The sequence below is a fragment of the Oleiharenicola lentus genome (genome assembly GCF_004118375.1).
Lineage (GTDB): Bacteria > Verrucomicrobiota > Verrucomicrobiia > Opitutales > Opitutaceae > Lacunisphaera > Lacunisphaera lenta.
In genome coordinates this window covers 2,979,216-3,089,564 of record NZ_SDHX01000001.1, presented here as the reverse complement: position 1 = coordinate 3,089,564, position 110,349 = coordinate 2,979,216, and the positions used below count along the sequence as shown (strand labels likewise).

Below are 110,349 nucleotides of genomic sequence, written 5' to 3'. Positions count from 1 at the left end.
CAGAAGGACGAGCAGAAGATCTCGCTCGGTCTCCGTCAGCTGGAGCCGAATCCGTGGGACATGGTCCGCCACAACTACCCGGTGGGCGCCCGCGTCCGCGGCAAGGTGCGCAACATGACCACCTACGGCGCCTTCATCGAACTCGAGGAAGGCATCGACGGCATGGTGCACGTCTCCGACATGTCCTGGACCCGCAAGATCAACCACCCGTCCGAGATGCTCAAGAAGGGCGACGAAGTGGACGCGATCGTGCTCGACGTGGACGCCGGCCAGCAGCGCATCAGCCTCGGCATGAAGCAGCTCGCCACCGATCCGTGGACCGACATCGACTCGTTCTTCCGCATCGGCGACGTCGTGCAGGGCACCATCTCCAAGGTGACCACCTTTGGCGCCTTCGTGGAGCTGAAGGACGGCATCGACGGCCTCGTGCACATCTCGCAGATCCAGGAAGACCGCGTGGACAAGGTGAAGGACGTGCTCAAGCCCGGCCAGCAGGTGTCCGCCCGCGTCATCAAGATCGACCGCGAGGCGCGCCGCATCGGCCTCTCGATCAAGGCCGCCAACTACTCGGCGGAGCAGCTCGCGCAGGAAACTGCGACCTACGAGCAGTTCTCCAAGAGCTCCGGCGCCACCGACCTCACCAACCTCGGCGACATCTTCGACGAGGCCGCGAAGAAGGAATAAGCCTCCGAGCCATTGGAAGACTTCCAAGGCGTCCCGCGCAAGCGGGACGCCTTTTTTTGGCCGACACGCGGATAGGCTTTGCGCGGACCTCTGGGGCGGCCGGACCTTCCCGCTGGATTCTACGCTGCGCTCAGAATAACAGGTCAGGGACATCTCCTGCGTAGCGCGCATTCTGAGCGCAGCGAAGAATCCAGCCGATGGCGAATGAAGTCAGGGCCGCCCAATCAAGCATCAGCCGGCGGAAAATAGCTTAAGAACCGGATAACCGATCTTACCCTGGCGACGGCGCCTTGGCTTGAGTTCAGGCCGCGAGCACGGTGACCTACTGGCGGATCACCCCTAACCCCGGATCATCATGAGAAACCTGCTCGTTGCCCTCTGCCTCGTCACGTCGGCCTTTGCCCAGAAGTTTGAGGGGCTCGTGAAGACTCCGCCGATGGGTTTCAATACTTGGAACACGTTCGCGAGCAACATCGACGAGTTCATGATCAAGGAGACCGCCGACGCCATGATCAAAAATGGCATGCGCGATGCGGGATATGTTTATATCGTGCTTGATGACACATGGTCGGCGATGGAGCGCGACAAGGATGGCAACCTCCAGGCCCACCCCGTGAAGTTCCCGAGCGGAATGAAGGCGCTCGGTGACTATCTCCATGCGCGGGGTTTCAAGTTCGGCATCTACGGGTGTGCGGGCAAAAAGACCTGCGCCGGTTATCCGGGCAGTTGGGGACACGAATTTCAGGACGCCAAGAAGTTCGCGGAATGGGGCGTGGATTACCTGAAATACGATTGGTGCCAGTCGGGCGACGCCAATGCCAAGGATGCCTACACCCGCATGCGCGATGCGATTTACGCGGCCGGCCGGCCCATTGTTTTCAGCATCTGCGAGTGGGGTAATTCGAAGCCTTGGGAATGGGCCAAGGACGTGGGGCACCTCTGGCGCACCACGGGCGATATCACCGATTGCTACGACTGCACGCAGCGCTGGGAGCGCGGCTGGAAGGTGATTCTCGATCTCCAGCACTCGCTGGTGCAGCCGGCCGACGGGCAGAACAATGGCATCGGTGCCTTTGCCGGTCCGGATCACTGGAACGACCCCGACATGCTGGAGGCCGGCAACGAGGGACTGAGCTTTGCCGAGTCACGCGCGCACTTCAGCCTTTGGTGCATCCTCGCCGCGCCGCTGATGGCCGGCAACGATGTGCGCAAGATGACGCCCGAGATCAACGCCCTGCTCATCGACCGCGAAGCCCTGGCGGTTAATCAGGATTCGCTGGGCAAACAGGGTTGGCGGTTCCGGGCCGAGAAGGGCCGGGAAATCTGGGTGCGCGAACTCGCGGGCGGCGAATGGGCGGTGGCTCTGCTCAATTCCGGTGACGAAGCCGCCGACCTGGAAATCGATTTCGGACACGGCTGGTGGTTCATCGGCGGCGAGTGCACAGTTAGGGATATCTGGGACAAACAGGACGTCGGCACCACGGCCAAGGTCTTCAAGAAGCATCTCGCTTCCCACGACGTGGCCTTTCTGCGGTTGAAGCCGTTGAAGAAGTGAACTTTCCCCTAACCCAATAAAAAGGGCGCAACCGAAAGGTTGCGCCCTTTGCTTTGGGAAAGGTGGAGATCAGGCAAATTCTTCGGTTTGCTTGGCCACGAGACCGCGAATCGCAGCGGCGCGCTCTTCGGCGAAGCGCTCCTCTTCGATCTCGTCGGTCGTGCGAATCTTGTCGTGCTTCTGCATCTGCCGGCGGATCTTGGCGAGAGCGAGATACTCGAGCTGGCGGATGCGTTCGCGGGTGACTTTGAATTTCTTGCCGACTTCCTCGAGGGTCAGCTCCTTCTCGCCATCGAGACCGAAGCGCAGGCGGATGATGCTGGCTTCGCGCGGGTCGAGGGAGTTGACCATGGCCTTGAGGTCTTCCTTGAGGCTCTTTTCGCCCAGACCTTCGAAGGGACTGACGGCGGCATCGTCACCAACGAGGTCCCCGAGCGTGGCGGAGCCGTCATCCTCTCCGACGGGGGCGTCGAGCGAGGCCGGGCGGACACTCACGGTCTTCAGGAGCGCGACCTTCGCGGTCGGGATCTGCAATTCGGCGGCGATCTCCTCGTTTTCGGGCTCGCGACCGAGTTCTTCGGTGAGTTTGGCGATCATCTTCCGCATGCGGGAGATCTTGTCCACGAGGTGGACGGGAAGGCGGATGGTCTTGGACTGGTTGGCCAAGGCGCGCTTCATGGACTGCTTGATCCACCAGGCGGCGTAGGTGGAGAGCTTACCGCCCTTGGCGGGATCGAAGCGCTCGACGGCCTTGATGAGGCCGAGGTTGCCCTCGCTGATCAGGTCCATGAGCGGGAGGCCCATCTGATTGTAATCGTAGGCGATCTTCACGACGAGGCGCAGGTTGGCCTTGATCATGTGGTCGCGGGCCGCCTTGTCGCCCCGCTTGATGCGAGCGGCGAGCTTGATCTCCTCCTCCACGGTCAGCAGGGGAGTCTGGCGGATTTCATTGAGATAAAGCTGAAGATTCGAGCGTTCGTCACGGCGGTCCACCGGAGAGGCCTGGTCAAATTCGGAAACCGGAGCAGGGGCTGCGGGCGTGATCTCCGGGCGCAGCGTCAGTCCCATATCAGGGGAGGGAATCGTGAGGCTGGCAGAGTTGACTCGCTCGTTCGTGGCAGCTTCCGGTTTGCTGTGGCGGGTGTTTTTACGATGTGGCATTTTGCGTGTCCCAGTTTGGTGGTTTGCCCGAATACCTTGCAGATAGGATGCCTGAAACAGGCATCGCATTCCCAGACGTTCTCTAACGACCTATGTTACGCAAAAATGTGCCCAACAGATGCCTAATTATGACATCTGGTCCGCCAAAGCGATGGCTTTGAAGAGCGCTGAGGCCTTGTTGATGGTCTCTTGGTATTCGGCGGAGGGCACTGAATCGGCGACCACACCAGCACCTGCCTGAATATGCACCAGCCCGTCCTTAACCAATGCCGTGCGAAGAGTTATGCAGGAGTCTAGGTTGCCGTCGTAGCTGAAATAACCGAGCGCGCCGGCATAGCTGCCCCTTTGCGTGCCTTCTTTTTCGGCAATCAGCTGCATCGCGCGAATTTTTGGAGCACCGCTGACCGTGCCGGCCGGAAAAGTAGCGCGCATCAGGTCAAAAGCGGTGCGTTCTGGCGCAAGTTGTCCCTCCACCTGTGACACAATGTGCATCACATGGGAGTAGCGCTCGATGATCATGAATTCGGGCACCTTCACTGTGCCGTAGGTGCTGACCCGGCCGATGTCGTTGCGGGCGAGATCCACGAGCATGAGGTGCTCGGCCTTTTCCTTTTCGTCGGCCAGTAATTCCTGCTCAAGAGCGACATCCTCGGCCTGCGTCTTGCCGCGCGGGCGGGTGCCGGCGATGGGGCGGATCTCGACCTTCCGGCCGGTCAGGCGCACATGAACTTCGGGCGAAGCACCGACGAGCGCGAAGCCTTCCGTCTCCAGAATGAACATGTAGGGCGACGGGTTGACCGTGCGCAGGGCGCGGTAGAGGTCGAGCGGGGTCCGGTTGAACTCCCGGCTAAAGCGCTGCGAGAGCACGATCTGGAAGATGTCGCCGGAGCGGATGAACTCCTTGGAGTCATCGACCATTTTCTCGAAGGCGTCCTTCGAGAAGTTGCCGGCGGGCACCTGCACCGGGCCGGTGGTGCCCAAAATGGCCGGAGCGAGCGGAGTGGGGCGGGCGAGGGCCGCGCGCATGCGTTCCAGCTCGGCACAGGCGGCATCGTACGCGGCCCCGGCATCGCCGCGGACATGGGCATTGACGATCAGCCGCATCGTCTGATGCGCACGGTCGAAGGCCAGGACCGAGTCGCACAGCATGAACCACATCGCGGGCACGCCCAGTTCATCCTTTGCGGCCAAGGGGACGGTTTTCTCGACGCCGTGAATGAACTCATAGCCCAGATAACCCACGGCACCCCCGGTGAAGGGCGGGAGGCCGGGCACGGCGACAGGCTTGTAGCCGGCGAGTTCAGCCTCGAGCAGCTTCAGCGGATCACCCTCCCCGGCTCGGGCGGAGAGGATTTTTCGCGGGTTGCAGCCGATAAAACTGTAGCGGGAGACATTTTCGCCCCCTTCGACCGATTCCAGCAGGAAGGCCGGGCCTGCGCCACGTAGTTTGGCATAGGCCGAGACGGGCGTCTCAAGGTCGGCGAGGAGATCCGCGCAGACCGGGATGACGTTGCCCTGCCGGCTGAGTTCCAGGAAAGTGTCGCGGGTGGGAGTGACTTGCATGCGTTATTCGACCGTCACCGACTTTGCCAGATTGCGCGGCTTGTCCACGTCCCGATTCAACTCCACGGCGATATAATAGCTGAGAAGCTGGACCGGCACAGTCGCGACGACCGGAAGCACGGACTCGTGACACTCGGGGATGGTGATGACCTCATCGGCCAGACCGGCAGGGAGGTCGCAATTCGCGGTGGCGATGGCGATGATCTTACCCTTGCGGGCCTTGATTTCCTGCATCGAGGAGACGACCTTGTTGAACATCTCGCCGGAGGGCACGAAGAACACCGAGGGGCAGTTTTCGCTGATCAGGGCGATGGGGCCGTGCTTCATCTCGGCCGCGGGGTAGCCCTCGGCGTGAATGTAGGAGATCTCCTTGAGTTTGAGCGCTCCTTCCAGGGCAACCGGGAAGAGGGAGAGTCGTCCGAGGAACAGGAAGTCGTGGTAGTGGGCGAAACGTTTGGCGATTTCCCGGATACGCGGGGCCTGCTCCAGCACCTTGCGGACGAGATCGGGGGTGCCCTTGAGGGCGTTGACCACTTCCACGCCTTCGCTGAAGCTCATGTCGCGCATGCGACCCAGGTAGAGCGACAGCATGGCCCCGATGAGGATTTGGGAAGTGAAGGCCTTGGTCGAGGCCACGCCGATCTCGGGCCCAACATGCTGATAGACGCCGCCGTCGGCCTCGCGGGCGATGGTCGAGCCGACCACATTGCTGACCGCGAGGACCTTGTAGCCCTTGCGCTTGGCTTCGCGCATGCCGGCCAGGGTGTCGATGGTCTCGCCGGACTGGCTGATGGTGAAGAACAGTGTGTTGCTGCCCAGGGGCATGTTCCGGTAACGGAACTCCGAGGCGTAATCCACCTCGACCGGCAATCGGGCGAAGCGCTCGATGAGGTGTTCGGTCACCAGGCAGGCGTGCCACGCGCTGCCGCAAGCGAGCAGATGCACACGGTCCACTTGGCGCAGGTCCACGGCGGAGATGTTGAGTCCGCCAAACTGGGCGGTGCTCCCGTCCTCCGAGAAGCGGCCGCGCATGGTGTTTTCGAGCGCAGTGGGCTGCTCGAAAATTTCCTTCTCCATGAAGTGGGCGTAGCCACCCAGTTCGGCATCGGCGATGTTCCAGGTGATCTTGTCCACCACGGGCGAGACATCCTCGGCCTCGAGGGTCGTGATGCCGAAGCCCTGGGCGGTGATGTGCACGAGCTCTCCGTCCTTAAGATAGACCACATTCTGGGTGCGGCTGATGATGGCGGAGACGTCGCTCGCCAGCATGTATTCACCATCGCCCACGCCCAGGATGAGCGGGGAGCCCTTCCGGGCCGCGACAATTTCCGCGGCACAGTCGCCACACATCACCGCAATGCCGTAGGTGCCCTGCACATGGCGCAGGGTCTTGCGGACGGATTCAAGGAAGCGGCTGCCCTCGGCCGGCACGGGTTCCTTCTGATAGTGGTAGGCGATGAGGTTGCAGAGCACCTCGGTATCGGTTTCCGACTGGAAGGTGTAGCCCTTGGTGAGCAGGAACTTTTTGATGCTGGCGTAGTTTTCAATCACACCGTTATGGATGAGCGCGATTTTGCCATCACTGCTCACGTGCGGATGGGCGTTGGCGTCGGTCACGCCGCCGTGGGTGGCCCAACGGGTGTGGCCGATGCCGGAAAAGCCGGGTATCTTTTGGGCTGACGTGGCCTTGATCAGGCCGTCCACCCGTCCGATTTTCTTGGCCACTTCGAAGCGTCTGTCCTGTTGGACCGCAATGCCGGTGGAGTCATACCCGCGATATTCGAGGCGCTTGAGTCCTTCGAGGATGATGGCCGACGCCTTTTGTTTGCCGATGTAGCCTACGATTCCGCACATGGTATTGGGATTAGTTTTGGTGGAGCGATTGGTTTTGGCTGGCGATTTTTGGTCTCATACAAATCATACCGCAAGGAATTAGAACACCCCTATTTATGTCAGACTCAAAACGTGTTTTGTCGGTCATCATGGGTGGCGGTCGCGGCACCCGCCTTTATCCCCTTACCAAGGAGCGCTGCAAACCTGCCGTTCCTCTTGCCGGCAAATACCGCCTGGTGGACATCCCGATCAGCAACTGCATCAACTCGGGTTACAACCGGATCTTCCTGCTCACCCAGTTTCTCACTGCGTCGCTGCACCGGCACATCAACAAAAGTTTTCACTTCGATCCCTTCGGCGCCGGGTTCATCGATCTGCTCTCGGCTGAGCAGACCAACCTCAGCACCTCTTGGTATGAGGGCACGGCCGACGCCGTGCGCCGCAACCTCGAGCATTTCAACGGCCACCAGCACGATTTCATCCTGATCCTCTCAGGCGACCAGCTTTACCGGATGGATTTCCGGAAGATCATCGACCAGCACGTGGCTACCGGCGCCGATGTCACGATCGCGGCGATTCCATTCCCTGTCTCCAAGGTCGAGGGCCTGGGCCTCATGCGCGTGAAGGATGATCTCTCGATCTCCGAGTTCGTCGAGAAACCCAAGGACCCCGCGATCATCAACGGTCTTACGATCAGCCCCGCGCTCGAGGCGAAGCTGGAGCCTTGCTCCGAAAAGCGCTGCCTCGCCTCGATGGGCATCTACGTGTTCAGCCGCAAGGTCCTGCAGCAGGCCCTCGCCAATGACATGAAGGATTTCGGCAAGGAGGTCATCCCGGCGCTGCTCGGCAAGGCCAAGCTCTTCAGCCATATCTTCGAGGGCTACTGGGAGGATATCGGCACCGTGCGCGCCTTCTTCGAGGCGAACCTCGCGCTCGCGCAGCCGCTGCCGCCCTTCAACTTCTTCGACCGCAGCGCCCCGATCTTCACTCACGCGCGCTACCTGCCTGCGTCCAAGGTCAACCGTTGCAACATCGACCACGTCGTCATTGGCGATGGCTGTCTGGTGACCGACTCCACGCTCAAGCACAGCGTCATCGGCATCCGCTCCATTCTGGGCGAGAATTCCCATCTCGAGGATGTGGTCATGATGGGCGCCGACTACTATCAAACGAAGGCCGAGGTGCAGACGGATCGCGACAACGGCCGGCCGCCCATCGGGGTCGGTCGCAACTGCCGCATTCAGCGCGCGATCATCGACAAGAATGCGCGCATCGGTGACAACGTTTCGCTTTCCCCGGAAGGCAAGGCCGACGGGGACTACCCGCACGGCGTGGTCATCCGCGACGGCATCCTCTGCGTCTGCAAGGGAGCTGTCATCCCGTCAGGATTCACACTCTGAACCCATAGCCAGCCCGTTTAATCACCGGCTGGCTTCTTCTGATCAGCTAATTGCTCGTCGGCAGCAGAGGCGTTGGGCCGGGGCGCGGGCTCGCTTCCGTCTTTTCATAGGTGGCATGCCTGGCGGAAATTGCCCGCCAGCTGCCTGCTCACGGAACAATCCGGACTACTTGGTCAGCGCTCAGACCTTGGTGGTGAACAGCTCAGGGTGGAGTGTGCCCTCGGCCACGCGGGTGACCGGACCGGTCATGCGGATGGAGAAGTTGTCGCCGATCTCGATGCCGATCTGTCCGCCGGGCATGTGCACGGTGACTTTACGGTCCACGAGGCCGAGCTTGTGCGCCACGGCCGCTGACGCGCTGGAGCTGCTGCCGGAGGCGAGTGTATAGCCCGCGCCCCGTTCCCAGATTTCGATCCGGATGTTGGCTCGGTCGAGCACCTGCAGGAACTGGACGTTGGTCTTGCGCGGGAAGTTGGCGTGGGTTTCGAGGTGAGGGCCGTAGCGGTGCGCCAGCTCGGGTGAGACGGTCGGCAGCGGGATCACGCAGTGCGGGTTACCAATCGTTGCGGCGGTGAAGATGAACTCGCGGTCGAGGATCTGGATTTTCTCCTGCAAGACCTCGCGCGGAGCGCCGACGACGGGTATTTTGGCGCTGTCGAAGCTGACGTGCCCCATGTCGATCGTGAGCAACTGGCCGCCGGGTGCGATGACGACGTTCACCACGCCGCCGGGCGTGTCCACGGTGAAGGGCGCGGTCGTGACCTTCTTCTGGTCGTAGAGGTAGCGGGAAAAGATGCGGAGCCCGTTGCCGGACTTTTCTGCTTCCGAGCCGTCGGGATTGAAGATGCGCAGGCCGAACTGGGCGCGCTGCGTCGGCAACGGACCCCAAAGGATGCCGTCGGAGCCGGCGCCGAAATTGCGATGACAGATAACACGGGTCTGTTCTGTCGTCGGGGCGGACCAGCCGGGAAAATCGGCCGGATCCATCACGATGTAGTCGTTGCCGAGGGCGTGATACTTGTGGAATCGCATGAGTCTTTGCAGAGACAACAATCCGCGGGAAGCAGGCAAGCACGGAAAAGCCCCGGGCCCTCCGGCCATCAGCTCATTTTGCGGACGGCCTCCGTTGATTGGCGGCTGTCTGCGCTCGATTGAACCGCCCGGGTGGAATCGGTGTTGCCCCGGGAGAGCCGAGACGGAAACCTGATCTGCAACGTATTCCATGACCCCCGCCGAGGCCCAGAAACGCATCGCCCAGCTCCGCGCCGAAGTTTCGCGTCATGACGAGCGCTATTACCGGCAGGCCCGACCGGAGATCACGGATTTCGCATACGATGGGCTGAAGCGTGAGCTGGCCGAACTGGAGGCGCGCTATCCCGAGTTTGCCAGCGCCGACTCACCCACGCAACAGGTCGGTGATGACCGCGCGCAGGGCTTCAAGGAAGTCGCGCACCGGCAGAAGATGCTCAGCCTCGACAACACCTATAGCGAGGAGGAGGTGCGGGCGTTTCATACCCGGCTGGCGAAGCTGCTCGGCTCCGGGGAACTGCATTATACGGTCGAGCCGAAGATCGACGGCCTCGCCATCAGCCTGACCTACGAGCAGGGCCGCTTCGTGCGGGCAGTCACGCGCGGCACAGGCGAAAAGGGCGACGATGTGACCGCGAACGTGCTCACGATTGCCACGGTTCCGCGCGAGCTAAAGGCCGTGCCCGGCACGACCATGCCCGACTTCGTGGAAATTCGCGGCGAGATTTACCTGACGGCGGCCGAATTTCAGCGCCTCAACGCCGAGCGCGCCGCTGCGGGGGAGGAACTTTACGCCAACCCGCGCAACACCGCCGCCGGCGCGATCAAGCAGCTCGACCCGAACGAGGTGGCGAAGCGCAAACTCTCCATCGTACTCTACAGCCTCGGCCACTGTGAGCCGTCGGTCGTGCAAACGCAGGCGGAGCTGCACGCACGGCTGAAGGCCTGGGGACTCCCCGGCGTCGAGCGCATCTGGCACGTCAAGGGCATTGATGCGGCCTGGGCCGCCATCGGGGAACTTGACCAGCTGCGCCGCAGTTTCGCCTATGGCACCGACGGCGCCGTCGTGAAGCTCGACGACCTGGCGCTGCAGCGCGAGGCGGGCTCGACGGCCAAAGCACCGAGCTGGGCCATCGCCTACAAATACAAGCCCGACACCGCGCGCACGCGCCTCAAGGCCATCACCATCCAGGTCGGCAAAACCGGCATCCTCAGTCCTGTGGCCGAACTGGAGCCGGTGTTCCTCGCCGGCAGCACCATCGCGCGCGCCACGCTCCACAACGAGGAGGAGATTCGCCGGAAGGACATTCGCATTGGCGACCTCGTGGAGATCGAGAAGGCTGGCGAAGTCATCCCGGCGGTGCTGCGTTCGTTTCCGGAGGAGCGTCCGGCAGGCGCCAAGGAGTTCGACCTCCCCGCGGCGGTCGAGCACAAGTGTCCCGTTTGTGGTGGCCGGATCGCCAAGCTCGAGGTGGCGGCCGAGGAGGCGCAGGGCGTGGCGTGGAAGTGCCAGAACTACGATTGCTCTGCGCAGCGCGCGGGCCGGCTGGGTTTCTTCTGCAGCCGGCGCGCGCTGGCGATCGACGGCGTGGGCGGCGTGGTCGCCGCGAAACTCGTCGAACTCGGACACGTGCAGGACCCGCCGGACCTCTACCACGTCCCGCAGGAGACGCTCGGCACGCTAAATCTCGGCACGGCGGAGGAGCCGCGCATGTTTGGCGAGAAGAACGCCGCCAAGGTTGTCGCTGCGCGCGAGGCCGCGATGGCGCTTCCGCTCGAAAAGTGGCTCTATGCACTGAGCGTGCCCGATGTGGGAGAGTCCACTGCCCGCGAACTGGGGCGTCGGCACCGGAGTTTTGCCGAGCTGACGGATTCGCCGCTGCTTCGGGCGGTCCTGAAGAAGGCCGAATTGCTCGCCGAGCGGGAGCAACAGGCACCCAACTCGCGCAAGAACCCGCCAAAGGACGAGGCAGACAAGGCCCGGCGCAAGGAACTCTGCGCGCAGCTGGATGCGGCAATCACCGCGCTTGATGCCGGCGTTCTGGCTGGGGTGCCTTCCGAGATCGGGCCGGCCGTAGCAGCGAGCGTCGTGGAATTTTTCGCCAGCGAGCCGGGGCGCCGCCTGCTGGCGAAGTTGGCCAAGCTTGGCATCAACCCGCAGGGCTCGGTGGTCGCGGCAGGCGTGTTTACGGGCAAAACCTTCGTGCTGACCGGCACGTTGCCGACGTTGAATCGGGAGGAGGCCGAGCAGAAGATCCTCGCGGCCGGCGGCAAGGTGAGCGGCAGCGTGAGCAAGAAGACCAGCTATGTGCTGGCCGGCGCCGAAGCCGGGTCAAAACTGGAGAAAGCACAGCAGCTCGGCGTGCCCGTGATCGACGAGGTGGAGTTTCTCCGGCTTTGGGGTGGCGGTTAAGGCGACGCTCCCAGCCCGGGCGGAGCGCGGCTGCACTTTGGACACTTACTGACACAGACAATTGTCGCTCTGGTGGGCCACGTCCCTCAGATTGAAAGCCGACATGAGCAACCGTCGCACGATTCTGCTTTCCGGCGGGCTCATCGCCGCGGCAGGTGTGGCGGCTTACTGGAATTCGTTCAGCGCGCCATTCATCTTCGACGACATCCCGTCCATTCTGGACAATCCGAGTATCCGCCAGCTCTGGCCGCTCTCGGGGCCGCTGAATCCACCGCGGGAGTTCGGCTACACCGTGAGCGGGCGGCCGGTGTTGAACCTGTCGCTGGCGGTGAACTACGCGCTCAGTGGCGTGCAGCCATGGAGTTACCATGTCGTGAATCTGCTCATCCACATCGCGGCCGGATTGCTGCTGTTCGGCCTCTCTCGCCGGGTGTTGCCGCGCGTGGCAGGCGGTCGCGGCTTCGCGTCGGCCCCGGTCGAGCCCAAGCACCCGGACCGCGTGGTGCCGCCGTATCACCTAAAAGTCTTCGCCACCCCGGCGGCCTGCGCCATCGCGCTGCTGTGGGTGCTGCACCCGCTGCAGACCCAGGCGGTGACCTACGTGGTTCAGCGCGCCGAGTCGCTGATGGGTTTTTTCTACCTGCTCACGGTCTATGCCTTCGTGCGGATGGCCGGGGCGGGTGGCGGTTGGAAGTGGGGTGCGATCTCGGTGTTTGCCTGTCTGCTGGGGGTGGGCACCAAGGAGGTGGCGGTGACGGCGCCCATTTTTGTGCTGATGGCCGACCGGGTTTTTTATTGCGACAGTGTATTGGCCGCCTTGCGGAGGCGTCCGTTTTACTACCTCGCACTCGGGGCCACCTGGGTGCCGTTGGCATGGTTGGTCCTGGGCACCGGGGGGGACCGGGGTGGCACCTACCGGTGGAGTGGGGAAGCGTTTCTGCAATATTGGCTGACGCAACCCGAAGCGCTGACGCGCTATCTCGGTCTCACCGTCTGGCCGCATCCCCTGATTTTTGAATACGGCATCGTGGGCGATCCACGCCGGGCGGTGCTGATCGGCTGTTCTTTGATGATCGCGCTGTTGCTCGGATTGACGGCCTGGCTGTGGTGGCGACGGCGTCCGGAGTCGCTCGGCTTGGGGGCATTCTTCCTCTTGCTCGCGCCGACCACGGTGATGCCGGGGGCGCAGATCATCGTGGAGCATCGGATGTATCTGCCCTTGGCGGCCCTGATCGGCGTGCTGGTCGCGGCTACGACCGCCTGGGTGGGGCGGAGGGGATTGGCGCTGTGTTTCGCGGTGGCGATCGCCGCCGGCCTGGCAACGGCGGACCGCAACCGGGATTATCAGGATCCGTTCCGGCTATGGAGCGACAATGTCCAGAAACGCCCGACCAGTGCCAAGGCCCACAACAACCTGGCTCATGCCTACTATCACCGCGGCGAATTTGATGCGGCGATTCGGCACTATGGACAGGCCGTGCGACTGGAGCCGGAAGTGGCGCAGGTGCATTTCAACCTTGGCCTCGCGCTGCAGGATGCCGGCCGCCCGGCGGAGGCGATCCAGTCCTACGCCGAAGCCGTGCGTCTCCTGCCGAACTTTGCCCAGGCCCGGGCGCTGCTGGGTGTGCTGTTGGCCAAGGAAGGGCAGGTCATCGAGGCCTCCGCGCACCTCCAGGCGGCCTTGGCCTTGCGCTCCAACTTGCCCGAAGTGCATCTCGGATTCGGCTTGATCCTGCTGCAGCGCGAGCGTTTCGCCGAGGCAGCGACGGCTTTCTCGCGAGCCGCGGAGCTTGCTCCCGCGTTGCTTGAGGCCCGCCTGCAGCTCGGAGTGACCTTCACCCGCCAGGGGAGATTGACCGATGCGGTGACCATTTTGCGGCAGGTGGTGGCGGAAGCGCCGGCCACCGCCGAGGCACACGCCAACCTGGCCATTGCGTTGGCCGAGTCCCGGGAATTTGAGGCGGCGGTGACGAGCTACCGGGAAGCCATCCGGCTGCGACCCGACTACGCGAATGCCTATTACAACCTCGGCAACGCCCTGCTGGAATTGCGCCGTTGGCGCGAAGCGCGGGAGGCTTTTGAGTCGGCCTTGAAACTTCAGCCGGACTTCGCGGCGGCTCAGGAAATGCTCTCCCGGATGCGTGCAGCCAAGCTGCCGGACTGACCGAAAGGCCGGTGCATTCTCCTGCCGCGAAGTTCTTCCTAAACGTGTCGCATGAAGCTATCACCCCATAGCCTCGCCTTGATATCGCTTACCATGGTCAGGCTGGCCGCGATCGAGCGCCTGCCGATTGAGGATTTCACCCGCGAGCCGGACACGACCCAAGCCCGCCTTGCGCCCGATGGGAAAGCATTCGCTTTTGTCCGGCCGCATAACGGCCTGTCCATGCTGCATGTGGCTGATCTGGAGACCAACCAAGTCACTCGTCTCGATCTGGGCGAGGGCATCGGCGGTTTCACCGGGCGGAAGGAAGTCTATGACTACCGGTGGATCAGTCCCACGCGACTGGTGATCACCACGACCCTGGACGATGCGATTTTTGGCCTGATTGCCGTCAATCGTGACGGAGGGAAGGCCAAGGGCATCGCGGGATACGAACGCGATCGGATCGAGGCGACGCTCACGGCCCCGTTCATGCGCGAAATCGTCCATGCCTTTGGGGACAAGGACCAGAGCATCCTGTTGCTCAACCGGCCGCGGCATCCCAACCGGCCGGAGATCGTGCGGATGAACACCCTTGATGGCCTGAGCAAGACTGTGGTGAAGAATCCCGGCGAAGTGGCCCACTGGGGCTTGGATTTCGATGGCGTGGCACGCTTCGGCATCCTGACCCACGGCGACCTTTCGGGCGCGATCTACCGGGCCTCGGAAAAGGAAGAATGGAGGACAATCCTGCCGCTGCAAAACCGACGGGGCCAGTTCCGGCTCTCAGGTTACGACCGGGCCAGCAACCGGCTGCTCGTCACCAAGCTCAATGACCAACGGCGCTGGGCGGTCTATCCATTGGACCCTGAAACAGGCGAATTTGGCGAAGCGCTGCTCTCCGATCCGGAATACGACATTGTGCCGGACCGCGGTCTCAGCGGCGCAGCCGGCGTCACGCTGGCGGGGGTGATTTTCTCCCGGCACAAACAGGCGCTGGCCGGGATCCGCTATTACACCGAGTCGCCGCGCGTGAAGTGGTTTGATCGCGACTATGCCACGCGGCAGGCGGCGGTGGACAAGGCCCTGCCCAACACCGTGAACATCCTCGTGGACGAGTCGCACGACGGCCGGCGTCAGCTTTGGTATGCGTTCTCCGACCAGCATCCGGGCGACTACCACCTGTTGGACACGGCGCAGAAGTCGTTCAAGCCGCTGGCGCCGCGCATGGGCTGGATCAAGCCCGCGCAGATGGCCCCGATGCATTCGATCAAATACACCGCCCGCGACGGGCTGGTCGTCCACGGCTACCTCACCGTGCCGAACGGGCACCCACCCAAGGGGCTGCCGCTCGTGGTCATGCCGCATGGTGGCCCCTGGGCGCGCGACACGTGGGGCTTCAATTCGCTGACCCAACTCCTCGCCAACCGGGGTTACGCGGTGCTCCAGATGAACTATCGCGGCTCACCCGGCTATGGCGACGACCTGTTTCAGCAGGCGAGGAAGGAGATTGGCGGCAAGATCCAGAACGACATCGAGGACGCCACGAAATGGGCCATCGCCGCCGGCGTGGCGGACCCGCAGCGCATCGCGATCATGGGCATGAGTTATGGCGGCTATTCCGCGCTGTTCGGGCTTGGTCGCAGCCCGGGCCTTTATCGCTGCGGAATTTCGTTCGCGGGAGTGACCGACTGGCCGGCGATCTACGAGGACAGCGATGTGTCGGAAAACAAGGACGCGCGCCGTTACTGGCGCGAGCAGATCGGCGATCCGGAAAAAGATCTCGAGCGCCTGCGCAACGCTTCACCGGCGAACTTTGCGGACAAGATCACCGCGCCGGTTCTGATCATCCAGGGAAAGAAAGACCGCCGCGTGCCGCAGGATCAGGCGAAGCGGATGATTGCGGCGCTGGAAAAGGCGGGACGGCCGCCGGAAAGCCTGTTTCTGGCCGACGTGGGCCACAATTACGGCGACCCGAAAGAGCGGCTCCAGATTTACCGGGCGATGGTCGGTTTCTTGGAGAAGCACCTCGGGCCGGGCGTGCCGTGACGATCGGCTCGCGTTCAGCGCCTGGACGCGGGCTTGGATTGCTTGTGGCTACCAGTCTGGGCGGCAGTGATGGAAGTGGTAACCGGTCACGGTGTGATAGCCGGGCGGAGCTTGGGCATGCCGTTGTCCACCGAGACCGGACCGGCGCCGCTGACGGCGAAGGTTGTCAGGAGGAACAGCACGAGGGCGGAGAACTCCAGCGACTGGCCGCCGCTCATCAGGCCTTCGCCCCGGTGCATGAACAACGCGCCGACAACAATCGGGATCTGGACCCAGGCGGCGATGCGCGTGAGCAGGCCGACCGTGAGCATCAGCCCGCCGACGAGGTGGGCGAGGGCGATGTAGTGCAGCAGAAAGCCCATAACGACCCACGGGTATTGCTGGCGTTCAAGCAGCACCTGCACGAATTCGGCCTTGGTGTTGGTGATAATGAAGACACCGCGAATGAAAAGGCCCAGCCCGAGATACATGCGAATGCAGTCGAGCCAGACCTTGGGGTGGGCTTCCGCCCATTCGATCCATTGAGTCAGCTTGTTCATGGGAACAGCCTCCAGGTTTGGGGATTTGGGGTGTGCCGGCGGCAGTGGCACGTCCGCCGGATGGCGGAAGGATACGCGCGGACGGCCACGGGTCAATCGCGCCCTTACCCGGAGGCGGAACAAGAGAGGGAGGCGCGCCCCGGCGTTATCGCGGTTGTGCTGCACGGCGCTGGGGTCCGGACATAAAGAAGCCGCCTCCGTTTGAGGAGGCGGCTGCAAAGTGGGCGACAAGGGCGATTAGGCCAGTTTGCGGCGCAGGCTAGCGAGTGCAGCAAAGGCTAGGGTCAGTAGGCTAAGGGTGCAGGCTGTGTCGGGAACAGAGGAAGCGCCTGTCAGATTGAAATTAAACAGGCCCACCATAGAGGCATCGTACCCAAACAAACCCACTTCAGAATTCGAGAGGTTAACGTTCATGCTTAGGTTCACCGTGTAGGTATTGCCGGCAATTACATTGGCGATATATTGGCCGCTGTCGCCATTGGAGAAGTAGCCGTTGCCCAGATCACCCCCGAGATAAATTCCGTTAAGGCCGAACGTGTCGGCTCCCCAGGGAGTGAGGCTATAGTTAAGCTCGAAAAATCCCGTATCATCGGCAGTGAATGTGTATTGCCATTTGCTGCCCTCAGCAGCCGCGTAGTTGACGTCTCCATTGGCTAACACCCAGTTTGCCTGCATCATAATCGTGCCTGAGTTGCCATTAGCCGCCCAATTGTAGCTATCTACGAAAGACCAAAGGCTGCTCTGCCCAGAGGAGTTGTACGCGAAAGCAGAGATTTGCTGGGGCGTGCCAGACCATGAATCGGTGTTCGAGACGGTTGAACCCGGCGTCAGCACTGATATGGCTGTAACCGTGCTGCCGATCGGAGTCGCTGACGCGGAGACGGCGGCTAAGGCGAGCATACTGGCAATAGAACGGAGTTTCATGGGGATGTAAGAATTTTGGGTAACGAGGCGACGTTTCCATCAAGCAATGCCGGTGCCATTCATTGGATATTTGGCGTATCCATCTGTCAATCGGCACTATGTGCGGTTTATGTGCCCAAGAGCCTTAACAGCACCTTCGATCAAAACGTAAGCGCCGCTGACACTTTATTGCGAAAGTGCCTCCTCGGCGGGTTTCGGGTGGTCGCGCCGATATTCAAAGGGCGTTTGCAGCCAGCTCCAAACTTCATGGAATCGCTCGGTAAGTGGAGATCCATCTGCATCAGCCCGCGACAAGGGCGGGCTGCCCGGTTGAGGCTTCCTACCGCAAGGATCAATAACCCTGACGCTGCAGGTGCATCTGCAGTTCGCGCTGGAAGGTCTGTACGTCGGCGGCGCTGGGCTGGTAGCCCTTCTGGCCGGTGTCGAGCATCAGGCGGCCGTATTGGTCGAGACCCCACTTGCCACTGACGCCATCGCTGAAGGTCACCGTGCCGCTGACGACCGTGCCGGGGCGCATGATGCGGTCCACCTCGAGGGTCAGGCTGCCGACGGGGGCGTTGGCGGGTATGCCTTCGTCCTCGGGGATGGCTTCCTCCGGCGGAAGGTCGTCGGCAGCGTCATCAGTGCCACCGCCGAGGCCGACTTTCTCCTTCAGCTTGTCCACGAAGCCCTTCTTTTCGGCGGGAGCAGGGGCTGGCTTGGCCACTTGGGCCTTGGTGACGTCGGACACGTCGGCCTTCGGCGTGGCGTTCTTCAATTCGAGGCCGAGATCATCCACGAGGAAACGCACATCACGGTAGGTCAGCGAGAGCTTGAACTGCTCTGAGAGCTTCTTCTGGACGACGGAGAGGTTGTCGCCTGCTGCGACCCAGGAGGAGACGGCCTGCTTTTGTTCGGGGGAAAGGTTCATGAAGGGAGAAATATAGCCACAGATTGCACGAATGGCTACGGATTAGAGGCATGGCCCGGCAAACGACAAGCCCGGCTTGTGGCCGGGCTTGTCGTTTGGCTGGATCCTTCGCTTCGCTCAGGATGACCCGCTGGGGCGGGTCACTTCGCCAGCTGCGTCTTGAGGAAATCGACGCTGCCGCGGACGGAATCGTCCTGTTCCATCATGTTTTCCACGGTCTTCACGGCGTGGATGACGGTGCCGTGGTCGCGGCCGCCGAAGGCCTCGCCGATCTCCTGCAGGGAGTGGCGGGTGAGCTGGCGGCAGAGATACATGGCGATCTGGCGGGGGAAGGCGATGGCGTTGGGCCGGCGCTTGCTCGTCATGTCCGAGTGCCGGATCTGGTAATGGTCGGCCACGCGCTTCTGGATGCCCTCGATGTTGAGGCGGTTCTGGGCTTCCTCCATGAGCACGTCCTTGAGCAGGTGCTCGGCGGTGGCGAGGTCGAGGGGCTTGCCGGTGAGGGCGGCGTAGCTGGAGATCTTGATCAGGGCGCCCTCGAGACGGCGGATGTTCTTCGAGATGTGCTGCGCCATGAAGTCGATGACCGGCTTGGGCAGGTCGATCTTCAGGGTGGCGGCCTTGGTGCGGAGGATGGCGACACGGGTCTCGAAGTCCGGCGACTGGATGTCGGCGGAGAGGCCCCACTGAAAGCGCGACACGAGGCGGGCCTCGAGGGTGGCGATCTCTGTGACGGGGCGGTCGCTGGAGAGCACGATCTGTTTCTGCGACTCGAAGAGGTCGTTGAAGGTGTGGAAGAACTCCTCCTGGATGCGCTCCTTGCCGGACAGGAACTGGATGTCGTCAATCAGGAGCACGTCCACACTGCGGTAGCGCTGGCGGAACTTGGTCAGCGCGTTCTCCTGGATGGCGTGGATGTATTCGTTGGTGAACTTCTCGGTCGAGAGGTAGGCGATCTTGGCCTCAGGGTTGCGCTGGAGGATGCTGTGCCCGATGGCGTGCATCAGGTGGGTTTTGCCGAGACCGGTCGAGCCGTGGATGAAAAGCGGGTTGTAGGCCTGCGCGGGGGCCTGCGAGACGGCGAGCGCGGCGGCGTGGGCCAACTGGTTGTTGGGGCCGACGACGAAGTTCTCGAAGGTATTGCGCGGGTTGAGCGAACCGGCGGTGGAGCGCTCGTCGTAACGGAGGGTGCGCTTGGGGGCCGGCTTGGCCTTGGGCTCGACAACGGTGGCGCGGGCGGTGGTGCCGTTGGCATCCACCTTGCGGAGGTTGACCGACACCATGCGGCCGGCGGTCATGCGCAGGCGCTGGGAGATCAGATCGAGGTAGTTGTCGTGAATCCAGATGGCCGCGAAGTCGTTGGGCACGCCCAGGGTCACGGAGTCCTCGGAGCTCTCGATGCAGCGCATCGGCTCGAACCACATCTGGAAAACATCATCGGGAAAGAGCCCTTTGAGGTCACATTTTACGGTTTCCCAGAGGTTGGTCTGGTGGGTGGGGTGGGACATGGACTGGACGCAGGTGACGGGTTTATTCACACCTCGGGACTGGTTGCTGGCTGCCGCGTCGTGGGTCGGTCTCACTCAAGGGAAAATGGGTCTGGAGGCCGGGGCTGCCAGCCTGTGGGGATGTGGCTGGATCAGGCCCGATGGCCTTTGTCTGGGGGAACCTTGGGTGTTCCGGGCACTTGGTGCGCTGCGGAGCTGGCAATGAACAATCGAAAGGGAGAACGGTTAAAAGAGACTTTGCGAATAACGTGAATCAAAAAATGACCTTCAAGTTCAACTTTCCGACATCTTGTTCACACCCGATGGGTGGATAAAATTCGTCACTTTGGTGTTGCGAAAAAATGTGCGGGGCTCGGGCGCGATTTCTCCTCTGAAAATGTCAGGAGCACGCCGCGTGGTGTTTGGTTCAAGCCGGGGTAAGCCCCATCGTGGAGCTCAAGGTCCACCGTTTGTGGAAAGGCGATCGCCCCCTGTTTTTTGCTCCAATTTCATTATCAAGGGAAGCGGTGCGTGGTTTCAGGCGGCGGACCTGCGTTGTTGCCTGCTGCTGCATGCGGACGGATGTTCTCCATCCCACAGGCTGCGAGGCCTCTACTGCCAGGCCTGAGAACGTCAGACACCCCGACTCCACCCACCGCTGCGCTCAGTCTAGGCTGACCGTGGCGTCGAGAGGCAGGTCGATGTGGAGCTGGCTGGAGTTCACGCAGAGGTTGAAACAGGGCGGAACCCAGGAGCGGGTGCAGAAACAGTAGGCGTCACCCAGCGCGATGTGCGGAGTGGTGTTCTCATCGAGCAGGATGTGGTGGTGAAAACGGTTTCCCCAGACCAAACCCGTTCGTCCGGGCACAAGCGCCACCTCGCCGATGCGGTCGGCGCCGTCGTCGGTGGAGAGCAGGCGCTGGAGCAGATCGGAATTGGCCCGGGCCGTGGCCAGGGTCACGCGGCCGCGGCGGAACTCCAGCTCGACTCCCTCGATGACCGCGCCGCCATAAGCGATGGGGCGGGCGAGACGGATGCGGCCGGTGGCGGAGTAGCGGTTGGGCGCGGTGAAGACCTCTTCGGTGGGCAGGTTCACGACAAAGGGCACGCCACGCTTGCTCACGAGCCGGGCCGTGCACCACGCGTGGGAGCGGGGGAGCTTGAGGGTGAGCTCCGTCCCCATGCCGATGTAACGGATGCGGCGATGGCGGGCGGCGTTGAGTTCGTCGCGCCGACGGGTGAGGGCGGCCAGGTGCGACTGCCAGTCAGCGATGACGGCTTCAGTCGGCCGGCACTCGGTACTGCCGTTGTTGCCGGTCGTAATGCGCAGGGCCTGGAACACCGTGGCCCAGAGGGCCGGCAGTCTTTCCGTGGCCGGCAGTTCGGGGCTGGCCAGGTCGGCCCAGTCCTGGGTGGGCGCAGGCAGCAGAGTCCATTGGGTGGCACCGCGGATCAACTTGCGGATGAGTGGCGCGAGGTGCCGCCACTTCAGGCTGTCGAACTGCGTGAGCCGCTCGGCCGGTTGGTCGGCCAGCAGGCGCGGGTGGGTGCCGGGCAGAAAAAGAAAGGCGCCACCGGCGGCGAGGTGTTCCTTCATCCTGCGGGCGTTGGTTTCGACCAGCTTTTCGAACCCGCGCAGGTGGTCCGTTGTGACGAGATAGCGCAACCGGTCGACATCGGCCGCGATGACCTCGACTGGGTGGCCGGGCGCAGCGGCGCGGATGGCCTCAATCAGCGGAGCGTTGCCCCGGTGGGCACCCTGCAGATCGTAGGGATCGGTGATGAGCAGCGGCTGACCGGGCTGCAGATTCAACCCCACGCGCACAACCAGTTGGGCCAGGGTCTGCAGGCATTGGTCGGTGGGAGGGGGCATGGGCAGGGAACCTTCTAAAGCGCAATTTACAGCACAGCCGAGGCCATGATTCACGCCTATTTGTGCAACAGAATTAGACCAGTCTGCGCATTTCCACGTAGGTCATAAGTTCCGGCGGTGCATCGATTCTGGGCGTTCCGCCACCGCATCTCCGCTGAAGGACATCAGAGCTTGAAGTGCCGGGCGATCCGCGTCGCGGCGTCGCGCGCGGAGAGATTTTCGCAATCAAGCACGAGGTTGCTGCGCGGGATGACGGGCTTGTTGAACGCGCCTGCGTCGCGCAGTTGCCGGTAAAGCGTGTGATCGGTGAGCTTGCGGAAGCCGCGCCGCTGTTCGCTGGCCAGCCGGGCCTCGATGGACTCTTCGCTCAGCTTCAGTGCGATCGAATAGAGCTGTCCGCCGTGGGCCGGCACCTCGCGAAACAGCCAGTCGATGAAGGCCTGCGGGACGGTATTTTCCGGGTTGAAGGTGAAAATTACGCGCCAGGCGGATTCGGTGGCCGCGGCACCGAGGTGGTGCCGCCAGGCGTGATCCCGTTCGGCGACAAAGCCAGGCGTGCCGAAGGCGTGGCGCTGCAAGACGTCGTCTACGACGAGGTGGTTGTGATAGAGCTCGAACCCCGTCAGCGCCGCGAGTTCGCGGCCGATGGTGTATTTGCCGGTGGCGGGTGCACCATGAATAAACACGAGGATCACGTCCGCTATCAGGCCACAAAGCCGCGGAAGAGACACCAAAAATCTCCCGCTCCTCCTGTGGGCACCGACGCACCCAATGTTCGTATTACGAACATTCGCCCCGGTTTCCGCTCGGCGGCCCATCCCGCCAATGTTCGTAATACGAACATTGGCGGGGGGGCGTGCCCTTGGGTGAATGGGAAGGTGGGCCGACCGGTCTCACCGGTCTGGACGTCGTCAGGGATTTTTTATTGCCCGCGGTACCGGCTCGGCCAGCGTCGCCGGCACGGGCCGCCTACCTACTTACTTCCGTGCATTCACGACGGTTGCTCCTCCTTCTTGCTCCGGTCCTCCTGCCGGTTGCCCTCTTCGCCGCCAAGCCGCCCGAGCTTTACCCCGGGCTGTCCCGCAAGTGGCAGTATTACCAGTCGCCCAACTTCGAGCTCTACAGCGCCAACAATGACCGCGACTCCCGCGATGTGCTCGAACGGATGGAGCTCTTGCGGGCGCTGTTCATGGACACCTTCCAGCTGAAGCCCCGGCTGCCTCAGCCGGTGACGATCTACTATTTCGACCGGCAGGCGGATTTCGACGGCTACCGGCCGCCGCACGTCCGGGGTGGCGACGCGAAATACATGGGCTTCTGCAACAACTTCCCGGATCGCACCGTGATCACCATCGCACCGGCCCGCGACCGGGACACGACCACGGAGGTCATTTACCACGAATACATCCATTACTTGTTCCGGCTCGCCGAGCAGAACCCCGCCCCGTGGTTCAACGAAGGCGTGGCGGAGCTGTTCTCCACGATGCAGGAAGACAAGGAGTGGCTGCAACTGGGCCAGCCGGTCGAAGGCCGCGTTTTCGAACTCCAGCGTGGCCGGATGATGCCTTTCGAGCAGCTGTTTGCCGTGCGCTACGATTCTCCGCTGTTCAAGGATTCCGGTCACACCGGCATGTTCTACGCCCAATCCTGGGCCTTCCTTCACTACTGCCATTTCGGTGTGAACAAAATCCCTCCGGAGAAGATGTCGCTGTTCCTCCGCGCAGCTGGGTCGTCCGAGACGCAGGATCGGCCCGAGGAATTTCGTGCGGTCTGCCGCGAGCTGCTGGGGATGGACTATCCGCAATTGCTGAGGGAAATGGAAAAATACGTCACCGTCGGCCGTTTCATGGGGCGGAAGGCGAAGCGTCCGACAATTCCGCCCCGGCAGGGCTACACGGTGCGGGCGGCCGCGCGGGATGAGATGCAACTGGCCTTGGCCGAGCTGGCCGTGCGCATGACCGACAGTCCTTATGGCAACCTGTTTGTGCGGGCGCAGCTGGAGCAGGCCCCCAACGCCCGTCTACGCGAGCTGCTGGGCGCAGTGGCCATCCAAGAGGACGACACCGACCGGGCCCGGGAACACTGGCGCGCGGCCATCGAACTTGGCACGACCAACGCCGCGATCTTCCGTGAACTCGGCCGGCTGGAGGCAAATGCAGTCTTCGGTCACTTCGACCTCGACTACCGGATGCCGGAGAAGCGGGCGGCTGACCTGCGTCACCTGCTCAACAAATCTCTGGAGTTCGCCCCCGCCCAAAGCCAGGCCTATGAGATGCTGGCGTGGGTTGAGGCGATGTCCGACAAGCCCGACATCGCCAGCCTCAACCAAATCCAGGGTAAGTTCGCCTCGCTCAACGACCGGGCCCGCACGCTGCTGGCGCTGGTGATCGTGCGGATGCGTCTCGGAGACAAAGCGGCGGCGATGGAGCTGCTCAATCACTTGGATAAACTTAAACCCAATGACTGGGTTCGCTACTGCGCGGAGCTGACGCGTGCTCGTTTGGAGAACCGACCGGTCGATCCGAACCGTTTGCCCAACGTTACCGGACCGGGCATCCGGATCACCTTGCCCGGGATCAACCTTCCTCACTGAGCAGTGTGTCCGCGGGCGAGTTCCAGTTGGTGACGCGCCAGAGATCGCACGCGGGCAGGGGCACGCTGCGGAGGAGATGTTGGGCCATGAGGGCCCGGGCGAGGGTTTGCAGGGAGTGATCATTGCCAGTTTCGAGCCGGCGGCTGATCTCCGGGAGCGCGGAACGTGGGTAGATGGCGGCGAGCGGTTCGTGAATACCGTCCGGTCGCGTGGCAATCGCGCCGATGTTGCTGCCGCAGTAGGTGCCGAGCCATTGGAGCCACCACGCATCAATGCGCGGCATGTCCACGGCGAGCACGGCGACGAGCAGCGTGCGCGACTGGCTCAGCGCCGTTTGCAGGCCCGCCAGCGGGCCGGCGTCGGTGAAGGTGTCGTGCCAGAGCCGCAGGTCGTCGGGCAGCCCTAGTGGTGCCTGGCCCGGGGCCCGCACGATGGCGACCGGGTCGGCTTCAGCCTCGCGGAGCACCCGCACCTGATGTTCCCACAGCGGACGGCCCTCGAAGGCGAGCGTGGCCTTGTCCCGACCCATGCGGCGGGATTGTCCGCCGGCGAGGACGGCGCCGGTGAGTTGGCCGGAGGGAATCATTGCCTGGTATGATTCAAGGTTGGGGTCACTTTCCGCATCATGTCACTCTGAGCGCAGCGAAGAGTCCAGTGCTTGTTCTCGAAGCGGCACGGGCGCGCAGATTCCTGGATTTGAGCCCTGTCGCCTGCGGCTCGGCAACTTCGCTTCGATCAGAATGACACGCGGGTGGGAGCCAGACTATTCAAGTCCGCAGCCAGCCGTTGGAGAGGATGCGGCAGCGCAGGCCGCCACGGCCTTTGAGCCAGGCTTCGGCGCCGGGCGCGAGGGCTTCGTCCATCCAGTAGCAGGGGCGGCATTCCTCGGTGCCGAACAAGCGCACGCCCTGCACCTCGAACTCGTGGCCGATCAGTTCGTTCAGGTCCGCGCCCCTGACGAGCAGGTTGCGGCGCAGGGCGGCCGGACTCGCGGACGGGAGGCTGAGGGCCTGACAGAGTTCGGCGAACACCTCGGCGGAGAAGAGCGTGACCTGGCCCTTGTAATTTTCCTGGTGATCAAAGAATCGGTCGCCGCGCAGGCCGCGTCCGGCGACACACTCGACCGCGCCGACCTCGTGGACGGGAAGTTTCAGCGAGCCCTTGCCGTGTCGCCCGAAATAGCTGTGCCCCTCCGACACGAAGATCCGGTGCAGGTTCAGGGCGGTGGCGACGGGTGGGGACATGGAGGGGAAACCACTAACAATCACTTAATGGACACGGATGACGACCAGACCAAGTCTAGTTTATGCGCGTTCAGGTCTCCGGCAACACGTCGAGGGCCACGGCGCAGGCCTTGTAGGCGGGCTGGCGTGAGTGGGGGTCGTAGGCGGGGAAGGTGAGGCAGTTCACTTCGGGAAAATGCATGGGCATGAAGACCTGTCCCGGTTGCACGATGGCGGTGACGACGGCCAGCGCCTTGGTTTCACCGCGCCGCGAACGCACGGCCACTTCCTGTCCGGTGATAAGGCCGAGCGGGGCGGCGTCGGCGGGGTTGATCTCAATCCACGGCACAGTCGGGGCGAGCTTGCGGAGCACGGCGCTCTTGTCGGTGCGCGAACCCGTGTGCCACTGGGCGGAGGAGCCGCGGCCGGTGTTGAGCAGGAAAGGGTAGGCGGCGTCCGGCGGCTCCGGCAGCGGCACAGGCTCGTCGAAGAGAAGTTTCGCCCGGCCGTCGGGCGTGAAGAATTTTCCGTCGGCAAAGAGGCGGCGCTCGCGGCCGGGCGCGGCGGGCTGCGGCACAGCGGGCGACTCCGGATACGGCCACTGGATGCCACCTTCGGCTTCGAGGTGGGCATGGTCGCGGATGCCGGTGAAGTCGCAGGGCTGGCCACGGGAGAGTTGCTTGAGCAGCTGGAAAGCGGCGCCGGGCGACGTCCACTTGGCAAACATCGGGCCGCAGCCCCAGGCCTCGGCGACGAGCTTGAAGATCGAGAAGTCGCTCAACGCGACGCCCGGGGCGCGGGCAACTTTGCGGGCGTAACCGAGCCGGCGTTCGCTGTTGATAAACACGCCCTCCTTCTCACCCCAGCCGGCAGCAGGGAGCACGAGGTCGGCCTGCTGCGCGGTTTCGGTCGTCGCATACATGTCCTGCACGACAAGGAAATCGAGTTTGTCGCGCAGGCGGGCGAACTTGCCCGAGTTGACCCAGGAGTGGGCCGTGTTGGTGGCAATCACCCAGAGCGCGCGGATCTCGCCCGCCTCGACGGCGTCGAGGATTTTGTCGTAAGCGCGACTGGCCTTTTCGGGGATCACGGCGGGATCGACGCCGAGGATGCCGCCGACGTGGGCGCGGTGTTCAGGCTTGCCGAAGTCGTAGCCGCCGATGAGCGAGGTCGCATTGCCAAACAGACGCGAGCCCATCGCGTTGCACTGGCCGGTGATGGAGTTGGCGCCCGTGCCGGGCTGGCCGATCTGGCCGGTCATCAGCGCGAGATTGATGATCGCCTGGGCCGTGCGCGTGGCCTGGTGGCTCTGGTTGACGCCCATCGTCCACCAGTAGGAGACGCGGGCGCCGGGCCGTGTGACGAGCTCGGCAGTGCGGTCAAAGTCCGCGCGGCTGAGGCCGGTCTCGGCGCAGACGCGCTCGGGCGTGAACGCGTTCACGAAGCTGGCGAACTCGGCGAAGCCGTTCGTGTTCTCCGTCACGAAGGCCGCATCAACGGCGTCGCGCCGGATCACCTCGCGGGCGAGGCCGTAGAGCAGGGTGATGTCGGTCTTGGGCCGGGCGGGGAGGTGCAGCGTGGCGGCCATCGCGGTCTCGGTGCGGCGCGGGTCCACGACGATGATCGCGGGATTGCGGCGGTTGCGCATGACGCGCTGCCACATGATCGGGTGGGCGATGCAGGGGTTGGCGCCGACGAACACCAGCACGTCGCTCACCTCGAAGTCGGCGTAGGTGAACGGCGGGGCGTCGAAGCCGAACGACTGCTTGTAGGCGACGTGCGAGGTGGCCATGCACTGCCGCGTGTTGCTGTCGAGGTCGGCGATGCCGAGGCCAAACTTGGCGAGCGCGCCGAGCAGGGCCATTTCCTCCATCATGATCTGGCCGGTGCTAAGCACGGCGACGGCGCCCTTGCCGTGCTCGGCCTGGATGGATTGCAGGCGGTTGGTGAAAACCGTGAGCGCCTGAGTCCAGTCCACGGGTTGCATTTTCCCGTGCGCATCGCGCAGCAATGGCGTGGTCGCGCGGTCGGGCGCGGCAAGCGGCGTGAGTGCCTCCCAGCCCTTGGGGCAGGCCATGCCGAGGTTGACGGGGTAATCGGGGTCGGGCGTGAGGTTGATGGCCTGGCCTTCCGCGTTGAGATGGATCTTGAGCGAGCAGCCCGTGCTGCAGAAGCCGCAGATGGCCTTGGCGGTGCCGGCGGGGGCGAGCCGGGCAGGCACTTTGCCGAGGCCGAAGTCGCCGGGGTGCTGCACCAGCTCGGTGGTCATCGGGCCGCTGCGGGCCAACAGAAGTTCGTCGAGAGCGCTCATGGGTGGCTTCCCTTGGTGGGGTCGGGCTGGCCGGGCATCTTGGGGGCGTCCACGGCGCGGAAGAACAAATAACGCTCGGCCAGTTCACCGGCGAGACAAAGCGCCAGCGCGAGCCAGGCCGCGGCGGGTGGCGCGGCTTTGAGTGCGATCGCCAGCGGCAGCAGTATGCCGCCGAACAGAGCGAGGGTGAGGCGCAGGGCGTTGGCCGGTTGCAGCGGTCCCGTGAGCAGGCGCGCCGTCTGGCGGGACGGGGAATGGAGTCCGTCATCTTCCTCCTGCAGCGGTACCAGTGAGCGGGCCTCGAAGCCGAGCTTGAGCAAGGTGGCTGCGAGCAGGGCGAAGCCGATGGTCGCCGGGGCTTCCGGGCTGGTCAGCGCCACGGCCAGGCCGAGGATGGCCGCGGTGCCAAAGAAACGCGGACCGGTGTTGGCGAGCCGCCAGAACACGCGATGGGTGTCCACGTAGATCATCACGGAGCAGAACAGGGCGATGACACCGAGTGCGGCGGTGCCGCCGGTAAGGGCGGCTTGCCCGGAGGGGGGCAGTGGCAGCCAGCCGAGGCGTCCGGCCAGCGCGGCCGTGGCGAGTGGGAACCAGGCGCCGAACAGCACGGCCTCGCGGCTGAACCAGGATTTTTTCAGGCCGAGGAAAATGCGCCAAGCCCGTAGCGGCTGGCCCAGGTGCAGGCCGGCCAGCGCGAGACCGAGGGCGCCGGCCATCCAGCCGACGATGGCAACCGCCGGGCTGGAAAAGTCGTGGGCCACTTCGGCCATCCAACAGCCCACGGCCATCGGCATGAGGGTGAGCAACGCGACCAGCGGCAAGTGCGGCGGCTGCGGGCGGAGCACGGCGGCATCGGAGGCCTGCACCCCGGCGGGCAAGGCGCGCTTCGAAACATAGCGCGTGGTCGGCAGCGTGTAGGATGGGTCGGGCGCGACGGAGAGAAAACTGGGGTTTGGGGTTTGGGATCTGGGATCCGGGGAAACCGGAACCTTCGTGATCTTGATCGCGTGCGTGGGGCAGGCCTGGACGCAGGCGGGGGCTTCGCCCTCGGCGAGGCGCTGGTGGCACATGTCACACTTCCGCACGATGCCGAGGCGATCGTTGTATTTCGGCACGTCGTAGGGGCACTTCAGGATGCAATACTGGCAGCCGATGCACTGGTCGTCGAGGTGACGGACGATGCCGGTGACGGGATCCTTTTCGTAGGCGAGCACCGGACAACCGTTCAGGCAGCCGGGATCGGCGCAGTGGTGGCAGGCGGTCGTGATCGTCTGCTGGTAGGGGGCGGCCCGCGAGCCGCCGGAGATCAGGCCGACATCGCGCCATGCCTCGGTTTCATCGAGACCGTTGAGCGAGTGGCAGGCCGTCACACAGGCCTTGCAGCCGGTGCAGGAGTCGAGGTCCACCTCGAAGGCGTATTGTTCGCCGGGACCGGGGGCGGTGAGGGGGATGAGCTGGGCGCTGAGGGCGGAGCGCGGAGTGCCGGAGGTGTATTGGTCGTGAGCCACACTTGCCCGGGCCACGGGCGTCTGCAGCCGGCCCTGCTCGGCGAGGAGTTCCTCGACGAGGGCGAGCAGCGGGGGCTGATTGCGCGGGGCGACCATGGACGATCAATACACGTCGCGGGCGTAGCGCTTGGCGGCCTTGAGGGCGTTCACGTAGGCGGCGGCCTGCTCGGGGGATTTGCCCCCGGCCTTCTCGATCACCTGGTGGAGGGCGAGGTCCACATCCTTCGCCATGCGCGAGGCGTCGCCGCAGACATAGAAGTGCGCGCCGGCTTCGAGCCAGGTCCAGAGCTCGGCGGCGTTTTCCAGCATGCGGGTCTGGACGTAGATCTTCTCCGCCTGGTCGCGGGAGAACGCGAGGTCGAGCCGGTGCAACACGCCGGAGGTCTGCATGGCGGTGAGTTCGTTGCGGTAGAGGAAGTCGCTCGCGGCCTTTTGGTCGCCGAAAAACAGCCAGTTCTTGCCGCGTGCGCCGGAAGCACGACGTTCCTCGAGGAAGGCGCGGAACGGGGCGATGCCGGTGCCGGGGCCAACCATGATCATGGGCACGTTGCCGTCGGCAGGCGGACGGAAGGCCTTGTTGGCGTGGACGAACACGCCGACCTTGCCGGCGGCAAGACCGCGCTCGGCGAGGAAGGTGGAACAGACGCCCTTGCGGGAGCGCCCGTCCTTGTCGTAGCGCACGGCGCCGACGGTGAGATGGACCTGGCCGGGGTGGGCCTTGGGCGAGGAGGAGATCGAGTAGAGGCGCGGCTGGAGCTTCTTCAGCTTGGCGACAAAATCAGCGGGTGAAGGCTTCGTCGGCGCGGCGAGCAGCACGTCGATGACGTGGTGGAAAGTTGCAGGCGGGTTCGTTGAGCCCGGACCGGGGGCAGCGACCCCGGCTACAGCCGGAGCGACCATTGCCAGCAGTTCGGGCGAGGGTTTGCCGAGGTCGAAGCACTCGGTGAGGGCGCGGCGCAGCGGGAGTTCGCCGGCGGGGGTGGGCACGGCTTCCTCGCCGTCGCAGCCAAGGGTGGCTAGAACGTCGTTCACCAGCGCCGGGCAGTTCTGTGGCACGACTCCGAGGGCGTCACCCGCTTCATACACGAGACCGGAGCCTTCGAGCGAGAACTCGACGTGGTTGACCTCTTTGGCGGAGCCGGGGCCGTTGAGGTTGCGGACGGCAAGGACGGAGGCGGGGAAGGGCTTCTTCTTGGAGTAGCCTTCCTCGGATGAGTCAGTTGGCTTCGCTTCGGCTGGCGCGGTGGCAGGGGCAGTGCCACCGGCGAGCGAGGCGAGCGCGGCGTCGAGCCACTTCGTGAACGGGCCGTCGTAATCGAGATCACAGTCGGTGCGCGGCGTGGTGCGGGTGGCGCCGAGTTTTTCGAGCCAGGCGTCGAGGTCTTTGCCGCACTGACAGAACTGGGCGTAGTTGGTATCGCCCAGCGCGCAGACGGAGAAACGGACGGCCGTGAGCGGTGTGCCGGCGGCTTCCTTCAGGGCGGTGTGCAGGGCCTTCGCGTTGTCGGGCGGCTCCCCGTCGCCGTAGGTGCTGGTGATGACCAGCAGGTTCTTCTCGTGGGCGAGCTTCGCGAGATCGGTCTGCGCCATGTCGAGCACGGTGGGCGCGAAGCCGCGCTTGCCGGCCTCCTTGGCGACCTTCTTGGCGAGGCCCTCGGCGGTACCGGTCTGGGAACCGAAGAGGATCGTCAGCGGGGCGAGCGCCTGGGCCGGGGTGGCGGCAGCAGGAGCGCCGACCGAGCGGGAGAAGACGCCGGCGAGAAAGCCGTTGAGCCAGGCGCGTTGCTCCGGTGAGAAGGGGGCGTTGTCCGGAATGAGCGGAACGGGTGCGTTCATGAGGAGAGCATTTCTTGGATTTCCTTAACGCTGTGGCGGCGGGTCCACTGCACGAAGGTTTCGCCGGCGGTGCACCGGCTGCGGTAGGTGACGAGAACCTTCTCGATGAGGGCGGGCATCTCGTCGGCGGCGACGCCGCGAAAGATTTCGCGGGCGATGCCCTGTTCCTGGTCCATGCCACCGCCAAGGACGACGTGGTAGCCCTCGCGACCGTCGGTGAGCTTGGTGGCGATGGCGCCAATGTCGCCGCAGTAGTGCTGGGCGCACGAATGATTGCAGCCGGTGAAGTGGATGTTGACGGCCTGGTCGAGGAAGGGATCACGCTTGCGCAGGTGCGCCATGGTCGCCCGGGCGTGGCCCTTGGTGTCGGCGGCGGCGTATTTGCAGCCCTTGCTGCCCGTGCAGGCGATGACGCAGCCGGCGGAGGTGTGGGCCTCGGTGAAGAAGCCCAGTGAGTTGGCGGCGCGGGCCAGAGTCGCGGCGAAAGCGTCGGAGACGTTTGGGATGATGAGGCTCTGCCAGACCGTGAGGCGGATTTCGCCGGTGCCGTAATGATCGGCGAGGTCGGCGAGACGGCGCATCTGCTTCGCGTTCATGCGGCCGACGGGCACGCCGATGCCGACGTAGTTTAGGCCCGCCTGGCTCTGCTTGAAGACTCCGAGGTGGCCGTGCTTCAGCACCGGCTTGCGCGGCTCGGCGCAGCCGCGGGGCGCGTAAACCAGCGGGAAGGCGAGCTTCTTCTGGGTTTCCTCGAGGAACTTCGGGAAGCCGCCCCACTTCTCGAGCAGATACTTGAGGCGGGCTTTCTTGCGGTCGGTGCGGTCGCCGTGTTCGCGGAAGACGCGGACCATCGCCGCGGCGACGGGCACGAGTTCGGACGGCTTGAGGAGGAGTCCGGTGTCGCGGGCGAAATCCTTGTGGCCGGTGATGCCGCCGACCTCGCAGCGGAAGTAAATCCCAGGGGATAGGGTCTGGGGTCCGGGCGCTGGGGTCTGGGCCAGAGTCTGCTCGGTCACCCGGACGGCGAAGAAGCCGATGTCGTTGGTGTCAACCGCGGCGGAGATGGAGCCGCCCGAGTCGAAGGCGATGTTGAACTTGCGCGGCAGGCCGTAGAGGTCGCGGTGGTTGAGGATGTAGTGGTGTAGGCCGTGCGCGTAGGGGCGGACGTCGATCAGCTCGTCGCGGTCAAAGCCGCTCGTCGGGGTGGCGGTGACGTTGCGGATGTTGTCGGCACCGGAGCCGCGGGCGGTGAGGCCGAGTTCCTGCACGCGGGTGAGCGCGCGCACGATCGAGCGCGGCTTCATCTCACGCATCTGGAGATTGGCGCGCGTGGTGATGTCGGCGCCGCCGTTGCCGATTTCGTCCACCAGGCCGGCGATCCCGCGGAGCTGGTGGGAGCTGATTTCGCCGGCCGGGATGCGCAGGCGCATCATGAAGCTGTCCTGCGCCGGGGCGACGTAGAAGAGGCCGTGAAACTTGAAGCGAAAGGTGTCGGCCTCGTCGGGAAACTTGTCGGCGTTCGCGTGGGCGACCAGTTTTTCCCAGACATCGAGGCCGTTCTGCTCGTGTTTCCAGCGCTCGGGCTTGGAGAGGTCGCCGAGCGGGGTGCCGAACACGTTTTCCTCCGAGGGCGCCGCGAGGTTGCCGGTGACGGCGGCACCGGGCGCTCCCGTGAGCTGGCCGGCGGCGTTGGTGCCGACGTAGGCATACTGGCCGCTGGCGATCACGCCGGCCATGAAGCCCTGCAGGTATTCCTTCTGGTCGTTGGAAAAGCTGCCGGGATTCGTGGTTTCTGGAGGTGACAAAGCCATGCCAGAAATTAGCACGGGAGGTGCCATCGCCCGGACCCTGACCAATTAACCCGATAAAAAGAATTCTTGGCTGGCATGAATTTCATTCACGCATGAAAAAGCCGCCGGTTTCCCGGCGGCTTCGTGTAAGCCTTACGAAATCAGAGATTAAGCGTGAGCTGCAGGTAGAAGTAATTCGCGTCCTTGGAGCCGGCGGTCTTGAGCGACTGCTTGATGTAGTCGCCGCGGAAGTAGCGCGAAACGGCGGCCTCGACCTGGGCGTAGGGCTTGAAGGTCCAGGCGGCGATCAGGTCGACCTCGGTGCCGAGATTTTTGCTGTAGTCCGGGTTGATGCGGTAACCGCCACCGCTGCCGACGGCGGCGCCGGCAAAATTGCGGGGCACGCCGGCGACGTTATACCAGAAGTCGGAGGTGCGGGCCAGTTGCTGGAAGTGGATCTCCGCGGCGAGACTGATGTTGCTGCGCGGTTTGGCCGAGAGCACGAGGCGCAGGTCATGGATGTTCTGCAGACTGCTCAGATCCATGTAGCCATAGTGCAGGTGGGTCGTCGCAAACAGATTCTGGAAGGTCTGGCTGGAAAGGTCGGCGGAGCTCTTGTCACCGGAGGCGTAGCTGTAGAGCACGCCGATGCGCGGCTGCCAGGAGTGTTCGGTCCAGGTGTAGCCGCCCTGGAGCACCGTGGCCCAGGCGTCCTGATCGAGATTCGGGGCGGCGAGCGCGGCGGCGACGGTGGCGGCGGGGGCGACGGCGGTGCGGTCGCCGAACTGGTGCATCAGCTCGATGCCGTAGTCCCAGTTGCCGTAGGCGAGCGGCTTGGAGCGGATGCGGAGGGCGGCCGTGTAGAGGTTTTGGTCACCCGGGAAACGGAAGGGCGCGGGAATGCCCGACCAGCTGTCGGTGGCGATGCCGCGGGCGACGTAGCGGTTGTAGAGGTAGGCCTCGACGATCTCGTTCTTGGCGACCGTGGGAAAGTTGAAGTAGAGGCCGGAGAACACGTCCTGCGAGTTGGCCTGGTTGAAGTTGTTGTGGTCGTTATAGACGAGGCCACCGGTGAAGGCGTCCACCCCGAAGAACTTGTTCTGCCAGCGGACCTTCACGGCATCGAAGGTGCGGGCGTTATTGTTCCAGCGCAGGTGGCCGAGCAGGCGCTGGTCGCCATACACGAGCTCCTGGCGCCCGATCTTCAGCGAGAGGGGAAACTCCTTGTGGTTGCCGATGAAAACGTAGGCCTGGTGCAGGTCGATCGGGCCGTCGCGCTCGGCGAGGCCCTGGCCGGCGCCGGTGGGCACGAAGCGCTCGTCGCCGTAGGTGTAGCTGGAGCGGCCCTCGACGAGGAAGTTCCACCATTTGGAGGTGTAGCCAACGCGCGGCATCACGCGCAGCAGGTGGTAAGCATTGTTGTTGTCGTCCTGCGGACGCAGGGAGAAGTCCCAGTTCGAGCCGGCGTCTGTGAAACCGGCGTCATCCTTGGCCTCGAAGCGGTAGCGGACGTTGACGGCGATGTCCCATGCGCTGGCATAGACGTTGTCGGAGCGGAGCTGCTCGTTGACGAAGCCGGGGAACGGACGCGCGGGCGGCGGCGGCGTGTATTGGGCGCGGAGCGTCGGGAGGACGACGCTCGCGAGAGCCAGAAGCGCGATGAGGCGCTTCGCGAATCGCGGACAGGAGGGAACGGAGGAGTTCATGGTGCGGTGGGTCAGAGGACGGAAACGAATCAGGCGGGTGTGAGGGCGCTGATCAGGCGCTGGAAATTGGAACGGTTGGCCGGCTTGCCGCCGGCGGGAGGCGGCGGAGTGGCCGAGGAGGAGTGGGGCGCGGGACGGTGGTGCGAGCGCTCGTTGAGGAAGCCGATGAGCTCCTCGCGCAGGCGGTAATACTCGGGGTCTTCGAGCAGCTGCTTGCGGTTGCGCGGGCGGGGGAACTTCACCTCGAGGATCTCGCCGACGGTGGCGGCGGGACCGCTGGTCATCATGACGACGCGGTCGGAGAGGAAGATGGCCTCGTCCACGTCGTGGGTGACCATGAGGGCGGTCTTGCGGTCCTTCTGCCAGAGGTCGATGAGCACCTGCTGGAGTTCGACGCGCGTGAGCGAGTCGAGCATGCCGAAGGGCTCGTCGAGCAGGAGCATCTTGGGCGAGAGCGCGAAGGCGCGGGCGATGCCGCAGCGCTGGCGCATGCCCTGCGAGAGCTCGGCGGGCTTCTTGTGCATCGCGTCACCCAGGCCGACGACGGTGAGGTAATACTCGACGATCTGGCGGCGCTCCTCCGCCGAGGCAGTGTAATAGACCTGGTTCACGCCAAGCATCACGTTCTCGAAGGCGGTGAGCCATGGCAGCAGGCACGGGGCCTGGAAGACCACGCCGCGGTCGGGGCCGGCGCCGGTGACTTCCTTACCGGCGAGGATGATGCCGCCGTTGGTCACGTCGGTGAGACCCGCGAGCATGGAGAGGACGGTCGATTTGCCGCAGCCCGAGTGGCCTATGAGGGTGATGAACTCGCCCTTGCGGATCTTGAGGTCGAAGTTCTCGACGATGACGGCCGGACCCTTGGGGGTTTCGTAAACTTTGCCGAGCTGGGAGATTTCGATGAAAGAGGACATGGCGTGGCGGGCTCAGGAGTTGAGGGAGACTTCCTCTTCCTTCATCTCGCTAGGGCGGAGCGGACGGCGGTTGACGCGCGGGAGGTCGAGGTTCTCGGGGAGGATGTCGGGCAGGATGAGCTTCTGCTTGATGGTGGCCTTGCGGCGTTCGCCGTAGCCGAGGAGTTCGTTGGTGATGAGGGCGCGGAGGCGCTTGAACTCCGGGTCGTGGTTGAGGGACTTGCGGTCGCGCGGACGGGCGAGGTTGACCTGGAAGGAAGGCCCGAGCGTCGCGCCCGGCCCGAGGGTGAGCGGGATGATGCGGTCGGCGAGGAGCAGGGCCTCGTCCACGTCGTTGGTGATGAGGACGACGGTCTTCTTGTCCTTTTCCCAGATGCGCTCGAACTCGTCCTGCAGCGTGGCGCGGGTGAGGGCGTCGAGGGCGGAGAGCGGTTCGTCGAGGAGCAGGATCTGCGGGTCCATCGCGAGGGCACGGGCGACGGACACGCGTTGGCGCATGCCGCCGGAGAGTTCGCGCGGGAACTTGTCGCGCGCCGGGGTGAGGTTGACGGTGGCGATGGCGGTGGTGACGAGCTGCGCGCGTTTCTCGGCCGAGTGGTTCGGGAAGACCTGGTCCACGGCGAGGGCGATGTTTTCAAACACGGTGAGCCAGGGCAGCAGCGAGTAGTTCTGGAACACGATGCCGCGGTCGGGACCGGGCGCGGTGATCTCGAGGTCGTTGAGCTTGACGGTGCCGGAGTTGGGCCGGATGAGACCGGCGATGAGCGAGATGAGCGTGGTCTTGCCGGAGCCGGAGTAGCCGACGATGGCGACGAATTCGCCCTTGTTGATGCTGAGGTTGACGTCGCTCAGCACCGGCGGCCCACCGAAGGCCTTGGTGACGCCACTAAGTTCGAGAAAAGCCATGGGAGGAGTGTAGGTTGGACGGGGAAGGAGCGCCTTGACCTGGATCAAACGGACTTGAAGCGCCTTTCCAGCAGGCTCATCAGGCGGTCGAGGATGAAGCCGACGAAGCCGATGGTGATGATCGAGAGGATGATGTGCTCGTAGATGAGCGCGTTGTATTCCTGCCAGAGGAAGCCGCCGGCGCCGGGGCGGCCGGTGAGCATCTCGGCGGCGACGATGGCGAGCCACGCGATGCCGAGGGAGAGGCGGAAGCCCGTGAACATGTAGGGCAGCGTCGCCGGGATGAGGATCTTGGTGAGCGTCTTGAAGCGCGAGAGCTTCAGGACTTTGCCGACGTTGAGGAAGTCCTGCGGCACGGCGCGGACGCCGACGGCGGTGTTGAGCACGGTCGGCCACATCGCGCAGACGGCGATGGTGAAGAGCGCGCCGTAGGTGCCGGCCTCCTTGCCGGCGTTCATGAAGAGCACGAGACCGAGCGGCAGCCACGCGAGCGGCGAGACCGGGCGCAGAATCTGGATGATCGGATCCATGATCTTCGTGAAGGTCTTGGACAGGCCGAGGCAGAAGCCGAGGGGCGTGCCGACGATCAGCGCGATGGCGTAGCCCTGCGCGACAAGGATCAGCGAATACCACGTGAAGCGCAGGATGCCCTGGTCCATCTCGCCGCGCTTGGCGAAGGGCTCGAGCACATAGTCGCGGCTCGCGATCCACGTTTGGGTGGGCGAGGGCAGGTTGGTCGCCCAGGTGCGGCTGGAGAAGGACCAGAGCGCGAGCACGGCGGCGAAGCCGATGAGCGGGAGCACGAGCCAGTCGAATTTGAAGGATTTCATGGTGCGGAGCGGGAGAGGTTCTCGGCGTGGGTGGCCGCGGCGGAGGCGAAGGCGATGCCGAAGGAGAGGAGCGGGGAGAGGATGGATTTGAGGATGACGCCGGTGGTGATGTGGCCGCTGAGCCAGTGATCGCCCTGGTTGAGCGAGACCTGGATGAGCCCGACCACGAGCCCGAGCCGGGCGGCGCGGACCCAGACCGCCGGGAGGCGGCAGGCCTGCCAGAACGCCGGACGCGGGCTCGTGGGGGTGCTGCTCATGACACGAAGCGGGTTCAGCCCTTGAGGTTCTTGACCGCGGCGCTCGTGGCGTAGGCTTCCGGGTTGGCCGGGTCGAAGGGAATGCCGTCGAAGAGCGTCTCGGGCGAGTTATCGAGGCCGCCGTGGGCGTAGCCGATCTCCTTCATGGCCTCCTCGTAGAGGTCGGTGCGCATGACGCGCTTGGCGACGCCCTCGTAGTCGGGCGTGCCGGTGACCATGCCCCAGCGGCGGTATTGCGAGAGGAACCACTTGGCGAACTTCGGCTGCGGGTAGTTGCAGTTGCGCCGGCTGAAGTGCATGGGGAACTCGTCCTGCACGGTGCGGCCGTCGCCGTAGTCGAGTTTGCCCTGGAGGCGGCCGAGTATGATCTCCTTCTGGCAGTTGATATAGGTGGGCTTGGAAACGATGTCACACTGCTCGGGACGGTTGCCCATCTCGTCGAGCCAGACGCTGGCCTCGTGCAGGGCCTTGAGGACGGCCTTCACGGTCTTCGGGTTCTTCTCGGTGAACTCCTCGGTGAAGGCGCAGACCTTTTCCGGGTGGTCCTTCCACAGATCCTGCGTGGTGATCGAGGTGAAGCCGATGCCGTCGGCGATGGCGCGTGCGTTCCAAGGTTCGCCGACGCAGAAGCCGTCCATCTTGCCGATCTTCATGTTGGCGACCATCTGCGGGGGCGGGATGGTGATGAGTGAGACGTCCTTGTCGGGATTGATGCCGCCCGCGGCAAGGTAGTAGCGCATCCACATGGCATGGGTGCCCGGCGGGAAGGTCTGGGCGAACGTGAGCGGTTCGCCGAGCTTGGCGGCCTGGTCGGCGAAGGGCTTGATGGCCTTCGGATCGGCGCCGACCTTGCCCTTCCATTCGGCCTTGAGGGTGATGGCCTGGCCGTTGCGGTTGAGCAGCCACGGGATGACCATCGGCTTCTTGGGCGAGCCGGCGAGGCCCATGGTCGAGGCGAGCGGCATGCCGATGAGCATGTGCGTGGCCTGGATGGAGCCGGTGGAGAGGTTGTCGCGGATGGCGGCCCAGTTGGCGCCCTTCGTGACCTTGGAGTTGATGCCGTATTTTTTGAAGAAGCCCTTCTCGTGTGCGATGACGATGGGCGAGCAGTCGGTCAGCGCGATCATGCCGAAGTTGAGGTCGGGCGTCTCCGGGGCGTCGGAGGCGGAGCCGGCGGTGGACGCCCAGCTCTTGGAGCCGAGCGCGGCGAAGAGGGCGGCGGCGCCGGTGAGCTTGGCGCTGCCGGCGAGGAACTGACGGCGGTTAAGCGGAGACGAACGCTCCGCCGGGGAGCTTGAGTTGCTGGTGTGCATGAGGGTCGAGGTTGGCGGTGGCTTCGCGATAAAGGTCTTCGCGAAAAAGTCGGTGGGGCAGGCTGGCGTTGAGCAGCGAGCGCGGGATGAGGCCGGAGGTGACCAGCTCGTTCTGGAGCGTGGCGGCGCGATCGGTGGTCGGGGCGTTGGCCTTGCCCCGGTGAAAAACCAGGAAGTCCGGCACGGATTCGGTGACGCCGGTGCCGGTGGCAAAGCGGCCGAGCAGGGCGGGTTCGATGGCGGTGGCGGAAAGGTTCAGGTAGGCGGGGGCCGAGAGCATCTGCGCGAGGGCCGGGCGGTTGGCCGGTTCATCGCACCAAGCGGCGGCCTCGGTGAGCGCGGCCACGAGCGCGGCGTGTTCGGCGGCGCGGCGCTCGACGAAGACGCTGCGCACCATGAGAACCTTCTCGACGTGGCCGGGGGCCAGCGCCGCGCTCCACGCGGGGCACCAGCCCTGGTTCTGCTGGACGGCGAGGGTGTTCCACGGCTCGCCCGCGCAGTAGCCGTCGAGGGTGCCGGCGACGAGGTTGCGGAACATCTGGGCCGGCGGCACGACCGCGATGCGCACGTCGCGCTCCGGATCGAGCCGGGCGTCGCGCAGCCACTGGCGCAGCAGCACGTGGTGCATCGAATGCGGAAACACGATGCCGAACATCAGCTTGTTCTCGCCGCGGCGGCGGAGGGCGTCCTCGCGGAGAGTGGCCGCGTCGCGCACGCCGGCCTCCCAGAGACGGACGGACAAAGTGAGCGCGTTGCCATGCAAATTGAAGAGGAAGGCCGTGCAGACATCGGCTGGAGCGCTGCCGAGACCGAGCTTGGTGGACCAGAGCATCGGGGCGGGGGCATGGGCGGCGTCGAGTTCGCCATAGGCGATCTTGTCGCGGATCGTGGCCCAGCCGACCTCACGGCAGAGTTCGACCGTCAGCCCACGACGCGAAAAACAGCCCAATTCCTGGGCCGCGATGAGCGGGGCGGCATCCGTCAGGGCCAGAAAGCCTAGGCGCAGAGGGCGCGGGTTGAAAGACGGAGGATTGGCAATCTGCATGCCTCCGTATCAGCGCGTGACATGCCAGCCGTGCCAGTTGGCCCGATTACTGCTCAGCAAAGAATTCATGGGTGGCATGAACTCCGTTCATTCCCGCCCCAAAGTCCCAAGCATGAAGAACAACGTATTCGACACGCGGCAGCTGCTGGCCTTTTCCACCCTGGCGAGGCTGGGCAGCTTTACGCGTGCTGCGCAGGAGCTCTATTTGACGCAAGGTGCTGTCAGTCACGCCATCAAGGCGTTGGAGGAGCAGGCCGGTTGCCGGCTCTTTGAGCGTGCCGGCCGGCGCGTGGCGCTCACGCAGTCGGGCGAACAGTTTCTGCGCCACGTGGACAAGATCATGGCCGAGATGAAAACCGCGCGCCGGGGGCTGGACGAGCTGACGCGCTGGGGCCACGGTCGCCTGCGTCTCGGGGCGAGCACCACCGCGTGCCAGTATATTTTACCGACGGTGCTGCGTGAATTTAAGCAGAGCTTTCCCAAGTGCGTGATCTCGATCGATCCCGGCGACCACGGGCGGCAAGTGGACCAACTGCTCGGCGGCAGCATCGATCTTGCCATCATGCTCGAGCCCGAGGGCATGAAGGAACTGGCCTTCGTGCCGCTGTTTGAGGACGAGATGCGCTTTCTCGTTTCGCCCGGCCACCCCTGGGCGCGCGAGGGCCGCGTGCTGCGCGAGGGATTTGAGGACGAGACGCTGATCGTCTATAATCATACGAGTTACACGTTCCGGCTCGTGAAGGAGTATTTCCGCACGGAAGAGCTGCCGCTCACGAACATCCTCGAACTCGGCAGCATGGAGGCGATCAAGGAACTGGTGAAGATCGGGCTCGGCGTCGGCGTGCTCGCGCCGTGGGTGGCGCGCCATGAACTGGAGTCCGGCGCGCTCGTCTCGTTGCCGCTTGGCCGGAAAAAACTGCGCCGCAAATGGGGCGTCGGCTACCTGCGCGGCCGCCGCCTCTCGCTGGGCGAGGAAACGTTCGTCGGCCTTTGCCAGAGCGTAACCGCGGAAATCGCGGGCCGGTCTGTGGCGGTGGCGTAGGGCGAGTCTTCGACTGGCCTCCGGGAAGGGTGCCGTGAGGCCAAGGGTCCCTGTGCGTCCAAACCGGACGGCGGAGACCGGCCCTCCTGCCCAACAAAAAGCCCGCGCCGGTTGAGCGCGGGCTGGAATGCAAAAATGCAGTGGCCGCAATTAAGTCTGCGGCACGATCTTCACGCTCTTCAGCTCGACGCGCTCGATGGGTGTGCTCTTTTCGCCGCCGCCGCCGTTCTTGGTCGGGACGTTCGCGATGCGCTCGAGGACGTCGTCGCCGGCGCTCAGCTGGCCGAAGGCCGTATATTGGCGGTCGAGGAACTTCGCGTCGCCGTGGCAGATGAAGAACTGCGAACCGGCGGAGTCGGGGTGGGCCGAGCGGGCCATCGAGATGACGCCGCGCACGTGCGACTTGGCGTTGAACTCGGCCTTGATCTTGTAGCCAGGGCTGCCAGTGCCGGGCATGCCGGACTCGCCGACCTTGGTGTTGGGGCAGCCGCCCTGGATCATGAAATCCTTGATGATGCGGTGAAACGCCGTGCCATCGTAAAAGCCTTCGCGGGCGAGTTTCTTGAAATTTTCCACGGTCTTCGGGGCCACATCGGGCCAGAACGTGATCGTCATGTCACCGTAGCTGGTGGTCAGCACGGCGACTTCGGCTTGAGGAGGGATGGTGCTCATGAATCCGCCAACAAGCCCGGCCCCGGAGCGCCTCGCAAGAACAAACCTGCGCGCGTCGGCACGACGCGGTCAGGCTTGAGCGGAAAAAGCCGGGATATTTTTGCCGGGAGCGAAGCGCTTGCACGCTATCTGCTTGCGGGAGCGTGCCATGGCCAAGCCAACGACCAGCACCGCAACGCCGATTCTCAACGCCGCGCCGCCATCATCCGGCCGCATGAACGCGCAGCCGCGCCGGATGCCCGTCAGCGCACCGGGAGCGGAATCCGATCGGCCGCCGCAGCAGATCGAACGCATGGCGCTGTCTGCTGTGCGCCTGGCCGCCTTGGGGCCGCAACTCGCCGGCCTCGCGGGTCGCATGGAGGAGCAGGCCGACGCGCAGGCCCGGCAGGCTGAGCGGATCGCCAGCGCGACGCGGGAGCTGACCGAGCGGCTCGGTGCGGTGGTGGGACGTTTGCAGACGGCCACGGGCAATGTGCACGAGGTGATGGGCGAGATCGCCCGCATCGCGGACCAGACGCGCATCCTTTCCATCAACGCCAGCATCGAGGCCGCCCGCGCCGGTGAGCATGGGCGCGCCTTCAACGTCGTGGCCCGCGAAGTGCAGCAGCTGGCCGACCAGACCCGCGGCTCCACGCAGCTGATTGAGGAGCGGGTGCAGGCGATTCGGGGAAGTGCGAGCGAGGTGGCGGCCTCGGTCACCTCAGGCGAAGAAGCCGGACCAATCGTAACCGTGCAGTCGGTCAACACCCAGGTGCAGGTGATGGCGGGCACGGCCGAGAAACAGCGCGACGGCGCCAAGTCGCTGCGCTCGCTCGGCGACGCGGCGAACCGGCTGACCGAGGAACTTCTGCTGGCCGTCGGCACCTTCCGGCTGACCGCCCACCGTCGAGCCGCGCAGGAAATTCGCGCCCTGTTGCCGCGGCTCGCGCCGGTATTTCACGATTTAGGACATTTGGAGCAGACATTGGTTCTCTGGCTGGAGGGGCATGCGGAGTTCGAACTGCTCTATGCGACCGACACGGCCGGACGCCAGGTCAGCGGCAACTTCGGCTGGAAGGATCAACGGGTTGAAGCGAATGGCTCGGCCCGGGGCAAAAACTGGCGCGACCGACCGTGGTTCACGGACGCACTGCATCGGCCGGACGAGGTCGCGATCTCCGATATTTACCGCTCCGCGGCGACCGGTGACTATTGCTTCACCGTCTCGGTCGTCGTGCGTGACGCCAAGGGTCTGACCCTTGGCGTGCTCGGGGCCGATGTGAATTTCCAGAAACTGCTCGCGGGCGAAGGATGCAGTTGATGGGGCGGTGTGGCCGCGCGGGGCACGGCGACACCGGGCGCGCGTCCTTACCAGTTGAAGCTTTCGCCCTTGCCGAGCGACTTGGCGAAGGCGGCGAAAAGCTTAACGCAGTCCTCGACGTCCTGCAGATCCACGACCTCGCTCGGCGTGTGCATGTAGCGGAGCGGGATGGATACCAGGCCGCAGGCCACGCCGCCGCGGGCCATTTGGATGGCGCGGGCGTCGGTGCCGGTGGGTCGGGGGTCGGCTTCGAGCTGGTAGGGAATCTTGAGCTTCTTGGCGACGGCGACGAGGCGGTCGAAGACCTTCGGGTTGATGTTCGGACCGCGGCAGATGATGGGGCCGCCGCCCAGCTTGGTCTCGCCAAACTTGCGCTGGTCGCAGTCGGGGTGGTCGGTCGCATGGCCGACATCCACGATCAGGGCGACATGCGGGTCCACGGCAAAGGCCGAGGTCTGGGCGCCGCGGGTGCCGATCTCTTCCTGGGTGGTGGCGACGGAAACGAGGCGGGCATTGAGCTTGGCCTTCTCCTTGGCGAGGCGCACGAGGGCCTCGCCGACGATGTAGGCGCCGACCTTGTTGTCGAAGGCGCGGGCCGTGCCGATGCTGCCGTTGATCAGCTCAAACTCGTGGTCGTAGGTGGCGACATCACCGATGGCGATGCGGGTGAGGGCCTCGGCCTTGGTCTTCGCACCGATGTCGATCCAGATCTCGTGGATTTCGGGGACCTTCTTGCGGTCGGACTCGTCCATCAGGTGGATGGCGCGTTTCCCGGTGACGCCCTTCACGAGGCCGTTGGCGGTCTGGATGATCACGCGGCGGCCGGAGATGATGCTGCGGTCGTGGCCACCGATGGTGTCGAAGTAGAGGTAGCCGTCCTTGTTGACGTAGGTGATGATGAGGCCGAGCTCGTCCATGTGCCCGGCGAGCATGAGGGTGGGGGCACCCTTGGCGTTGAGCGTGGCGATGCGGTTGCCGAGCGCGTCGTCGGCGTAGGCATCGGCGTGCGGCTTCACATGCGCGTCGAAGACGGCCTGAGCCTGCGCCTCGGCGCCGGAGGGGGACTTGGCGCGCAGCAGTTCGGTGAGGAAGACGGGAGCTTTGTAGTCGGACATGCGCCTGATATGACACGCCCGCCGTGCGCGGTGCAAGTCTGCGCCGGATATGTTAGCGCTTATGATCCGCCTCGTCCTCACCCCAGCGCCAGCGCGGGGTTTCCCCCTTGGCGTAGCAGATGCCGGTGAGAATAGCGGCCAGCACGAGCACGTAGCCGATGTAGGCGGGGACGCTTCGCGGGGCGATGAAGATGCCGCCCAAGGTCATCGCGCCCAGGAAGCCGAAGGTCACCACCCAGCCCTGCCAGCGAGTGGGGACGCCCCAGCCCCAACCGTACGTTTTCGCGGGAAACCAAGCTTGGTCTTTGGGTAGAGACATGGGAACGGATATAGCAGCTCATTGCGGAAGCAATGCGCTCTCCTTCTCCGAGAGCACACTCACCTCATAGCTCGTGCTGACGCGCACGGTGCCGTTTGGAGTGGTGAGTTCCATGACGAGCTGACCCGGATAGATTTCGTTATCGGCCAGCAAGCGGCAGACTTCGAGCTGGGTGAAGGGGGGGCAGCTGGCGTGGCGCCATGGCTTTCCGGTAGGCGTTCAGCGTGTCGTAAACGAGAAGGCGCTTTTTCAGGTCCCCGTTGAGCGTCAAAGGTGCGGAGGCGATATAGTTCAGAAACCTTGATTTCAGGGTTACGCCGTCGCCTGACTTGCTCACCACAAAATCCGGGGTGAGGAGCGACTGCACAAAGGCGCGTTGGTCGGGGTCGGTCACGCGGGCCAGGGAGGATTCGGCGCCGGCCTTGGTGTTGCCGGCCCAGGCGCGGGCTTCCGCGAGGGTGATCCGTTTCCCGGTTGCTGTGTCGGTCCACGCGGGGGCGGACAGATCAAAAATGGCCAGCGGCGCGTTGGAGATTTCCGGTCCGAACTCAAGGACCCGGTCTCCGTCGAATACGACGTTGGCCACGAGCTGGCGGCCAGAGGGATCGGAAACGCTGATCGTGAGCTTGGTGGTCTCGGCCCGTGCAACCCACCCAACCAGCGCGATCAACAGGAGGCAGAGGGTTTTCATGGATTCTCGAGTTGTTTGCGGATTTCAGGAGCCAAAGCATCGAGCGCCCCAGCGCAGGCGCGAACCAGATCCTCGCCGCCGGCCTCGGCCTGCACCACCCACACTTCCCTGTCATCATGAGACACGGCACTGACGCCCTTCACTTTTTTCAGGGCTGCCGTGATATCGGCATCGAGACAGGAGGCGAGGGGGTCGCGTCGGACGAACTCCGCGGCGTTGATGAAAATCTGCCAGTTCCACTTGGCGGCCTTCAACCGGGCGGCGTTGACCCCAAGGACGTCCGGTTCTGCCGTCACGCGTTCCCATTCCTCGGCAACCTCGCTGTCCTCGGGCGTAATTTTTCTGACCTCAACGGGCGCGGGTTTGTCCTTGGCCAGCAAGGGCACGGCAATGGCGGCGACAACCACCAGCACGACTACGATCCAGAACATGGCTTTCATGGGATGATGAAGTTATAGCCGGGCGAACTGCCCGGCCTTGGTTGGTGGCCCGTGCGCTGAAAGAGCAGCATTGTCCTCGACGCGGCAATGCCGGATTTGCGTGTCGCGCCACGGGGAAACGCAAAAGGCGGGGTTCGGAGACACCGCCCTACAGACAGGAGCGTTACTTCGAGATGCGCTTCGCCACCCAGTCGATCGTGGCTTCGTCGTTGTCGCCATTGCGCCAGACGAGGCTCAGGAACTCGGCGGGATGGATGTCGTGCGTGCGCAAAAAATTCCGGTCGCCGCCGCAGGAATACATCAGGCTGGAGGGCAGTTCGCCGCGTAGTTTGGCCTTGGTCTTGGGGATGAGGCGCGGGAGCCACTCGATGCCGCGCACGGCATCGGTCTTGGCGGGCATTTTCGCGACGTCGATGACGTGGGAGGAAGGTTTGCCGCCCTGCACGTTCAGGAAGTAGTCGCGGCGGACGGTCTCTATGGCGAGGGCGCGGTCGTAGCCGGGTTCCCCGTAGTTGGTGTGGTCCTCAGCGTAGTCGAACATGTTCTGGACCGTGATGCCGTTGGCGGCGAGGAAGGCCTTTTCGGCGGCGGTGAAGTAGGACGCCTGGTCAGAGTTGCCCGCAGCGTAGAGCTTGGCGGCCTTGTCGTAGAGGGTGCGGAATTGGTCGGCGAAGTCGTAATGTTTCATGATGGCGGGAGAGACGCCAGAAAAGGCGCAGCCGCTGCAAAAGCAAACCGGATGGTATTCCCCGCAAGTCAGCGCACTCGACCAAACAAAAACCGGCAGCACGCGAAGTGCTGCCGGTTGGATATATTCGTACTAAAGTCAGCGCAGCTTGCGGCGCAGACCGATCAGGGTGGCCAGACCGCCGAGGATCATCAACGCGGTGGCGCCCGAGTCCGGCACCTGGTGTTCCTGCACACGGATCATCAGGACCATATCGTTATAGTCCTTGTCGGAGCTGGCATAGGGCAGATCCTCCCAGGCGAGCAGGTAGCTGCTCTGGTCCCAGAGTACTCCGCCGACGGTGGTTACTCCGCCAAAAGGGCCTTGATAGGAAGCCAGCTGGTCGTAGCCGCCGATGGGCCCGTTCAGGTTGGGATCGGAATAGAAATATTTGCCCTTGTATTCGAGGTAAAAGCCGAACGCGCCCGTGGGAACCGTGAGCAAGGCGCTGGCGCCCGAACCAGCGGCGCCGTTGAAAATCTGCGTGTGCGTGATACCGCTCTGGCCGGTTTGGAAAATGCCGAAGGTGTTCAGCGGCGCGTGGCCGGCGACTTCCAGCAGCATCACGGCGTTGTCGCCGGAGGACAGAATGCTGTGCCAATACTCGTCGCCCGCCATCTGGTCGGCGTTGACGTCGAGACCGACGCCCCAAGCCGCGAAGTAGTGGTTGAGGTTCTTGTTCGCTCCATCCCAACTGCCGCTGGTGAGTATGGTGGCGGCGGACAGAGAGGTACCTGTAGCAAGGGCTAATGCGAGGCTCAGGAGTTTGAAGTTTTTCATCTTAGTTCTATTGTAGCAACCCATAGGCCAGAGTTAATGCATCGAAATTGCGAATTTGTTATTAGCTGATAATAAATTGCATGTGAATAATCTATTTACGAAGCTCACGTTTCATACGCATAATCAAGTCCCTTGGGTGTAAAAGTATCCGACGATTTAAATGCGGTAGCCGACACAATAAAATTTGGCCCGAAACTTCCAGGCCAGGTTTGACCGAAATTCTGCACATGCCGACGAAACCCTTGCAAAAGCAGATCCCGCTCACTCAAGGCACGGTGAAGTCGATGAGGCGCTTCTGGCGGTCCACTTTCATCACGACGACCTCGATCGGGTGACCGAGCTCGAACTTGCGCTTGGACTTGCGGCCGATGAACGCGGTGCCGGGGCCGTTGAGCACATAGAAATCATCGCGCAACGAGGAGATGGGCACCATGCCGAAGGCACCGGCGTCGGGCACCTCGATGAAGAAGCCGTGGTTGCGGACGTCGGTGATGATGGCCTTGAAGACGGTCTTCTTCTTCCGCTCCGTCTCGCGGTCGAAATACTCCATCAGCTTCACCTTCTGCGAATCGCGCTCGGCCTCGGTGCTGTTGATTTCGGTGAGGCTGAGGTGCTCGGCGAGCTGGTCTGTGTGCGCGGCGCGGTAGCCGGGCTGCTTCGCGAGCCAGGCGGCGAGCACGCGATGGACGACGAGATCGGCGTAGCGGCGGATCGGCGAGGTGAAGTGGGTGTAGTCCTTCTTGTTGAGGCCGAAGTGGCCGTCGTGGCTCGGCCGGTAGCAGGCCTTGCGCATGGACCGGAGCACCTGGGTGCGGAGGACGTAGCCCTGCGGGTGGTTCTTCAAAACGCCGAGCAGACGCACCAGCTCGTCGCGCTCGGTGAGATCGCTGACCTTGATGCTGAAGGTGGCGAGAAACTGCCGGAGTTCGGCGAGGCGCGCCTCGTCGGGGTCGTCGTGGACGCGGTAGAGCGAGGGCAGGCGCTGCGTGCGCGTGAGTTTGGCGACGGCCTCGTTGGCGAGGAGCATGAACTCCTCGATCAGTTGGTGGCTCTCGTCATTCTCGATGCGCTCGATGCGGTCGGCGTAGCCCTCGGCATCCACAAAGATTTTGTTCTCGGGCATGTCGAGGTCGAGCGAACCGCCGGCCATGCGCTCGCGGCGGAGTTTGGCGGCGATGCTCCAGAGCTGGCGCACCCATTTCTGGAGCTCGGTCAGCTCCTCGAACGACAGGCTGTTCAGCGCCCGGCCGGTCGAGCCGGTCTGGTGCGCGGCGGGGAGGGGCAGCCGGCGGATGGCGTCGTGGCTGTCCTCGAACATCAGCGCGTAGGCCTGTTTGTAAGTGAGACGCTTGCGGCTGCAGATGACGGTGTTGGCGAACTCGGTGTGCTTGAGCGCGCCGTGGCGGTTGAACGTGAAGATCGCGGCCTTGGTCAGCCGGTCCTGCGCCTCGACGAGGGAGCAGAGGCCGTTGGAAAGTTTCTCCGGCAGCATGGGCACGACGGTGCCGACCAGGTAGGTGGAGTTGCCGCGGCGCTGGGCCTCGCGGTCGAGCGCGGTGCCGGGCTTCACGTAGTGGCTCACGTCGGCGATATGGACGCCGACGCGGATGTCGCCGTGGTCGAGATACTCGATGGAGAGCGCGTCGTCGAAGTCCTTGGCGTCATCCGGGTCGATCGTGAACGTCGGGATGTCACGGAAATCCTGCCGCCCGACGAGGTCGGCGGGCTTGACCTCCGGAGGGATGGCGGCGGCCTCGCGCTGGACGGGGTCGGGGAATGAGGTCGCGAGGTTGTATTTGTGGTAGATGGCGGCGAGTTCGGCGCGCGGTTCGAAGGCGCGGCCGAGGCGCTGCGTGATCGTGCCGTCGGGGTTGAGGTGGCGCTCCTTCCACTCATTGAGCTGCACGACGACCTTGTCGCCGACCATCGCGGGCGGCTTCACGTTCTGGCCGGGGCGCGTCGGGTCGGGCACGATGATGTCGTGCGGGATGCGCGGGTCGTCGGGCGTGACGTAGAAATAGGTGCGGCCACGGTGCAGCGTGCCGGTGACGGTGGCGGCGCCGCGTTCGAGGATCTCGATGACGCGGCCGGCCTGCTCGCCGGGTTTCAGGAAAAACGGGAAATCGCGCTCCCGCGGCGAACGCAGCCGCACAACGACCTTGTCGCCCTGGAGGGCGGTGCCGGTGTCGGCCGCATCGATGTAGATCGCGGCCTCACGGTTTTCGGTGGCGCGGCGCTCGGGCGTGACCATGGCCGAACCCTTCTGGCGAAAATTGATCGTGCCGGTAACAAGATCGGCCTCCTGCGGGATGCAGAGGCGGTTGCCCTTGATCAGCGCGAGCCGGCCCGCGCGCACCAGCTGACCGACTTCGGCGAGGAAGGGCCGACGCTGCTTGGTGTTCAGGCGCCACTCCTTGGCGATGGCCTCGGCGGAAGTCGGGACGTAGTTCTTGCGGGAAAGATGGGCGAACAAGCGTTCGGAGAAATTTTTCATGGGGACGGGACCACGTGACCGGCTGGATGGATCGCCACACCCCGCTGCGCGGGGCTCGCGATGACGGATCGGGAGCAGGATATTGTCGGGATTTTCTGGTCGCAACGTGCGCATGGGGTTGTAGGGTTGCAACATGCGAATTGCCCATGCAGCCAGCGAAGTCTTCCCGTACCTGAAAACCGGCGGCTTGGCGGACATGGTGGCGGCGCTGGGCGGCACGCTGGTGGATCGCGGTCACGAGGTCGCCGTGTTCATGCCCGGCTACCGCTCGGTGTTTGACGGACCGCACGCGAAGGGTGCGGAGCTCACGCACCGCCTGAAGATCGAGATGGGCGACGCGTTTCTTGCCGGCGACGTTTATACCCTCAAGCCGCGTGCCGGGCTTACGCTGCATCTGATTTGCCGTGAGGAATACTTTGACCGCCGGTTGCCCTACTGGACGGGCGAGCGCGATTACGACGACAACGACGCCCGCTTCATCTTTTTCCAGAAGGCCGTGGCGGAACTGCTGCGTCTGACCGACTTCAAGGCCGACATCGTCCACTGCCACGACTGGCAGGCGGGCCTGCTGCCGCTGTTCCTGCGTTACGCCGAACAGCGCTACGGCGTCACGCTCGCGCTCAAGACCGTCTTCACGATCCACAACATCGCCTACCAGGGCATCTTCCCGAGAAAATCCTTTCCGCTGACCAACCTGCCCGACGAGCTCATGGGCATCGACGGCCTCGAGTATTACGACCAGATGTGCATGATGAAGGGCGGCATCGTCTTCGCCGACCTCGTCACCACCGTAAGCCCGCGCTACGCGCAGGAGATCCAGACGCCAGAGTTCGGCAACGGCATGGACGGTATCATCGGCACACGCGTCGCGGATCTACACGGCCTGATCAATGGCATCGATACGGCCGTTTGGAACCCCGCAACCGACGCCAGCCTGCCCGCCCGATTCAGCGTCGAAAATATGGCCGGCAAGGCGCTTTGCCGGGAAAAACTTTTGCAGGAATTTGGCTGGGCGCCGAAGCCGCCCTCGCGTCGCCGCACCGGCAACACGAACCCGCCGATGCCCGTGGCCGGCGCGGCCAACGGCGGCTTTACCGGGCCGGTCTTCGGCATGGTCTGCCGCTTCACGCCGAGCAAGGGCCTCGACCTGCTGCTCGGCGCGGAGGATTTTTTCGCCAAGGAAAACTGCCGCTTGGTGATGCTGGGCGGCGGCGAGAAAAAATATGAGGAGGCCCTCCGCGCGCTGGCCGCGCGGCATCCCGACAAGATTGGCGTGTGCGTGAAGCACGACGAAGCCATGAGCCACCTGGTCGAGGCGGGCTCCGACTTTTTCCTGATGCCGTCGCTCTTCGAGCCCTGTGGCCTGAACCAGATGTATAGCCAGGCCTACGGGACCGTGCCGCTGGTCTCGCGCGTCGGCGGGCTGGTGGACACAGTGGTGGACATCGACGTCGAACCGGCCGCCGGCACCGGCATCATGTTTCCCCCCACGCAGGAGGCCTTCAACTCCGGCCTGCGCCGTGCGCTCGTGCTCTACGCCGACAAGGCGAAATACGCCGAGGTCCAGCGCCGCGCCATGCGCCGGGATTTCTCGTGGAAGACGGCGGTCGCCGCCTACGAGGAACTCTACGCGAACGCGCTGTGAGGGGGCGGGACGGGCTTCGCACCGACCGTCCAAGGCTTCCTGGGAGGACCCGTGTTTCGGCGGGCCGGCTCGCAAGGTCGCGAGCTCTCCGGCGTTGGCCATAGACCGCCGCAACAACTTTGGCGCATCCGCAACGCCTGCTCATGCGTTTAATCATCAATGGCATCGGTTTCATCTCGCCCCACCATCGTCTGGTTCCGGCAGGACCTGCGCCTGCAGGACAACCCGGCGCTTGCGGCGGCGGTGGCGCGAAGCGGGGCGGTGGTGCCGGTGTTTATCCTCGATGACGCCGCGGAGGGGCGCTGGCCGCTGGGCGGGGCGGCCCGCTGGTGGCTGCATCACTCGCTTGCGGCGCTCGACGAATCGCTGCGCGAGCGCGGCTCGCGGCTCGTGCTCGCACGCGGGGAGAGCGGGACGGTGCTGCGCGAGTTGATCAAGACGACCGGCGCCGACGCGGTTTACTGGAGCCGCCGCTACGAGCCCGCCGTCATCGCGCGCGACAAGGACCTCAAGACCGGGCTCGGCGTGGAGGCGAAGAGCTTCAACGCCGCGCTGCTGTTCGAGCCTCACACCGTGCAGACCAAGGCCGGCGGGCCTTTTCAGGTGTTCACGCCGTTCTGGAAACACTGCCTCTCGCTCAAGGTCGAGGAACCGGTGCGCCTGTCGCTGCGCACGCTGCCTGCACCGGAGACGTGGCCGCGCTCGCTCGTTTTGCCGGAACTGGCGCTGTTGCCCAAGATCGCCTGGGACGCGGGTTTTACCAAGGTCTGGGAGCCCGGCGAGGCTGGCGCGCAGAAGCGGCTTAAGCAGTTTATCGCGTCGGCGATGGAAGACTACGGCGAGCAGCGCAACCGGCCCGACGTGGACGGCACTTCGGCGCTGTCGCCGTATCTGCATTTCGGCGACCTGGGGCCGCGTCAGGTGTGGGCGGCGGTGAAGGCTTCCGCAAAAGGCAGCGGGATTTTTCCGCCGAGCCGCGGCGCGCAGGTGTTTCTCAGCGAAGTGGGCTGGCGCGAATTCGCGCATCACCTGCTGTTCCACTTCCCGCACACGCCCGAGGCTCCCTTGCGCACGGAGTTCGGCGCCTTCCCCTGGCGGACCGATTCGAAGCAGCTGCGGGCCTGGCAAAAGGGGCAGACCGGCTATCCGATCGTGGACGCCGGCATGCGGCAGCTCTGGATGACCGGCTGGATGCACAATCGCGTGCGCATGATCGTGGCGTCGTTCCTCGTGAAGCACCTGCGGATTTCATGGCAGGCCGGCGCGGACTGGTTCTGGGACACGCTCGTGGACGCCGACCTCGCGAGCAACACGCTCGGCTGGCAGTGGACGGCGGGCTGCGGCGCCGATGCCGCGCCGTATTTCCGGATCTTCAACCCGATGTTGCAGGGTGCAAAGTTCGATCCGGACGGCGCCTACGTGCGGCGCTGGGTGCCGGAACTGGCAAAACTGCCGGCGGAGTTCATCCATTGCCCGTGGGAAGCGCCCTTGCACGCGCTAGCCGCAGCCGGGGTGGTGTTGGGGCGCGATTACCCTCAGCCAATTGTCGATCACGGAGCAGCCAGAGCGGCGGCGCTGGATGCCCTCAAGTCGCTCAAGCAGACCAGTCCGTAAAAATTCTCGGGATTAGGTGGTTTCGAGTTTGGTTGGAGGTGGGGCCATCAGCCCTGCATTTGGAGTGGTGCGAGGCTCTCATGTCGCAGGACTGATCGTCCTGCCTCCGTCGGTGAAATGTCCGGGGCTTGCGCCGGTGATTACGGACTCAATTTCTTGATTGGCGCACATTAGCGCAGATTAGCGGTTGGTTCATTCGCCAGTTTGGGATTCCTGCCGTACCGCTGATTATCGATCCCTTTTCGTGTCTTTCGTGTGTTTCGTGGGGCCCAATCGGTTTTGCAAATTTCTCAAATCCGGGCTTCCCAAACGAGCTGCCGGACCTATGTTCGGCGGCTTATATGCAGAGAACATTCGTCATCTTTAAGCCCGACTGCATGGAACAACGCCATGTGGGCAACGTGCTTAACCGTTTTGAGCAGGCCGGCTTCACCATCGTCGGTTGCAAGATGGGCAAGTTGAGCCCCGAGAAGCTCCGCGAGCACTACGCGCATGTGGCCAGCAAGCCGTTCTATCCCGAGATCGAGGCCTTCATGAGCTCCCGTCCCGTCATCATGATGGCGTTGCAGGGCGAGAACATCGTCCAGAAGGTCCGCGACTTGCTCGGGCCCACGGACTCCCGCAAGGCGGCCAAGGGCACGATCCGCGGCGACTTCGGCACCGAGATGATGAAGAACGTCGTCCACGCCTCCGACAGCGACGAGAACGCCAAGCTCGAGCTCGCCCGCTTCTTCAAGGCCGAGGAACTGTTCAACGTCTGATTTTCGACTGCGCGCTTGACGGCCCGCCGCCGGGTGCGCTTTTTTGTTCTTTCAGTTTTTCGCCCCTATCGTCTAGCGGCTAGGACAGGAGATTCTCATTCTTCAAACCGGGGTTCGATTCCCCGTGGGGGCACCACTCTCAAAGGCCCGCATCCAGGTGATGCGGGCTTTTTATTGCTCCAGAATTACCTCCTCATGGGCGGTTTGGACGCTCAAACTGCGGTATGGCTCAACTCGGCAAACGCAATCTCCTGACAGTCGTCCGCTCGGCGGCGCCGGGGCTTTACCTGGATGGCGGGGCGCGGGGGGAAATCCTCTTGCCGGGAAAATTCATCCCGACCGGGGCCGTCGTGGGCGGGAAGGTCGAGGTCTTTGTCTATCGCGACTCCGAGGACCGTCTCGTGGCGACGACGGAGCAACCGCTGGCCGAACTGGGCGAACTGGCCTATCTCCGCGTCGCGGGCATCAATCCCCGCGTCGGCGTGTTTTTGGAATGGGGCCTGGAGAAGGACCTGCTCCTGCCGATGCGCGAGATGGATGGTCCGGTCAATCTTGGCGACCGCGTGGTCGTCATGGTCGTGCTCGATGAGCGCACCGACCGCCTGATCGCCAGCGCGCGTTTCAACCGCCGACTGGACCAGAAACCGCCGCATTACCACGAGGGCGAGTCCGTCCGCCTGATGGTCGCGAGCAAAAGTCCGCTGGGTTTCAACCTGGTCGTGAACAACGCCCATCGCGGCCTAATCTATCACACCGACATCATTGGTCCCCTGAAGGTCGGAGACGTGGTCCCGGGCTACATCCGCGCCATTCGTCCGGACGGGAAACTCGACCTGGCTCTGGGTCAGGCCGGCCACCGGCGCATCGGGCCGATGAGCGAGAAAGTATTGGAAGTGCTCACCGCACGCGGCGGACGCCTGCCTTACCACGACAACAGCCTGCCGGAGGAAATTCGTGATGTCTTTGGCATGAGCAAGAAGGCCTTCAAGCAGGCCATCGGCGCCTTGTTTAAGGAGCGGAAGATCATGATCGACCCGGATGGCATCAGCTTGCTGTCGACGGTGGACGGGGAGAAGTGAGCGACAGTCAAGGCAGGCTTGCCCACGGAACACACGGAATACGCGGAAGGGGGATAATCTTCCGAAATACCTTTGAAACGCGGAGGGCGCGGAGGGCGCGGAGAGCGCGGAGGACGCGGAGGGGGGCGATAGGTGGAGCCGACGCTCTGCGCAGGCTGATGGGGCCTGTTCGGAAGACCCGCACGGAGCGCGGTTTCCACCTCAGGCTGATTGCTCCGCGTCCTCCGCGATCTCCGCGTTTAAACGAATTGGGTCAAGGGTGCGGCCGGTGCGGTGACCGGCCCACGGCGGCTACCAGACCGAGCGCAGAGAACGCTGCATTCAACCTTCCGTGTATTCCGTGTGTTCTGTGGGCAACTCCGCCGGATTCCTTTCGTTTACTTCGTGGGTTTAGTGGTGACCCCGGCCTTGCGAATTGGGCTTTGTGCCTTGGTCCCTTTGTGGTTCAACCTCCGGGCATGACCCAAGCCAAGTCTTCCGCTCCTCGTGCCGTCAGCGTGCGCGAGATTCCCATCGAACTCTGCCAGCTGCTCAAGTTCGGCGGCGTGACCGAGAGCGGTGGCGAGGCCAAGCAGCTGATCGGCGCGGGCGAGGTGCTTCTGAACGGCGTTGTCGAGACGCAGAAGCGCAAGAAACTCGTCGTCGGCGACCGCGTGACCGCGCGCGGGCAGACGCTGGTCGTGCAACTGGGCTGACCCGTTTTCCGCATGACATTTTCCGAACTGGGCCTGAGCGAGCCGTTGCTGCGGGCGATCACCGAGCAGCATTTCCGCGAGCCGACCGCGGTGCAGGCGGAGGCGATCCCGGCGATCCTGCGCGGGCAGGATGTGCGGGCGCAGGCGCCGACGGGTTCGGGCAAGACCGCGGCCTTCGTGTTGCCGCTACTGCAGCATCTGGCGGAGGGGCGGAAGCAGCGCGGGCGTTTCGCTCGGGCGCTCGTGCTCGCGCCTACGCGCGAACTCGCCATCCAGACCGGCGAGGCGTGCAAGCGCTTCAGCCGGTACCTGCCGGTGGCGACGAAGACGCTGGTCGTTTATGGCGGCGTTTCCATCAACCCGCAGATGATGGCCCTCGGCGGCGGCGCCGACATCCTCGTGGCCACGCCCGGCCGGTTGCTCGACCTGATGGAGCACAACGCGGTATCGTTGTCCGCGGTCGAGACCCTCGTGCTCGACGAGGCCGACCGGCTGCTCGACCTCGGTTTCGCCGACGAGCTGAATCGCCTCCTCGCGCGCCTGCCTGCGCGGCGGCAGAACCTGCTGTTTTCCGCCACCTTTCCGGCCGACGTGCAGGCGCTGGCCGCGGGGCTGTTGCGCGAACCGGTGTTGATCGAGGTGGCGGCTGTCGCCGCCGCGCAGCCCGACATCGAGCAGCGCGTGATCGAGGTGGATGTGCCGCGCCGCACCCAGCTGCTGCGGCATCTCGTGCAGGAAAACAAATGGACGCGCGTGCTGGTCTTCGTGGCGACGAAGTATGCCACCGAACATGTCGCGGAGAAACTGCGCAAGGCCGGGATCGCCGCCGCGGCGTTTCACGGCGAACTCAGCCAGGGCGCGCGCATGGCGGTGCTGGCGGACTTCAAGGAGTCGCGGGTGCAGGTGCTGCTCACGACCGATCTCGCCGCGCGCGGTCTCGACATCGTCGAACTGCCGGTGGTGGTTAACTTCGACCTGCCGCGCTCGGCAACGGATTACACGCACCGCATCGGCCGCACCGGCCGGGCCGGCGCGCGCGGCGTGGCGGTGAACTTCGTCAGCGCTGAGACGCACCGGCACTTCCAGCTGATCGAGAAGCGCAACCGCCTCAGCGTGCCGCGCGAGCAGGTGCCCGGCTTCGAGCCAGTCGAGTTGGAGGCACCGCCCCCGCCGACCGGCGGCATCAAGGGCAAGCGCCCAAACAAGAAGGACAAGTTGCGGGCCGCGGCCGCGCGCGCGACTCAATCCGCAAGTTCAGGAAAGGCCGGCGAGTTTCCGCCAACGCCTGTGCCGACGAAAGCCCCGGAAAAGAAGTTCTCCTGGCCGCGGCTGCGGTGAACTCAGTGGATCAAGGCAGCACCTTGATCCGGATATTGCGGAACCATACGGGCTGGGACTCGGCCTGGAGGGCGATGTGGCCGGAGGAAAGTTGCAGTGGCGCACCGGCGGCGAGCAGCCGCTGGGCATCGGCATCCTTGGGATCGAGCTGCGGGTGGCGGTAGCGCAGGACTTCCACGCCATTGATGCGGTGGACGACCTCGTCGTTGCCGTGCACCTCCACCTCGACGGCGATCCATTCTTCCATCGGGGAGAGCGTGCTGTTCTTCGCGTCGATGATGTGCGCAGTGGTGAGCTTGCCGTCGAGTTCGAGGTGCGTGCCGGGCGTGCAGGCGTTGCCGGTCTGGCGACCGGCCTTGGTGTCGGTGCAGAGGAACTGCACCTCCATGCTGACGGGCCACTCCTGGCCGAGACTCATCGTGAGGGGCGAGGCGGCGTGGATCATGACGCCGCTGTTGCGGCCGGCCCAGGAGGGTGCGTCGGCCATCGGCGTGCCGGTGAAGCGGTATTCGAGGCGCAGGATATAGCGCGAGTAGGGCAGGTTGGAGTAGAGGTGGCCGAACTGCTTGTCGAATTTCTCATACTTGTCGTAGGCGACCTTGATGACGCCGTCCTCGGCGCGGAACGTGTCGGCGTAGTTCACGCCGAGCGGGTGTTTGGCGAACTTGGGCGTCCAGCCGGTGAGGTCCTTGCCATTGAAGAGCGAAATCCAGCTGTCTTCGGCGGCGGGGAGGCGGAGAAAGGCGAGGCAAGCGACGGCCAGCGCGAAAGCGAAGCGGGTGGGGATCTTCATGGGGTTGGCGGGGACGATGTCCGGGTGGGGTGGTTTGACAAGGCGTCAGGCGAGGCGGCTGGCGTCGCCAGCCTCGCAATAACGGGGTAGCTTAGGACTCCACCGACCGGTGTTTTGAAAATGGTGCGAGCGTGGCTCAGCCGCGGCGGAGCCAGAGCACGCCGCCGGCCAGCATCAGCACGCTGGCGGCGGCGTAATACCAGACGTGGTCCGGCTGCCGGACTTTGCCGTCCCAGGTGTTGGCGATTTTGGTGCCGACGGCGTCGGACACCCCGGCGACGGACTCGGAGCGCCGGTAACCAAGCACGGCGACGACCAGACCGGCGGAGAGAAGCAAGAGCGCGATGATTTTTCTCATGGGGAAGGCGTGTTCAGACCCTGGCCGGATCAGGATGCTCCCACGGGCCGCGGTAGGGACGCGCGAGGCGGCGCGTGGCCTCGGCGTCGCCGGGCACCGTGCGGGTCTTGGGGTCGTAAGTGACCGGGCGCTGAATTTCGAGGGAGAGATTGGCGAGCTCGCACATCGCGCTGGAGATGTGGCCCTGCTCGATGTCGGCGACTGGACGTTCGTCCGTCCCGCGGCAGCGCAGGAAGTCCTGCACATGGCGGTTCTCGGTTTCCTCATAGACGTTGCCGTTGAAATCGAGATTCGCGAGGTCGCCGCTGGCGGAAAAGAGGTTGCGCCCCTCGACGGGACCTTTGCCGGCCGGGGTGAAGACGTATTCGTAGCTTGAGAGATTGAGCGTGCCCTTGTCGCCGATGAGGCGCGCGCCCCACTGGTCACTCCAGTGGCGTTGCGGGACCGGCGAGACGCCCCAGGTGCGGTGCTCCCAGCTCACGTCGAGGCCGGGATAACGGAACACGCTGCGCTGGGTGTCGGTGATCGTGGCCGAGTAGGGCGGCTTGTCTGCGAGAATGCCGCCGGTGGACACAATCGATTCCGGCCACCCGAGGCCGAGCAGCCAGCGGACCTTGTCGATGGTGTGGACGCCAAGGTCGCCGATCTGGCCGTTGCCGTATTCCTGGAAGGCGCGCCAACCGCGGTCGGCAAACCGCGCACGGTAGGGCAGCTTTGGGGCCGGACCGGCCCACAGCTCGTAGTCGAATCCCTCGGGCACGGGCGCTTCGGGAATAAGACCGGTCGGGCGCGCCTGTAGGTAACTGTAGGCCTCGACGAGGCCGATTTTCCCCAATCGGCCGCTGGCGAGGTATTTTTCCCGGGCCTCGATGAAGAGCGGGCAACTGCGGCGCTGGGTGTTTACCTGGACCGTGCGCCGGTATTTGCGGGCGGCGGTGACCAAGGCCTCGCCTTCGATCACGTCCACGCCGATGGGTTTCTCGAGATAGACGTCCAGCCCGGCCTGCATCGCGGCGAGGGCGGGCAAGGCATGCCAGTGGTCAGGTGTGGCCACGATGACGACCTCAAGGCCGCCGGCGGCGAGCATTTCGCGATAATCGGCGAAAGTGCGCGGGATTTCGCTCTGGATGCCGGCGACCTGTTTGAGTGCGTTGGCCAGAGCCTGCGGGTTCGGATCGGACATGGCCACGACGTGCAGCGAGGAGCAGCGGGCGAAGACCCCGAGGTTGACACCGCCATACCAACCGCAGCCGATTAATCCGATCTTGAGGCGGGGCTGGGCGGCAGCGGCGTGGAGGCGGCGGGACGTGGCAACGGCGGCGCCGGCCAGCGCGAGGGACGAGACAAACGTGCGGCGGTTCATGGGGCGGGGAAGTGCCGCCACAATGCGACCCGGTCAGCAGAATGCGAACGCTAAGAGCGCGATGGCGCGTTCAAACCGGCTCAGTCGTGGGCAGTGCGCTGGCGGGTGCAGTCGCGTTGGCGGACGATTGGCCGCCTAGACTTTCGGACGAACCCGAGTGCGCAGGTATTCCTCGTAACCCATGCCGGCGGTGGCCGGAGCGGCCACGGGAGCGGCCTTGGCGGTAACGGGCACGTTGGCCTTGACCGCTTTATTCACTGCGGCGGCAAGGGTCTTGTGGAAATGGCCACCCGGCTTGGCCGCCCAGACATCGTGACTGGCGTGTTTAATCCCACTGGCAGCGGGGGCGGTCCAGCCGACGACGACCTGATACACCAGCACCTCGGCCCCGTCGTCATAGATCCAAGTCTCAAAACCGCGACCGTGGCGGACGGACACCGGTTCGCCCAACATTTGGAGAGCTTCTTCGGCGGGAGTGCCGATCTTCAGCTGCGCCCAAAATTGCTCCGCGGCGAGCGAGGTGACCGAAAGGAGGCAGAGGAGAAAAAAGCGGAGCAGCACGATGCCGGAGATAACGGCACCGATTCAGTGCGGCGCGAGTCCGGAAGCGTCGAATCGGGTAAGCGACCGGTAAAACTCCAGACACGCTCGTTGAGCGGTCGTTTTCCGGGACAGATTTGACGGCATCTTAGCAGTTGAGAGAGGACGAATACTCTCAGCGGCCAGTTGTCCGGGTCCAAGGCGAGAGGTGGGCCTCAAATGGCGTAGAAAGCGCAAAAGACCGGTCAGGACGGGAGATCAACAAGGCAGGGTTGGCCACGAAAAACACGAAAAGCACAAAAATAGGGGGCCGCTCAACACCCAGAGCCAAAACCTACCCTACAGGATTCAATCAATCTGCGGCTAGAGCCGCACCGCAAACGTGCGCTACGACTTAGGCCCTTTTGTGTTTTTTGTGGCCAAACGGTCCGGTGGGTCGGCTGGATTGAGCACAAAACCAGCTTGAACTTACGCAGCAGCGGCGAAAGCTGTGCGGCCTGTTCCCTGCGAGCGTAGCACAATGGATAGTGTAGTGGCCTCCGAAGCCATTGATCTGGGTTCGATTCCCAGCGCTCGCACCAGCTTTCGCCGAGCAAAGTGAGTACGAAGGCTGCCGTCCATAGGCTTGGCGACGGACGGCACAGGGCTTCCGCTGCGGACCCCGAATGGCTACTGCGGCAGGCCAGCCCAAGGGGCAAGCAAAAGGCCGGCGTCATGCCGGCCTTTGTGTTTTCGGAACTGTGAGTCTGCTCAGTGCTTAACGTGCACGACCTTGGTCATAGGCTGGCCGATTTCCTTGAGGAGGTCCTGGAACCAGGGCTGAGTGACGTCGAAGGCCTTGCCGCCCTTGATGCGGGGGAATTCGATCGCGCGGAGTTCGTTGCCGCGCTCCTCGTCGTGGCCGATGAGGCCGGTGACGCCGGTCTTGGCGCACTCGACGGCCTTGAGCACGCAGGCGTCGATGAGCTTGAAGTCGGCCTCGTTGCACGGGGCGGAGCGGGCGAAGTAACCGCTCTTCTGCACGAGCACCTTCTCGGCGCCGAGCTTCTTGGCGAACTGCTCGGCGAACCATTTGCCGGGGTTGATCGTGTCGAGGCGCACGTGGCCGAAGGCGTCGCGGGCGACTTCCTGGCCGCTGGCGGTGAGCTCGGCGATGATTTCCTCGAGGCCGGCGCCCTCGGAGATGAAGAGGTTGATGTTGCCCTGCTGGTCCATGAGGGCCTTGAGGCGCTTCGCCTCGGCCTCGATGTCGAGAGCCATTTCCGGAATGTAGAGGCCGTGGACGGAGTAGCGCTGCTTGGTGACGCCGAGACCCGGAATCCACGGCTGGGCGGCGAGGCTCTTCTGGTATTCGCGCGCGGTGGCGGCGGTGAGCCAGCCGCAGTTGCGGCCCATGACCTCGTGCACAATGAGCATGCGGCCGGAGGCGCCGAGCTCGGTGACGACGTTGCGGAAGAACTTCGCGCCCTGCTCGGCGGCGGTGTCGGCGCCGAGGCTCTGACGGATGGGGATGATGTCGTTGTCGATCGTCTTGGGCAGACCGATGACGTTGAGCTTGTAATTGTGTTTCTGGAGGTGGGCCGCGAGGTCGGCGGCCGTGGTGTTGGTATCGTCACCGCCAACGGTGTGGAGGATGTCGATGCCGTCCTTCTCGAGTTGGGCGGCGGCGACCTCGAGCGGGTGCTGGCCTTCCTTGATGAGGCCGCGCTTCACGGCGTCCTTGACGTTGGTAAGTTTGACGCGGCTGTTGCCGATAGCGCTTCCGCCGTAGTTCTTCAGGAGGTGGGCCTGGGCGCGGACCTCGGGGGTGACGGGGTAGCTCTGGCCGAGGAGCAGGCCCTTGTAGCCGGAGCGGTAGCAGATGATCTCCCAGTCGGGGCACTGCTGCGTGTAGTGGACGATGAGTTGTCCGGTGGCGGCGCTGAGGCAGGGGGCGTGACCGCCGGCGGTGAGGATGGCGACTTTCTTCTTGGTCTGGCTCATAGTTGGAAAAGGGAGCGGGAAACGTGCCACGGCCGGGCGGGCGGAGGCAACCGGGAATCCGCTTATGGCACGCACTTGGCAAGAAACGCCGAGGGCTGTGGTAGGGGCGTTCAAAGGGACCGGCGCGAGGGCACCCCGGGTCCCTTATCGGCTGACCCAAACTTCGCGCTAGCTCAGGCCTTCTTGCGGGACTTCAGCCACTCGCGGACGAACTCCACGACGATGGGGAGGACGGAGAGGATGATGATGGCGAGGATCACCAGCTTGAAGTTCTTCTGCACGAAAGGCTGGTTGCCGAACAGGTAGCCGGCGTAGGTGAAGAAATAGATCCAGACGAAGCCGCCGATGATGTTGTAGGCGATGAAACGTGAGTAGGTCATCGAGCCGACCCCGGCGACGAAGGGAACGAAGGTGCGCACGATGGGCACGAAACGGGCGAGGATGACGGCGCGGCCGCCGTATTTCTCGAAGAAGGCGTGCGCTTTCTCGAGGTGCTTCTTGCGCAGCCAGATCGAGTCCTCGCGCTTGAAAACGGCGGGACCGACCTTGTGGCCGATCCAGTAGTTGAGCGTGTCGCCGATCACGGCCGCGATGAACAGCAGAAGCGCCATCAGGTGGACGTTGAGCACCGGGACGGGGTGTTCCGGAGTGGAGGCGCAGAATGCACCGGCGGCAAAAAGCAGCGAGTCGCCGGGCAACAGAGGCATGACCACGAGACCGGTCTCGGCGAAGATGATCAGGAACAGGATGGCATAGGTCCATGCGCCGTAGTCGGCGATCAGCTCCTTGAGGTGGACATCGATGTGGAGGATGAAATCGATGAGCTTCTTCGTGAGGTCGAGCATGGTGGGCAGCAAAAAGGGCAGGTCGTTGTGCGATCCTGCCCGGTGGTAAAAGGGGTGGGGTGGCTTAGACGTCGGCCTTGGTCTTGCGCAGACCCTGGACGCGGTCGCCTTCCTTCCACTGGCCGCGCTTCTTGAGGAGGGCCACGCGCTCAAAGCGCTTGAGGACATTGCGTTTGACGACCACGCCGCCGCCGGCGGCCTTGAGACTGGGATGCTGGGACATGATAAAGTGTCTGGTTAAGGTGATTTGGACTGCGTGAAGGGTCGGGATGTAGAGTTCGCCATAGCCCATGACAAGTATTTTTCGCCCACGTTTTCGGCGCTGACCTCAATCCACTGCGGGATCGCGTAAGGATGATGGTTATGGACCCAGGCGCCGAGTGATGACGCGTTGGCCGGCAGGTATTTGAACCAGACCCGGAATTCCTCGGCCTGCTCGAGTTTGCCCTCGTGGTGATAGTGCGAAGTGACGGGCCCGTCCACTTGGGCGCAAACCGCCAGCCTAGCCTCAACCGCACCGCGGGCAAGTCGGTCGGCATCGGCCCGGTTGGCGGTGGTGGTCCAAGCGACGAACATGACGGAAGTTTCAATGGGTCCGGGTTTTCCGCAAAGCCAAAATCCTGGCCCGCGTGTGACAAATTAGCCCTTGACCCCCGGGGGGCTCGACCTACCTATGACCCTTTCATTTTCCCAGACCATGAGAGACGAATACATCCGCGAAGCCCAGAAAGTCATCAACGACCCGAACATCCTGATCAACGTGGTTTCCCGCCGCGTGAAACAGCTGCGGCGCGGCAGCCGTCCGCTGGTGGAGTCGCTCGAGAAGCTCAGCCCTGAGGACATTGCTCTGCGCGAGGTCGCCGAAGGCAAGATCAGCTTCGAGCTCCACACGGCCTGAGGTCGGGCGACACGCGCTGAAATCAGCGTCCGCCACCATTCCACTTCCGCGAAGCGAGGCCCCGGCCTCGCTTCTTTGTTTGCCGCCCGCGCCGCTCCGGCGCATGAATTCTAACGACCATGGCCGCCAAGTCCCATGATGCCACCCGCTACACCGAGCTTCGGAACCCGAAGGCTCTGCGGGACTATTTCATCCACGACAAGTTCGAGGCAGGCGTGAAGCTGACCGGCTCGGAGGTGAAGTCCATCCGCGGGGGCAAGGCCCAGCTCAGCGACGCCTTTGCCCGGATCGAGAAGGGCGAGGTCTGGCTGCACGGCGCCTACATCGAGGAGTATTCGCACGCCGGACTCGCGCAGCACTCGCCGCGGCGCCCACGCAAGCTGCTGCTTCGCGCCTCCGAGATCCGCAAGCTGGTGTCGGAAATCGAGACAGCCGGCCGCCAGCTCGTGGCGCTGCGCATGTATTTCAAAGAAGCCCTGGTGAAAGTTGAGATTGCCACCGCCACGGGCAAGAAGCAGTTCGACAAGCGCGAAGACGTCAAAAAACGCGAACAGAACCTCGAAGCCCGCCGCGCCCTCCACACCCGCCGATGAAGTCCCCCGCCTCCCGCTCCCGCCGCCTCCCGAACGAAGTCACCGTGCGTGTGCCCGGCAGCACGTCGAACTGCGGCGCGGGCTTCGACTCGCTCGGCATGGCGCTCTCCATCTACAACGAGATCACCCTCACGCGCGGCGACTGGAGCGGCTCGCGTCCGGCGGGCCCGAGCGACACGCACGGCCTCGACATGGCCGACGAGGCCGCCGGCCTGTTCTTCGTGCGCGCCGGGGTGGATGAGATCGGCTACACGCTCGCCATCCGCGGCGATGTGCCGATGTCGCGCGGCCTCGGCTCAAGCGTGACGCTGCGCGCCGGCGTGGTTGCGGCGCTCAATGAACTCACGGGAGCGAAACTTTCCAAGGACGACCTCTGCTCGCTTGTCACCCAGCTGGAAGGCCACCCCGACAACGCCACGCCCGCGGTGATCGGCGGCTTTTGCGTGGCGCGCTGCGATGCGCACACGGGCGAATTGCTCGGTGTGCTGCGCAAGCCCATCGGCAAGGAACTCTGCTTTGTCTGCGCCTCGCCCGACCAGGAACTGGAGACGAAGAAGGCGCGCGGCATCCTGCCGAAGGAGCTGCCGTATTTCGACGCGGTGAAGAGCGTGAACAGCGCCACCTACGTGGTCGCGGCGTTTTTGTCCGGCGAATACGACCGGCTGCGCCACGCGGTTAAGGATTTCCTGCACGAGCCGTATCGTCTGCCGCTGATTCCGGGCGCGAAGCCCGCGATCGAGGCCGGTGTGGCGGCCGGCGCGCTGACCGGCTGGCTGAGCGGCAGCGGTTCGACCGTGCTCTGTGTGGCGCGGCCCAAGGACGCGGCCAAGGTCGGGCGAGCGATGGTCGGGGCCTTTGCCGCCCATAAGCTTTCCGCGACCGTGCGGTCGCTGCACGCCGACAATGACGGCCTGAGGGTCGTCAGGCGGTCTTGAACGGATTGCCGGTCACCGTGACGACCTTCACCTTCGGCGGGTGCGGGTCGGGCCAGTGCTTCACGACTTCCTCAGCGAGGACGGTCCACTTGAAAGGCTTGCGGACAATCGCCTTCAGTGACGGCACCGCCGCGAGTTCGCGCGGCGTGAACGACATGTTGTAGGCGGTGATCATCACGGCGGGGATGTCGGGATTGATCTTCTGCACCTCGGCGATGAGTTGCAGCCCGTTCATGTCGGGCATCTGGTAATCGGAAATGATCATCCCGACATTGAGGCCGGGGATGGCGCGGAGCGCGTCTGCGGGTTTCGTGAAACCATGGACCGGGCAGGCGAGGTGATCGCTCAGCAGCTGCTGTAGCAGATCGATGTAGGAAAACTCGTCGTCAACCAGAACGACGATTTTGCCGGCGTGTTTGTTCGTCGAGAGTGACATACGTTTTGGGAGGTGCCACGGCCCGTTGGCGGAATATTTGTGAATGGATTACGGCTTGCCGTCCAGCGCATTAACTCATGATGGCTTGGCATGCTGCACGTTGTGCTCTTTCAGCCGCAGATTCCGCAAAACACCGGCAATATCGGCCGCATGTGCGCGGTGACGCGTTCGCGGCTGCATCTGATCCATCCGCTGGGCTTTGAAGTCACCGACAAAAACCTCAAGCGCGCCGGTATGGATTACTGGTTTTCGCTGGATGTGCACCACCACGCGGATTGGGCGGCGTTCAAGGCAAGTGCGGTCGCGCCGCAGCGACTCTGGCTCTTCACGACCCATGCCACGCGTGGTTTTTGGGACGTGCGTTATGCCGAGGGCGATGGTCTGGTCTTCGGCAACGAGGAGGCCGGCGCGCCCGATTGGCTGCATGAGGAGCTGCAGGACGAACGCCGGATCAAGATCCCGCATGCCAACGGCGAGTTGCGTTCGCTCAATCTCTCGACCGCCGCCGGCATCGCGACCTATGAGGCACTGAGACAGGTCGGGATGCCGCGTTGAGCGCTCAGCGCGAAGCCTTGAGGGCCGCGACGACGTTGGCGGGCACGAACTTCGTGACGTCGCCACCGAGTTTGGCGATCTGCTTCACCAGCGTGGAGCTGGTGTAGCTGTAATTTTCGTTCGGCATCACGAAGATGGCTTCCACGTTCGGCTCGAGGTGTCGGTTCATCAGCGCCATGTTGAACTCGAACTCAAAGTCGGAGAACGCGCGCAGGCCGCGGATGATCGCATGCGCTTTTTGCTGGCGCGCAAAATCCACGAGCAGGCCATCAAAGCTGACGACTTCGACATGCTTGAGATGGCCGACGTTGCCCCTGATCAGTTCCACGCGTTCCGTGGCGTTGAAGAGCGGGGTCTTGGTCGAACTGAGCGCGACAGCGACTGTCACGCGGTCGAACAGCCGCGCGGCGCGTTCCAGCACATCAAGGTGGCCGTTGGTGATCGGGTCGAACGTTCCGGGGTAGATGCAATGCTTCATGCGACCGGTTGCAGCCAACCGCGGCAGGCCGGTGATGGCGAGGCTGTTTTGCGTCAAATCCCGGTTGCCAAGCCGCGGGGCGCGCGCTCGACTCGCCTCCTATGCGTTTCACCCTGGCCAACTGGCTGACCGTCTCCCGGGTGCCGGCGATGTTCATCATCGTCTGGCTGATGAACCGCGAATTCCAGTGGGCGGCGACCATCGCATTCTGGCTGTTCATCGCGGCGGCGCTGACCGACTGGTTTGACGGCATGGTGGCGCGGGCGCGTGGCGAAGTGTCGTCGTTCGGCCGGTTCATGGATGCGATCATCGACAAGGTGATGGTTATCGGCCTGATGATCGCGCTGGTGGTGGGCGACTATTTCATGGGCCACGAGGTCGCGGCGATGGTGCTGCTGCTCTGCATCCTCGGCCGCGAATTTGCGGTCTCGGGCATGCGCATGGCGGCGGCGGTCAAGGGCATCACGATCGAGGCCGACCAGGGCGGCAAGGTGAAGACCTTCATCCAGCTCAACGCCATTGGCTGGCTGATGGGCGCGCGCATGTTCTCCCGCGATTTCGGCGACCTTTTCGGCCACGAGCGGCTGGCAATCGACATCGTGCACTGGACCGGACTGGGGCTGTTTGTGCTCTCGGCGGTGCTCACGATCACATCCGGTTATTCCTATTTCCGCCGCCACGGCCACGTGGTGCTGGACTGAGGCCATGCGGCTGACGGAACCGAAGTGGCCGCGGGTGCTGCCGGCAAAGTTTGTGGTCGCGTTCGCCACGCTCGGTCCGCTGGGCAAGCGGCTGCCGGCGCCGGGCACCTGGGGCTCACTGGCCGGCGTGCTTTATACATTGGTTTTTTTCGGGCGCATCGGCTGGGTGCCGACGCTGCTCGTCACGCTCGCGCTGTGCTACCTGGCGGTGGGCCTGACCGGGGAGGCCTCCCGCCGGATGGGCAGGAGCGATCCCGGTGAGGTGAATCTGGACGAGTTCATCGTGATGCCGCTGGTTTACCTCGGTTGGCAGAGCGGCAACCTGGCCGCCTGGCCGCCGTGGGCGGTGATCGGGGCAGGGTTCGGCCTGTTCCGGCTTTTCGACATCCTGAAGCCGCTGGGCATCGCCCGACTGCAACGTTGGCCGGGCGGATGGGGGATTGTTGCGGATGATCTTGCGGCCGCGCTCGCCGCCTGCGGGTCGCTGCACCTGCTCGCCTGGCTCTGGACGCTGCGCTGACTCAGGGCTTTTCGCCGGTTTCTTTGCGCCGGGAGCGGATGTTTTCGACGACCTGCCGGAAGGTCACCTCGGCCCGCACCCGGGTGTTGAAGCTCAGTTCGTCGCCATCAGGACCCCACGAGGCGCGGAGACCGAGGCCGAGCAGCCACTGGGTCTTGGAGTTGAAGGTGTATTTCCGCGGCACATACCAAAGCATGCTCGGCCGCAGGTAGAGAAAGTGCTCGGTGACGTCGCCGAGCACGGCGGTGGTGGCGTAAGTGGCGGAAAAGGTCCACTTGACCTGACCGAGGTCGTAAATGGCGCCGGCGGTGAAGTTCATCGAATCATCCAAGGGCTGGTTACGCACAGGAGTGCCCGCGATGTCGCTCACGGAAACCAGATCAAGGCCGGCGCCGGCAAAGGTGGTGAGCTTGCGGTTGCGCGTGGAGTGATGCTGCACGAGGAAACCCGGGGCGAAGTGGTTGAGCCCGTCGGTCAGGTTCACCGGCGGGCTGCCGACCGGCACCTCAACGTTGACGAAGACGCTGGTTTCCATGTCCGGATCGGGCCAGCCGCGGAGGATGTATTTGCTGCCGAGACGGAGCTCGCCGATGCCGTAGCCATCGTTGCCGCCGCCGAAACCGTGGGTGAAATAGACGGCCGCCTCGGGGTTGATTTCGAAGTTTTCCTTCAACGCCCAGCGAAAACCGGTGTCCACGCGCATGTAGTCGCGGCGGATGAGGTCGCCGAGGTGGGGATGCAGGGTCAGCTTGATCGTCCCGGGCGGATCGATGTCGGGGAGATCGAAGTCAAACAGTCCGCGCACCTTGGTGAGGAAGGAGGTGTCGCCTGGCGGCGTTTGGCTGCTGGCCGCGCTGGGCACGGTCTGGGCCGCGGCGGTCAGGACGAGGATCGTGAAAAGCGTGAAAAAGGAGCGTGGTCGCACGGCAGGTCAGTGGAGAATTTGCAGGAATTCCATGGGGAGGCGCACCAGCAGGCCCTGCTGGAGCACGTCCACAGACACGACGATTCCCTGCGGGTTCGCCGGATCGTCCACATGGCCTTCCAGTCCTTTCAGCGGGCCGCCGTTCACCTTCACCTTGGTGCCTTTCCGCATCAGGGGGTGGACCATGGCCTCGAGTCCGGAGGCGCAGACGGTCTTCACGTCCTCCAGCTGGCGGAGAAAGACCGCTTCGTTGTCCACCAGCATGGCGCGGACCAGCAGGTCCTGCTGGTAGATGCGGGTCTTCTTCTCGGGCTCGATCCGGACAAACACGTAGCCCGGGAACAGCGGCTTGGTGAAGACCTTCTTTTGCGTGCCGTAGCGACGGACGCTCTGGATCAGCGGCAGATAATGCGCGAAGCGCTCCCGGGCCACGAGGTCGTCGAATTTCTTTTCGCAGCGCGGCTTGGTGTGGCACACGAACCAGCGCGGTTCGGCGAAGTCAGGCAGGTGCTGGCCCATGGGTCAGAGTGCGGCCAGCTGCCGGAGCGCGTCGAGGTAGCCGGGGAAGCCCTTGCCGCTGATCATGCCGATGCAGGCGGCGGCGGTGTAGGAATGGCGGCGGAATCTCTCGCGCTTTTTGATGTCGGAGATGTGGACCTCGATCGCCGGCAGCGGGGCGACGCTTTTCAGGGCGTCGTGCAGGGCGATGCTGGTGTGGGTGTAGGCGCCGAAATTGACGATGTAGCCGGCGATGCCGCGGTCGGCGAGGGCGTGGATGCGGTCGATCAGTGCGCCCTCATGGTTGGACTGGAAGAACACGACGCCCACGCCCAGCCGGCGCGCCTCGGCGCGGATGAGTTTCTCCAGCTCCTTGAGCGTGGCGGTGCCGTAGACCGCCGGCTCGCGCTTGCCGAGGCGGTTCAGATTTGGGCCGTGGAGGATGGCGATCTTCTTCATGGGAGGGAAACCACGGAACACACGGAATTCACAGAAGGGGCGATCCGAAAAGTATACATGCGCTGTTTTCTGTGTCTTCCGTGGTCGGTTCAGAGCGGGTTCTCGGTCTCGATGAACTCCCAGGGCAGGCGGAATTTCTTGGCCAGCTCGGCGGCGAGGGCCTTCACGCCGTGGGTTTCCGTGGCATAGTGGCCACAGCAGAGGAGGTTGAGCCGGTGCTCCTGCGCGTAGTTGAACCATTCCTCGCGCAGCTCGCCGGTGATGAGGGTGTCCACGCCCGCGGCGAGCAGGTGCGGCACGGCACCGTTGCCTGAACCGCTGCAAAAGGCGACGAGCTTGGGCACAGCGGTGCCGCACTCGATCGAGACGACACGCGGGTAAAGCTCCTCCAGGCGGGCTACGAGCTGGCTGCGCTTGAATTTGTTGGGCGCGATCCAGCCGATGAGCTCGTTCTCGTGGGGGAGGAACTGCCGGCGGGGTTTTAGGCCGAGTTGGCGGGCGAGGATGACGTTGTTGCCGATCTCCTCGTGGGCGTCGAGGGGGAGGTGGCTGGAGTAAACCGCACAGTTTCCCCGCACGAGGGCGGCGAACCGGCCATAGACCGGCCCCGTCAAGGGCTGCACGCCGCCCCAGAACAGCCCGTGGTGCACGATCAGGAAATCCACGCCGCGCTCAACGGCGCGCTCGAAGGGCACGAGGCCGGCGTCCACCGCGGCGCCGATGCGAGTCACGCGCCCGTCGTTGGCGACCTGCAGGCCGTTGTGGGCGCCCGGGAAATCCTTGAACGAGGGACGGCGCGTGCGCCGGTCACAGTAGTCCACCAGATGTTGGAGCAATGCCATGATCCGAGACTGAAGCCCGGCCGGGTGCCGCGCAAGCGGGTGTTTACGGGTTGCCTCGCCGGGACGCGGTTGCACCGTGGTAACCATGCCTGCCCGCAAGAAGCCGAGGCCCGTCGATCTCATCGGTCTGGCCACCGAGACCTTCCCCCACCGCCCGAGCTGGGATGAGTATTTCATGGCCACGGCCAAACTCATCGCATCGCGCTCCAACTGCGAGCGGCTCAACGTCGGCTGCGTGATCGTCTCCGCCGGGGAGCGCAAGAACCGCCTCATCGCCGCCGGCTACAACGGCTGGCTGCCCGGCACGCCGCACCAGTCAAGGGTGCGCGACGGGCACGAGCAGGCCACGGTGCATGCCGAGCAGAATGCCATCGCCGACGCCGCCCGCCGCGGGTCCAGTGTGGACGGTTGCACGGCCTATGTGACCCATTACCCGTGCATCAACTGCGCCAAGATTCTCGCGGCCGCCGGCATCGCCGAGATCAAATACCACGAGGATTACCGCAACGATCCGCTCGTGCGTCCGATCCTTCGGGATGCCGGGGTGAAGATCATCAAGCTCTGAGCGGCCCCGGCGCCGCTTTTGCACCATGAAGGAACGCCGCACCGCGCGGAAAACCCCGAGCCTCGCCGGCCAGCTGCTGCTGGCGCATCCGGTGCTGCGTGACCCGAATTTCCGGCGCACCGTCGTGCTTTTGTCCGGACACGACCCGCAGGGCGCGATGGGGGTGGTGCTGAATCGCCCACTGGGCAAGCAGCTGGGCGAGCTTAACCTCAGTTTCGCGACCAGTCCCCTGGCGGGGGTTCCGCTCTATGCCGGAGGACCGGTGGAGCGGGAGAACCTGATCCTCGTGACCTGGCAGTGGATACCCGCCGATCAGGCGTTCCAGCTAACCTTTGGCGTCGAAGTTGAGCGGGCGACCGAGTTGGTCGGTCAACCCGGGCTCACCATGCGGGCGTTTCTTGGCTATTCTGGGTGGGGGCAGGGCCAGCTGGAGAACGAATTACAGCATGACACCTGGATCCCCACGCCGGTTGAGGGAGATTGGTTGCTGAAGCACGACGGGGTTCCGCTCTGGCGCCACCTGATTGCCCATGCCGATCCGGATTTGCGGGTGCTGGCTGACGCGCCCGACGATCCGACCGTAAATTAGGCCCATCAGCAGGTTATGGTTTTGGCTAGGGCGGCTTAAACTCGATTCAAAGGTAGCGCGGAGGTTCGCGATCGGCTGGGAACGCCGCCTGATCCCAAGAAAAAATATTTTCCTTTGACACTGCTTCGCGCGGTCCCCTTCTTCTGTCCCTTTATGAAAGTCGTTTCCTCCATCAAATCCGCCAAGCTGCGTCACCCGGCGTGCCAGGTTGTCCGTCGCAAGGGCAAGATTTACGTCATCAACAAGGTCGAGCCGCGTTACAAGGCGCGCCAAGGCTGATTAACCTCCTACTTTTCCCGTGAAGACCGAAGGCCATCCCGTCCTCAACAACGTCTGCTTCCTCGACATCGGAACAGGCAAGAAATTCCTCACCAAGTCCACGATGAAGTCCGCCCGCGTCGAGAAGATCGACGGCCAGGACTATTTCGTGGTGGTGCGCGACGTGACCATGGATTCGCATCCCGCCTACACCGGCGAGAAGCGCCTCGTGGACACCGCCGGTCGCGTCGAGAAGTTCACCACGAAGTTCAAGCGCGGCGCCGCCAAGGCCAAGTAAGGCCGGCCGTCAGTCCCGCTCTCCGAAGCCCTCCCTCGCGGAGGGCTTTTGTTTTTTTGATCACCACGAAATCCACAAAACAGACGAAAAAGAATAGGCAGCTCCGGGTTTCGTGTATTTCGTGGGTTTCGTGGTGACCCAACCGACCAAGCTGCTCTGCCTCGACTGCGATTCAACGCTCAGCGCCATCGAGGGCGTGGATGAACTCGCCCGCTTGCGCGGCCCGGCCGTGCTGGCCCAGGTTGCCCAGATGACCAACGACGCGATGGACGGGAAAATTCCGCTCGAGTCGGTCTTTGCTCGCCGGCTGGAAATCATCCGCCCGGGACGCTCCGAGGCTGCGGCCATCGGCGAGCAGTATATCCGCGAAATCGAGCCCACGGCCGTGGCGACCTTGGCCACGCTCAAGGCGGCCGGCTGGACCCCGGTCATCGTCAGCGCCGGCTACACCCAGGTCATCGAGCCGTTGGCGCAACTGCTGGGCATCGCGCGCATCGAGGCCGTGCGGCTGGATTTCGACGCGGCGGGCAATTACACGGGCTTCGACGCCGCGCATCCGGCCACCCGCAGGGGCGGCAAACCCGAGATTGTCCGCACGCTCAAGGCCGAGTTCCGGCCCGCCCGCGTCGTCGCCGTGGGCGACGGCGTGAGTGACCTGGAAACGCGTGATGAGGTTGACCTGTTTGTGGGCTTCGGTCGTTATGCCGAGCGCGCCAAGGTTAAGGCCGGGGCGCATGCCTTTATCCAGAGCCTCGCGGATCTGATTCCGTTGCTGGCGTAAATCCGGTTGCGGTTCGCCGCGGCCTGAATCCTCAGTCCTCCCATGATGCGCCGAACCGTTTACAGCCTCCTTTTCTTTCTGCTCGCGCCTGCGCTGTGGTCCGCCGGGGCCGCTCCGTCCGGCGATTTTCCCCGCGCGCTCTCCAGCTACGCCGATCCGGCGGGTGCGGGCGTGCTGGATATCCTGAAATCGCGCGCCGCAGCCGAGCCGTTCAATGTCGTGGCGACGCTGATCTTCGTGCTGGCGGTGCTGCACACCTTCGCCACCGCGAAGATCCGCCACTGGGCGCATGTCGTCGAGCATCGGCACCTCGAGCGACTGAAACAGCGGCCCAACCAGACCGATCGTGACGGCGACGGTCGGCCGGACGAAGTCAGCTTCTGGGGCCAGATCCTGCATTTCTTTGGTGAGGTTGAGGCCGTGTTTGGCATCTGGGTGATCGTGCTGGGCGGTGCCATCGTGTGGTTCAAGGGCGTGGACACGACTGTCGGCTACATTGCGCACACGGTTAACTTCACCGAGCCCATGTTCGTGGTCGTGATTATGGCGCTGGCTTCGACCCGGCCGGTCATGCGCCTGGCCGAGCAGTGCCTCAGAGCGGTCGCCTCGCTCGGCGGTGGCCGGCCCGTGGCGTGGTGGTTCTCGATTCTCACGATCGCGCCGCTGCTGGGCTCGTTCATCACCGAGCCGGCGGCCATGACGATTGCTGCGCTGCTGCTCGGCAAACAGTTCTACGATCTGAAGCCCTCGCCGAAGCTGATGTATGCGACGCTGGGCCTGTTGTTCGTTAACATCTCCATTGGCGGCACACTCACGCACTTTGCCGCGCCGCCGGTGCTGATGGTCGCGGCGGCTTGGGGCTGGGACATGAAATACATGTTCACCCACTTCGGCTGGCACGCGGTGACCGGGATCGTGATCTCCAATGTCGTCTATTTCCTGGCCTTCCGGAATGAGCTGCTGGCGCTCAAGACGCCCGATCGTTCCGGCGAACGGGCCGAGGAGCCGGTGCCGGCCTGGGTCACGTTTGTGCATCTGCTGTTCCTCGGTTTCACGGTTTGGGCGGCGCACACGCCGGTGCTTTTCATCGGCGGATTCCTGTTCTACCTGGCTTTTGCCCAGGCCACGGCCCACCACCAGAGCAAGGTGGAACTCCGCGGGCCGATGCTCGTCGGTTTCTTTTTGGCGGGTCTGGTGATCCACGGTGGGTTGCAGGCTTGGTGGATCGCACCCGTGCTTGGCAGCCTGGGCGAAGTGCCGCTCTTTGCGGGCGCGACGATCCTCACGGCCTTCAACGACAACGCCCTCATCACCTATCTGGCCACGTTGGTGCCCGGTTTCAGCGAGGAACTGAAATATGCGGTGGTGGCCGGCGCCGTGACTGGCGGCGGCCTGACGGTCATCGCGAACGCGCCGAACCCGGCCGGCCAGTCCATCCTGCAGCGCTATTTCCCGGAGGGCGTGTCGCCGCTCGGCTTGTTCCTCGGCGCCCTCACGCCCACCTTGGTCGTAGTGTTCTCCTTCATGGTGCTGTGAGGGGGCTTCCGACTCACGGGAACAGGCCTCGCTTGGACTTCGCCTCCGCGACGCGGCTGATGCCGAGAAGGAGGGCGGCGGTGCGCCGGGAGCAGTTATATTTCTTTTTCGTCTCCTCGACCGACGCCTTCGCCTTGGCGAGCATGCGGTAGAGTTTGTCGAAGACTTCGTTCTTCGTCCAATAGTAGTTCTGCTGGTTCTGCAGCCACTCGAAATAGGAAACGATCACGCCGCCGGAGTTGCAGAGCACGTCGGGGATGATCTCAATGTCGCCGCGCTGGGCGAGAATCTCGTCGGCTTTGTTGGTGGTCGGGCCGTTCGCGCCCTCGGCGAGCACGCGGCAGCGCAGTTTGCCGGCGTTCTGTTCGGTGATGACGCGCTCCAGCGCGGCCGGGATAAGCACGGTGCATTCCAGCTCCATGAGCTGTTCGTTCGTGATCGGTTCGCCGCCGGGGAAGCCTTGGAGAGTCTTATGCTGCGCCACCCAGGCTTGGGCGGCCTTCAGGTCGAGGCCCTTGGCGTTGTAGACGCCGCCGGTGTAGTCGGAGATGGCGATGACTTCGGCGCCCCAGTGATAGAGTGCATGGCCGGCCTCGCTGCCGACGTTGCCGAAGCCCTGGATGGCCACGGTCGTCTTCTCGGGTTCGATGCCGAGGTCCTGGAGGTAGGATTTCACGAACCACGCCACGCCTTCGCCGGTGGCCTCGCGGCGGCCGAGCGAGCCGCCGAGGACGATGGGTTTGCCGGTGATGACGCCCGGGTCGAAGTGGCCCTTGTGGTTCGAATAGGTGTCCATCATCCAGGCCATGACCTGTTCGTTGGTGCCGACGTCGGGCGCGGGGATGTCCACGTTGGGTCCGATGAAGGGCAGTATTTCCTGCATGTAACGGCGGGAGAGTCGCTCGAGTTCCGTCGTGGACAGCTTGCGCGTGTCCACGATCACGCCGCCCTTGGCGCCGCCGTAGGGCAGGCCGGCGAGCGAGCACTTCCAGCTCATCCACATGGCCAGCGCGGCGACCTCGCCGAGCGTGACGTCGTGGTGAAAGCGGATGCCGCCCTTGGCCGGGCCGGTGGAGAGGTTGTGCTGCACGCGGTAACCCTCGAAGATCTCGACGCGGCCGTCGTCCATGCGCACGGGCATGGAGACGATCACGCAGCGGCGGGGGCGCTTGGTGCGCTCCCGGACGGAGGCGTCCATTTGGAGGATGTCGGCGGCGATATCGAACTGCCGGCAGGCCTGTTGGAAGACAGTGGATTGATAGACGGTGCTCTCGAGTGACATTGGGGTAGGGGCCGGAGGGGCCCGGTTTGTTAGGCGCCCAGCTTGGTAGATTTAGTGTCATAAGCAATTTGCTTTCGGCCTGAACGGTGGTGCGCAAAGCTTCGGCTCCTGACACAGGGCTGACAGTGGCTCGTGTTAGCCTTTTGCCCGATTCTGACTCAGATTCTCCGGTTATGCCCCTGTTCAAACTCCATGCGGAATACCAGCCCACCGGCGACCAGCCCCAGGCCATCCAGGCGCTGGTGGATTCGCTCCGCGCGGGCAACCGCCATCAGACGCTCCTCGGCGTCACGGGCTCGGGCAAGACCTTCACGATGGCCAACGTCATCGCGCAGCTGGACCGGCCGGCGCTGATCATCTCGCACAACAAGACGCTCGCGGCGCAGCTCTACTCGGAGTTCAAGGCCTTCTTCCCGGAGAACGCGGTCGAATACTTTGTCAGCTACTACGACTACTACCAGCCCGAGGCCTACGTGCCGTCGAGCGACACCTTCATCGAGAAGGATTCCTCCATCAACGAGGAGATCGAGCGCCTGCGCATCGCCACGACCAGTTCGCTCGTGAGCCGGCGCGACGTGATCGTGGTCGCCAGCGTGTCCTGCATCTACGGCCTCGGCTCGCCCGAGGAGTTTTTCTCCATGCGCATCGTGCTGGAACGCGGCGCCACGCTGAACCGCAACAAGTTCCTGGAGCGCCTCGTGGACAACCTCTATGAGCGCAACGACTACGACCTGAAGCGTGGCGCCTTCCGCGTGCGCGGCGACACGGTGGATGTGATGCCCGCTTACCTGGAGCACGGTCTGCGCGTGGAGTTTTTCGGCGATGAGATCGATTCACTCACGGAATTTGAGTCGGTCAGCGGGGCGGTGATCCGCAAGATCGACCGCTTCGAGCTCTACCCGGCCAACCAATACGTGACGTCGCGCGGCAAGCTCGACGTCGCCATCGGGCGCATCAAGGCCGAGTTGGAGGAGCGCGTGGCCTTCTTCGAGAAGGAGCAGAAGTATCTCGAAGCCCAGCGCGTGCGCATGCGCACGACCTACGATCTCGAGATGCTCCAGGAAATGGGTTTTTGCAGCGGCATCGAAAACTACTCGCTGCACCTCACCGGCCGGAAGCTCGGGGACCGGCCGTTCTGCCTCGTGGATTTCTTTCCCAAGGACTTCCTTACGCTGGTGGACGAGAGCCACGTTTCCATTCCCCAGATTGGCGGCATGTATAACGGCGACCTGGCGCGCAAATCCACGCTGGTTAATTTCGGCTTCCGCCTGCCCTCGGCCCTCGACAACCGGCCGCAGAGTTTCGCCGAGTTCCAGTCCATCACCGGTCAGACGCTCTACGTCTCGGCCACCCCGGCGCCGTTCGAGCTGAAACTCTCAACCGTTATCGCGGAGCAGGTCATCCGTCCGACGGGTCTCGTGGACCCTCAGATCACGCTGCGTCCGACCAAGGGACAGGTCGAGGACCTGATCGGCGAGGTGCGCAAGGCCGTGGAGGCCGGCGAGCGCGTGCTCGTGACCACACTGACCAAGCGCCTCTCCGAGGACCTCACCTCCTACATGCGCGATTCGAAGATCCGCGTCGAATACCTGCATTCCGACATCGACGCCCTCGAGCGCGTCGAGATCCTCCGCAACCTGCGCCGGGGCAATTTTGACGTGCTGATCGGCATCAATCTCCTGCGCGAGGGCCTCGACCTGCCCGAGGTGGCGCTGGTAGCCGTGCTCGACGCCGACAAGGAGGGATTTCTCCGCAGCGCCACCAGCCTCATGCAGACGGCCGGGCGCGCGGCGCGCCACGAGAAGGGACGCGTCATCTTCTACGCCGACAACATCACCGAATCCATCCGCAGCACGATGGACGAGGTGGCCCGCCGCCGGGAGAAGCAGCTCGCCTACAACCGCGAGCACGGCATCACCCCGCGCAGCGTGAAGCGCGGCGTGCAGGCCAGCTTGCGCATGTATGACGGCAAGGACCGAGACGACGAGGCCGCGGTCGCCGAGTCTGCCGACGACGTGAAAGCCGTGATCGCCGAACTGGAAGACGACATGCAGGTCGCCGCCGGCAAACTGGAGTTCGAACGTGCCGCCCTGCTGCGCGACCAGATCAACGCGCTGAAGACCGGCGACTACAAGAAACTCGGCGCCAAGCCGGCAGCTTACGGACGGAAAGGGAAGAAGAAGGCCAAGTAACCTATTCTGTCATCCTGAGCGGAGCGAAGGATTCAAGGGAAATTCGCCGTCGCGAATCACTGGATTCTTCGCTGCGCTCAGAATGAAACGCGGACGGGCATAAAACAAAAAGGGCGCACCCGATGTGCGCCCCTGGATCGGATCGGCTGCTCCGACTCACTCCGGCTGGATTGATCCGCCGTGGTTCTGGCGGCACTCGTTCATGACGCGCAGCCAGATCTCGCGCAGGTCGAAGAGTCGCGGGGTGGCGTATTCCTTGTAGCGCAGGGCCAGAGGCGTGGCACCGGCGTCCGGCTCGTTCAGCCGGGCCAGCGTCAGGTTCAGCTCCTGGAGGGCGCGTTTGAAGAGCACGACGGCGAGCGTATAGTCGCCCATTTCCAGCGCCTGAACGGCTTGGAGCGCCTGCTCGTGACCACGGTAGAGGAGGGCCTGCAGCGTGATGCCGAGTGCGGGCGGCACCCGGCCGGGTTGTGCGGCCACGCGCTCCCAGTGGGCGATCAGACTCAGGTAAAGGGCGCGCGAGGAGATATAAACCGGGTTGCGATGCAGCGTGTAGGGATCCCACGGCCCGTCGAATATCTCGTTGGTGGCATCAAGGTCGATTTCATCCTCTTCCAGCGCCTCGGGGGTTTCGTCAGCCGCCAACTCCCAGCCCATGCGGCGGGCAGCCTCGTCAATCCGGTCCATGGAGGCGGGCAACTGGTCGTAGTACTTGATGTAGTCGCGGACCGCCGTCTCTTGGTTCGCGAGGTATTTCTGCCAGTCAGCCTCGGTCCAGGAAAGTTCTCCGCAGTCGTCCCAGTCGTTGTCGAACAGCCCGTCGGATTCAGGATTGGTCATGTAAGGAAGCGCCTTGCGGCGTTGCCCTGCACAATGTGTGCCGGGTGCCTTCACGCAAATAAAAAGACCGCCGTTTGTCCGCGCCTGACGCTTCGCGCTTTTCCCCCTCGCCGCGACCGCGACCACCGACGCGGAACAGCCTGAAATAAGGTCATAACTGGGTGTTGTCAGTCCGGTGACGCGCGGTTCTTCTGCCTGCATGAGCGGGGTTTATCATACCATCGTGTATTTCAGCGGCCGGGTGCAGGGCGTGGGCTTTCGCTACCAGACGCTGCAGGTGGCCAAGGAGTTTGAGGTTTCCGGTGTGGTGCAAAATCTGCCTGACGGGCGCGTGCAACTGGAGGCGGAGGGCCGGGCGCAGGAAGTGAAGGATTTCATCGCGGCCGTGCAGGAGCGCATGGAAGGCCACATTCGCAAGGTGGAGCAAACGAGTGCGACGCGCTCGCCGCAATTTGCGGGCTTCACCATCCGCTAGCCATGCGAAGCGGGGCAACCTGGGCGGTCGAACTCGACGGTTTTGGCAAAACCTATCGGGCAGGCTGGGGTGGGCGCACGGTGCACGCGGTCGAGACGCTTTCGCTACGGCTGCCGGCCGGTCAGGTGCTCGGGTTGCTCGGGCCGAACGGCTCGGGCAAGAGCACCACGCTGAAGGCGCTGGCGGGACTCTTGCAGCCTTCGGCCGGTTCCTGCCGGATCTTCGGGGAGCCGGCGGGCAGCGATGCGGCGCGGGCGCGGATCGGCTACCTGCCCGAGTCGGTCCGGTTCGCGACGCATCAGACCGGTCGCGAGTTTCTGCGCTACTGTGCCGGTCTGAGTTCGCTGACGGACGTGCAGGCGGAGCCGCGGATCGAGGCGGTGCTGGCGTGGACCGGCCTGGGCGATGCGGCCGGGCGGCGCATTGCGTCTTACTCGAAGGGCATGCGGCAGCGGCTCGGTCTGGCGCAGGCGGTCCTGCATGAGCCGCAAATCGTGCTGCTCGATGAGCCGACCAGCGGCCTCGATCCCGAGGGACGCCTGGCGGTGGTGCGGCTGATCCGCGAACTGGCGGCGCAGGGGCGCACGGTCGTGTTCACCTCGCACCTGCTCGCGCAGGCCGAGGATGTCTGCGACCGGCTGGCCATGCTGGGCAAGGGACGCCTGCTGGCCAGCGGCACGGTGGGCGAATTGCTCGGGACCTTTGAGCGCGCGCCGGTGGCGACTTCGCGCCTGGAGAAAATTTACCTCGAGCGACTGCATGCACTGTCCTGAGCAAAATCGTCTTGGAACCGGAATCAGGCGAATGCGGCAGGTGGCGGCGCAAACGCTGATCGAGGCACTGCGCCTAAGACTCACAGTGCTGCTGTCGGTGGCCGGGGCTGGACTCGTGCTGATGGCGCTCTGGTTGCGGACCTTCAATTTCGGTGCGGCCGAGCTGAAGTTCATCGCGGACCTCGGCCTTGGTGTGATGGGCCTGTTGGGCACATTGCTGGCGGCCCTCTGCACAGCGCATCTGACTTATCGCGACCTCGACGGCGGGCTGGCGGCGGTCGTGCTGACGCGCCGGGTCGGACGCGGCGAGTATCTCGCCGGCAAGGTGCTGGGCGTGGCGGCGCTGCTGGCGCTGTTCACCGCGGCTCTGGCTTTGGTGCTGGGTATCATGCTCGGCGTGCGCGAGGCCCAGCTCGGGGCGACATTTGTGCCATTGCCGATTTTTCTGCAGGCCTGCGCGCTGGTGTGGCTGAAACTGACACTGGTCGCGGCGATGACCCTGCTCGTGTGCAGTTATGCCGGCTCAGAGCTGTTCGCCGTCTGCGCCGGACTGATGCTGGCGGTGGTGGCGCACCTGCGGCCGTTCACGCAGGCGGAGGGTTGGTTGTCGTGGCTGCGACTGTGGCCCAATCTCGGTCTGTTCGACGCCGAGCCTTTGCTCGCCGGAACCAAACTGGGGCTGACGGGACTCCTGGGGCTGACCGGGTATTGGGCGTTGTTCATGGGATTGTTCACCGGGCTGGCTGCCTATGTTTTCTGGCACCGGGAGATCTGAACATTTTGCGCGGTGGCTGCCGGCGGTTATTCTGCCGGCGACATTGCTCCTGGTGCGACCGTGGGAAGCCAGGCTGGGCCCTCCGCCCGACGCCAGCGCCACCGGTTCGCTGGCGGTGCTGGGCGGAATGCGGGCAGTGGCGGCCGGAGGCGCCTGGCTCAAGGCCAACCTTGCCTGGGAGCGGAGAGACCAGACGGCGACGCTGGGCTTGCTCGAACTGACCGTCGCGTCGGATGATCGCCCGCTATACTTCTGGTTCAACGCTGCGCGCATGATGGCGTATGATTTTCCGGCATGGCGGTCGGCGGACGCGCCCATGCTGCTGCGGGAGCGGATCGCCGCGGAGGAGGCCCGGCGGGCGCTGGCGTTTTTGGAGCGCGGAGTGACGCGACATCCGGCCAAGGCGGCGTTTTATCTCGAGATGGCAAACATCCGCCTGCGGGCGCTGGGCGACAAGGAGGGAGCGGCCGCACTCTTCAGGCTCGCCGCCGAGCAATCGGGCGCGCCCTATCACGCGGCCAGGATTTATGGGGAGCTGTTGCGCGAACTGGGGCGTCCGGCCGAGGCGCTGGCGTGGCTGAGGAGCGTGTTGCCAGGACTGCCGGCGGACGATCCGGCGGCGCGGCGCGACGTGGTGGAACAGCGCATCAGGGAACTTGAAGCGTTGGTCAGGGCCCGCTAACGCTGGAGGTCCATGTTCTCCGTCCGTCACTGGCTCGAAGCCTCACGTCCCAAGACCCTGCCCGCCGCGGTGATCCCCGTCATGGTCGGCACGGCGCTGGCGGCGGCGCATGGCGCGGCGGATTATGGCAGTGCGGCCATCTGTCTGGCCTTTGCGCTGCTCGTGCAGATCGGCACGAACTTTGCCAACGACTACTTCGATTTCGTGCAGGGCGCCGACACGCCCGCGCGCGTCGGGCCGCGGCGCGCAGTCGCCGCCGGTTTGATCGCACCCCGCACGATGCTGGCGGCGACGTGGCTGGTGTTGGGTGTGGCTTTTGCGGTGGGCTTGCTGCTGGTGCGCGAGGGCGGGTGGGTGCTGCTGCCCATCGGCATCGTGAGCATCGTGTGCGCGATCGCCTACACCGGCGGACCGTTTCCGCTGGGCTACAACGGGCTGGGCGACGTATTCGTGTTCATCTTCTTCGGCTTGGTGGCGGTGTGCGCCACATTCTACGTGCAGGCCGGTTACGTGTCGCCCGATGTGATTTCGTGCGCTGCGGCCATCGGGCTGCTGGCGGCAAATATCCTCGTGGCGAACAATTATCGCGACGCCGAGACCGATGCCCGGGTGGGCAAGAAAACGCTCGTGGTGCGCTTCGGGCGAAAGTTCGCCGTGTGGCAATACGGGTTGTCGCACCTCGTGGCGCTGCTGTGTCCGGTGGCGCTGATTGTGACCGGCGGCTATCGCTGGCCGGTGTTGCTGCCGCTCGTGCTGACCATGATGGCTATGCGCCTCACGCACCGGCTCATGGCATCGTGCGATCCGAAAGAGCAGATCGCGCTGCTCGCTCGCACGGCAGGATATTTGGCGCTGTTTGGTGTGCTGCTGAGTGTTGGGGTGGTGATCGGGAAATAGAAAAAGCGGAATGCTCGCGCAATAGTTGCACCGTTACCCATAGGAGGTCTTCGGGTTGTCGTGCCTCAATAAATTAATCGGAAAATCTCCTAGGCCTCATAACGTTGATCGGCAAATGATCACGACTCCATCCAATGCTGTATTGGAAAGAGACTTTTATGCGCGATTCTTCGGCGGGATGCTTGGCATCAATTTCCTCTTCTACACTTACTCAGTAATCACCGGCGGGATTTTGGCATTCTACTGTGTATATCTCGGCCTGCTCCTAAATGGACTGGTGGTCATAGTAGGGGTTTGCGTGGCGATACTCCAGAAGAGGAAGGTGGAGAGATTCAGACTCGCTCGGGCAGTGGCGGCGGTTGTCTCGGCGGGTGCGCTGGCTGGCGTAGTCGGCGGATATGCGATTCTGGCATTTGCGAAATGAATGGTAGGAATTAGAAGCCGATTCAGCAGCCGCATCGCAACGCCCTTGCGCTCACCTGGATCGCTCACACATCAGCGCTCAACATGGCGCCTTGGTCCAAGCAGGCCCGGCCAAAGAAAAAGGCGGGGTTCGGAGACTCCGCCCTAAAACGAAAACGAGCCTATGGCTCTCAGATCTTGCCGGCGAGCTTCGCCTTGAGCGAGGCCTTGTCCATCATGCCGACGAAGGTGTCGGCGAGCTGGCCGCCCTTGAAGAGCAGCATGGTCGGGATGGCGCGGACGCCGTACTGTGCGGCGAGCTCGCCGTTGTCGTCCACGTTGACCTTCGCGATCTTCAGCTTGCCGTCGAGCTCGGTGGAGAGCTCGTCGAGGATCGGGGCAATCGCCTTGCACGGGCCGCACCACGGGGCCCAGAAGTCCACGAGGGTGGGGGTCGCACTGGCGACGGCGCTGGAGAAGGTGTTCGTATCGAGGTGGGCGATTTTGTCAGACATGGTTTTGAGTTAAGTGGGTGACCGCCGAAAGGCAAGCCGGTGGCTAGCGAGGGGTGGCTTTATGGATGATCTCGGCCAGTTCCTGCGGCTCGACGGTGCGCAGGTGTTTGCCGCGGGTCTTCAGTTCCTCGAAGGTCTTGATGACGGTCTCGGTCATGCGGCCGTGCGTTTCTTCGGAGCCGCCGACGATGGTGAACTCTTCGGCGGAGGTGAGGCGCTTGTGGCCGTCTTTGTTATCCAGGCCGACGCCCAGCAGGTGGGCGGGCTTGGGCTTACGGCGACGGGTGGCTTTCTTCATCTTGCGGTGCCACCGTGGTCGGGGCGGCCGGGGTTTCAAGCGGGATTTCCTCCACGGCGACGCACAGGATGTCGGTGAAGGCCTCGTTCTGCTCGATGCGCAGCTTCTTGAGGCGGGTGAGCTCGAGCACGGCGAGGAATGTGGCGACGAGCCGGCGCAGCGTGGTGTGCTCGGGCAGGAGCGCGGTGAACACGAAAGACTTCGTGGTCTTGATGTGCTCCAGCACGTATTCCATCTGGTCGGCGACGGTCACCTGTTCGGCGTGGATCTCGCCGACGACGAGCTTCTCGGCCAGGCGGCGGAGCACGAGGTTGAAGGAATTCCAGACCTCGATGCGGTCCACATGCTGCAGGGGTCGGTCGGTGGCCGGCGCGAAGGCCGAAGCGATGCGGGGCAGGAGATTCTGCGCCTCGAAGGACATGAGCCCGAGCCGGCCGGCGGCCTCCTTGAACTTCTTGTATTGGATGAGCTGGTGGACCAGTTCCCAGCGCGGATCGAGGTCGTCTTCCTCGGCATTGGGATCGACTGCCTGCTGGTGCTTGGGCAGGAGCATGCGACTCTTGATCTCCATCAGCGTGGCCGCCATCACGAAGAACTCGCCGGCGAGCTCGATCTGGAGCTCCTTCATCGCGTAGATGGCATCCAGGTATTGCCGGGTCACCGTGGCGATGGGGATGTCGTAGATATCCAGCTCGTTTTTCCGGATGAGGAAAAGCAGCAGGTCCAGCGGACCCTCGAACACGGGAAGTTTGATGCGATAATCGGCTTCGGCAACCACGGGGCGAGTCGAGGGACGGAGCGGAGCCGGCGCAATGGAAAAGTCGGTGCGATGGGGTCGCGGTTGCCCTTTGGCCGCACCACTTTCCGCTTGAATCCGGGCCCTCGGAAGGGAACCTTCAGGGCCGATGTCCTCCGCCTTTCTGCCGTTTCTCATCCAGATCCTGCTCGCCGCCGGCATCACCGTCGGCGTCATCGCGGCCAGCCACCTGCTTGGCCAGCGCGCGCGGGGCAGCAAGATCAAGGACGCGGCCTACGAGTGCGGCATCCACTCCGATGGCAGCACGCACACGCGCTTCTCGGTGAAATTCTACGTCACCGCGATGCTGTTCATCCTGTTCGACATCGAGGTTGTGTTCCTCATCCCCTGGACCTTCGTCTATCGCGACTTTCTCGCCAACCACATCTCGATTCTCGCCCCGATGCTGTTCTTCCTCGGCGTGCTCGTCCTCGGCCTGTTCTACGAAGTGAAGAAGGGTGCTTTGGAGTGGGAGAAGTAAAGACCGCGCCGAGCGCGGCAAATCCCAGACGCCAAAGGTCCAAATTCCAAAAATGGCGTTCGAACCCTCACTCCGCTCCGTTGGTCGGCTTTGGGTTTTGGCGTTTGGGCACTGGAATTTTTAACGCATGCGGCTCGACAAATACATCTCCCGCGCCCGTGTCGCCGACCTTGGCAGCGCCGATCTGGAGGGCGCGCTGGTCGAGCTGCTGAATCTCACGGTCGAGCGCTTTCCCGACCTGAACAAGGATACGCTGCTCAAGGGCCTGTTGCGCCGCGAGAGCACGATGACGACTTACCTGGGCGGCGGCGTGGCCATGCCGCATGTGCGCCTGAAGATGAACCGGCGTTACCTCCTAGCCGTGGGGCGCAGCCACTACGGCATCCGTTACGACAGCGCGATCGAGAGCGAGCCGGTCCACCTCGTGGTGATGCTGCTCGCCGATGAGAAAACCCGGGATTACCTGCAGCTGCTCGCCGCCCTGGCCCAACTGTTCAAGGATCCGGCCTTCGTGGAGAGCCTGCTGAAGGCGCCGGACCTTGACACGCTTTACGAACTCCTGTTCGCCGGCTTTGGTGGCGTGGCCGTCAAGGCCCTGCCGGCATCGCAAACCCGGCTCAACCGTGTGGTCCTGCGCGAAGCCGGCCGCATTGCCACGGGCAGCGGTTGCACGGGACTCATGGTCTTTGGCGATGTTTTCACCGGCCGCATCCGCGCGCCCAAGATCGAGGGCTCGCTCAAGAGCATCCTCGTCACGCGCAACCTGCCCGAGGGCGAGGCGCGGCCCGGCCGCTTCGACGAGAGCGTGCAGGTTCGGTCCTTTTCCAGCCAACGGTTGGCCCAGCTGCGCAGCGCCGTGCTCGTCGGCCTGACCCGCGGTTTCATCACGTTCAAGGACCGCCTGTGCTGCATCGGCGGCCTGGCCGGTTCCAACCAGTTTGACGCCATCGTCATTGTTGACGTGGAGAAGGAGTTTTCGACCCTGCTGAGCGGGCACGCGGATCTGCTGCCCGCCGACGTGAAACCCGAGGTTTTGGAGCGCGTGATCGCCGTGGCGACCGAGCTGGCGGTGGAGGGCAGGGAAGGCCGCCCGGTTGGCTGCCTGTTTGTCGTGGGCGACCACGAGAAGGTTGAGAAACTGACCAAACCGCTCGTGCTAAATCCGTTTTACGGCTACAAGGAGGAGGATCGCAACATCCTTAACCCGTTCATGGATGAGACGATCAAGGAGTTTTCCTCGATCGACGGAGCCTTTGTCATCGGCGGGGACGGCGTGGTCCACGCCGCGGGTGCGCTCATCCAGGCCGCGGACTTCAACCATGCCTTGCCCAGCGGGCTAGGCACCCGGCATGCGGCGGCGGCGGCAATCTCGGTCGCGGCCGATTGCATCGCCCTGGTGGTTTCATCCAGCACCGGCCAGGTGACGCTCTTCCGGCGGGGCGTGATGATGCCTTTGACGGAAAACAAGGTAAACGCCTGAGCGGGCGGTCCTTGATCAGGAATTCTGTAGGGAAGAAGATTGTGGTTGCACAGGCCTAGCGCGCGGCTTTTCTCTCGACCCTTCCAACCCATTTAAAGCCATGCAAGAAACCGTCACCCTGGAATGCACCGAAGCCCGTAAGGAGGGCAAACCCGCCTCCCGCTATCTCACGAAGCGCAACAAGAAGACCGTCACTGAGCGCATCGAGAAGAAGAAGTATAACCCCTTCCTCAAGCGCCACACGCTCCACAAGGAGATCAAGTAACGGATTGGCTGTAGCGGCGCTCTAGGAGCACCGCCACTACCTAAAATTTTCAAGGCCGGCTCCCTCGCGGGACCGGCCTTTTTGCTGGGCGCTTACTTCTTGTTGGCCTCGACCGGCATCGGGGGCGTGCTGGTGCCACCGGCGGCGAGTTGGGCGCGGCGGGCGGCTCGCCAGCTGTCGCGATGCTTCCGAATCCAGTCGAGCAACGCGCGTTCAAATCCGATGTCGTAGCCCAGGCGTTCGGACTCGATCCACTTGTGCTTCAGGATCTCCTCCCGTTCGGCCAGAAACTCCTGGTAGAGGCTCGATTGCTTTACGAAGTCTCGGTTATCGCCGCTGTCGGGAATCTGGGGACTGGGTAGGGGCATACGGGGACGCTCAGAAACAATATTCGGAATCTCCGACACTTCCAGTCGGCTGAGATTGGCCCGTCTTTAGCGTCATGTGCCGAAACGCTAGAGGTGTCGTCTCGCGCCTGTCAACCCGCGTGCGGCACTTTCAGCCGATTGAGCAGCGTCGTGGCGATTTCGCGGAACGCTTTGGCCGGTTTGCCCGACACCGCGCTCACCGTCACGGGCTGGCCGCTGTCGCCGCCGGCGCGGATTTCGGGGAAGAGCGGCACCTGGCCGAGAAGGCTCGTGCCGAGCATCTCCGCGATGGTCGCGCCGCCGCCTTCGCCAAACAGGTGCTGGCGCGTGCCGGTGGCATCCTCAAACCAGCTCATGTTCTCCGCGACGCCCAACAGGGGCACGTTGACCTTCTGGAACATCAGGCCGCCCTTGCGCGCGACGTTGGTGGCCGCAGGCTGCGGGGTCGTCACAAGAATGGCGCCGTCGAGGGGCAGGGTCTGAACGAGGGAAAGCTGGGCGTCGCCCGTGCCGGGCGGGAGGTCGATCAGCAGCACGTCAAGGTCGCCCCATTTCACGTTTTGGACGAACTGCTGGATCGTCTTCATGATCATCGGACCGCGCCAGACGACCGGGGTGTTGTCATCCACGAGGAAGCCCATGGACATGACCTTCACGCCGTGGCGTTCGAGCGGGACGAGATTTTCGCCGTCCACCTCGGGCCGGGCGCCGCCGAGGCCCATCATGAGCGGCACGGAGGGGCCGTAGATGTCGCAGTCCATCAGGCCAACGCGGCCCGGGCGGCCGGATTTTTCAAGGATCTGGGCGAGGGCGCAGGCGAGGTTGACCGCGAAGGTGGATTTGCCGACGCCGCCCTTGCCGGAGGCGATGGCGACGGAGTGTTTCAGGCCGGCGGGCGTGGTGCCTCCGCCGAGGTTGGCGGTGCCGGGCTTGGGCGCGGCTTTGGCGGCGGAGACCGCGAGTTCGACGATCACATCCTTCACGCCGGGTTGGGCGCGCAGGCAGTGCTCGATCTCGGTCTTGAGCATCGTCGGCACCTTGGGATCCGAGGTCGTGATGGCGACCGAGACCTTGGCCGTGCCGTCGGCGAAGGCCGCCGAGCGCACGAGTCCGAAGGACACGATGTCCCGGCTGAAACCGGGATACTTCACTTGCTTCAGGGCTTCCTTGATGGAGTCGGCGGTCACGCGGGATGGGAAAAGTGCTTGGAAAACAAGGCCGTTTTGACCTTGTGAGGTGCGAGCGGGGAGTAAAACAAAAACCCGCCGCGAACTTTTTTCATTACTTATCGTCCCACCCTCCATGCGTAACGCTTTTTGCCTCCTGTTCGGTCTGGTCCTCGCCACCGCCGCCATCGCCCAACGCGACATCGGCATCGTCGATGTCAAAGGTGACGCCAATGTCATGGGCATCACCGTGACGTCCTCGTCCGCCGAGCTGCAAAACCTCGCGATGCAGGCCTTCAACGCCCACGGCCGCTACAAGCTCTACGCCAGCGGCGCGAGCTACTCGATCAACTTCGCCCCCGCGGGCGCGACCTCGGTCACCGTGACCATCGCGCGCGGCGGCTCCACCACGCACACGCAGACGGTCTCCGGCACGAGTCTGCGCAACGCGCTCCTGCGCGCCGCCGACGTGGCCGTGACCAAGACCAGCGGCCTGCGCGGCTGGTTCGCCGGCAAGCTCGCCTTCGTCGGCGAGCGAACGGGCAAGACCGAGATCTACACCTCCGACCTCTTCTTCGGCGAACTCGTGAAGTGGTCCAGCGACGGCAAACAGGTCATCGGTCCCCGCTGGTCGCCGGACGGCTCGAAGATCGTCTATACCAGCTACCGCACCAGCTTCCCCGACATCTACCAGATCGAGTTCGCCAGCCGCCGCATTTCTCTCCTCGCCAGCTTCAAGGGCACGAACAGCGGCGGGCGCTTCAGCCCCGACGGTTCCCGCCTCGCCATGGTGCTATCGGGTGAGGGCAATCCCGAGGTCTATGTCGGCAACGCCTCCGCCCGTCAGTTGAAGCGCCTCACCAACAACCAGTCGGTCGAGGCCTCGCCGACCTTCTCGCCCGACGGCGGCCGCATCCTCTACGTTTCCGACGCCGCCGGTGGCCCGCAGCTCTACACGATTCCCGTAGGCGGCGGTTCCGCCACGCGCTTGGCGACCAATATTTCCAAATACTGCGCTGAGCCCGATTGGAGCGCCGCCGACCCGAGCAAGATCGTGTTCACCGCCGGCGTGGGCCGCGGTTACCAGTCGGCCGTCTTCGACACGAAGAGCGGCACCAGCAAGATCATCACCAAGGCGCCGACCGACGCCATTGAGCCGGTCTGGCTCGCGGACGGACGCCACATCATCTGCACCTACCGCGCCGCCAATACCAAGGTGCTCTACATCGTGGACACCGAGTCCGGCAAAGCCACGCGCCTCAGCCCGGCCGCGTTTGGCAACGCCGGCAACGCCAGCTACCTCGCGCCCTGATTCATGCGCCTGCTTTTTATCGGCGACATCGTCGGCAAACCCGGCCGGGAGATCGTTGGTGCGGTCGTGCCGAAACTGCGTGCTGAACGGGGAATCGATTTCGTCATCGCCAACGCCGAGAACGCCGCCGCCGGGGCGGGCATCACGGGCCTGATTGCCAAGACGCTGCTCGAATCCGGCGTGGATGCGATTACGCTGGGCGACCACGTCTGGGATCAGAAGGGATTTGAGACCGACATCGCCTCGCTCGACCGCGTGTGTCGGCCGGCCAATCTGCCGGCGACGAGCCCCGGGCGGGATTATCTGATCGTGGAAAGAAACGGCTTCCGCCTGCTCGTGTTCACGGTGCTCGGGCGCTCTTTCATGGGCCTGAAGGCGGAGTGCCCGTTCCTCTGCGCCGATGCCTTGTTGAAAAGACTGGCGGGTCAATACGACGGCGCCGTCATCGAGGTCCATGCCGAGGCCACCTCGGAGAAACAGGCCTTGGGCTGGCACCTCGCGGGACGTGCGACTGCGGTGCTGGGGACGCACACCCATGTGGCCACGGCCGATGCCGCGCTGTTGCGCGGGCACACGGCCTTCCAATGCGATGTCGGCATGACCGGTCCGCACGAGTCCGTGCTCGGTCGCGAAATCACGCCGGTCATCGGGCGTTTCCTCGACAGCATGCCGCGCCGCTGCGAGGTGGCGGTCGGCGACAACCGTCTGTCTGCCACGCTCGTCGAGTTCGGGGCCGATGGTCGCGCCTCGGGAGTGGAGTGGCTGCAGGTGAGGGGATAAGCGCTCCGTGGGCTGCCGGGCGGGCCTAACGCTTCGGGTGTTCTTTTGGTGTCCTTTTGCGCCTTTTTGTGGCTAAACCATCCGCGTGAATTTCTCCCAGCCCGCCGCTGACATCCATGTGCCTGACGGTCGCTCCGTCGCCAAGGCGCTGGCCCGCACCACGCACCTCTGTCTCGCGGCGCACCAGGACGACATCGAGATCATGGCCCACCAGGCCATCGCGGCCTGTTATGGAAAACAATCGGCCGGTTTCACCGGCGTGGTGGTCACCGACGGCGCGGGCAGTCCGCGCACCGGGAAGTTTGCCAAGTTCACCGACGAGGAGATGAAGGCCGAGCGCCGGGCCGAGCAGCGCCGCGCGGCAAAACTCGGCAAATACGCCGCCGTCATCCAACTCGCGCATCCCAGCGCCGTGGTGAAGGACGCCAAGGAATCCCGCGTGACGGCGGATCTCACGGCCATCCTGCGCGCCTGCGGTCAGCTGGAAGCAGTTTATCTCCACAACCCGGCCGACAAGCACGACACCCATGTTGCGGTGTTTCTCCGCTGTCTGGCCGCCCTGCGCTCCCTGCCGAAATCCAAGCGGCCCAAGCGTGTGCTGGGCTGCGAAGTCTGGCGCAACCTCGACTGGCTGGTGGACACCGACAAGGTCCTGCTCAACGATTCCGCCCGTCCCGCGCTGGCCGCCAAGCTCATCGGCGCCTTCCAGTCCCAGATCGCCGGTGGCAAACGCTACGACCTCGCCATCGCCGGGCGTCGCCTGGCCAACGCCACCTTCCACACCTCGCACGCGACCGACGCGGCGAACGCCGTGACCTGGGCGATGGATCTCACGCCGTTGATCAAGGACAACAAGCTGTCCGTCGAGCAATTCACCCTCGCGCATCTCGATCGCCTTCGCTCCGACGTACAGGCCCGGCTGCAGCGGTTCGCCTGAGGTATCCCGCCTCCAGCAAGACCGGGCGTTTATTTTTTCGTGTCTTTCGGGTGTTTCGTGGTTCCCTCCCGGCATGGTCAAAAGCACCGGCATCTACACGGGCGGGCTCAACTGCCAGCTCACCCATGGCCCCTCGGGGCGGGTTATTGAAACCGACGCCCCCGCGGACAATCACGGACGCGGCGCGGCGTTTTCACCGACTGATCTCACCGCGGCCTCGCTCGCTTCTTGCATGGTCACGACGATGGCCATCGCGGCGAAGCTGAAGCTCAACTGCGATATCCCCGGTGTGCGCTGGGAGGTGACCAAAGAAATGTCGTCCGACAAGCCGCGCCGCATCGTGCGGCTGGCCGTGCAGATCTGGCTGCCCTTTCCGAAGTCCAAGGATCCCGAAGGCATCCTCGAGCACGCCGCCCGCAACTGCCCCGTGCACCACAGCCTGCACCCCGGCATCGAAAGTCCGCTGACCCTGCACTGGACGGACTGAGCAGCCTGGGCGTTCCCCGGCGAAAGTTCGTATTACGAACTTTCGCCCTGACCTTCTCCGGCGTGGCACTGCGCGCCCCGTTTCGCCCTTGCCCACAATGTTCGTAATACGAACATTGGGACAGGCGGCAAAAGTTTGGCCCGAGTGAGAGCAGCAGCCCATGAAAGCTGAATGTTCGTATTACGAACATTCGGCTTCCGGGGGAGGCACGGTCCCGATTCGGGGTTTACTTCACCGCGTTGTTGAAGCGATAGGTGCCGTTAAAGATAATCTCGGTGTCGTCCACGCCGATACGCACCTTGATCTTGCCGTTGGCGGCGTCCAGGCGGTCGGCGTGGCCGGTAACGTGGCGGGGCTTGTTCTTGTGGTTGGTGGCTTCGCCCTTGAACTCGACGCGCTCACCCCGGCTCAGCCGCAGCAGATCGGCCGGCGGCAGGGATATGCTGATGCGGCCGCTCTCGCTCCAGAAGAACCATGGCCACACCTTGGCCTCGTAGGTCGTGTTGAAGACATCTCCATCCCGGCGAAAGACCCCGGTGACAAGGGTGACGCTGCCGACGTAAATGGAGGTCTTGACCGGCGCAACGGTCACGGAATCCCAATCGCCCAGCGGCTGCGAGGAATCGGCGCACAAGGCACCGCACACAGCGGTCAGCAGCAACAACAGGCACAGGGTGGGGCGACGCATCATGGCTGAGTCACCATGTGTCGGTGAAGGTTGCAGGCAAACGGGAAAAGCCCGCCCATTTCCGCGTTGCCAAGGGCGGCGGCGGGCCGTTGCTTGGCCCTCTATGGCAAAGCAGGCACAGGCCACGTGGGGCGGGCGGTTCTCGGCGGGTCCCGCCGGGCTCATGCAGCGTTTCAGCGAATCCGTCTCCTTCGACCACCGGCTCGCGCCGTTCGACATCGCGGGCAGCAAGGCGCACTCCGCCATGCTCGCGCACGTCGGGCTCATCTCGAAACAAGAACGTGATGCCATCCACGGCGGCCTCGACGCCATCCTCGCCGAAATCAACGCCGGCAAGTTCAAGTGGCGAACCGAGCTTGAGGACGTCCACATGAACATCGAGCAGGCGCTCACGCAGCGGGTGCCGGCCGCCGCGAAGCTCCACACCGCGCGCAGCCGCAACGACCAGGTCGCGACCGACATGCGGCTCTGGTTCAAGGCCGCTTGCGCGGAACTCAGCGCGAAGATCGCGGACGCCCAGCGGGCCATCCTCGCGATCGCGGCGAAAAACCAGACCGTGCTTATCCCGGGCTACACACACCTGCAGCGCGCCCAACCGGTGTTTCTGGCGCATCATCTATTCGCGTATCTTGAAATGCTCCAGCGCGACGCCGGACGTTTCGCCGTTGTGGCCGACCACGCGAACTGGTGTCCGCTTGGCTCCGGGGCCATCGCCGGCACGACGCTTCCGATCGACCGCGAGTTCACCGCGAAGACCCTCGGCTTCGTCGATGCCAAGGGCCGGCCCCGCGTCACCCAGAACAGCATGGACACGGTCGCCGACCGCGACGTGTTCATCGAGTTCGCCGCCGCCTGCGCCACGACCGGCGTCCACCTCTCGCGCATGGCGGAGGACCTGATTCTCTGGATGAGCAGCGAGTTCGGCTTCGTGGATCTGCCCGACACCTTTTGCACGGGCTCGAGCCTGATGCCGCAGAAGAAGAATCCCGATTCGATGGAGCTCATTCGCGGCAAGTCCGCCCGTCTGCAGGGCAACCTGCACACGCTGCTCACGCTCGCGAAGGGCCTCCCGTTGACCTACAACCGCGACCTGCAGGAGGACAAGCCGCCGGTCTTCGACAGTCACGACCAGACGGCGCTCTGCCTTGACGTGCTCGCCGGCACCTTCGCCGGCATGCAGGTAAAGGCCGCGCGTTGCGCCGCGGCCGTCTCCGATCCGGCGCTGCTCGCCACCGACCTCGCCGACTACCTCGTGCGCCAGGGCGTGCCGTTCCGCACCGCGCACCATGCGGTTGGAGCGGTCGTCAAACTCGCCGAGCAGAAGGGCGTGGCCCTCAACCAACTCTCTCTCTCCGACGTGCAGTCCGTTCATCCGGCGTATCAGGCGGACTGGGTGGAATCCTTCGATCTGGCCAAGGCCATGGCCCGCCGCGCCGGCACCGGCATGCCAAGCCCGGCACAACTTCGCCGCCAGTTCGCCCGCTGGCAGAAACAGCTGGCTTGAACGCCAGCCGTCAGGGTTAAGCCATGCTGCCCTTGCTCCCGCAGCGCGACCCCGCCCTGCGTCCTTACCGGAAGGGCCTGTATTTCGCGTTTTTCAACGCGATGAACTGGCAGGTCGCCACCGCGACGCCGACCGTGCTCTTCATGGCCTACCTCGGGGCCGATTCGTTTCAGACCGGTCTGGTCTATGGCTGGCCGCTCCTGTTGACGCCGGTGCAAGTGCTGGCGACGGCGCTGCTGCCGCGGCTGGGCTTCAAACGGTTGACGATGGCCGGGTGGGGTGCGCGCAGCTGGTTCCTGCTCGTTCCGCTGGGTCTCGCGCTGACGGTGGTGTCAAACCCGCCCGCCTGGTCGGTCACCGCCATGGTCGCGGCGATGTTTTGCTACTCGCTCAGCCGGTCGGTGGGCGCGGCGGCGATCACGACCTGGCTGCAGGGCCTGGTGCCCGAGGCGGTGCGCGGACGATACTGGTCCACTGATCAGATCATGGGCGGGGCCGCATCCATCGCCACGCTGCTGCTTTGTGCGGCCACTTTCACCTGGCTGCCGCCGTCTGCGGCTTACGCGGTGCAGTATACTTTCAGCATCGCAGGAGCCTGGCTCGCGGTGCGGTGCCTGCGTTCGCTGCCCGATATCCCGCGGCCCAGCGTGATGAGCCTGGGTAAAATCTGGGCCGACACCCCGCGGCTGATGTTTCGCTCCGGTGAGTTCAGCGCCTATCTCTGGCTGGCGGTGCTGTTCTACGTGGTGACCACGTCCATCGTGCCGTTCTCGGCCTACTTTCTCAAGGTCGAGGCCGGCATCGCGCCCTCGTTGATCATGGGCTGCACCATCGTGCAGTATCTGGGCGTGATCGCGGGCAACTGGTTCATGCGTTCTCGTCTCGACCGCACAGGCGCCAAACCCTTTTTCCGCGCCGCGTTCGTGCTCTGCGGCATGGTTGCCGCCGGCTGGCTCGCGGGCCTGCACTGGCGTCCGGCCCTGCCATTTCTGCTGCCTGCGCTGTATTTCCTGTTGGGGGCGACGCTGGGCATGTTCGGCTCCGCCAATGTCAGCTACCTGGCCAAGATTCTTCCCGCGGCCGACCGGGCCCTGCCGGTCTCGCTGCATGGTGCGCTGACCTTCTTCCTCGGCGGTCTCGCGCCCATGGTGTGGGGCTTGGTGCTGAAGGGCGGTGGGCCGGTGCCCTCGGTCAATGTGACGGCCTTTCAGGCTTTCTTCGTGTTCATCGTCGTGGGCGCGGGCCTGCTCGTGCTGCTCGGCAACCGGCTGAAAGAAACGCCCGGCCATGTGGATCCGATTTTGGCGGGCGACTGGCTGTTCCGGCCGTTCCGCATCGTGGCGTCGCTGGTCCGTCCGCCCGAGCCGGCCGCCGACGAGCGCTCCGAACGATAAACTCGCTCCCGCCGGAATTTTCTGCACCTTCCGCCTGTTCTCATGCCCACGATCCGCATCCTCACCGACCGCGTGGCCAACCAGATCGCCGCCGGCGAGGTGATTGAGCGTCCGGCCGCCGTGGTGAAGGAACTGGTGGAGAACTCGCTCGACGCGGGGGCGACCCGGATCGAGGTCGAGTTCAGCCACGGCGGGCGCAGCCTGATCCGCGTCGAGGACAACGGCTGCGGCATGACCCGCGACGACGCCCAGATGTCGCTGGAACGCCATGCCACGAGCAAGCTCGTGGAAACGGCCGATCTGGACCGGCTGGAGACCTTTGGCTTCCGGGGCGAGGCGGTGCCTTCGATCGCCAGCGTGTCGCGCTTCGAGCTGCGCACCCGCCGCGCCGAGGATCCGGCGGGCACGGAGATTCTCATCAACGGCGGCAAACTCGTCCACGTGCGCGAATGCGGCCTGGCGCCGGGCACGCGCATCACGGTGTCGCACCTGTTCAACTCGGTGCCAGCACGCCGCAAGTTTCTCAAAAGCGACCCGACGGAGTCGGCGCACATTGTCCAGACCGTGCGGCTCTACGCGCTGTCTTGTCCGCAGACGGCGTTCACGCTGATTGAGGACGGGCGGGTGTTGTTCCAGTCGCCCGTCTGCACGACGCTGGAGGAGCGGGTGGGGGAGATCTTCGGCCGGCAACTTGCCCAGGACCTTCTGCCCGTCGCGGCGAGTGACATCGGGCTGAAGCTCAGCGGACTCATCGGCAAGCCCGGAGTCAGCCGGGCCACCCGGCACGAGATGATCATGTTCGTGAACCGGCGCCCGGTGGACAGCCGCACGCTCAACTACGCGGTGATCGAGTCCTACGCGACCTCGCTGGCGAAGGGCCGGTATCCCGTGGCCGTGCTTTTCCTGGACCTCGAACCCGCCGCGGTGGACGTGAACGTCCATCCGGCCAAGCGCGAGGTGCGCTTCCGCAGCGAGGGCGCCGTGCGGGGCTTTGTGATCCGGGCGGTGCTGGAAGCGCTGCGGGAGTTCGGTGCCGGTGCGAGTTCGCGTGAAACGGCGGAGGCGATGCCCGGTGATCCGGTGGTGCCGGCGACGACAGCCCTCTTTGCGGCGCCCGCGTCCCCGGTGATGGCTCAGCCCTTTCGCCCGTTCTCGCCGGTATCACCACCTCCGTCAATCCAGGTGCCGCCGCCGCGGGTGTCGGTTGCTCCGTTCAAGCCGGCGAGTCCGGTTGCACCGACGGCATTGCGTCCGGCGGGAATCTCGCCCGGCGTGCTGATGGGCTGGCGTTATCTCGACACCGCGCACGGTGACTACGCGCTTTTTGAGGCGCCGGGCGGGCTCGTGGTGCTCGACCGGCGCTCGGCGCACGAACGGGTTTGGTTCGAGCGGCTGCAGGCCCAGTTTGCCATCGGCGAGGTGGCGAGCCAGCGGCTGCTGTTTGCCGTGCCCGTGGAACTGGACGCGATTGCGAGCGCGATGCTCTTGGAGCGGTTGCCGTTTCTGCATCGTCACGGCCTGGAAGTGGTGGAGTTCGGCCGGAATTTTTTCCGCATCGAGTCGGTCCCGGTCTGGCTGGACCCGGCCGATGCCGAGGGATTCCTGCGCGACATCATCGGGCTGATGCGGGAGGGCCGCCTGGACGAGCGGCGCGCCGACCTCGCCCGCGAGGAACTTGCCCGGCTGGCGGCGCAGAAGGCCGTGCGCCTGCCCGTGACCCTGGGCGAGGGTGAGGCGATGGCGTTGGTGGCCCAGTTGTTTGCCTGCTCGCAGCCCCACAGCAGCCCCACCGGCCGGCCCACGCACTTTGAGCTGAGTCGCGGCGAGCTTGCGCGCCGGTTTCAGCGCTGAATCCCACCCCGGGGATGCGAGATTTCTTATATCCTGCGCATTTTTCCGCAAAGGTTGGCTGACGGGGCAGTCCCGCCTTGCGTGCGCGGTTGGCACGGCTTGTGATACTCCTCCTGCCTATGCCGACTGCCAAAGCCTCCAAGCCCGCCAAGAAAGCAGCGCCCGCTTCAGCCAAGCCGGATGAATCCGCGCAAAAACTGAGCGCCTTGATCCACCGCCACCTGGTCTCGACCCTGGCCCGGCACGAGGGATCGGCCACGCCGCATGACTGGTGGGTGGCCACCGCGCTGGCGGTGCGCGACACCATCCACGAGCGCATGATCGCGACGCAGGCGGTGCACAACGCGGACAACGTCCGCCGCCTCTACTACTTCTCGCTCGAATACCTCATGGGCCGGCTCTTCGGCAACAACCTGCTCGCGACCGACATGCTGGAGACGGCGCGCGCGGCCCTTGCCGCCCACGGCCAGGACTTTGAGAAGATTCGTGACGCCGAGGTGGACATGGGTCTCGGCAACGGCGGCCTCGGCCGCCTCGCGGCCTGTTTCCTCGATTCGCTGGCCACGATGGATTATCCGGCGCTCGGTTACGGCATTTACTACGAGTTCGGCCTGTTCCGGCAGCAGTTCGTCAACGGGCACCAGGTCGAGCATCCCGACAATTGGATCCGTTTCGGCAACCCGTGGGAAGTGGTGCGCCCCGAATATGCGCAGGAAGTGCGCGTTTATGGCCGTGTGGAAAACGTCTTCGACGACCGCGGCAACTACCGTCCGCGCTGGGTGGACACCAAGACGATCCTCGGCGTGCCGCATGACATCCCGACCGCCGGCTACGGCACCAAGACCGTCAACCTGCTCCGCCTCTGGGCCTCGCAATCCACGGAGGACTTCGATTTGGCCGCCTTCAACCGCGGCGGCTACTTCGAGGCCGTCCGGGAGCAGACCTCGGCCGAGACGGTCTCCAAGGTACTTTACCCGAACGACAAGACCGAGAACGGCAAGGAACTGCGCCTGATGCAGCAGTATTTCTTCGTGGCCTGCTCGCTGCGCGACATCATCCGCCGTCACCTCCGCAACCCGGCCAACTCCTGGGCCAATTTTTCCGGCAAGGTCGCCGTGCAACTCAACGACACGCACCCCGCCATCGCCGTGGTGGAGCTCATGCGCATCCTGGTGGACGAGGAAAACATGTCCCTCGAGGCCGCCTGGGGGATTGTCGGCCAGACCTTTGCCTACACCAATCACACGCTGCTGCCCGAGGCGCTCGAGAAGTGGAGCGTCGGTCTCTTTGAGAAAGTTCTGCCGCGCCACCTCCAGCTTATCTACGAGATCAACAGCCGCGTGCTGCACCTCGTCGAGGCCAAATGGCCCGGCGACGACGGCAAGAAGCGCGTCTGCTCCCTGATCGAGGAGAACGGCGGCAAGATGGTGCGCATGGCCAATCTCGCCGTCGCCGGTTCGCACACGGTCAACGGCGTGGCCGCGCTCCACACCGCGCTGCTCAAGCAGGATCTCTTCCCCGAGTTCGACGCGCTTTATCCCGGAAAATTCCAGAACAAGACCAACGGCATCACGCCCCGGCGCTGGCTGCTGAAGTGCAACCCGCGCCTCTCGGACCTGATCACGAAGCGTCTCGGCCACACGGACTGGGCCCGTGACCTGGACCTGCTCCGCGGGCTCGAGAAGTCCGCCGGCGACGCGGCGTTCCAGAGCGAGTTCATGGCCGTGAAGCGCGCCAACAAGGTCGAGCTTGCCGCCATCATCAAGGCGGAGTGCGGCGTGGAGGTCTCGCCCGACGCGCTGTTCGACGTGCAGATCAAGCGCCTGCACGAATACAAGCGCCAGCACCTGAACCTGCTGCACATCCTCGCGCTCTACCGCCGCCTGCTCCAGCATCCCGGCCTCGACATTGTGCCGCGCGTGTTCGTGTTCGGTGCCAAGGCCGCGCCCGGTTACGACCTCGCGAAAAACATCATCCGCGCGATCAACGTCATCGGCGCCCGCATCAACGGCGACGCCCGGATCGGCGGGAAGCTCAAGGTGGTCTTCCTGCCCAACTACCGCGTGTCGCTCGCCGAGAAAATCATCCCGGCGGCCGACCTGTCCGAGCAGATTTCCACGGCCGGCAAGGAGGCCTCGGGCACCGGCAACATGAAGCTCTCCCTCAACGGCGCCCTCACCATCGGCACGCTCGACGGCGCCAACGTCGAGATCAAGGAGGAGGTCGGCGACGAAAACATCTTCATCTTCGGCCTCACGGTCGAGCAGGTCGCCGCGCTCTGGGCCCGGGGCTACAACCCGCGGGATCTCTACAATGCCGACGAGGAGCTGCGCGGCGTCATTGACTGGCTGGGCAGCGATTACTTCACGCCCGGTGAGCACGGGGCCTTCGGTGCCGTGCACCACAGCCTGCTGCACGGCGGCGATCCCTATCTGCTGCTGGCCGATTTCCGCAGCTACTGCGACGCCCACGCCCGGGTGGACGCCACCTACCGCGACAAACGGAAGTGGGCGAAGATGGCCATCCTCAACACCGCGCGCATGGGCAAGTTCTCCAGCGACCGGACCATCCGCGAATACGCGGAGCAGATCTGGAAGCTCAAACCGGCGCGGATCAGCTGAGCGACGGCTGGTTGCGACGATCGAGCACGGCCTGCACCTGCCGGCCGTGCCGCATGCCGTTCCAGGCCGCGAGCGGACCGATCAGCGCGTAGCACACGCCCGGCAGCCAGGGCTTGGTGGTCACATAGGTCAGGCCGACGGAAAGGAAACACACCGCCACCTGGAGGCGGAACTCCGTCAGTTGCAGGCGGGTGTAGATCAGCTCGAGTTCGTTCAGGCGCAGTTGTTCGCGCCGGCGCAGCGCGTGGCCCTGGAGCAGCGCGTAGAGCGTCCAGATGCTGGCGAAGCCGAGGCCGTAGATCCGGTAGATGAACCAGAGTTCTTCGGGCCCGTTCATGCGCGTGCCGCCGCCCAGCCAGGCCCCGAAGAGGAACTTCAGGGGATAGACCGAGAACAGCACCAGCAGCAGGATGAAGTAGTTGAGGGTGCGCGTGTAGAAATCCTCGAGGCCGTAGCGCCGGAAAAACTTGTAGTGCTCGTTCCAGAACAGCAGCAGGATCGCGAAGCACGCCGCAAAGGCCGGGAAGCCGCGCAGCACCTGCTGGAGGCCGGCGAAATCCCGCGGCACTTCGGTGGACACGACCAGCAGCGTGAGGGAGAAGCCGAACACGGCGTCCGCGAGATTCTCCAGCCGGGAGACTTCCTTGCCCCGCCATTGGAAATGATCCTCCGGCCGGCGCCCGGGCAGGCGGTCGCGCCAGGTTGGCTGCGGGCGGTTTCTTGCCATGCCGCGCAGCTAAGCGGGCCGGTCGGTCCACGGCCAGCGTTTTTCCGCGATTGTCGCCCGGACCGCCAGGCATCAGCGTCGCGACCAACCCCTTCATGAATTCGCTCCTCCGCCACCGCTGGTTCTGGATCGTCGCGGCGGGGGTGGCCTTGGGCGCGACCTTGCTGGCGGCGCGGCTCTGGCTCGGGGGCTATGTGGTGCGTTCGGTCCTGCGCATGGCCGGGGCCACCGAGATCCGGCATGGCGAAGTGCGTGGCACCCCGTGGCGGTTGGAGGTGGCGGACCTGGCCTGCACCTTCCGTTCCCAGCCGGTATCCGCCCGACGGGTGATCCTGGTGCGGGAGAAATGGTGGCAGGCCTCGCTCGGCGACGTGCAGGTGGAAGGCGCCCGCGTGCCGGTGGCGCTCGACAATTCCGACGTGCAGGCGGTTGTTTGGGACACCTATGAGGACGGCGGGTTGGGGGATGAACCGGTGCCGCCGCCCTTCCGCTCGCTTGCGCTGGAGGGCGAACTGGTGGTGCGGATGGCGCTCACGCCCGACCGACCCGTGGCCGTCAAGCTCGAGAGCCAGCCCCGGAGCGGCACTTCTTGGATCGGCAGCCTCGTCGCCGAGGCCGAGGGCTTCCGCCTGGCGGGCAGCGGCACCCTGCTCCGCGCGGGGCAGGAGCTGGACTTCCAGGTGCATAGCGCGGAGCTCGATCTGGCGTCCTGGTCGCCGCAGATCCAGCGCCTCGTGCTGCTGCCGGGAGGTCCGTGGACCTTGGCCGGCCGGCTGACCGGCGTGGCCGAGGGGAAGGTGACCGCCAAGCGTTTCGCCGCCACCGCCCGGGTCAGCCTGCGGGAGGCGGACTTCAAGGCCGGGACGAGGGACATCACCCTCACCGGGGCGGAGGCGGACCTGGAGTTCTCCGACCTCTGGAAGCTGCGGACATCCGCGGGCCGGCTGCAGGTGCGGCAGCTGCGGGCGGGGCGATTGCCCTTTGACGATCTGGACCTGGACTTCGGACTCTGGAACGGAAAACAAATCAACGTCAGTCGGGCCGTGGCGTCAGCCTTGGGCGGCCGGGTGGAGACGCAGCCCTTTGGCTACCAGCTCGGTGAAACCGCGCTCACGCTCGAGCTGAAGGTCGCGGATCTGCGCGTGGCCAAACTGTTCGAATTGGCGCCGCGCGTGGCGCCGCGGCTGGGCGGGCGCGCGCTGGGTCGTCTGGTGCTCCGCATGGATGAAAGCGGCGTGCTGATCTCCACCGGCGAGCTCGCGACCCTGCCCGGGGTGCCGGCGGACCTTCAGTTCAACGCCGCGGCCCTGGTGCGCTCGGGGGCGACCATGGATGCCGCGACGGAACGGCTGTTCAAGGCCGCCGGCAACCAGAGCGTGCTGGTGCGCGTGGAGGAGTGCCGTTTCGAAATTCGTCCGCCGGGGCTGCCCCTGGGCACCACGGCGCGCTGCGTGGTGCGCGGCTGGGTGGACGCACAGCCGGTTGCCTTCACTTATCCCGTCAACGGGGCGGTCGAGCGGTTCCTCGCCATCATGCCCTGAAGTGAACCGCTGCGCCTGGCCTGGGGCGAAAGACAAATGGGGCCCTGCGCTCCGCGTCGGCCGCGATGTCCGCACAGAAATAGCGGCCCGGAGCTCTTTCGGCCCCAATTGGGTCGCGGTGCCTCAGATCATCATGCCGGCCACGCAGGCGGAGAGGTAGCAGGCGATGGTGCCGCCGAAGACGGCCTTCACGCCGAGGGCGGCCAGGTTCTCCCGCTGATTCGGCGCGAGCGTGCCGATGCCGCCGATCTGGATGCCGATGGACACGATGTTGGCGAAGCCGCACATCGCGTAGGTCAGGATGATGATCGTGCGCTGGTCGGTGAGGGTGCCGTTGGCCTTCATCTGGCCGAGCTGGAGGAAGGAGACGAATTCGTTCAGCACCGTGCGCGTGCCGAGCAGCTGGCCCGACTGCATCAGGTAGCCGCTGTCGATGCCGATGAGCCAGGCGACGGGCGCATAGATGATGCCGAGGATGAACTCGAGGGAGAAGGACTTGAAGGCGCCGCCCGTGACCTGGTCGATCCAGCCGTTGAAGCCCGGGTAGGTGAAGATCTCGTTCCCGGCGATGGTGAGCGTGTGCGGCGCGCCGACCCAGCCGAAGACGGCATTGAAGAGCGCCACGAGCGCGGTGAAGGCGATGAGCATGGCGCCGACGTTGGCGGCGAGCTTCAGGCCGTCGGTCGTGCCGAGGCAGACGGCGTCCACGAGGTTGGAGCCGATCTTTTCCTTGGAGACGGCGAGGTCCTTGCTGATCGGCTCGGTCTGGGGCAGGATGATTTTTGACACCATCAGCCCGGCCGGGGCGTTGATGACGGAGGCGGTGATGAGGTGCGTGGCGAACAACACCTGCTGCTCCACGCTGCTGCCGCCGAGGAAACTGATGTAGGCGATCATGACGGCGCCGGCGATGGTGGCCATGCCGCCGACCATGATCGTGAAGATCTCCGAGCGGGTCATCTGCGGCAGGTAGGGCTTGATGAGGAACGGGGCTTCGGTTTGCCCGAGAAAGATGTTGGCGGAGGCGCTCAGCGTCTCCGCACCGGAGAGCGGCATGAACTTTGAGATGACCCAGGCGTAGGCATAGACGATCTTCTGCAGGACGCCCAGGTAGTAGAGCATCGAGGTGAACGCGGAGAAAAAGATGATCGAGGGCAGGATGCCGATGGCGAACACGACGCCGTGCTTGTCCTGATCGGCGAGCGAGCCGAACACGAAGCGCACGCCCTCGCCGGTGAAGCCCATCAGGGCCACGAAGATGCCGCCGACCCATTCGACGCCGTCCCGCACCGGCCCGACGAAGAGCACGGCGGCGGCGAACACCATTTGGAGCAGCGCGCCGGCGGCAACGAGCCGCCAGTTGATGGCCTTGCGGTTGTAGCTGAGCAGAACGGCGATGCCGACGAGCGCGCCATAACCGAACAGGCCGCGCAAAATGTGGGTGAGTTGCTCCATGGGCGGGGCGAAGTGCCGCTGATTCGTAGCATGCCCCCGACGGGGCGCGAGTTTCTTTTGAGCTGAAACTTTCCGCCGGCCGTCGCGTCTAATCCGGCACACCCCGCATGGACGCATTCGACCTGATCCTCCTGTTGGCCGGCCTGATTGCCGGCGCGGCCATCTCGGCCGGGTGCCTGGTGGGTCTGATCGTGTGGGTGTCCGGCAGCCGACCGGCGCGCGCATCCGAGGTTTGCCCTCCGGCCGACAAGCCCTAGGCTGCGGGCATGGATATCACTGAACGGCTGGCCCGGCACCTGGGCAAAATTCCCGACACCCGGCAGGCGGCCTTCGTCGCCCCCAACGCCAGCGTGATGGGTGACGTGAAACTGGGCGCCCTGAGCAGCGTGTGGTATGGCTGCGTGCTTCGCGGCGACATCAACACCATCGAGATCGGCGAGGGATCCAACGTCCAGGACCTCGCGGTGGTGCACCTCGCCGACGACTACGGCGTGAAAGTGGGGCGATACACGACCATCGGGCACAGCGCGATCATCCACGCCTGCACCATCGGCGACGAGTGCCTCATCGGCATGGGCGCCACGATTCTCGACGGCGCCGTGATCGGCGACCACTGCATCGTCGGCGCCAACGCCCTGGTCACGCAGCGCTTCGTCGCCCCGGCCGGCTCGATGATCCTTGGGTCGCCCGCCAAGGTGGTTCGTTCGCTCAAGGAGAGCGAACTCATGGGCCTGCGCGCCTGGGCCGAGAAATACGTCGAGGTCGCCAAGGCCCACGCGGCGCGGAAGAAATAAGTCCCGCCCACCGGCTGCGTTCTCCGCCAAGTCCGCCCCCGCCCGTTTTTCGCCAAAATGTGCGGAGCGGCGCATCGGCTTTGGCGGTATGCTCATGGCAACAAAGGAAACGCCATGAAAACCAACATCGGATCCATCGACGTCGGCCTGCGGTTTGTCGGGGGCTGCCTCATCGGCCTCTGGGGAGTCCACGTAGAAACGTGGTGGGGCCTGCTCGGCTTGCTGCCGGCGGTTACCGCGATGGTCGGGTTCTGCCCGCTCTACGCGCTGCTGCACATCGACACGACGGCCTGCGACCACTGATGTGATCTCGTTGGCGGTGGGGTGCCCGCACCCCGCTTGAAGGGAGGCGGGCCCATCAGCCCCGCGGTTCGGTGCCTCGGGGACGTCGCCTGCGGCAACCCGCGCGCGAGTTCGGGCCAAGGAGCGACCCGGCAAAGACGGCGATCCTACCGCACCCGCTCCAGAATCGAGAACGTATAACGGTAATTGGTGTCGGCGCCTTCCCGCTTCCAACTCTCGCGCCAGGCGATGTGCCGCCACTCCGGAAACCAGGTGTCGCCCTCCACCTGCGCGTGCACCAGGGTGAGCAGGATGCGGTCGGCGAGCGGCAGGGTCTCCTCGTAGATGCGCTGGCCGCCGCAAACCATGATGCGACCGGGCAGCTTTTGCGCGAGAGCGAGCGCATCGGACACGTTGGCCGCGATGCTCGGTTCCCCGGCGGGAACCCGGGCGGCCTGCAGGTTTGAATCCGCGCCGGGGGCAGACGCCGCCTTCTGGGCGGTGATCTTCTGGATGTGTGCCGGCTGCGAACTGATCACCACCGGATGGCGGCCGTCGCGCATCACGCGCGGCCAGGTCTCAAAGCAGATCCGCCCGAGCACCACCGTCTGGTTCGCGGTCTGGTCGTGGAACCACTTTTTGTCCTCGGGGATGTCGAAGGGCAGGCGGCCGGCGCGGCCGATGATGCGGTTTTCCGAACAGGCGACGATGAGCTCGATGGGGCGGGGCATTGCGGGGTTGCGTCGAAAGCCCGATGTTCAAAGCTGCCGCGCCATGCAGGGCAAACTTCGTTTTTTCGCGGCGCTGGTGGTCGGGGCCGTTTCTTTCGTATCCGGCCGGGGCGACGAGTTCGCGGCCCGCTACCAGGCGGTGATCGACGCCAAGGGCAAGGCCCCCGAGGCCGAGCGCCTGCACGCGTTGTTCCAGGCGGACTGGGCCTACACGATGGCGGTCTATCCCGAATACGCCACCTGGGTCGGCTACGCCGGACACGAGCGGGAGTGGACCGATCTGTCCCGCGAGGCCATCGCCCGCCGCCGGGAAGTTGCCGGCCGCGCCCTGCCGGCGCTGGCCACCATCGACCGCACGCAGCTCGGGCCGGTGGACCGGGTGAGCTACGACATCTTCAAGCGCCAGGCCGAGGAGAGTGTCGAGGGCAACCGCTTCCCCAGCGAACTCGAGCAGATCAACCAGCTGGGCGGCATTCATCAGGACGCCACGCAGCTCCTGCGGGGAATGTCGGCGGCCAACGCCGGGCATTTCGAAAACCAGCTGGCCCGGCTCCAGGCCCTGCCGCAGGTCGTGGATAACGTGATTTCACTCCTGGAGGAGGGCCTCGCCAAGGGCATCACCCCGCCGCAGATCACGCTCCGCGAGGTGCCCACCCAGATTCTCAACCAGATCCCCGAGGAGCCGCTCAAGAGCCCTCTGCTCGCCACGTTTGTGGACCTGCCGCCCGCCGTGTCGGGTGAGCGGGGCTTGGAGCTGCGCGCTGCCGCGGCCAAGACTTACACGATCGAAGTGCGTCCGGCGTTCCAGCGCCTGGAGAAGTTCGTCCGCGAAAAATATATTCCCGGGGCCCGCCAGACCATTGCCGCCACCGACCTGCCGGATGGCCGGGCCTGGTATGCGCTGCGCATCAAAACCTACACTTCCACCGATCTCACCGCGCAGCAGATCCACGACATTGGGCTGGCCGAGGTGAAACGTATCCGCGCCGAGATGGAGCGCGTGAAGACTCAGGTCGGGTTCAAGGGCACGTTGCCGGAGTTCTTTGTGTTCCTGCGCACCGACCCGCAGTTCTATTTCACCGACAAGGAGGACCTGCTCCGCGCCTACCGCGACATCGCCAAGCGCGCCGACCCGCAGATGATCAAGCTCTTCAAGACGCTGCCGCGCACGCCCTATGGCATCCTGCCCGTGCCGGCCTACGCCGAGAAGTCCCAGACCACGGCCTACTACTACCCCGGCGCGCCCGAGACCGGCCGGCCCGGCTATTTCTTTGCCAACACCTATGCGCTGCACACGCGGCCGAAGTGGGAGATGGAGGCACTCACCCTGCACGAGGCCGTGCCGGGGCACCACCACCAGATCGCCCTTGCGCAGGAGATGGACGCGCTGCCGGAGTTCCGCCGCCACGGCGGCTACACGGCCTTCGTCGAAGGGTGGGGGCTCTATTCCGAGAGCCTCGGCGAGGAGATGGGCTTCTACACCGACCCGTATGCGAAGTTCGGCCAGCTCACCTACGAGATGTGGCGCGCCGTCCGCCTGGTGGTGGACACCGGCATGCACGCGCTCGGCTGGTCGCGCCAGCAGGCCATCGATTACTTCAAGGACAACGCCGGCAAGTCCGAGCACGACATCGTGGTCGAGATTGACCGCTACATCGTGTGGCCCGGCCAGGCACTCGCCTACAAGCTCGGTGAACTGAAGATCAAGGAACTGCGCGCCCACGCCGAGAAGGAACTCGGGGCGAAGTTCGACATCCGCCTTTTCCACGACGAAGTCCTCCGCAACGGCGCCGTCCCGCTCACCGTGCTGGAGACGCACATCCGGGAGTGGGTGGCAGCGCAGAAGGCGGCCGCGCCGGTGGCGGGCTGATCTTCTCCGCGGTCAACCAGCCCGCTGCGCTCTTGAACCTGCTTTCCACGTGTCCGGGCTACCCCTGATCGTCCACCTCGACGCCGACGCGTTTTTCGTGTCGTGCGAGCTGTCGGTGCGGCCGGATCTGCGCGGCACCAAGTGCGCGGTGGGCGGACGCGAGCGTGGCATCATCTCGTCGGCCAGCTACGAGGCGCGGGCCTGCGGGGTTTACACGCCGATGCCCACCAAGCTGGCGCTGAAGGTCTGCCCCGACCTCATACTGCTGCCGCACACCTCGGGCATCTACGGCAAAAAGTCGCGCGAGATGTTCGACCTGTGCGAGTCGCTCACTCCGCTCGTGCAGCGCAACTCCATTGACGAGGGTTACCTCGACCTCGGGCCCTGCGGGTTCAAGACGGCCGCGGAAATTGAGAATCGCGTGCGGGCGTTGCAGCAGCGCATCTGGGACGAGCTGCAAATTCCGACTTCGTTTGGCATCGCGGCCAACAAGCTCGTCTCTGCCATCGCCAGCAAGGCCCGCAAGCCGCGTGGTTTCACGGTGATCCTGCCGGGCGAGGAGGCCGCGTTCCTCGCGCCACTCAAGATCAGCGTCATCCCCGGCGTGGGCACGAAGAGCACCGAACGGCTGGAAAAGGCCGGCATCCGGTTGGTCAGCGACCTGTTCGTCCGCACCGAGCGCGAACTGAAGGACCTCTTCGGCAGCGGCTGGTCGGAGATGCTCCGCATGGCGCGCGGCGAAGACGACCGGCCGGTGGAGGTGAGCCACGAGGATGCCAAGAGTTACTCGGTGCAGGAGACATTCGGGCATGACATCGGCGACTTCGCCGAGATTGAGCGCATCGCCAAGCGCATGATCGACGAACTCATGCCGGCCATCCGGGCCGACGGGAAGCGGGTGAAGACCATGACCGTGAAGGTCCGCTACCCGGGCATGGAGAACAGCACGGCTGGCCGCAGCCTGACCGAGGCGACCGATCTGGAAGCGCCGTTTTACCCGCTGGTGGGGGCGTTGCTCCGGGCGGCCTGGACCAAGCGCCGGCCGCTGCGGCTGGTGAGCGTCCGGTTTTCCAACGTGGAGGAGCAGGGGACCCAGCTGGAGATGTTCGCCCAGACCGACGAACGGAAACGCCGACTGGCCGCGGTTTTGGACAAGCTCAACGACCGCGGCAAGAAGGGTTTGGTGCAGCACGGGCACCAGCTGCCGAAGCGCCGGGAATGAGGCTAGCCCGGTTTCCGGACGTTCTGGCGGCCGATGCGGAGACCGGCCGGCCAATAACCTGCGGCGGTGCGCAGGTTCCCCCTCGATGCCTGTTCTCGTCCAATCGGAACTTTGGTTGACAAAGCCCGTCTGAGTCGGAAAGTCCTGCTCCCTTATGAGTATCGTTATCGGCGTCCTTACCCTCATCCTGGTCCTCACATCCATCTTTTTGGTGATGATCGTGCTCATGCAGCGCGCGAAGACCGACGGCGGCATCGGTGCGGCCATGGCCGGCGGCGCCACGGAGTCGGCCTTCGGTGCCGAGACCAACAACGTGCTGAGCGGCGCGACCATCAAGGGCGCTATCATCTTCTTTGTCCTGAGCTTCGGACTTTATCTGGCCAATGTGCATCAGGCCAAGAATCGGGCCGCTGAAAACGCCGCCCTGCCCACCGTCAACGCTCCGGCGACCACGCCGGCCCCCGCGCCGACGGTCGAGCTGCCTGCCACGAGCCAGCCCGCCACGCCTCAGCCGGGTGAAAACAAGTAAGACGCTTTCAAGCCCGGTTCACCACCGGGCTTTTTTATTGGCCGTCGGCCTGCTCTGGGCCGTCTCGGCCCCGGCGCAGGCCGACAAGTTCGGCCAGCCCCAGGACAAGGCCGCCTCCGGCAAGGCCGATCAGGCCGAGGGCGCCCGCATCCTGTCGGAGTTCCGGCAGGCCCAGATCGCGGGCGACTATTGGCTGTCGTTTGAGCTGCGGGTCATGCCGCGCAAGGGCGCGGAGCGCACCGTGACCGGCGCCCTACTGGGCACGCCGGGAGCGGCCGGACCGCTGACCCGCATCACGACCGGTGACGGCGCGTGGCTGATCGAGGCCGGGCCGCAGCCTTCCGCGTGGACGGTGAACGGTGAGGTCGTCGAAGCCGCCGCCCCCGGGCAGGCCCTCGCCGACACCGGGGTCACGGTTTTCGATCTCCAGATGCCCTTCCTTTACTGGAAGGATTTCACCTACGAGGGCCAGGCGCGCGTGCGCGGGCGTCCGACCTACAGTTTCATCCTGCGTCCGCCCGTCGGACAGGCCCTGCCCGTGGCGGAGCTGACCGGCGTGCGCGTGCTGATTGACACGCAGTTTCAGGCGATGGTGCAGGCGGAGCTGCTCGACCGGGCCAACACCGTGCTGAAGTCGATCTCGCTGCTCGACCTCAAGAAAGTGGGCGAGCAATGGCTCGTGAAGGCGGTGGACGTGCGCGACCACCGCACCCGCGACAAGACCCGTTTCACGGTGCGTGCCGCCGCCCTCGATTTGGACTGGGCGGCCGAGGTTTTCAGCCCGTCCGCCCTGACCACCCCCGCGCCCCTGGTGCCGGGCGAGAAGGTCGTCCGCTTCTGACCATGGCCGACCAAACTTCCCGCCCGTTCCCCATCCAGCTCGAGGTCGAGTTTCTCGACCGGATCAGCGAGCCCGTCCGCGACGGCAAGGCCAAGTCCGTGAGCGCGATCATCCGCACCGCCCTGGAGCGCTACGATTTCGCCAACGTGATCGTGCTGAAGCCCTCGCAGTTGCTGATTTCCGTGCGGTTGCCCGCCGCGATCCGGCAAAACCTCCGTCGCATTGCCCGCGCCAAGCACACCAGCGTCGGCCAGCTCGTGCGGGCCGCGGTCGAAGCCTATCTGCCGCAGTTGGAGAGCGGCGCGGTCAATCAGCTGGAAATCCCGGCGGTGCCGCCGGTGCCGCCGACGGAATCCGTGCTGGCCCCCGCGCCGAAGCGCCCGGAGCGCAAGCGGAAGCCGGAGAAGAAATCCTCCAGGAAGAAACCGGCGGCGAAGAAGAAGCCCGCGCCGAAGCGGAAGGTTCGGAAAGGTGGAACGCGCTGACCCCGGCGCGTTGCGGTGCTGCCGCTCCGAACCAGCGCCTTGGGGTCAAGTCGCTCCACCTCCGGGCAGGACCCGGTCAGGGACTGATGGTCTCGCTTCCACCGATACAGTTTCGCCTATGACATCCCCCCGGCCAACGGTCGGCTTGCGTTCGTCCCGCGCGCTCCCTTAAACCTCCCGCCCAATACCTCCATGAGCACTCCGCATCCTCTGTCCGTCTGGGCCCGCAACGTGTCGCCTTCGCCGACCCTCGCCATTGATGCCAAGGCCAAAGCCTTGGCCGCGGCGGGCGAGGACGTTTGCGGTTTCGCCGCCGGCGAGCCCGACTTCGACACCCCGGAGCACATCAAGG

At 64.5% G+C, this 110,349-nt stretch carries 109 protein-coding genes, 2 tRNA genes and 1 pseudogene (2 of these 112 running past the window's edge); 57 read left to right on the top strand and 55 right to left on the bottom strand.

Features of this window, described 5'->3' with window-relative positions; all coding sequences use genetic code 11:
- Both rpsA and ESB00_RS12785 read left to right on the top strand, forming a co-directional pair.
- Positions 1 to 684: the end of a 30S ribosomal protein S1 gene (gene rpsA, locus ESB00_RS12790; RefSeq protein ID WP_179954383.1), read on the top strand. Its footprint begins 990 nt before the window's first position; 684 of the gene's 1,674 nt are visible here — the last part of the coding sequence; the start codon falls outside the window, past its left edge; its stop codon occupies positions 682 to 684.
- Positions 685 to 1,039: 355 nt separating this feature from the next.
- Positions 1,040 to 2,239: a glycoside hydrolase family 27 protein gene (locus ESB00_RS12785; RefSeq protein ID WP_129048071.1), complete on the top strand. Its 1,200-nt coding sequence runs from the start codon at positions 1,040 to 1,042 to the stop codon at positions 2,237 to 2,239.
- Between the two features lie 69 nt (positions 2,240 to 2,308).
- On the opposite strand, the gene ESB00_RS12780 is transcribed toward ESB00_RS12785, so the two are convergent.
- The 3 genes from ESB00_RS12780 to glmS all read right to left on the bottom strand — a co-directional run bounded on the left by ESB00_RS12780 (position 2,309) and on the right by glmS (position 6,817).
- Positions 2,309 to 3,307 (bottom strand): sigma-70 family RNA polymerase sigma factor, encoded by a 999-nt coding sequence (locus tag ESB00_RS12780; RefSeq protein ID WP_129048070.1) that lies wholly within the window; start codon positions 3,305 to 3,307, stop codon positions 2,309 to 2,311.
- A 219-nt stretch (positions 3,308 to 3,526) separates the two neighbouring features.
- Positions 3,527 to 4,963, bottom strand: a complete 1,437-nt coding sequence (gene trpE / locus ESB00_RS12775) for an anthranilate synthase component I (RefSeq protein WP_129048069.1) — start codon at positions 4,961 to 4,963, stop codon at positions 3,527 to 3,529.
- A gap of 3 nt (positions 4,964 to 4,966) precedes the next feature.
- Positions 4,967 to 6,817: a glutamine--fructose-6-phosphate transaminase (isomerizing) gene (glmS, locus tag ESB00_RS12770; RefSeq protein ID WP_129048068.1), complete on the bottom strand. Its 1,851-nt coding sequence runs from the start codon at positions 6,815 to 6,817 to the stop codon at positions 4,967 to 4,969.
- Between the two features lie 95 nt (positions 6,818 to 6,912).
- On the opposite strand from glmS, the gene ESB00_RS12765 reads away from it, so the two are divergent.
- A complete protein-coding gene (locus ESB00_RS12765) occupies positions 6,913 to 8,196 on the top strand; it encodes a glucose-1-phosphate adenylyltransferase (RefSeq protein ID WP_129048067.1) in 1,284 nt (427 codons plus the stop codon).
- 180 nt (positions 8,197 to 8,376) lie between these two features.
- Here the strand turns inward: ESB00_RS12765 and dapF are convergent, their stop codons facing one another.
- A complete protein-coding gene (gene dapF / locus ESB00_RS12760) occupies positions 8,377 to 9,228 on the bottom strand; it encodes a diaminopimelate epimerase (RefSeq protein ID WP_129048066.1) in 852 nt (283 codons plus the stop codon).
- Between the two features lie 190 nt (positions 9,229 to 9,418).
- Here dapF and ligA point away from each other — a divergent pair, with 190 nt between their 5' ends.
- The 3 genes from ligA to ESB00_RS12745 all read left to right on the top strand — a co-directional run bounded on the left by ligA (position 9,419) and on the right by ESB00_RS12745 (position 15,830).
- Entirely contained in the window at positions 9,419 to 11,638 is a 2,220-nt protein-coding gene (gene ligA / locus ESB00_RS12755; RefSeq protein WP_129048065.1) for an NAD-dependent DNA ligase LigA, read from the top strand.
- 103 nt (positions 11,639 to 11,741) lie between these two features.
- Complete coding sequence (locus ESB00_RS12750) at positions 11,742 to 13,802, top strand: tetratricopeptide repeat protein (RefSeq protein WP_129048064.1); 2,061 nt, start codon at positions 11,742 to 11,744, stop codon at positions 13,800 to 13,802.
- Positions 13,803 to 13,853: 51 nt separating this feature from the next.
- A complete protein-coding gene (locus ESB00_RS12745; protein WP_129048063.1) occupies positions 13,854 to 15,830 on the top strand; it encodes an alpha/beta hydrolase family protein in 1,977 nt (658 codons plus the stop codon).
- 86 nt (positions 15,831 to 15,916) lie between these two features.
- Here ESB00_RS12745 and ESB00_RS12740 read toward each other — a convergent pair whose 3' ends face one another.
- The 6 genes from ESB00_RS12740 to ESB00_RS12715 all read right to left on the bottom strand — a co-directional run bounded on the left by ESB00_RS12740 (position 15,917) and on the right by ESB00_RS12715 (position 22,258).
- On the bottom strand, positions 15,917 to 16,369 hold the full coding sequence (locus tag ESB00_RS12740; RefSeq protein WP_129048062.1) for a DoxX family protein: 453 nt from the start codon (positions 16,367 to 16,369) through the stop codon (positions 15,917 to 15,919).
- A gap of 237 nt (positions 16,370 to 16,606) precedes the next feature.
- A complete protein-coding gene (locus tag ESB00_RS12735) occupies positions 16,607 to 17,293 on the bottom strand; it encodes a VPDSG-CTERM sorting domain-containing protein (RefSeq protein WP_129048061.1) in 687 nt (228 codons plus the stop codon).
- Positions 17,294 to 17,624: 331 nt separating this feature from the next.
- Entirely contained in the window at positions 17,625 to 18,203 is a 579-nt protein-coding gene (locus ESB00_RS12730) for a hypothetical protein (RefSeq protein ID WP_129048060.1), read from the bottom strand.
- A 140-nt stretch (positions 18,204 to 18,343) separates the two neighbouring features.
- On the bottom strand, positions 18,344 to 19,711 hold the full coding sequence (gene dnaA, locus ESB00_RS12725) for a chromosomal replication initiator protein DnaA (protein ID WP_129048059.1): 1,368 nt from the start codon (positions 19,709 to 19,711) through the stop codon (positions 18,344 to 18,346).
- A 643-nt stretch (positions 19,712 to 20,354) separates the two neighbouring features.
- A complete protein-coding gene (locus ESB00_RS12720) occupies positions 20,355 to 21,563 on the bottom strand; it encodes an aminopeptidase (protein WP_129048058.1) in 1,209 nt (402 codons plus the stop codon).
- A gap of 164 nt (positions 21,564 to 21,727) precedes the next feature.
- Positions 21,728 to 22,258, bottom strand: coding sequence for an ATP-binding protein (locus tag ESB00_RS12715; RefSeq protein WP_129048057.1), 531 nt, complete (start codon positions 22,256 to 22,258; stop codon positions 21,728 to 21,730).
- 290 nt (positions 22,259 to 22,548) lie between these two features.
- Here ESB00_RS12715 and ESB00_RS12710 point away from each other — a divergent pair, with 290 nt between their 5' ends.
- Positions 22,549 to 24,156 carry a tetratricopeptide repeat protein gene (locus ESB00_RS12710; RefSeq protein ID WP_129048056.1) on the top strand — a complete coding sequence of 536 codons (1,608 nt, stop codon included), beginning with the start codon at positions 22,549 to 22,551 and terminating at the stop codon, positions 24,154 to 24,156.
- Here ESB00_RS12710 and mobA read toward each other — a convergent pair.
- From mobA to ESB00_RS12650, 12 genes and pseudogenes are all read right to left on the bottom strand, one after another.
- Positions 24,140 to 24,742 carry a molybdenum cofactor guanylyltransferase gene (gene mobA, locus ESB00_RS12705; protein WP_129048055.1) on the bottom strand — a complete coding sequence of 201 codons (603 nt, stop codon included), beginning with the start codon at positions 24,740 to 24,742 and terminating at the stop codon, positions 24,140 to 24,142. The two genes, ESB00_RS12710 and mobA, sit on opposite strands and share 17 nt — an antisense overlap.
- Positions 24,743 to 24,923: 181 nt before the next feature.
- Positions 24,924 to 25,400 (bottom strand): MOSC domain-containing protein, encoded by a 477-nt coding sequence (locus tag ESB00_RS12700; RefSeq protein WP_129048054.1) that lies wholly within the window; start codon positions 25,398 to 25,400, stop codon positions 24,924 to 24,926.
- 70 nt (positions 25,401 to 25,470) lie between these two features.
- A complete protein-coding gene (locus ESB00_RS12695) occupies positions 25,471 to 27,690 on the bottom strand; it encodes a molybdopterin oxidoreductase family protein (protein ID WP_129048053.1) in 2,220 nt (739 codons plus the stop codon).
- Positions 27,687 to 29,297 carry a DmsC/YnfH family molybdoenzyme membrane anchor subunit gene (locus tag ESB00_RS12690; RefSeq protein WP_129048052.1) on the bottom strand — a complete coding sequence of 537 codons (1,611 nt, stop codon included), beginning with the start codon at positions 29,295 to 29,297 and terminating at the stop codon, positions 27,687 to 27,689. The genes ESB00_RS12695 and ESB00_RS12690 overlap by 4 nt, the downstream gene beginning before the upstream one ends.
- A gap of 6 nt (positions 29,298 to 29,303) precedes the next feature.
- Complete coding sequence (locus ESB00_RS12685; RefSeq protein WP_129048051.1) at positions 29,304 to 31,037, bottom strand: sulfite reductase subunit alpha; 1,734 nt, start codon at positions 31,035 to 31,037, stop codon at positions 29,304 to 29,306.
- The gene (locus ESB00_RS12680; protein WP_129048050.1) at positions 31,034 to 32,848 is read right to left on the bottom strand and encodes a NirA family protein; all 1,815 of its coding nucleotides are present in this window, start codon (positions 32,846 to 32,848) and stop codon (positions 31,034 to 31,036) included. The genes ESB00_RS12685 and ESB00_RS12680 overlap by 4 nt, the downstream gene beginning before the upstream one ends.
- 140 nt (positions 32,849 to 32,988) lie before the next feature.
- Positions 32,989 to 34,533 (bottom strand): alginate export family protein, encoded by a 1,545-nt coding sequence (locus ESB00_RS12675; RefSeq protein ID WP_129048049.1) that lies wholly within the window; start codon positions 34,531 to 34,533, stop codon positions 32,989 to 32,991.
- 29 nt (positions 34,534 to 34,562) lie between these two features.
- A pseudogene (locus ESB00_RS20200) lies at positions 34,563 to 36,353 on the bottom strand (ABC transporter ATP-binding protein).
- Between the two features lie 44 nt (positions 36,354 to 36,397).
- Positions 36,398 to 37,183, bottom strand: a complete 786-nt coding sequence (gene ntrB / locus ESB00_RS12665; protein WP_129048048.1) for a nitrate ABC transporter permease — start codon at positions 37,181 to 37,183, stop codon at positions 36,398 to 36,400.
- The gene (locus tag ESB00_RS12660; RefSeq protein ID WP_129048047.1) at positions 37,180 to 37,440 is read right to left on the bottom strand and encodes a hypothetical protein; all 261 of its coding nucleotides are present in this window, start codon (positions 37,438 to 37,440) and stop codon (positions 37,180 to 37,182) included. The genes ntrB and ESB00_RS12660 overlap by 4 nt, the downstream gene beginning before the upstream one ends.
- Positions 37,441 to 37,454: 14 nt before the next feature.
- On the bottom strand, positions 37,455 to 38,753 hold the full coding sequence (locus tag ESB00_RS12655; RefSeq protein WP_129048046.1) for a CmpA/NrtA family ABC transporter substrate-binding protein: 1,299 nt from the start codon (positions 38,751 to 38,753) through the stop codon (positions 37,455 to 37,457).
- Positions 38,704 to 39,798 (bottom strand): CmpA/NrtA family ABC transporter substrate-binding protein, encoded by a 1,095-nt coding sequence (locus ESB00_RS12650; RefSeq protein ID WP_129048045.1) that lies wholly within the window; start codon positions 39,796 to 39,798, stop codon positions 38,704 to 38,706. The genes ESB00_RS12655 and ESB00_RS12650 overlap by 50 nt, the downstream gene beginning before the upstream one ends.
- Before the next feature lie 112 nt (positions 39,799 to 39,910).
- Here ESB00_RS12650 and ESB00_RS12645 point away from each other — a divergent pair, with 112 nt between their 5' ends.
- The gene (locus ESB00_RS12645; RefSeq protein ID WP_129048044.1) at positions 39,911 to 40,840 is read left to right on the top strand and encodes a LysR family transcriptional regulator; all 930 of its coding nucleotides are present in this window, start codon (positions 39,911 to 39,913) and stop codon (positions 40,838 to 40,840) included.
- A gap of 150 nt (positions 40,841 to 40,990) precedes the next feature.
- Here the strand turns inward: ESB00_RS12645 and ESB00_RS12640 are convergent, their stop codons facing one another.
- Positions 40,991 to 41,512 carry a peptidylprolyl isomerase gene (locus tag ESB00_RS12640; RefSeq protein WP_129048043.1) on the bottom strand — a complete coding sequence of 174 codons (522 nt, stop codon included), beginning with the start codon at positions 41,510 to 41,512 and terminating at the stop codon, positions 40,991 to 40,993.
- A 214-nt stretch (positions 41,513 to 41,726) separates the two neighbouring features.
- On the opposite strand from ESB00_RS12640, the gene ESB00_RS12635 reads away from it, so the two are divergent.
- Positions 41,727 to 42,812, top strand: a complete 1,086-nt coding sequence (locus ESB00_RS12635; RefSeq protein WP_218938741.1) for a methyl-accepting chemotaxis protein — start codon at positions 41,727 to 41,729, stop codon at positions 42,810 to 42,812.
- Between the two features lie 47 nt (positions 42,813 to 42,859).
- On the opposite strand, the gene ESB00_RS12630 is transcribed toward ESB00_RS12635, so the two are convergent.
- The 7 genes from ESB00_RS12630 to ESB00_RS12600 form a co-directional block, all read right to left on the bottom strand.
- Complete coding sequence (locus ESB00_RS12630) at positions 42,860 to 43,927, bottom strand: M42 family metallopeptidase (RefSeq protein WP_129048041.1); 1,068 nt, start codon at positions 43,925 to 43,927, stop codon at positions 42,860 to 42,862.
- Positions 43,928 to 43,979: 52 nt separating this feature from the next.
- Complete coding sequence (locus tag ESB00_RS12625) at positions 43,980 to 44,246, bottom strand: hypothetical protein (protein WP_129048040.1); 267 nt, start codon at positions 44,244 to 44,246, stop codon at positions 43,980 to 43,982.
- 139 nt (positions 44,247 to 44,385) lie between these two features.
- The gene (locus ESB00_RS12620) at positions 44,386 to 44,937 is read right to left on the bottom strand and encodes a hypothetical protein (RefSeq protein WP_129048039.1); all 552 of its coding nucleotides are present in this window, start codon (positions 44,935 to 44,937) and stop codon (positions 44,386 to 44,388) included.
- Positions 44,934 to 45,377 carry a hypothetical protein gene (locus tag ESB00_RS12615; protein WP_129048038.1) on the bottom strand — a complete coding sequence of 148 codons (444 nt, stop codon included), beginning with the start codon at positions 45,375 to 45,377 and terminating at the stop codon, positions 44,934 to 44,936. The genes ESB00_RS12620 and ESB00_RS12615 overlap by 4 nt, the downstream gene beginning before the upstream one ends.
- A 163-nt stretch (positions 45,378 to 45,540) precedes the next feature.
- Positions 45,541 to 46,065, bottom strand: a complete 525-nt coding sequence (locus ESB00_RS12610) for a DUF5069 domain-containing protein (RefSeq protein WP_129048037.1) — start codon at positions 46,063 to 46,065, stop codon at positions 45,541 to 45,543.
- Between the two features lie 138 nt (positions 46,066 to 46,203).
- A complete protein-coding gene (locus ESB00_RS12605) occupies positions 46,204 to 46,884 on the bottom strand; it encodes a VPDSG-CTERM sorting domain-containing protein (RefSeq protein ID WP_164976186.1) in 681 nt (226 codons plus the stop codon).
- Positions 46,885 to 47,149: 265 nt separating this feature from the next.
- A complete protein-coding gene (locus ESB00_RS12600) occupies positions 47,150 to 49,378 on the bottom strand; it encodes a ribonuclease R family protein (protein ID WP_129048035.1) in 2,229 nt (742 codons plus the stop codon).
- A gap of 133 nt (positions 49,379 to 49,511) precedes the next feature.
- Between ESB00_RS12600 and ESB00_RS12595 the strand changes: the two genes are divergently transcribed.
- The 7 genes from ESB00_RS12595 (at position 49,512) to ESB00_RS12565 (ending at position 56,510) form a co-directional block, all read left to right on the top strand.
- On the top strand, positions 49,512 to 51,023 hold the full coding sequence (locus ESB00_RS12595) for a glycogen synthase (RefSeq protein WP_129048034.1): 1,512 nt from the start codon (positions 49,512 to 49,514) through the stop codon (positions 51,021 to 51,023).
- Between the two features lie 159 nt (positions 51,024 to 51,182).
- Positions 51,183 to 52,637 (top strand): cryptochrome/photolyase family protein, encoded by a 1,455-nt coding sequence (locus tag ESB00_RS12590; RefSeq protein WP_129048033.1) that lies wholly within the window; start codon positions 51,183 to 51,185, stop codon positions 52,635 to 52,637.
- Between the two features lie 341 nt (positions 52,638 to 52,978).
- Positions 52,979 to 53,398 (top strand): nucleoside-diphosphate kinase, encoded by a 420-nt coding sequence (gene ndk, locus ESB00_RS12585; protein ID WP_129048032.1) that lies wholly within the window; start codon positions 52,979 to 52,981, stop codon positions 53,396 to 53,398.
- 61 nt (positions 53,399 to 53,459) lie between these two features.
- Positions 53,460 to 53,534, top strand: a tRNA-Glu gene (locus tag ESB00_RS12580).
- Between the two features lie 88 nt (positions 53,535 to 53,622).
- Positions 53,623 to 54,477 (top strand): CvfB family protein, encoded by an 855-nt coding sequence (locus tag ESB00_RS12575; protein ID WP_129048031.1) that lies wholly within the window; start codon positions 53,623 to 53,625, stop codon positions 54,475 to 54,477.
- Between the two features lie 458 nt (positions 54,478 to 54,935).
- Positions 54,936 to 55,172, top strand: coding sequence for an RNA-binding S4 domain-containing protein (locus ESB00_RS12570; protein WP_129048030.1), 237 nt, complete (start codon positions 54,936 to 54,938; stop codon positions 55,170 to 55,172).
- A gap of 12 nt (positions 55,173 to 55,184) precedes the next feature.
- Positions 55,185 to 56,510, top strand: a complete 1,326-nt coding sequence (locus ESB00_RS12565; protein ID WP_129048029.1) for a DEAD/DEAH box helicase — start codon at positions 55,185 to 55,187, stop codon at positions 56,508 to 56,510.
- A 10-nt stretch (positions 56,511 to 56,520) separates the two neighbouring features.
- On the opposite strand, the gene ESB00_RS12560 is transcribed toward ESB00_RS12565, so the two are convergent.
- The 4 genes from ESB00_RS12560 to ESB00_RS12545 form a co-directional block, all read right to left on the bottom strand.
- Complete coding sequence (locus tag ESB00_RS12560; RefSeq protein ID WP_129048028.1) at positions 56,521 to 57,303, bottom strand: 3-keto-disaccharide hydrolase; 783 nt, start codon at positions 57,301 to 57,303, stop codon at positions 56,521 to 56,523.
- Between the two features lie 136 nt (positions 57,304 to 57,439).
- Positions 57,440 to 57,661, bottom strand: coding sequence for a DUF3185 family protein (locus tag ESB00_RS12555; RefSeq protein WP_129048027.1), 222 nt, complete (start codon positions 57,659 to 57,661; stop codon positions 57,440 to 57,442).
- 13 nt (positions 57,662 to 57,674) lie between these two features.
- Positions 57,675 to 59,024, bottom strand: a complete 1,350-nt coding sequence (locus ESB00_RS12550; protein ID WP_129048026.1) for a Gfo/Idh/MocA family protein — start codon at positions 59,022 to 59,024, stop codon at positions 57,675 to 57,677.
- Positions 59,025 to 59,159: 135 nt separating this feature from the next.
- The gene (locus tag ESB00_RS12545; protein WP_129048025.1) at positions 59,160 to 59,585 is read right to left on the bottom strand and encodes a hypothetical protein; all 426 of its coding nucleotides are present in this window, start codon (positions 59,583 to 59,585) and stop codon (positions 59,160 to 59,162) included.
- Positions 59,586 to 60,070: 485 nt separating this feature from the next.
- Between ESB00_RS12545 and ESB00_RS12540 the strand changes: the two genes are divergently transcribed.
- Positions 60,071 to 60,145: transfer RNA gene (locus ESB00_RS12540), tRNA-Arg, on the top strand.
- A 169-nt stretch (positions 60,146 to 60,314) separates the two neighbouring features.
- On the opposite strand, the gene ESB00_RS12535 is transcribed toward ESB00_RS12540, so the two are convergent.
- The 4 genes from ESB00_RS12535 to cutA form a co-directional block, all read right to left on the bottom strand.
- The gene (locus tag ESB00_RS12535) at positions 60,315 to 61,547 is read right to left on the bottom strand and encodes a pyrophosphate--fructose-6-phosphate 1-phosphotransferase (RefSeq protein WP_129048024.1); all 1,233 of its coding nucleotides are present in this window, start codon (positions 61,545 to 61,547) and stop codon (positions 60,315 to 60,317) included.
- 173 nt (positions 61,548 to 61,720) lie between these two features.
- Complete coding sequence (locus ESB00_RS12530) at positions 61,721 to 62,392, bottom strand: DedA family protein (RefSeq protein WP_129048023.1); 672 nt, start codon at positions 62,390 to 62,392, stop codon at positions 61,721 to 61,723.
- Positions 62,393 to 62,456: 64 nt separating this feature from the next.
- On the bottom strand, positions 62,457 to 62,615 hold the full coding sequence (locus ESB00_RS12525) for a small basic protein (RefSeq protein ID WP_129048022.1): 159 nt from the start codon (positions 62,613 to 62,615) through the stop codon (positions 62,457 to 62,459).
- Between the two features lie 14 nt (positions 62,616 to 62,629).
- Positions 62,630 to 62,968 (bottom strand): divalent-cation tolerance protein CutA, encoded by a 339-nt coding sequence (gene cutA, locus ESB00_RS12520; RefSeq protein WP_129048021.1) that lies wholly within the window; start codon positions 62,966 to 62,968, stop codon positions 62,630 to 62,632.
- 121 nt (positions 62,969 to 63,089) lie between these two features.
- Between cutA and ESB00_RS12515 the strand changes: the two genes are divergently transcribed.
- The 3 genes from ESB00_RS12515 (at position 63,090) to thrB (ending at position 64,818) form a co-directional block, all read left to right on the top strand.
- On the top strand, positions 63,090 to 63,290 hold the full coding sequence (locus tag ESB00_RS12515) for a DNA-directed RNA polymerase subunit omega (RefSeq protein ID WP_129048020.1): 201 nt from the start codon (positions 63,090 to 63,092) through the stop codon (positions 63,288 to 63,290).
- 119 nt (positions 63,291 to 63,409) lie between these two features.
- Positions 63,410 to 63,883: an SsrA-binding protein SmpB gene (gene smpB, locus ESB00_RS12510; RefSeq protein ID WP_129048019.1), complete on the top strand. Its 474-nt coding sequence runs from the start codon at positions 63,410 to 63,412 to the stop codon at positions 63,881 to 63,883.
- Entirely contained in the window at positions 63,880 to 64,818 is a 939-nt protein-coding gene (thrB, locus tag ESB00_RS12505; RefSeq protein WP_129048018.1) for a homoserine kinase, read from the top strand. Before smpB ends, thrB begins: the two co-directional genes overlap by 4 nt.
- Here thrB and ESB00_RS12500 read toward each other — a convergent pair.
- Entirely contained in the window at positions 64,805 to 65,254 is a 450-nt protein-coding gene (locus ESB00_RS12500) for a response regulator (protein WP_129048017.1), read from the bottom strand. The two genes, thrB and ESB00_RS12500, sit on opposite strands and share 14 nt — an antisense overlap.
- A 90-nt stretch (positions 65,255 to 65,344) precedes the next feature.
- Between ESB00_RS12500 and ESB00_RS12495 the strand changes: the two genes are divergently transcribed.
- On the top strand, positions 65,345 to 65,809 hold the full coding sequence (locus ESB00_RS12495) for a tRNA (cytidine(34)-2'-O)-methyltransferase (protein WP_129048016.1): 465 nt from the start codon (positions 65,345 to 65,347) through the stop codon (positions 65,807 to 65,809).
- Positions 65,810 to 65,813: 4 nt separating this feature from the next.
- Here ESB00_RS12495 and coaD read toward each other — a convergent pair whose 3' ends face one another.
- Positions 65,814 to 66,287 (bottom strand): pantetheine-phosphate adenylyltransferase, encoded by a 474-nt coding sequence (gene coaD / locus ESB00_RS12490; RefSeq protein ID WP_129048015.1) that lies wholly within the window; start codon positions 66,285 to 66,287, stop codon positions 65,814 to 65,816.
- A gap of 101 nt (positions 66,288 to 66,388) precedes the next feature.
- Here coaD and pgsA point away from each other — a divergent pair, with 101 nt between their 5' ends.
- Positions 66,389 to 66,988: a CDP-diacylglycerol--glycerol-3-phosphate 3-phosphatidyltransferase gene (gene pgsA, locus ESB00_RS12485; RefSeq protein ID WP_129048014.1), complete on the top strand. Its 600-nt coding sequence runs from the start codon at positions 66,389 to 66,391 to the stop codon at positions 66,986 to 66,988.
- A 4-nt stretch (positions 66,989 to 66,992) separates the two neighbouring features.
- A complete protein-coding gene (locus ESB00_RS12480) occupies positions 66,993 to 67,508 on the top strand; it encodes a phosphatidylglycerophosphatase A family protein (protein ID WP_129048013.1) in 516 nt (171 codons plus the stop codon).
- Position 67,509: 1 nt separating this feature from the next.
- Here the strand turns inward: ESB00_RS12480 and ESB00_RS12475 are convergent, their stop codons facing one another.
- The 4 genes from ESB00_RS12475 to ESB00_RS12460 form a co-directional block, all read right to left on the bottom strand.
- A complete protein-coding gene (locus ESB00_RS12475) occupies positions 67,510 to 68,433 on the bottom strand; it encodes a hypothetical protein (RefSeq protein WP_129048012.1) in 924 nt (307 codons plus the stop codon).
- 6 nt (positions 68,434 to 68,439) lie between these two features.
- Complete coding sequence (gene nusG, locus ESB00_RS12470; protein ID WP_129048011.1) at positions 68,440 to 68,952, bottom strand: transcription termination/antitermination protein NusG; 513 nt, start codon at positions 68,950 to 68,952, stop codon at positions 68,440 to 68,442.
- A gap of 3 nt (positions 68,953 to 68,955) precedes the next feature.
- Positions 68,956 to 69,390 (bottom strand): type II 3-dehydroquinate dehydratase, encoded by a 435-nt coding sequence (gene aroQ / locus ESB00_RS12465; protein WP_129048010.1) that lies wholly within the window; start codon positions 69,388 to 69,390, stop codon positions 68,956 to 68,958.
- An 89-nt stretch (positions 69,391 to 69,479) separates the two neighbouring features.
- Positions 69,480 to 70,232, bottom strand: a complete 753-nt coding sequence (locus ESB00_RS12460; protein WP_129048009.1) for a Nif3-like dinuclear metal center hexameric protein — start codon at positions 70,230 to 70,232, stop codon at positions 69,480 to 69,482.
- Between the two features lie 85 nt (positions 70,233 to 70,317).
- Here ESB00_RS12460 and ESB00_RS12455 point away from each other — a divergent pair, with 85 nt between their 5' ends.
- The 6 genes from ESB00_RS12455 to ESB00_RS12430 all read left to right on the top strand — a co-directional run bounded on the left by ESB00_RS12455 (position 70,318) and on the right by ESB00_RS12430 (position 74,259).
- Complete coding sequence (locus tag ESB00_RS12455; protein WP_129048008.1) at positions 70,318 to 70,797, top strand: deoxycytidylate deaminase; 480 nt, start codon at positions 70,318 to 70,320, stop codon at positions 70,795 to 70,797.
- Between the two features lie 25 nt (positions 70,798 to 70,822).
- Positions 70,823 to 71,386: a YqgE/AlgH family protein gene (locus ESB00_RS12450; RefSeq protein WP_129048007.1), complete on the top strand. Its 564-nt coding sequence runs from the start codon at positions 70,823 to 70,825 to the stop codon at positions 71,384 to 71,386.
- Positions 71,387 to 71,539: 153 nt separating this feature from the next.
- Complete coding sequence (gene ykgO, locus ESB00_RS12445) at positions 71,540 to 71,665, top strand: type B 50S ribosomal protein L36 (RefSeq protein ID WP_069962638.1); 126 nt, start codon at positions 71,540 to 71,542, stop codon at positions 71,663 to 71,665.
- Positions 71,666 to 71,684: 19 nt separating this feature from the next.
- A complete protein-coding gene (locus ESB00_RS12440) occupies positions 71,685 to 71,942 on the top strand; it encodes a type B 50S ribosomal protein L31 (RefSeq protein ID WP_129048006.1) in 258 nt (85 codons plus the stop codon).
- Between the two features lie 130 nt (positions 71,943 to 72,072).
- The gene (locus ESB00_RS12435; protein WP_218938740.1) at positions 72,073 to 72,723 is read left to right on the top strand and encodes an HAD-IB family phosphatase; all 651 of its coding nucleotides are present in this window, start codon (positions 72,073 to 72,075) and stop codon (positions 72,721 to 72,723) included.
- A 42-nt stretch (positions 72,724 to 72,765) separates the two neighbouring features.
- Positions 72,766 to 74,259, top strand: coding sequence for a putative Na+/H+ antiporter (locus ESB00_RS12430; protein ID WP_129048004.1), 1,494 nt, complete (start codon positions 72,766 to 72,768; stop codon positions 74,257 to 74,259).
- A 13-nt stretch (positions 74,260 to 74,272) separates the two neighbouring features.
- Here the strand turns inward: ESB00_RS12430 and ESB00_RS12425 are convergent, their stop codons facing one another.
- Positions 74,273 to 75,541: a Glu/Leu/Phe/Val family dehydrogenase gene (locus ESB00_RS12425; protein ID WP_129048003.1), complete on the bottom strand. Its 1,269-nt coding sequence runs from the start codon at positions 75,539 to 75,541 to the stop codon at positions 74,273 to 74,275.
- A 173-nt stretch (positions 75,542 to 75,714) separates the two neighbouring features.
- Between ESB00_RS12425 and uvrB the strand changes: the two genes are divergently transcribed.
- Complete coding sequence (gene uvrB / locus ESB00_RS12420) at positions 75,715 to 77,733, top strand: excinuclease ABC subunit UvrB (protein WP_129048002.1); 2,019 nt, start codon at positions 75,715 to 75,717, stop codon at positions 77,731 to 77,733.
- 156 nt (positions 77,734 to 77,889) lie between these two features.
- On the opposite strand, the gene ESB00_RS12415 is transcribed toward uvrB, so the two are convergent.
- On the bottom strand, positions 77,890 to 78,573 hold the full coding sequence (locus ESB00_RS12415) for a hypothetical protein (RefSeq protein WP_129048001.1): 684 nt from the start codon (positions 78,571 to 78,573) through the stop codon (positions 77,890 to 77,892).
- A 199-nt stretch (positions 78,574 to 78,772) separates the two neighbouring features.
- Between ESB00_RS12415 and ESB00_RS12410 the strand changes: the two genes are divergently transcribed.
- The 6 genes from ESB00_RS12410 to ESB00_RS12385 all read left to right on the top strand — a co-directional run bounded on the left by ESB00_RS12410 (position 78,773) and on the right by ESB00_RS12385 (position 82,599).
- Positions 78,773 to 79,048: an acylphosphatase gene (locus ESB00_RS12410; protein WP_129048000.1), complete on the top strand. Its 276-nt coding sequence runs from the start codon at positions 78,773 to 78,775 to the stop codon at positions 79,046 to 79,048.
- Positions 79,049 to 79,050: 2 nt separating this feature from the next.
- On the top strand, positions 79,051 to 79,821 hold the full coding sequence (locus ESB00_RS12405; protein WP_129047999.1) for an ABC transporter ATP-binding protein: 771 nt from the start codon (positions 79,051 to 79,053) through the stop codon (positions 79,819 to 79,821).
- Entirely contained in the window at positions 79,808 to 80,596 is a 789-nt protein-coding gene (locus tag ESB00_RS12400) for a hypothetical protein (protein WP_129047998.1), read from the top strand. Before ESB00_RS12405 ends, ESB00_RS12400 begins: the two co-directional genes overlap by 14 nt.
- Positions 80,571 to 81,278, top strand: coding sequence for a tetratricopeptide repeat protein (locus tag ESB00_RS12395; protein WP_129047997.1), 708 nt, complete (start codon positions 80,571 to 80,573; stop codon positions 81,276 to 81,278). The genes ESB00_RS12400 and ESB00_RS12395 overlap by 26 nt, the downstream gene beginning before the upstream one ends.
- A 12-nt stretch (positions 81,279 to 81,290) precedes the next feature.
- Positions 81,291 to 82,175, top strand: coding sequence for a 1,4-dihydroxy-2-naphthoate polyprenyltransferase (locus ESB00_RS12390; protein ID WP_129047996.1), 885 nt, complete (start codon positions 81,291 to 81,293; stop codon positions 82,173 to 82,175).
- Between the two features lie 115 nt (positions 82,176 to 82,290).
- A complete protein-coding gene (locus tag ESB00_RS12385; RefSeq protein WP_129047995.1) occupies positions 82,291 to 82,599 on the top strand; it encodes a hypothetical protein in 309 nt (102 codons plus the stop codon).
- A 169-nt stretch (positions 82,600 to 82,768) separates the two neighbouring features.
- Here the strand turns inward: ESB00_RS12385 and trxA are convergent, their stop codons facing one another.
- Genes trxA through ESB00_RS12370 form a run of 3 tightly spaced genes read right to left on the bottom strand, consistent with a single transcriptional unit; the run spans position 82,769 to position 84,168 of the window.
- Entirely contained in the window at positions 82,769 to 83,092 is a 324-nt protein-coding gene (gene trxA, locus ESB00_RS12380) for a thioredoxin (protein ID WP_129047994.1), read from the bottom strand.
- A 43-nt stretch (positions 83,093 to 83,135) separates the two neighbouring features.
- On the bottom strand, positions 83,136 to 83,390 hold the full coding sequence (locus ESB00_RS12375; RefSeq protein ID WP_129047993.1) for a hypothetical protein: 255 nt from the start codon (positions 83,388 to 83,390) through the stop codon (positions 83,136 to 83,138).
- A complete protein-coding gene (locus ESB00_RS12370) occupies positions 83,365 to 84,168 on the bottom strand; it encodes a segregation and condensation protein A (RefSeq protein WP_129047992.1) in 804 nt (267 codons plus the stop codon). The genes ESB00_RS12375 and ESB00_RS12370 overlap by 26 nt, the downstream gene beginning before the upstream one ends.
- 127 nt (positions 84,169 to 84,295) lie before the next feature.
- On the opposite strand from ESB00_RS12370, the gene ESB00_RS12365 reads away from it, so the two are divergent.
- The 3 genes from ESB00_RS12365 to rpmG all read left to right on the top strand — a co-directional run bounded on the left by ESB00_RS12365 (position 84,296) and on the right by rpmG (position 86,412).
- Entirely contained in the window at positions 84,296 to 84,667 is a 372-nt protein-coding gene (locus ESB00_RS12365; RefSeq protein ID WP_129047991.1) for an NADH-quinone oxidoreductase subunit A, read from the top strand.
- Positions 84,668 to 84,794: 127 nt separating this feature from the next.
- Positions 84,795 to 86,147 (top strand): diadenylate cyclase, encoded by a 1,353-nt coding sequence (locus ESB00_RS12360; RefSeq protein WP_129047990.1) that lies wholly within the window; start codon positions 84,795 to 84,797, stop codon positions 86,145 to 86,147.
- A gap of 100 nt (positions 86,148 to 86,247) precedes the next feature.
- The gene (rpmG, locus tag ESB00_RS12355; protein WP_091054709.1) at positions 86,248 to 86,412 is read left to right on the top strand and encodes a 50S ribosomal protein L33; all 165 of its coding nucleotides are present in this window, start codon (positions 86,248 to 86,250) and stop codon (positions 86,410 to 86,412) included.
- Positions 86,413 to 86,504: 92 nt separating this feature from the next.
- Here the strand turns inward: rpmG and ESB00_RS12350 are convergent, their stop codons facing one another.
- Both ESB00_RS12350 and ESB00_RS12345 read right to left on the bottom strand, forming a co-directional pair.
- Positions 86,505 to 86,780 (bottom strand): hypothetical protein, encoded by a 276-nt coding sequence (locus tag ESB00_RS12350; RefSeq protein WP_129047989.1) that lies wholly within the window; start codon positions 86,778 to 86,780, stop codon positions 86,505 to 86,507.
- A 110-nt stretch (positions 86,781 to 86,890) separates the two neighbouring features.
- Entirely contained in the window at positions 86,891 to 87,967 is a 1,077-nt protein-coding gene (locus ESB00_RS12345) for an Mrp/NBP35 family ATP-binding protein (RefSeq protein ID WP_129047988.1), read from the bottom strand.
- Between the two features lie 115 nt (positions 87,968 to 88,082).
- Here ESB00_RS12345 and ESB00_RS12340 point away from each other — a divergent pair, with 115 nt between their 5' ends.
- The 4 genes from ESB00_RS12340 (at position 88,083) to ESB00_RS12325 (ending at position 91,462) form a co-directional block, all read left to right on the top strand.
- Positions 88,083 to 89,258, top strand: a complete 1,176-nt coding sequence (locus ESB00_RS12340) for a PD40 domain-containing protein (protein ID WP_129047987.1) — start codon at positions 88,083 to 88,085, stop codon at positions 89,256 to 89,258.
- A 3-nt stretch (positions 89,259 to 89,261) separates the two neighbouring features.
- On the top strand, positions 89,262 to 90,038 hold the full coding sequence (locus ESB00_RS12335; RefSeq protein ID WP_129047986.1) for a TIGR00282 family metallophosphoesterase: 777 nt from the start codon (positions 89,262 to 89,264) through the stop codon (positions 90,036 to 90,038).
- Between the two features lie 85 nt (positions 90,039 to 90,123).
- Positions 90,124 to 90,975: a PIG-L deacetylase family protein gene (locus tag ESB00_RS12330; RefSeq protein ID WP_129047985.1), complete on the top strand. Its 852-nt coding sequence runs from the start codon at positions 90,124 to 90,126 to the stop codon at positions 90,973 to 90,975.
- Positions 90,976 to 91,048: 73 nt separating this feature from the next.
- Positions 91,049 to 91,462, top strand: coding sequence for an OsmC family protein (locus ESB00_RS12325; RefSeq protein ID WP_129047984.1), 414 nt, complete (start codon positions 91,049 to 91,051; stop codon positions 91,460 to 91,462).
- A 226-nt stretch (positions 91,463 to 91,688) separates the two neighbouring features.
- Here ESB00_RS12325 and ESB00_RS12320 read toward each other — a convergent pair whose 3' ends face one another.
- Positions 91,689 to 92,153 carry a hypothetical protein gene (locus tag ESB00_RS12320; RefSeq protein ID WP_129047983.1) on the bottom strand — a complete coding sequence of 155 codons (465 nt, stop codon included), beginning with the start codon at positions 92,151 to 92,153 and terminating at the stop codon, positions 91,689 to 91,691.
- A 100-nt stretch (positions 92,154 to 92,253) separates the two neighbouring features.
- Between ESB00_RS12320 and argH the strand changes: the two genes are divergently transcribed.
- The 4 genes from argH to ESB00_RS12300 all read left to right on the top strand — a co-directional run bounded on the left by argH (position 92,254) and on the right by ESB00_RS12300 (position 99,520).
- Complete coding sequence (gene argH / locus ESB00_RS12315; RefSeq protein WP_129047982.1) at positions 92,254 to 93,654, top strand: argininosuccinate lyase; 1,401 nt, start codon at positions 92,254 to 92,256, stop codon at positions 93,652 to 93,654.
- Between the two features lie 23 nt (positions 93,655 to 93,677).
- Complete coding sequence (locus tag ESB00_RS12310; protein WP_129047981.1) at positions 93,678 to 95,048, top strand: MFS transporter; 1,371 nt, start codon at positions 93,678 to 93,680, stop codon at positions 95,046 to 95,048.
- 42 nt (positions 95,049 to 95,090) lie between these two features.
- The gene (mutL, locus tag ESB00_RS12305; protein ID WP_129047980.1) at positions 95,091 to 96,899 is read left to right on the top strand and encodes a DNA mismatch repair endonuclease MutL; all 1,809 of its coding nucleotides are present in this window, start codon (positions 95,091 to 95,093) and stop codon (positions 96,897 to 96,899) included.
- A 119-nt stretch (positions 96,900 to 97,018) separates the two neighbouring features.
- Positions 97,019 to 99,520 carry a glycogen/starch/alpha-glucan phosphorylase gene (locus tag ESB00_RS12300; protein WP_129047979.1) on the top strand — a complete coding sequence of 834 codons (2,502 nt, stop codon included), beginning with the start codon at positions 97,019 to 97,021 and terminating at the stop codon, positions 99,518 to 99,520.
- Here the strand turns inward: ESB00_RS12300 and ESB00_RS12295 are convergent.
- Entirely contained in the window at positions 99,513 to 100,247 is a 735-nt protein-coding gene (locus tag ESB00_RS12295; RefSeq protein ID WP_129047978.1) for a TMEM175 family protein, read from the bottom strand. The genes ESB00_RS12300 and ESB00_RS12295 overlap by 8 nt on opposite strands.
- Positions 100,248 to 100,342: 95 nt before the next feature.
- Here ESB00_RS12295 and ESB00_RS12290 point away from each other — a divergent pair, with 95 nt between their 5' ends.
- Positions 100,343 to 101,788, top strand: coding sequence for an intermembrane phospholipid transport protein YdbH family protein (locus tag ESB00_RS12290; RefSeq protein WP_129047977.1), 1,446 nt, complete (start codon positions 100,343 to 100,345; stop codon positions 101,786 to 101,788).
- A gap of 123 nt (positions 101,789 to 101,911) precedes the next feature.
- Here ESB00_RS12290 and ESB00_RS12285 read toward each other — a convergent pair whose 3' ends face one another.
- A complete protein-coding gene (locus ESB00_RS12285; RefSeq protein ID WP_129047976.1) occupies positions 101,912 to 103,243 on the bottom strand; it encodes a NupC/NupG family nucleoside CNT transporter in 1,332 nt (443 codons plus the stop codon).
- Positions 103,244 to 103,350: 107 nt separating this feature from the next.
- Here ESB00_RS12285 and ESB00_RS19685 point away from each other — a divergent pair, with 107 nt between their 5' ends.
- The 3 genes from ESB00_RS19685 (at position 103,351) to ESB00_RS12275 (ending at position 104,340) form a co-directional block, all read left to right on the top strand.
- A complete protein-coding gene (locus ESB00_RS19685) occupies positions 103,351 to 103,500 on the top strand; it encodes a hypothetical protein (RefSeq protein WP_164976185.1) in 150 nt (49 codons plus the stop codon).
- 9 nt (positions 103,501 to 103,509) lie between these two features.
- On the top strand, positions 103,510 to 104,037 hold the full coding sequence (locus ESB00_RS12280; protein WP_129047975.1) for a gamma carbonic anhydrase family protein: 528 nt from the start codon (positions 103,510 to 103,512) through the stop codon (positions 104,035 to 104,037).
- Between the two features lie 114 nt (positions 104,038 to 104,151).
- Positions 104,152 to 104,340, top strand: coding sequence for a YgaP family membrane protein (locus tag ESB00_RS12275; RefSeq protein WP_129047974.1), 189 nt, complete (start codon positions 104,152 to 104,154; stop codon positions 104,338 to 104,340).
- Positions 104,341 to 104,486: 146 nt separating this feature from the next.
- Here the strand turns inward: ESB00_RS12275 and ESB00_RS12270 are convergent, their stop codons facing one another.
- Positions 104,487 to 105,050 (bottom strand): dihydrofolate reductase, encoded by a 564-nt coding sequence (locus tag ESB00_RS12270; RefSeq protein ID WP_129047973.1) that lies wholly within the window; start codon positions 105,048 to 105,050, stop codon positions 104,487 to 104,489.
- A gap of 43 nt (positions 105,051 to 105,093) precedes the next feature.
- Between ESB00_RS12270 and ESB00_RS12265 the strand changes: the two genes are divergently transcribed.
- From ESB00_RS12265 to ESB00_RS12240, 6 genes are all read left to right on the top strand, one after another.
- A complete protein-coding gene (locus tag ESB00_RS12265) occupies positions 105,094 to 106,920 on the top strand; it encodes a DUF885 domain-containing protein (protein WP_129047972.1) in 1,827 nt (608 codons plus the stop codon).
- A 49-nt stretch (positions 106,921 to 106,969) separates the two neighbouring features.
- Positions 106,970 to 108,142 (top strand): Y-family DNA polymerase, encoded by a 1,173-nt coding sequence (locus tag ESB00_RS12260; protein WP_129047971.1) that lies wholly within the window; start codon positions 106,970 to 106,972, stop codon positions 108,140 to 108,142.
- Between the two features lie 154 nt (positions 108,143 to 108,296).
- Positions 108,297 to 108,671, top strand: a complete 375-nt coding sequence (gene secG / locus ESB00_RS12255; protein ID WP_129047970.1) for a preprotein translocase subunit SecG — start codon at positions 108,297 to 108,299, stop codon at positions 108,669 to 108,671.
- 37 nt (positions 108,672 to 108,708) lie between these two features.
- A complete protein-coding gene (locus ESB00_RS12250; protein ID WP_164976184.1) occupies positions 108,709 to 109,512 on the top strand; it encodes an outer membrane lipoprotein-sorting protein in 804 nt (267 codons plus the stop codon).
- Between the two features lie 2 nt (positions 109,513 to 109,514).
- On the top strand, positions 109,515 to 109,997 hold the full coding sequence (locus ESB00_RS12245; RefSeq protein WP_129047968.1) for a ribbon-helix-helix domain-containing protein: 483 nt from the start codon (positions 109,515 to 109,517) through the stop codon (positions 109,995 to 109,997).
- A gap of 192 nt (positions 109,998 to 110,189) precedes the next feature.
- A protein-coding gene (locus ESB00_RS12240) for a pyridoxal phosphate-dependent aminotransferase (protein ID WP_129047967.1) crosses the window boundary here: on the top strand, positions 110,190 to 110,349 show its 5' portion. Its footprint extends 1,031 nt past the window's final position; only the first 160 of its 1,191 coding nucleotides appear in the window; the start codon lies at positions 110,190 to 110,192; the stop codon falls past the right edge of the window.

Coding starts and splice junctions, on each gene's coding strand:
- ESB00_RS12785 (WP_129048071.1), top strand. CDS start 1,040: ATGAGAAACCTGCTCGTTGCCCTCTGCCTCGTCACGTCGGCCTTTGCC.
- ESB00_RS12780 (WP_129048070.1), bottom strand. CDS start 3,307: ATGGGACTGACGCTGCGCCCGGAGATCACGCCCGCAGCCCCTGCTCCG.
- trpE (WP_129048069.1), bottom strand. CDS start 4,963: ATGCAAGTCACTCCCACCCGCGACACTTTCCTGGAACTCAGCCGGCAG.
- glmS (WP_129048068.1), bottom strand. CDS start 6,817: ATGTGCGGAATCGTAGGCTACATCGGCAAACAAAAGGCGTCGGCCATC.
- ESB00_RS12765 (WP_129048067.1), top strand. CDS start 6,913: ATGTCAGACTCAAAACGTGTTTTGTCGGTCATCATGGGTGGCGGTCGC.
- dapF (WP_129048066.1), bottom strand. CDS start 9,228: ATGCGATTCCACAAGTATCACGCCCTCGGCAACGACTACATCGTGATG.
- ligA (WP_129048065.1), top strand. CDS start 9,419: ATGACCCCCGCCGAGGCCCAGAAACGCATCGCCCAGCTCCGCGCCGAA.
- ESB00_RS12750 (WP_129048064.1), top strand. CDS start 11,742: ATGAGCAACCGTCGCACGATTCTGCTTTCCGGCGGGCTCATCGCCGCG.
- ESB00_RS12745 (WP_129048063.1), top strand. CDS start 13,854: ATGAAGCTATCACCCCATAGCCTCGCCTTGATATCGCTTACCATGGTC.
- ESB00_RS12740 (WP_129048062.1), bottom strand. CDS start 16,369: ATGAACAAGCTGACTCAATGGATCGAATGGGCGGAAGCCCACCCCAAG.
- ESB00_RS12735 (WP_129048061.1), bottom strand. CDS start 17,293: ATGAAACTCCGTTCTATTGCCAGTATGCTCGCCTTAGCCGCCGTCTCC.
- ESB00_RS12730 (WP_129048060.1), bottom strand. CDS start 18,203: ATGAACCTTTCCCCCGAACAAAAGCAGGCCGTCTCCTCCTGGGTCGCA.
- dnaA (WP_129048059.1), bottom strand. CDS start 19,711: ATGTCCCACCCCACCCACCAGACCAACCTCTGGGAAACCGTAAAATGT.
- ESB00_RS12720 (WP_129048058.1), bottom strand. CDS start 21,563: ATGCCCCCTCCCACCGACCAATGCCTGCAGACCCTGGCCCAACTGGTT.
- mobA (WP_129048055.1), bottom strand. CDS start 24,742: ATGATTCCCTCCGGCCAACTCACCGGCGCCGTCCTCGCCGGCGGACAA.
- ESB00_RS12700 (WP_129048054.1), bottom strand. CDS start 25,400: ATGTCCCCACCCGTCGCCACCGCCCTGAACCTGCACCGGATCTTCGTG.
- ESB00_RS12695 (WP_129048053.1), bottom strand. CDS start 27,690: ATGAGCGCTCTCGACGAACTTCTGTTGGCCCGCAGCGGCCCGATGACC.
- ESB00_RS12690 (WP_129048052.1), bottom strand. CDS start 29,297: ATGGTCGCCCCGCGCAATCAGCCCCCGCTGCTCGCCCTCGTCGAGGAA.
- ESB00_RS12685 (WP_129048051.1), bottom strand. CDS start 31,037: ATGAACGCACCCGTTCCGCTCATTCCGGACAACGCCCCCTTCTCACCG.
- ESB00_RS12680 (WP_129048050.1), bottom strand. CDS start 32,848: ATGGCTTTGTCACCTCCAGAAACCACGAATCCCGGCAGCTTTTCCAAC.
- ESB00_RS12675 (WP_129048049.1), bottom strand. CDS start 34,533: ATGAACTCCTCCGTTCCCTCCTGTCCGCGATTCGCGAAGCGCCTCATC.
- ntrB (WP_129048048.1), bottom strand. CDS start 37,183: ATGAAATCCTTCAAATTCGACTGGCTCGTGCTCCCGCTCATCGGCTTC.
- ESB00_RS12660 (WP_129048047.1), bottom strand. CDS start 37,440: ATGAGCAGCACCCCCACGAGCCCGCGTCCGGCGTTCTGGCAGGCCTGC.
- ESB00_RS12655 (WP_129048046.1), bottom strand. CDS start 38,753: ATGCACACCAGCAACTCAAGCTCCCCGGCGGAGCGTTCGTCTCCGCTT.
- ESB00_RS12650 (WP_129048045.1), bottom strand. CDS start 39,798: ATGCAGATTGCCAATCCTCCGTCTTTCAACCCGCGCCCTCTGCGCCTA.
- ESB00_RS12645 (WP_129048044.1), top strand. CDS start 39,911: ATGAAGAACAACGTATTCGACACGCGGCAGCTGCTGGCCTTTTCCACC.
- ESB00_RS12640 (WP_129048043.1), bottom strand. CDS start 41,512: ATGAGCACCATCCCTCCTCAAGCCGAAGTCGCCGTGCTGACCACCAGC.
- ESB00_RS12635 (WP_218938741.1), top strand. CDS start 41,727: ATGAACGCGCAGCCGCGCCGGATGCCCGTCAGCGCACCGGGAGCGGAA.
- ESB00_RS12630 (WP_129048041.1), bottom strand. CDS start 43,927: ATGTCCGACTACAAAGCTCCCGTCTTCCTCACCGAACTGCTGCGCGCC.
- ESB00_RS12625 (WP_129048040.1), bottom strand. CDS start 44,246: ATGTCTCTACCCAAAGACCAAGCTTGGTTTCCCGCGAAAACGTACGGT.
- ESB00_RS12620 (WP_129048039.1), bottom strand. CDS start 44,937: ATGAAAACCCTCTGCCTCCTGTTGATCGCGCTGGTTGGGTGGGTTGCA.
- ESB00_RS12615 (WP_129048038.1), bottom strand. CDS start 45,377: ATGAAAGCCATGTTCTGGATCGTAGTCGTGCTGGTGGTTGTCGCCGCC.
- ESB00_RS12610 (WP_129048037.1), bottom strand. CDS start 46,065: ATGAAACATTACGACTTCGCCGACCAATTCCGCACCCTCTACGACAAG.
- ESB00_RS12605 (WP_164976186.1), bottom strand. CDS start 46,884: ATGAAAAACTTCAAACTCCTGAGCCTCGCATTAGCCCTTGCTACAGGT.
- ESB00_RS12600 (WP_129048035.1), bottom strand. CDS start 49,378: ATGAAAAATTTCTCCGAACGCTTGTTCGCCCATCTTTCCCGCAAGAAC.
- ESB00_RS12595 (WP_129048034.1), top strand. CDS start 49,512: ATGCGAATTGCCCATGCAGCCAGCGAAGTCTTCCCGTACCTGAAAACC.
- ESB00_RS12590 (WP_129048033.1), top strand. CDS start 51,183: ATGGCATCGGTTTCATCTCGCCCCACCATCGTCTGGTTCCGGCAGGAC.
- ndk (WP_129048032.1), top strand. CDS start 52,979: ATGCAGAGAACATTCGTCATCTTTAAGCCCGACTGCATGGAACAACGC.
- ESB00_RS12575 (WP_129048031.1), top strand. CDS start 53,623: ATGGCTCAACTCGGCAAACGCAATCTCCTGACAGTCGTCCGCTCGGCG.
- ESB00_RS12570 (WP_129048030.1), top strand. CDS start 54,936: ATGACCCAAGCCAAGTCTTCCGCTCCTCGTGCCGTCAGCGTGCGCGAG.
- ESB00_RS12565 (WP_129048029.1), top strand. CDS start 55,185: ATGACATTTTCCGAACTGGGCCTGAGCGAGCCGTTGCTGCGGGCGATC.
- ESB00_RS12560 (WP_129048028.1), bottom strand. CDS start 57,303: ATGAAGATCCCCACCCGCTTCGCTTTCGCGCTGGCCGTCGCTTGCCTC.
- ESB00_RS12555 (WP_129048027.1), bottom strand. CDS start 57,661: ATGAGAAAAATCATCGCGCTCTTGCTTCTCTCCGCCGGTCTGGTCGTC.
- ESB00_RS12550 (WP_129048026.1), bottom strand. CDS start 59,024: ATGAACCGCCGCACGTTTGTCTCGTCCCTCGCGCTGGCCGGCGCCGCC.
- ESB00_RS12535 (WP_129048024.1), bottom strand. CDS start 61,547: ATGAGCCAGACCAAGAAGAAAGTCGCCATCCTCACCGCCGGCGGTCAC.
- ESB00_RS12530 (WP_129048023.1), bottom strand. CDS start 62,392: ATGCTCGACCTCACGAAGAAGCTCATCGATTTCATCCTCCACATCGAT.
- ESB00_RS12525 (WP_129048022.1), bottom strand. CDS start 62,615: ATGTCCCAGCATCCCAGTCTCAAGGCCGCCGGCGGCGGCGTGGTCGTC.
- cutA (WP_129048021.1), bottom strand. CDS start 62,968: ATGTTCGTCGCTTGGACCACCACCGCCAACCGGGCCGATGCCGACCGA.
- ESB00_RS12515 (WP_129048020.1), top strand. CDS start 63,090: ATGAGAGACGAATACATCCGCGAAGCCCAGAAAGTCATCAACGACCCG.
- smpB (WP_129048019.1), top strand. CDS start 63,410: ATGGCCGCCAAGTCCCATGATGCCACCCGCTACACCGAGCTTCGGAAC.
- thrB (WP_129048018.1), top strand. CDS start 63,880: ATGAAGTCCCCCGCCTCCCGCTCCCGCCGCCTCCCGAACGAAGTCACC.
- ESB00_RS12500 (WP_129048017.1), bottom strand. CDS start 65,254: ATGTCACTCTCGACGAACAAACACGCCGGCAAAATCGTCGTTCTGGTT.
- ESB00_RS12495 (WP_129048016.1), top strand. CDS start 65,345: ATGCTGCACGTTGTGCTCTTTCAGCCGCAGATTCCGCAAAACACCGGC.
- coaD (WP_129048015.1), bottom strand. CDS start 66,287: ATGAAGCATTGCATCTACCCCGGAACGTTCGACCCGATCACCAACGGC.
- pgsA (WP_129048014.1), top strand. CDS start 66,389: ATGCGTTTCACCCTGGCCAACTGGCTGACCGTCTCCCGGGTGCCGGCG.
- ESB00_RS12480 (WP_129048013.1), top strand. CDS start 66,993: ATGCGGCTGACGGAACCGAAGTGGCCGCGGGTGCTGCCGGCAAAGTTT.
- nusG (WP_129048011.1), bottom strand. CDS start 68,952: ATGGGCCAGCACCTGCCTGACTTCGCCGAACCGCGCTGGTTCGTGTGC.
- aroQ (WP_129048010.1), bottom strand. CDS start 69,390: ATGAAGAAGATCGCCATCCTCCACGGCCCAAATCTGAACCGCCTCGGC.
- ESB00_RS12460 (WP_129048009.1), bottom strand. CDS start 70,232: ATGGCATTGCTCCAACATCTGGTGGACTACTGTGACCGGCGCACGCGC.
- ESB00_RS12455 (WP_129048008.1), top strand. CDS start 70,318: ATGCCTGCCCGCAAGAAGCCGAGGCCCGTCGATCTCATCGGTCTGGCC.
- ESB00_RS12450 (WP_129048007.1), top strand. CDS start 70,823: ATGAAGGAACGCCGCACCGCGCGGAAAACCCCGAGCCTCGCCGGCCAG.
- ykgO (WP_069962638.1), top strand. CDS start 71,540: ATGAAAGTCGTTTCCTCCATCAAATCCGCCAAGCTGCGTCACCCGGCG.
- ESB00_RS12430 (WP_129048004.1), top strand. CDS start 72,766: ATGATGCGCCGAACCGTTTACAGCCTCCTTTTCTTTCTGCTCGCGCCT.
- ESB00_RS12425 (WP_129048003.1), bottom strand. CDS start 75,541: ATGTCACTCGAGAGCACCGTCTATCAATCCACTGTCTTCCAACAGGCC.
- uvrB (WP_129048002.1), top strand. CDS start 75,715: ATGCCCCTGTTCAAACTCCATGCGGAATACCAGCCCACCGGCGACCAG.
- ESB00_RS12415 (WP_129048001.1), bottom strand. CDS start 78,573: ATGACCAATCCTGAATCCGACGGGCTGTTCGACAACGACTGGGACGAC.
- ESB00_RS12410 (WP_129048000.1), top strand. CDS start 78,773: ATGAGCGGGGTTTATCATACCATCGTGTATTTCAGCGGCCGGGTGCAG.
- ESB00_RS12405 (WP_129047999.1), top strand. CDS start 79,051: ATGCGAAGCGGGGCAACCTGGGCGGTCGAACTCGACGGTTTTGGCAAA.
- ESB00_RS12400 (WP_129047998.1), top strand. CDS start 79,808: ATGCACTGTCCTGAGCAAAATCGTCTTGGAACCGGAATCAGGCGAATG.
- ESB00_RS12395 (WP_129047997.1), top strand. CDS start 80,571: ATGTTTTCTGGCACCGGGAGATCTGAACATTTTGCGCGGTGGCTGCCG.
- ESB00_RS12390 (WP_129047996.1), top strand. CDS start 81,291: ATGTTCTCCGTCCGTCACTGGCTCGAAGCCTCACGTCCCAAGACCCTG.
- ESB00_RS12385 (WP_129047995.1), top strand. CDS start 82,291: ATGATCACGACTCCATCCAATGCTGTATTGGAAAGAGACTTTTATGCG.
- trxA (WP_129047994.1), bottom strand. CDS start 83,092: ATGTCTGACAAAATCGCCCACCTCGATACGAACACCTTCTCCAGCGCC.
- ESB00_RS12375 (WP_129047993.1), bottom strand. CDS start 83,390: ATGAAGAAAGCCACCCGTCGCCGTAAGCCCAAGCCCGCCCACCTGCTG.
- ESB00_RS12365 (WP_129047991.1), top strand. CDS start 84,296: ATGTCCTCCGCCTTTCTGCCGTTTCTCATCCAGATCCTGCTCGCCGCC.
- ESB00_RS12360 (WP_129047990.1), top strand. CDS start 84,795: ATGCGGCTCGACAAATACATCTCCCGCGCCCGTGTCGCCGACCTTGGC.
- rpmG (WP_091054709.1), top strand. CDS start 86,248: ATGCAAGAAACCGTCACCCTGGAATGCACCGAAGCCCGTAAGGAGGGC.
- ESB00_RS12350 (WP_129047989.1), bottom strand. CDS start 86,780: ATGCCCCTACCCAGTCCCCAGATTCCCGACAGCGGCGATAACCGAGAC.
- ESB00_RS12340 (WP_129047987.1), top strand. CDS start 88,083: ATGCGTAACGCTTTTTGCCTCCTGTTCGGTCTGGTCCTCGCCACCGCC.
- ESB00_RS12335 (WP_129047986.1), top strand. CDS start 89,262: ATGCGCCTGCTTTTTATCGGCGACATCGTCGGCAAACCCGGCCGGGAG.
- ESB00_RS12325 (WP_129047984.1), top strand. CDS start 91,049: ATGGTCAAAAGCACCGGCATCTACACGGGCGGGCTCAACTGCCAGCTC.
- ESB00_RS12320 (WP_129047983.1), bottom strand. CDS start 92,153: ATGATGCGTCGCCCCACCCTGTGCCTGTTGTTGCTGCTGACCGCTGTG.
- argH (WP_129047982.1), top strand. CDS start 92,254: ATGGCAAAGCAGGCACAGGCCACGTGGGGCGGGCGGTTCTCGGCGGGT.
- ESB00_RS12310 (WP_129047981.1), top strand. CDS start 93,678: ATGCTGCCCTTGCTCCCGCAGCGCGACCCCGCCCTGCGTCCTTACCGG.
- mutL (WP_129047980.1), top strand. CDS start 95,091: ATGCCCACGATCCGCATCCTCACCGACCGCGTGGCCAACCAGATCGCC.
- ESB00_RS12300 (WP_129047979.1), top strand. CDS start 97,019: ATGCCGACTGCCAAAGCCTCCAAGCCCGCCAAGAAAGCAGCGCCCGCT.
- ESB00_RS12295 (WP_129047978.1), bottom strand. CDS start 100,247: ATGGCAAGAAACCGCCCGCAGCCAACCTGGCGCGACCGCCTGCCCGGG.
- ESB00_RS12290 (WP_129047977.1), top strand. CDS start 100,343: ATGAATTCGCTCCTCCGCCACCGCTGGTTCTGGATCGTCGCGGCGGGG.
- ESB00_RS12285 (WP_129047976.1), bottom strand. CDS start 103,243: ATGGAGCAACTCACCCACATTTTGCGCGGCCTGTTCGGTTATGGCGCG.
- ESB00_RS19685 (WP_164976185.1), top strand. CDS start 103,351: ATGGACGCATTCGACCTGATCCTCCTGTTGGCCGGCCTGATTGCCGGC.
- ESB00_RS12280 (WP_129047975.1), top strand. CDS start 103,510: ATGGATATCACTGAACGGCTGGCCCGGCACCTGGGCAAAATTCCCGAC.
- ESB00_RS12275 (WP_129047974.1), top strand. CDS start 104,152: ATGAAAACCAACATCGGATCCATCGACGTCGGCCTGCGGTTTGTCGGG.
- ESB00_RS12270 (WP_129047973.1), bottom strand. CDS start 105,050: ATGCCCCGCCCCATCGAGCTCATCGTCGCCTGTTCGGAAAACCGCATC.
- ESB00_RS12265 (WP_129047972.1), top strand. CDS start 105,094: ATGCAGGGCAAACTTCGTTTTTTCGCGGCGCTGGTGGTCGGGGCCGTT.
- secG (WP_129047970.1), top strand. CDS start 108,297: ATGAGTATCGTTATCGGCGTCCTTACCCTCATCCTGGTCCTCACATCC.
- ESB00_RS12245 (WP_129047968.1), top strand. CDS start 109,515: ATGGCCGACCAAACTTCCCGCCCGTTCCCCATCCAGCTCGAGGTCGAG.